Consider the following 115,343-nt stretch of genomic DNA (forward strand, 5'->3'; position numbering starts at 1 on the left):
TAATGCCAGTCAGTTAAGCTGACTGGCTTTTTTCTTTGTGGGGTATTTAGTCGGTCTTTTCCTCACAACTCTTGGGTAATACCTATCAGGCCGTTTGTCAGGTAATTTCATCATCCTTAACGATTCCATCAGGTATTCATAGTGAACGGGCAACTTGGTTACTGTTTCCGGTAAAGTGGTTAGGAAGAACACGATGATGTGTCTCATGCAGAGGCCGAAGCTAAGCCGCGATGGGGATAGCTCAGGCATATCTTTAACGGCATCCAGCATAATCATCCGAATCAGGTTGTAGGCCAGTAGTAGTCCCCAGAGCTCCTGTCGTACCATCTCAGGTTTCTTGCTACGAAGTGTTAGCTTGGCCTGATTTAGCGTCTGTTTCATTTCCCTGAACCCTAGCTCTATTTCCCAGCGTTGAACGTACACATCAACAACTTCTTCGTAGGGAAACTGCAATACATCGACCATTGAACTGAGCACATGGTAGCTTTTCCCGTCTACTTTGTAACTGGTTAGCCTCGCGTCGATGGTTTCTGGTAGACCATCAAATTTTTTCCGAGCCTGAGGCGAAGTCTTGAGAGTGATAACAGCATCATGTTCGCTTAGTCGGTGTTTTACTGTGTACTGTAGATCTTTACGGGCAGGGAGCATCCAGTGCGTATTAACGCCTTTAGTCATCCATAAGTACAATAACCCCAGCGAATAATATCCTCTGTCGAAAAGAGTCAGAGAGTTATTGGGAACCGAAGGAATAAGCCGCTGCGCAAGAGACATCTCCCCCACATCCCGACTGTCAAACTCACTGGCCAGTAGAAGGTGGCTGGAGGTTTCCATCAGACTACACATGCGTACCTGTGGATACGGATTATCGCCTTTAGCATTACGGTCACAACCGAATGCAGTAAGGTTCTCACCGGTATCCTGAGCACGAAACATCACGCCATCAACTGCTAACACATTTAAACCACACCACTGTTCAAAGGCAAAATCACCAAAGGCCCGTTGTGCCATCAGCTTAAAGACGTGACCGACAGCTTCATCACCTAGTCGTTGCCGAGCTTGAACTACCGCACTGGGGGCAACAAATCGATTTTTACCTGGTAATGAGATATCAAGTTTATTTGCGATGTCCCAGACAGGGTCATTACGAAAAAGACTCATACCCACGATAGTAAATACGACCGAATCCAGAGGTAACCGGCGACGTCTGATAGTTGCTACGCCCGATAGTGTATAGGCTTGCTGAAGAAGTTCAGGGTCGACAAAAGACATAAGCTTATCGACAGCCTTCAAGTCTTCCGCATGACTAAATGTTTCATCGAGGTTTGTGAGTAAAGACATAAAAAAATCCGATATCAGTTTCTGATATCGGATTTTGAAGCCTTTAAAAGATCGGTCAACCGATCATGAAAATATTCTTAACTGATCGGCATTACGTGCTAAGCACGGGTTTTCGAAGATAAAGTCCTAATACTACTCAGGACTTGCATTGTTGAATTACTCGTTTACCACACTTTTAAGTGGGTTAACTGGTTTTGCATTGTCATCAAGCAAGTTCATATCAAAGTCGAACTCATCAACACGAATCGCTTTTTCACGTTTTTTGTTGTAGTCAATCAGTTTTGCATACTCTTCTTCGTTAATAACACTTGCCACGAGTGCATTATCAAGTGTTTCTGCAAAACGAACGCCCGGTTTGATCGTTTTAGCACGCAGTGCTTTTTTAACTTTTGCAAGTAAATCAAGGCACGCCATTTTCGCTTTGTACGCTTGCTCATTGATGTAATGACCATCACCTTCAATTGGTTTAACCAAATGAGTGATTTGCGCTTTAAATGCGGTATCCATTTGTGCTTGAGTCGCAAGTTCACGGATTAAATCATCGCTGATTTTAGGCATTTTCATTGAGTAGTTCATCGTAATGAAACGCATAAACTTACGAGTACCGCTTGCAGGGAAGTTATCTAAAAACTTATGCAATGCTTCTTCTGCGCTTTGTAGTGCAAAGCGAGTCGCATAATGGAAATAAGGTGCGGCTTGCTCACGTTCACTGCTTGCTACTTTTTGCTCGTAGTATTTAATCGACGCCATCGCTGCGTATAAGAAACTCATTACGTCACCTAAACGTGCAGATAACATTTCTGCTTGTTTAAGCTTGCCGCCAAGTACTAATAATGAGAAGTCAGCGTAAACTGCAAGTTTTGCAGATAGTTTATGTGCTGCTTTTTCGTATTCACGTACTTCTGGTAATGACGATTTAGCACCCGCAGTAAACGGTAATACACCTAAGCGGAAAGCACGTAAACTGTTAGCTACGCTGTAGCCCACTGTTTTACGTAAGATGTTGTTGAATTCTTTATCTGCATTTTTGTCTTCGCTGTGGATAGACTCAACCATAGTTTGTAGATATGGGTGACAACGCATTACACCTTGACCAAAAATCATTAGATTACGAGTAAGAATGTTTGCACCTTCAACCGTGATTGCGATTGGTTGTGCAACATAACCACTTGCTAATGTGTTTTGTGGACCATTTTGAATCGCTTTACCCGCTTGAATATCCATTGCTGAATCAAGCACGTTACGACCAATTTCTGTCATATGGTATTTAGCAATTGCAGTGACTACAGATGGTTTTAAGCCCATGCCTAAACCTTCTGTTGTTAATACACGCATCGCTTCTTGAAGATACGTTTTACCTGCGATATCAGCGAGCTTTTCTTGAATGCCTTCGAATTGACCAATCGCAAGACCAAACTGCTCACGTACTGCTGCGTACTCAGAAGCACCTTTAAATGCAACTTGCGATGAGCTAACACCTAGTGCCGGTAACGAGATACCACGACCTGCACCTAAACAGCTAACCAGCATTTGCCAGCCACGACCGATATTCTTTTGACCACCAATGATGAAGTCCATTGGTACAAATACTTTTTCGCCGCGTGTCGTACCGTTATAAAAACGGATACCCATAGGATCATGACGATTTCCAAGTTCAACACCTGGGTGATCTTTAGGAATAAGCGCACAAGTAATACCTAGGTTTTCTTTGCCACCGAGTAAACCATCAGGGTCAACTACTTTGAATGCTAAACCTAGCACTGTCGCAATTGGCGCGAGTGTGATGTAGCGTTTGTCCCAAGTAATTTCTAAACCTAACACTTCTTCGCCATTGAACTGGCCACGTTTAACAACACCGATATCTGGAATGCCACCCGCATCTGAACCCGCTTCTGGGCTAGTTAGTGCGAAACATGGAATATCACGACCATTAGCAAGGCGTGGTAAGTAGTGATCTTGTTGCTCTTTAGTGCCAAAGTGCAGTAATAGCTCACCTGGGCCTAATGAATTAGGAACCATCACGGTTACCGCAACCGCAGAACTCTTTGTCGCGATAGTCGCAACGATTGTTGAGTTTGCGTAAGGGCTGAATTCTAAACCGCCGAATGATTTAGGAATGATAAGCGAGAAAAAGCGCTCTTTTTTCAAGAAATCAAGGATGTAATCAGGTAGATGAACACCGTTTTGAATTTCAGAATCATCAATCATTGATAATAATTCTTTCACTGGACCATCTAAGAATGCTTGCTCTTCAGCACTCAGCTTAGCAGCTGAAACATCACGAAGTGCATCGAAATCAGGTTTACCTTGGTAGATTGAACCTTCTAACCAAACATCACCCGCATCTAACGCTTCTTGTTCTGTAATTGAAATACTAGGTAATACTTTTTTTAATTTTGTACGTAAGCTCATAATAAACTCATCCGACCAGATAGTAATACCTACATTACGTCATAAATTGAACAATAGATCAATTGGTCCAACCAGTTTTTTTAACATTTTTTTATATTTAATTTTCTTAATGATGCTAAGCACTTGAATATATTAAACTTACACGTGTACGCTCAATTGGCATTTTTTATCCCGAAAATATTAACAACTAAAGTTCGAATACAAAAAAGCCCAACTAAAAAAGTTGGGCCGAAGGTTAGGTTTGCAGTTATAGCTAGAGTTCATCCTCAATCGGGAACAGCGATATAAACCAAACTTGAAAACGCCGCCATGATGAGGTTTGTGGTTCTTTTTCAAACTGTTTGTTGTTTACTGTATCAAGCCAAATTAGCTGGTCATCGTTTGGATTCTTCAATTCTACTTTCCAAGCGTAGTCTGGCATTTTTTTATCAACCCAGTGCGCTAAAAAATGACTGAGTTTTTCACTATTAATTAATACGCCCATTTCAGTATTTAGGTCAAAAGAGCGCGGATCGAGATTCATAGTACCAACGAAAATTTTCTTGTCATCGACCGTCATCGTTTTTGCATGAAGGCTGGCCTGTGATGAGCCTGTCACCTTGCGCCCTGCTTTGCGTTTAATAGCAACTAAGTCGCTAGGTTTTAATTCCCAAAGTTTAACGCCACCACGAATTAAATCTGCACGATACTTCTTGTAACCCGCATGCACAGCAGAAACATCAGTCGCTGCTAATGAGTTAGTCAGTACGGTAACATCTACCCCTTTTTTTACCCAACTGGTTAGCAACTCAACGCCCTGTTCTTTAGGGATAAAATATGGTGAGACTATAATTGCTTTATGCTCTGGTTGGCCCATCTCTTTGAATAAAGATGGCGACATATTAGCTGATTTTTCACTCACATCATTGAGCAGCTTATCAGGGTGGTCGAAGAATAAAGTCGACTCTTGCCAATCAAACTGGATCTCATCGTTTTGTAAACGCTTCACAAACTCACTTTCACGAAGTTGCTCTACATAGTTGCTGTCTTGGTTTTGCAAAACATAGGTTCGTAAGCTTTCTGTGATATTAACAAGAGATTGTTCATCACGACTACCATGCAAATCTTCAACGGGGTACGATAATTGATGATTCCAATATAAATCAAACGCTTTTGATGCTTTGGGTACAATGTCACCTGCGCTCATTACGTCTAAATCAATAAACTCTGAGTGATCTTCCGCGGAAAAATATGCATTACCAATATTTCTGCCGCCAGTAATAAAAACTTTATTATCAACAATAAAGCTTTTGTTATGCATTCGTCTTGAAAGCAGGCTGTAATTACTCACAAAACCCAATGCTCTAAAGCGGCGATTAGGAAACGGGTTAAACAATCTCACTTCGATATTGGGATGGACAGCCAACGCTGCTAAATCAATTTCACTATCGGCTTGAGATAAGTCATCAAGTAATAATCTTACTCTTACGCCGCGATCAGCCGCTTTGAGTAAAAAAGCGGTGAATAAAATTGTTGTTTGCTGCCTGTGATATAAATAATACTGCACATCAATGGTGTGCTCTGCAGAATCAATGAGCGCCAACCTTGCGACAAAGGCATCGACTCCATCTACTAAAGGATAAAACCCTGATAAACCAGGATGAACATTCCCCACTGCATCTCCTATTGTACTGGGTGTATCAGCTTTAATAGCATAACTTGGTTGGATAGACTCTCGAGAAGGTAATTGCGCACAGCCTGCCACTATCATAAAAAAAATTGCACAAAAAAGATATTTGGGAGAGTCAATTATCATGGCTTCCTACCCGTGACTGTGTGATACACACATTGCTTTGACATAACCCTAATAAATGAGGAGGTTAAAAGCAAATAAAACGCGTACGAAGTAATAAAGATAAGGCAGAAAGGTAAGAAAAATAGTTAAATAAACACGTTTAAGAGCAAGTAATTATGCTACTTGCTCTGTAATGTCTGCGATTTCAATGAGTTTACGGTTAAGAATCTTTTTACAGCAACCGCAACATTTACCACATTGGCTACCCACTTGTAGCTCTTTTGACAGATCGCGCATCGTCATTGCGCCATCATCAATAGTTTGTTCGATTTTTTTATCAGTCACACCATGGCATAAACAGATATACATGAATGCAAACCACTCTCATTTCTTTTGATGGTCAGCATATTAATCTAAACGGTAATAGTTCGCAATAGTGTTTTAGTGAAATTTGTATAACTTTCATACTGGAACTTCCTAAATGGCATACAGCTGAAAAATTTCTTCTTATATTTTGAGTGGTTAGTTGACGATGAGTAAAGAAAATTTTTTAACTTTTTTTGGATGGTTCAGTTCCTAAAGCTCAAGAAGAAGGATAATTCAGCATTCATTTGCTCATATTATGAGTAAATGTCTATTCAAGAACAAAAGGGAGGCATTAATAATTAGAAACATAAAATCTACCACGCCACTAGATAGTGGCGGCTGGAGCAAATTGCACTAGCGGTTGAAAGTAAATATGCAATTTACTCGAAGTTATTGCGTATGTAATAGCTTTTATATTGCAACAAACAGAGAAAGAATAAGACACTACCAATTTACGACCCTTACTTTTACATTTGTATAAAAGCTCGTTTAATGAACCCACATATTATTGACTACAGGAAAATCTTGAGTACCACCCCAAAATGATGTCGTACTGCGTCCAGAACAATGAAAACCTACACGCTTCCCTGAAGCGTATGCAAATAAATAAAGCGAGTGATAACATTTCATCTTTTGCTGTTGCTGTAGGTGGAATGCATACCCTGAAGGTAGAAGTACATTGTTCTAAATTAACTATGTCACCAATGATATAAATTTAGATAGCGCCACTTTCATGCACAAATACTCTTTCAATTAAAACGCCTTTATCGTTGTACTTAGCTTGTGTTTAGCTCTTAAAAAAAGCGCTAAACATAATAATAAACTTTTCATTAAAATATCCTTTTTTATTAAAAACCACTATTTACAAGTCACAAACATCTTAAACTTAAATATATTCATCTGGTAATTGGTATTTAGCCTTCAATCTAGCTATACACTCACGCGGCTCAAAGGCAAAATCACGACTCTGTTTTTTTATCGTTACATAATAAGCAATTAATTCACATGAAACTAAAGCTGAAGTTAAATCTTCATCATTCTTTAGTGATAAAGTTAACCTTGCGGTGGGTTTATAAATATAAGGTAAGTTTAAGTCTATTTTTACAGTTTCTGTTGTGAGCAGTAGCTCGCTAGCTATGGCAAATTCCGATTGATTATTCACAGCAATTACGCTTGCTCGCAACAGTGCAAAATCAAGGGCTTGGGTAGCACTAATATCACCATTGCCTTGGTATGTAATACGGTACTCACCATTAGCCAACACTTTATCGCTATAACCACCACGAAGGCCATCAGGTTGATATGAAACTGTATTACAGCCTGCTAAAAGCAAGCTGTAATACAACATAAATCCTAGATTTAGAATTTTATAAAGTTTCATCACACACTACGCTAGTAACATTTTTTCATCAAAGCCTTGTTCATGTAACTTGGCAACGAGCTGTTCAAGCACCTCATCTTTTTGAGGGGCTACAGGCTGCGTTAATAACAAAGAAGTAACATTACCAAACCCAGGATGCTCAAAATCAGGATTCTCAAGTCCATGCTGGGCTCTTAACGTTAACAGCATAAGTGCAGCATAAGGTGTAAATTGCCAATTCATATTATCGAACTCAAAAAACATCTTACTCGGTGGTGATGCAACCTGAGCGACTTGATCATCACATAACTGATTTAGATAAGCGGTAACTTTTGTTAAGTCAGTGCTATCCCAGTTATCTAAAATAGCTTGGTAAGCAAAGTCATCTACGATCGGTTTTAGGGTATTGCCACCTTTGACCTTATCAAACAACAGGATAATAAAGTCACCAATATGGCTTTTTGAGCGGTTTATCCAGTTTTTCATATAACCAGCTTGAAAAAGCTTATAAAAGTGGCTGGCATAATCATTGTTATATAATATTACAGAGACGCTGAGGTGGAATACGCTAGTAGGCGAAACTAAACCAACAGGCTCGCGAGAAAAACGAAGTAAAAAACGTTTTTTCCGAGAATACGTTATTATGTTTCCATAATAGCCATACTGTAAAAAAAACGCTAACTTATCTAAATCTAACTTACGCTTCTCTACAAAACTAGCTTGCGCATCCATTTCGTAATAATTACATGGAATTGACAATTCTGAATCTAACATCTCCCAATCAGAGATTGGTAATATTTCATTTTTTAAAGTGCCGCGTTGAGTATGCCCATACTGAATAAAAAAATATAATTCTTCAATGTTATTCAAATAAATATCTTTATATTTTCTTGGATTATTAATTGCCTGATTACGTTTTCGTAAAAACTTTTCTAGATTCTTATTCATTACTTTCCAGCCGGAGTTATTGAAATAGTTGCAGTACCTGTTTCACCAGGCTTTGGTACTTTTACTTTAGCTAAAACAGGTTTGAGTTTGTACCCCGAAAGATTTATTTTATCTCTTAACTCAGTCGCAAATTTTTTGGCTTCTGCTGATACAGGTTGGCCATTTAATGTACCATTTGCTACTTCTTCTATCCATCTTTTCCCACGAGCCTCTAAATTCAGCTTATCAGGATTCGGGAATGAATTACGAATAGATGATTTTACTTCTATAAGCCAAACCACACCATTTTTCTCATCAACTCCCAATAAGTCGGCACCATGATTTGACTTATTTTTTACTATATCTTTAAAGTCTAATCCCGTACTATCATCAAAGATTTGCTTAGCAATTTGTTCACCATAGTAACCATCATTTCTCTTAAATACATGGGAACCATCAACTTTTGCTAAAAATTCTAAATCCCCACTTAAGTCATTCAAATTAATTTTATCATTTATAGCTTTTTTAACAGTAATGGAGCCACTTGGAGCATCATTCTTGCCTGCATCAACATTATCTTTAATGTCTTTTAGCATTGCAGGTGAAATTGCATTATTTCGTTTTAACCAGTCAAGCAATTCATCAAAGGTTTTAAAACCTGGAATTACTTTTCCGATTGCGCCACCTGCTGCTTGCTCAATTAACCAATCTTCAAGTAGCTCTTGCCCTTTTACTGGGTCTGACTCCATTGTTGTATAAATGTCATACAACTCGTTAGCTGTTAGCGCAATGTCTATACCCTTTAATATGAGTAAGCCTAGTGGAATTAAAAAAAGCGCATTATTTTGTGCTGCATTCTCGGCCGTCATCGCAGCTAAATTCACATCACTATTCGCTAAGAAGGCCGCAGTCGCTCCACCTAATTTAGCTAAATCAACACCTGCTGCCGTAAGTTTCGCAACTTCTTTATTAATATAACTCTGCGCTGATTCAGAGTTGTAATAAGCTGCGATATCAGCGTTAGTATAGCCATACTCGTTTTTCAGTAACTCTACCAGAACTTGCTCACGCTGATAAAACTCATCCAACTTTTGAGCTTTATAAGCATCGGCAACTAATTCCCCTACAACAGCGCCACCGGCCCCTGTTAAACAACTTTCGTCACCACCTCCGATTGCACTTCCAGCCTCATTTGATACTAAGCCAAGAACACAGCCAGCCCCAGCATGTGATAGATACCTAACAATATTAGAAATATCTTGATTTTTATAAGATTCACCTATTGAGGATGATAAGTATTCGCCAACAGCATTAATGCCAGCTTGTTTTAGTGATGCTTGGAAAGTGTCAGTAAATTCACCAAAATTGCCTCCATTAATGACCGTTGAAATACCAGCACTAACCGTCGAATTAATCACGGCTTGCGTGGCTTGATTACCCACTGAAATTAGCGTATCAGTACTCATTATTGGCGCATTTGGGTTAACTTCGCCAAAAAACTCTATACTACCAACTTCACTTAAAACCCCTGCGGTTGCCATAGATGTAGCTACAGCTCTTATTGTATCTGAGCGGTGCATTGCTTTAATGGTTTCTTCTACACCATTACCATTCGCTAAACTTGTTGCCGCTTGAGTAGCAAGTGTCAGTGCACCTGCTTGCATTGCAGCACCATTTACAAATCCTACTGCACCAATTGAACCACTGCCACCAATTAAACCTGCACCTGCTGGCCCCATCGCAACAGAAACTGCAATTGCAATAATCGCCATTGCTGCAGGGCTTAAGCTACTCGTTTTATCATGCTTATGAATGTCTTCTAGCTTGCTGTAAACCACATCAAGCATGCTAGTACATTGATTAAATGCAGGATCGTTTTGCATGGCGCGATAAGCAAAGTCAGAATAACCCTCTGGAGTTTGAGGTAATGCTGGAGTTGGGCACTTATATTGCGGGTCGTTATAGATATCTGCCATCCAACTCAAGCTTTCTGATTTAGAAAACTCGTTAATTACGTCAGTAACAGACTCTCCATCGTATTGACCTAGTTCAAGAGTAATACCCTGAGTAGCCTGAACTTTTACGCCGCCAATAATTTCGTTATACACGGCTGTGTCGGTGGTGTCTTGGATGGTTTCGGTTTTTATTTTCCAAAACCCTTTTTTCACTTTATTGTAAAAGTAATGGTCTTGCTCTTTAGCGAGCAATAAATTAACACGACCATTTCGGGCGTTTATCTCAGTACCAGTTCCTGATTTGATATCTGCCGCTTGTAAGGTAATATCACCAAATTCCGTGGCTATCATTACCCCTCTGCCAGCTTCTAACGCTGCACGAATAGCAATGGTTTCAAACTCTTGTTCTTGTTCTGTGGTTCTTCCCCATTTTTTGTAACGCTGACTCTGGAATTGGTTAAATGCATTAGCAATATATACACCATTCGCTGCTAATATCTCTATTACTCCTTGATCGGCATAAAGCTCAGCAGCGTTTAACTCAATCGCCCCTGACGCCATCAGGTAGATACTATCTTGAGCACTTAACTTAGTGGTTAGATGCTCAACTTCGCTAATTTCACTGTCATACCCACCCACCGGTTGGTTATTAACATAGCTGGTTTGCTGCGATTTAAGGATAATATTACCATCGGCCTTTAAGCCAATCGTATTGCCAGAAATAGCCCCACCTTCAACTACAATATCGCCGTAACTACGGATACGAATATTACCGTTAGCATCAACAGACGCTATTTCACCTAATCGAGTGCCTTGTTCGTAACGAGTTGCATAACGATGCACAACTGTTTTTTGCTGGTATTGGCCTGCAATAATATCTACATTTTGATTAGCCGATAAACGACCTGACAAATTCTGTAAGGTTCCACCAACAAATAAATTTAAATCCCCATCGGCCTTTATTTCTGCGCTAGGGTTAACCGTTAAATTTTCAGCTGTTTTTATAAAAGTATCACGCTGGGTTTTTAAGGTGCCGCTATTTATCGTAATACTATTGAACTCAGCAACTGAGCCTCCAAATTCAGCAACATGACCATTTATAGATAACTTATCGATAGTAGCTTGTGTGAACTGAACAACAGGAACGAGTACAGACTCACCATTGATTGTTCTGAGCTCAGGCCAAATAAAATTTTTGTTAAAAGTTGATACTTGTGAAGCGGTTACTTTATCGCCAAATTTTGTATTAGTAGTCCCTGCAAAGTCATAAGCATTATTATAAAGCGCATTAATCTGCTGAACTTCGGAGGTATAACTATCGCTGATTAATGTGCGGTTTAAGCTGGCGTAAATTTGTGAACGGATCATTCTTGACTGAACAAACCTGTCGCCTACTCTTTTTTTCAACTCGTAATGAGGGAAAATAATCGTAATGCCGTTATTTAAAATAGGTATATATTGTGGAGCCTGTAAACCGTATTTTTTATGATCAATAAGCTTCTTGTAGAATGTCTCAATAGTTTGAACTTGAGTACTTTCAGGTTGTTCTACAATATACTCTGATTTTTTGAACTGAGAGTCAGTATTATACACTCGTTGAAACGCTGAAGAATTATTTAATTCTTGTGCTGCCTGAGCCTCATCAAAAAGTACAAAAGCATGCGCTAAAGAAGGCAAACTCACCTGACCTATCAACATTAAAATGTTCAGGTAGCCAACAGCTTTTTGCCATAAAGGAACTTTTTTTTCTGGATTAAAATTATTCTTTTTCATGTTAGTCCTTTAATTACATGCCGAATCAGGCAAACAAGCCATAACCGTAGATAAAAGAGTAGTTTCGGTAAATCTGAATGTATAATTTTGATACCCTGAGCCCGCACCTGGTGTAACTACTTTCCCAGCTTGAATATAACTTATTGTTATTGTCTTATAGTCGCTAGATAACGCATATGACATAAAGCTCATTCTTTCTACAGTTAAGAAAATATCTGGGTAAACGTTATTGGGGTCACTTTTCATTGGGAGAGTTTTTACAAATTTAGTTGCCGCCTGTTTGATTTGAGCATAGCTATAACCAGTATTTCCAACTTCGTTATCTTCAGTTGCTGCCTCCAGTAACGAAGATATAGATTTCCTGAAAGATCCAAACGCGCAGTTATCAACATATCTGCCGATATAGGGGATAAACCTCTGACCATCACATTCTTTGTATGTACCAGTTAAAATATCTCCCTCAATTTTGATATTGGTTACTTCTCCATACCTGTTTTCAGACGTGTTATAAATAAATTGTGAGAGATATTCGTTAATAACTTCTTGAGTTCTAACTTCGAGAACGTTCAAGCTATCTTGGTAATAATTACTTTCAGAAACAATATCCTGATTTAAGCCATAAACATTACCTTGCAAAGAGAATAAAGTTTCAGCTTCTGCGTGGCTAGTAACAACATTCGAAGCACAATTCCCCCACATCATACAACTTCTAATTTTCACAACACTTGATTCTGATAATACCTTTGTTAATTCCAAACCGACTGTTTTCAACTCAAGTTGATGGAAATGGCTATCCCCAAAGATTTCGACATATGAAAAAGCATTTATGAATTCTTCATCTTCGTTGATAGAGTTGCCGTCACTAACTTTCAGCTTTCCATAACTATAAATACGGCCTGGAGGAGAATAAGCAATAACCTTTGTTTCAGAACCTACTGTTGCCTCATTATACTTACCTGTATTGATTGAGTCGTAAGTTAATTGAGAAACAATAAAGCTATCAGCTTCTAATCTATAGCGCTCATTATAAAACTTAGGAGTATTAACTTCAAAATCACCTCGCTGCTCCAACCCCAAAATAGCTGATGAGTTTCGAATATAATTACTGGCTTTTAGACCTAAATAATTTTCAGCGATTAATGATACTTGATTAGCGAAAGTCGTATTAACACGTATACCAGAGTCCCAAGACTCTGAACTACCTTTCTTTAAATTATATGGATTAATATTTTCAATTGCATTAGCGCTAACTCTAATTTCATTAGCATGAATATTTGCCGCTAAATTAGATTGAACTGTTCCTGACTCCGTGTAAAAATTATATAGTCCATGTTTTGTAGAAGTCATATCTAAAACAGGTGTTTCTATAGCTAGTTTGCTTGGTCGATATAGTTTGTTTGTTCTTGAACCATTTACAAAAATACCATCATCAATCTTTATGGAGAGTAAACCAACTAATATTTCACCACCGAAACTATTGTAAACATCACCTGCTGATTCAACATCTAATTTAGCTCCACGAATAGACCCTGAGTTAATAAACTTGGAACCATTAATGCCCATTATGTCTGCTTCAATTAAGCCATAATTAGATACAACACCTTTTGTTAAGGATTTAAAGGCTTGCCCCATAACACGAGCGGAATTATGAAAAGTTTGATTTGAAATACTCTTAGTGGTAATTATATTATCTGAATACAACTTCCCTTTTACAGTAACAGCAGCTGAAGGATGTTTAGCAACCTGAATAAATATCCCCTCTGATGGGGCATAGAAGCTACCTTGGCGAGTACTTGTAGCGAGCAAGTCAGACATTGTATTTAATTCTGTATTGATAGGGATTTCAACATTTTTTGCAGATACAATACCTATACTTGCTGCTTTAAAAGTACCTTGAGGGCTAAAGGTACCGGTACTTGTATTTACACTAATAATATCTAAGTCACTATATTTAATTCTAAAACTACCAGAATAAAGGTTTATCCCTCCTGCACCAGCAACTAAATTTCCCTGATTCGAAATAATATAGCCGCCTTCGGGGTGTGCTACTGCATTTAGATTTAAGTCAATAACACCTGCAGTATTTATTGAGTCGGAAAAAACCTCTAAAGATTGAATTCCAGGGGCTTTTAGGTTATTCAATGATATTATGCTACCTGAGCGAACATCTATAATGTCACTTGAAAAAGTGCCATTAACAAAAGTGAGTCGCCCAATATTTTCAAAGCTACAGCCATTACATGAAAAATTATTTGATGTTGATATAAATATTATATCAATGGGTTTACCAATTACTTTAATTACATTATTAAAACTAAATGACTGAGAGCGAATTGAAAGTTTCTCAATTAAGCTATCCGCTGGTATATAAATATATAACGCTTTAGAATCAACGATGAATGAATTAAATGAGATTGATACATCACTTAAACTTGATGAAGCTAAAGCCAAAGTATCAAAGTTAGACTCTGACTGAGATGTTACAGAGAACAAGTCCGATTCGGGGAAATTGTAACTTGCTATTTGTACATCCCAGAAAATAGCAGTTGACGCAGAGGTATAATTCGACTTAACACTGACAAAAATAGCAATCACTACAAAACAAAAAGTAGTTAATCTCACAACTTATATTCCTTTAAATTTAGTTAACTAGTTCAATTCTTTTCAATGTTTCAAGTTCATTAAAAACATTACAACTACCAGTTCCTACAAATATTAGCTTTTCATTGGTCGCTTGTGCTTTTACTAGAAAGCTCAACATAGCCTTACTGACTTGGTTATTTTCTAAAGTAAATATAAAGTCCCACCTCGAATTTTTATGGCAAGCTGCGCTACTAACTTCTTTTGTATTTATATCAATGAAAACTTTGTCACCTAAGTCTTTGTCCATCATAATGGTAGAAATATTAGCTAGTCTTCCTTCGGCTGCATAAACACTGCAAAAATTCAACGCCAATAACGTTAAAGAAATTACTTTTATAAGTTTCATGGTTTCCCTTTCAAATTAATAGTGTTGGTCTAAGTGATTGTATTATGTTTGAGTATGAAGCGAATTTTTCCGTATTGCTTTGAATATTTCCCATGAAGCATAGCTTTCTAATTTGTTAATTTAACAAAAAGCAGAGGTTTCGTTACTGTCCAGAACAATAATTATATTGGAAGATATAGAAGTATGTGGAATAACAGTAAAGCAGTAAATAACTCGAGGCTTTCAAACGCAGTCTTAACTTTGACTTAATGGTAACACTAAACAAAGAAGTAGTTAATAGATAATTTTTCGCGCATAGTAAATTGTATTCACTGAGGAGTTTCGACTTTTTCACTTTTCCACTTTTTTAAAACCAACACAACAATTCGTTGCTAACAATTTATAAACCTTTTGTGATCGCTTTTTAAACACCTGTCGTAAGCCTTATTGAAATGGACACGTCGTACCGTCCGAACATACTTAGATATAAGGAAGAACGATGAAATACATACTCTTGGTAAGCAGCTTACTCCTAGTCACTGCTTGTAGTGATGATGACGACGATAATGAAGTGATTACCCCTCCCCCAGTACAAGAATTCAGTCCCAGCCAAACCTACTCTGTCACTTTGAGCGGCAAGCAAGAAGTACCAATGAATAACTCAATGCAAACCGCCACAGCAACCGTAGAGCTTGATGAAAGTTTAATGCAATTTCGTGCAACGCTAGATGCAAGCTCAGTAGAAGGGTTTAGTGCTGCGCACATTCATGATGGTGATTTGGGTGAGAATGGCGACGTTGCATTCGCTTTTGAAGCAACAAGTGAAGGTATGTATGAAGTGGCTATTACCGACCTTGATGAAAGCTCGATCGCTGATTTAATGGACGGGGATTGGTATATCAACCTCCACACTGAAGCATTTGCAGACGGCGAGCTCCGCGCACAAATAGTGCCAGATACAACGAGCATCATCACTTTCGCCTTAAATGGTAATCAGCAAGTTCCTATGAACGACACCGATGCGATGGGTTACGGTTACGCATCTTACGATAGTGCAAGTACAGAACTTAAACTTCGCGCAGTCACTATGGGTGTAGATGATGCAACAGCAGCGCACATCCACACAGGCAAATTAGGTTCAAATGGTGATGTGTTTGTGGTTTTAGAGCAAGACGATGAAATCATGACTGATTGGGTTGCGCCTGAGGGAACCACCATTGACAGTGATACCCTTGCGGTGCTCTTAGATGGTGGACATTATGTGAACATTCACACCCCTGAATTTGCGAATGGCGAAATTCGCGGACAAATCCTGACGGATAACTACGCAGTGGCAACATTTGATCTTAGTGGTAAGCAAGAAGTGCCTATGGTAAACACCATGGCCAGTGGTGATGGCTACGCATTAGTAGACACAACTGACTACAGCGTAGAACTCACGGTTGTTACTTCAAACTTAGACGATGCAACTGCAGCACATATCCACACAGGTCGAATTGGCACTAATGGTGATGTACTCGTCGCTCTTGAACAATCAATGGGTGACAGTAACGTTTGGATGACTCCTGCAAATACCATGATAAATGCTGACATTTTTGCGGTGCTTGCTTCTGGTGGTCATTATGTAAATGTTCATACACCTGCTAATGCTGGCGGAGAACTACGAGGCCAAATACTTACCAACAACTTCGCGTTCACAAGCTTTACACTCAATGGTGAGCAAGAAGTACCTGCTGTTACCACCAATGCTAGTGGTGAAGCGTATGCTCTTATTAATATGAATAATTACGACCTCGAGCTTCGTGTAAACACAACAGGTGTAGATGACGCAACAGGCGCTCATATTCACACAGGTCGAATTGGCACTAATGGTGATGTACTTGTTGCACTTGAGCAGTCAACAACTGATGCCGGCACCTGGGTAACACCTGCCAATACAATGATAAACGCAGATATTTTTGCGGTACTTGCATCAGGTGGTCATTATGTAAATGTTCATACACCTGCTAATACAAGTGGTGAAATCAGAGGCCAAATTCTGACAGATAATTATCAATTAGTGACTTTCCCATTAACTGGCATGCAAGAAGTACCCGCAGTCGATACCATGGCGTCAGGCAGTGGTTATGCACTAGTCAATACGGATAATTACCACTTAGAGTTAAGAGCATTAACAGAGGGCGTAAGTGATGCAACTGCTGCGCACATCCACACTGGCCGCATTGGTATGAACGGTGATGTACTTGCGGCGTTAGAACAGTCAAGCGATAACATTAACCTATGGCAAACACCTGAAAACACCTTGATAGATGCAGATACTTTTGCAGTACTTTCATCAGGTGGCCACTACGTTAATGTGCACACGCCGGCTAATCCTAGCGGTGAGCTACGTGGGCAAATTTTAACTGATAACTATGTATTTGTGACCTTCCCGCTAAGCGGCGCACAAGAAGTACCAAGTGTTGTGACAAGCGCATCAGGTGATGGCTATGCATTAGTGAACACCCATGATTACAGTGTTGAACTACAAGTACTCACCTCAGGTGTGAGCGACGCCAGCGCAGCGCATATTCATACCGGTGTGACAGGTGAAAATGGCCCGGTATTGGTTGGCCTTGTGCAAGATAGCGATGATATTAATCGCTGGATGAGCAACGCTGGCTTGATGATTGATGCCGACACCTTTTCAGTACTCGCCTCTGGCGGTCATTATGTAAATGTACATACACCTGCTAACCCGAGTGGGGAAATTAGAGGCCAGATCCAGTAATCTATTCCTAATCCTGCTAATCCTAGTTGTTCTGAGGCCAATGTGATTTTGGCCTCTTTTTTTGTATCTGTTTGCTTAAAAGTTAAACTTAACCAATCTTACAATAACACCCTTTGGCATTAGAATTAACGAACTGACTATTAAAACCAGCGCGTAAATTTTTAATTACCAACTCAACAAAACCGTTCTGACTCGAGCATGCTAAGCCTTTTGATAATGGCCCTGCATATGCCAACTCTTGATTATCTGAAATAAGTACCGCAGCCGGTTGCGCGGGTATAAGTGAAGACAAAGCCATACTCGGGGCTAGTTTTACTACTTTCACTCCCTGCTCGATAGCGTAGTCTGTTAAGCTCTGAATGTGCGCTTGTGAGCGCGCGGAACAGACACAGGTGTTTTCATCCACAATATACAAAGTATCGCCTTCGACTGCATTAAGCCCAACGGTATTTTGAAACAATGACAGCCAGTTTGGTTGCGACAGCGTGTTATCGGGGTCAAATGTTTCTGTTTGCTGGGTGTAAGCAAAAACTAAAGTAGCAAGCACAGTAACAACCCATAAAAGGGTCGCCACTGTTGATCTTATGCTATTTGAATTTAGCAATACCCTGCTCCAGCACATCAATACTGACATCAATTAACTGCACACGATCGGTTAGCTTTTCAATCATATGGTTATCATTGTCTTGATTAGCAATTAAGGCTTGTGAGTTCTCGGCAATTGCACGGGTGTTACCCGCTTGGTTTTGCACTACATGCGCAACCGATTGTGAGCTAGTGGCAGCACTATTTACTTGCTCCGTCATTTCAGTGATTTGTTGCTTCATTTGTGTGCTAATTGCCGATAGTTGCTCAATCAGAGTGATACTCCCTTGCATTGACTGAGTCGATGAAGCACTATTTTGCATCAAACTTTCAAGGGTTGTCGTTATTTTATCTGTGGTGTGTTTACTACGCGTTGCAAGGTTTCTAACTTCATCTGCGACCACAGCAAAACCGCGCCCCTGCTCACCGGCACGAGCCGCTTCAATAGCCGCGTTTAAAGCAAGGAGGTTGGTTTGCTCAGCAATCGATGAAATCTCATTCAGTAAGTCTGAGATATGGCTACATGCACATACTAATAGTGCAATATTTTGATCTGCCTCTTTAAGGTTACTAGCAAGCTCAGCGGTTTTGTTGTCTGTATTCGCCACCTCATTTAATGCCTCGCTCGCACTTAAATGAAGCTTTTCAAACTGGGTTTGTAGTTCATTACTTTCTTGCTCAACATGGGCAAAGCCTTCAGCAACGCGCTCACCTGATTGTGCAATATCAGCCGATAACTGCTCTCGGTGCTGTGCTTGTTGGTGCAGTTCATCATGTACTTCAAGCAATTGTTTAGACAGATTTTTTAAAACACTACTTTGACTTTGTACATCACCAATTACACTTGAAACAAAACCAAGAAGACGATTGAAGCCCGCCACCGCTTCACTGTGACTCTCATCGGCTCTTAGACTAATATTAATACTGTTTTCATCCGCCATAATTTGCTCTGTAGTATTACTTAACGAGAGCCCTGCACTGCGTTCACGGTGCAATGTTTTAGCGATGTAGCCCGCAACAATAGCTTCAACAATGGCATATACAGCATGGATAAGTACGGTACTAAAATACAATCTGTCAGGGTCAAAAACATATAAACCCATTTCATTGATTTGTAAAAAATAAAAACTTAAATGATGAACGGCAACAAACGCAAGTGCAGTAATAAACACTCGCCACTCAACAAACATGATTAGCACAGCCATCAATATAAAAATTTCAAAGTGAACTTCAATAAGTCCATAGCTTTGTTGGATGTGTAAAAACGAAAACATCATGCAGCCAGCTGCAACCACATGAGCGGTCAATTTACTACTTGGGAAGCGGTACAGCATCCAAAGCGGCAAAGACAGCAAAAGTAAGCCTGTGACCACACCGGTTAACAAGGTTGAGTAGATAAACCCTAATACCAAAGACTCTACAAATAAAAGAAGAAACAAATAGGTAAAAAGGCGGCGCACACTTGTCATAGTTAAAGCCTTAATTATTAAATTATTTACAAAAATACAATTAACCGAGCCTATACGGTTTGATGCGTATCATGGTTCACTTTATTAATGGCAATAATGCTCTAAATTGTTCAGTTCCTGCTTTTTCTAACCATTGAAATAACACACTTTCGGTACAGGTTATTATAGCTCCAGCCTGCGTAAGTTGCTTTGTTGCTATGTTTTTATGATGTGAGTTGCGCGATGCAATAGCGTCATCCACAATGAATAATTTAAAATCGGCAGTTAATAAATCTAAACACGTTTGTAAAACACAAACATGCGCTTCTGTTCCTGCAACAACAATTTGGGGACGATTAAAGCGCGATAGCGACTCTATAAAGTTTGGCTCTAAACAGGCACTAAAATGTATTTTTTCTATATTACAGCTTGTTGCCATAAAGTGGGCAAGCGATGGGTCGGTTGCACCCAGTTTTTCAGGATTTTGCTCCGTAAAAACCACTGGAATATCAAAAAGAGATGCCCCTTTTAAAAGCTTTTCGGTATTATTAACAACCTCTGCAAACTCGCTAATAACAGGAGAAAGCCCTGCTTGTTCATCAATGATAAGTAAAATCGTTTGCGTTTTTTGACATATAAATGGATGACGCATAAAAGGCCTTGGGTCATTTTTAATTAATGTATTTATAGCACATAGATACATTTGTGTGCCTTAATTAACATTATGCTAAATTATCTTTTCTTACACGTTAATTACGTGCATATTTGTGCTATATTTTACTAAAAGTTTTGTGCAAATAATCATTTAGGGTTCAACATTCGGTGCCTAAACACTTTCTCCTAATTTTCATTTTTACTCTATTAGTATTCCCTAACGTTGCGAATGCGCAAAATTATGCTTTGCAAATTCAGCGACTTTCAACAGATGAAGGCTTAACTCAAGGCTCTGTTACTAAAGTTGTTCAAGATGATCTCGGTTTTATATGGATTGGTACTTACCTAGGTTTAAATCGTTATGACGGTTACCAGGTATCTCCATTTTCAGGAGAGCACATACTCGATCAGCGACAAATTGCCTTCATGGCAAAGACTAACAATGGAAAACTATTTGTAAGTACCGAGTTTTCAGGGGCTTTTTTAATTGACCCAAAATCTTTGCATGTTGAAAAAATCTATTCAGGAAAACTAAACCCTGAAGATAATTTTTTCTCACCAATATTGGCTTTCGATGAAAGTGATAACGATTACTTTTTCGCTATAAACCAACACGTTTACTCCTACCACAAGCAATCAAAAAAGTTTTTACATGAATTCTCGATAAATAAAGAGGAACATTTTGTTCGCTCTCTGAAACTCTATGAAAACTCTCTATTTATAGGTACCTCAAATGGGCTGTTTTCTAAGAATCTCGCTGATGAGCATATTTCGTATATTCCATTGGCAAGTCAAAAAACCATCAACGATGACAACAAAAACGTTAAATTTTTGCATATCGATAAACAGCTAGGACTTCTCGTCGGAACGGTGGAAGGAATGTATAACATCCCTTTTAACAACAAAGAGTTACTTGAATTTGACAAAGCTAGGTTACTCATTCCAAAGCTCAATATATGGGATTATACCGACAGCCCTTTTGGTGAATATATAGTGACCGAAAAAGGCTTATTTGAATTTAATCGACAAACACTAGACGCTGAATTTGTTTTACGTTTCGACCAAAGCAAATTCAACATGACCGATAACACTATACCAGATGTCATGGTTGATAAAACGGGTCTGCTTTGGCTTGCGTCACGTTCGCAAGGGGTATTCACTTGGTCTACTTTGGCCAAGCGCTTTAAACATATCCAGTTGAAGAATGAACAAAGTTATTACGACAATAACATTTGGTCAATTATCCAAGATGACAATAATACCCTTTGGATTGGTACCGATAACGGCTTAATGAAATACAACCAGTTAACTAAAAAAACTACTGCGTACTTAGTTAACAATGATGAAAAAGCATTTCATGGTGAGCATGGTATTTATGGTATTAGCAAAGCACAACTAGATGATAATAACCGTTACCTATGGCTGATGAAGTATGTTGGATTGACGCTGTTTGACAAAAAAACAGGCAAAACAATACCCATTAACGGCAGTGAAAAAACAAAGGCATTTTTATCTACAGAACCTAGTTGGGGTTTTCACGTTATAAAACCTGACCAATTTGCCTTTATAACGAATGACGAGTTTTACACTTATAACGGTAAAACTGGCGAATTAAATGTCATTAAAGGGCTTAAAGAGCAAGTAGATATAATCAATGCAAATTCATTTTTAAAGCCTTTCCCCAATTATCCTGATGAGTATGTGCTTAACCTGTCGGGTAAGCTCTATCGTTACAATGAATCCACCCAAAAGTTAACGCTAATATATAAAGTAGAAAACTATAACCCTTTAGCTTTCTTTCTAATAGATGACTGGGTCATCGATCACAATAATATGTTATGGCTAGCTTCATCACATGAAGGTTTAATAGGCTTAGACGCTGAAACCTATGAAGTTAAGCATCGTTTTGGGCAAGCATCTGGCTTACAGGCTAAATCAGTTTTTGGGCTTCAAATAGATCGTTTTGGGTTTTTATGGTTTAGCTCTCAAAACGGTTTATATCGTTTAGATTTGAGCTCATTTACGTTAGATCGCTATTTTATACGAGACGGTCTATCCGTTAACGAGTTTAATATAGATGCAGATACAACACTCGCTAATGGGCAAATAGCATTTGGTTCAACCCGTGGCGTCTTACTTGTCTCGCCAGAAGATTTTCTTTCTTCGCCAGTCAGTACGCAGAAAAACGCAACTGAAATTACCAGTGTTTCACTCTTATCAAGAGAGCTTAACTATCACCCCTATAAATACGCTGATAATGCGCTGCAACTCACCGCAGATGATATAGGCTTAGAGGTCACTTTTTCTAACTTTGACACATTAAATAAAGACACCACACGATATAAAGTGACTTTAGAAGGCCCTACGTCATTACAATACGACAAACTAACGACTAATAAGGTACTTTTTACAAAGCTTCCTCCTGGTGATTATGTGTTGTCGGTTTCATCTACTTCAGAGCTCACTAAAGCTGACACTGCAACCCGCCAGTTAAGGTTCAACGTGGCATATGCAATGTGGTCCTCTCCGTTTGCAATCGCTTGCTACACAGTGATTGTTTTGGCTATTTTATTTATTATTTTTTGGCAGTATCGTGCTCGTCAGCAAACGATCCGAAAAGCGCATGATGAGATCGTAAAATCCCAGCAACAAACTGAGCTTGCACTAAGTAGTAATAACAGTGGTGTATGGGAAGCTAACCTTAAAAATATGACTATACACCATAACCGTATAGCGGCTGAATTAGGTTATAAAGAATACGAGGATACAATTAAACTCACTGAATTTTTAAACCTGATTCACCCTCATGATCGACGCTTATTCATCAATCAATGGGACTCTTTTTCTAAACAGCTCAATCAACAACAGTGGAATGTAACCTACCGTCTAAGACACAAAGCAGGTCAATGGTTATGGTATCAAGATCTTGGCCGTGTCGTTGCAGCGGATGAAAATAATACACCGCTGAAAATATCAGGAATATATAGCAATATTACTGAGCAAAAAGCAAATGCACAGCAAGCCGCCGTGCTTGGGGAAGCCTTCGGTCAAATAAATGATTGGCTACTTATTTTAGATAATCAATTAAAGCCTTTTTCAGCTAATGCCAGTTTCAGCGAAGCCTTTGCCACACCGAATAACATTGCAGACTTGAGCTTAAAAGACTTCTTAGGTGCGATAGGAAAAGCGCACTACGTTGAGTTTTTGACTGTTTTAAAAACCCTCAAACCCAAACAAAACTGGAAGACAGAGGCATTTATCCGCACCTTAAAAAGTCCCGCTCACCCAGTACACATAAGTGTTACAGCCGTAGCAAAAGATCAGCAAACAATTAATTACTACGTCATCGTAATATCAGATCTAACAGAGCAAAAACGTGCCGAAGATGAGCTTAGATACCTAGCTAACTATGACCCTTTAACAGGCTTACCTAATCGTACGTTAATGCATTCTAAAATAAATACCTGTATTAATGATGCCAGCAAAGAGAATAAATTAGCCGCTCTGTTGTTTATCGACCTAGATAAATTTAAACCTGTCAATGACTCTTTTGGTCATGCGGTGGGCGATCAGTTACTGTGCAACATCACCAGAAGAGTGAGTTTAATTTTACCTGACAATGCAATAATAGGCAGGCAAAGTGGTGATGAATTTTTAGTGCTAGTGCAAGACTTACACTCGCCTCAAAGCTTAAGTACCTTAGTTAAATCACTCACCGATGAACTAGGTAATAAAGTGGTTATTGAAGATTTTTCTATCAATATATCGGCCAGCATCGGGGTTGCTCTGTATCCATTTGATGCAACAACTGCGGATGACTTAATTCGCAACGCTGATATTGCAATGATGCATGCAAAACAGTCTGGCCGTAACAACTTTAAATATTTCACAGAGCAAATGAATAACCAGCTCACTAAAAAGTTGTTACTCGAAAACGCACTAAAAGATGCTTTTAAAGATGACGAGCTATTTAATAACTATCAGCCGATTGTTAATGCTAGGACTAAAACCATCAACGGTGTTGAACTATTAATGCGCTGGAAAAACGAGCAAGGATTTGTCTCCCCCGCCGAATTTATTCCTATCGCTGAAGAAATCGGTTTAATTGATGTCTTAACAGAGCAAGCACTTGAGCGCGCATTAATCGAGCTCAAGCCCCTTTTACGGGCAAACCCTCGCTTTTATTTGTCGTTAAATTTATCACCGATGCATATTTTGAAGTCAAACCTTACAGAGCGTTTGTTGATGATACTGAATAATCATTTGGTAAAACCAATTCAGCTGCGCTTGGAGATCACTGAGAGCACCTTACTTGAGGATAAAATAAAAGCATCAAAGCAGTTACAAAAATTAAAAAATGCGGGTTTTAAACTGTTACTGGATGACTTCGGGACAGGCTATTCTTCATTAACCTATTTAAGCCAATTTCCTATCGATGTTATAAAAATAGATCAAAGCTTTGTGCGTAACATTGGCCAAGATAAAAGTAACGAGTCAATCATCAAAACCATTCATGCGCTATCGACAAATTTAGGGCTTTATTGTATTGCTGAAGGTGTCGAAACCACAGAACAAATTAAGTTCTTAGAGAAGATGGGTTGTGAAGATCTACAAGGATATTATTTTGCTAAGCCCATGCTGATCGATGAGCTTAACAAGGAGTCTACCATCCAAGCTATTATTAGCCGTCTAAACGCGCTTTAAACCACTTATTTAGACAATTATATAGCTCATCTTTATTAATAGGCTTAGAAATAAAATCATCCATTCCTGCTTCAATGCAACGCTTTTGATCATCTTCAAAAGCGTTTGCGGTAATCGCAATTATAACAGCTCGCCCATAACGTTCTGGCGCTAATTTAATCGCTTGAGTGCACTGATAACCATCCATATTTGGCATCTGACAGTCCATTAAAATAATGTCAGCCACAAAGCTCTCTAAGGCTTTAAGTGCTTCTACACCATCACTGGCTTGCTTAATTGTACACTGAGTTTCATTCATCATTTTATTGAGTACCAGTTGATTAACTGGATTATCCTCAACTATCAGTACATTGACACCTGCTAGCTCTGGCTTCTGAACAGATTGATTATCTACAAGCGTGGATTCACTTATTTGAGCAGGTACACAAAGTGTAAACACACTGCCCTTACCTTGTTCACTTTGAAGTTTAAGCTCACCTTTCATTAACTCTATAATACGCTTTGAAATCGCTAAACCAAGCCCAGTACCGCCATACTTTCGGGTTGTAGAAATATCAGCCTGAGTAAACTCAGTGAAAAGTATAGCTTGCTGGTCTGGCGAAATACCAATACCCGTGTCACGAATACATACTTCAAGCGTGCCATTTTTGTAATGACTAGATAAAGTAATTTCACCGGATTCGGTAAATTTACCCGCATTACTTAAAATATTATTAATAACTTGGCTAAAGCGAAGCGGATCTAAGCTAACGTAATCGGGAATGTCTTTTGATATATCAAGTTCAAACGAAACGTTAGGCTTCACACACGTATTACTAAACACTTGCGCTAACTTATATAACAGCTTTTTCACCTCTACAGCACGATATTCTAATTTTAGTGCTCCAGCTTCAATTTTTGAAAAGTCTAAAATATCGTTAAGTATCAATAATAAATTGTTGGCACTTTGATGCACCATTGCCAGCTCTTCGCGTTCTTTTTCTGGTAAGGTTTGATTATCAAGAAGCAACTGCGTCATGCCTAAAATACCATTTAACGGCGTCCTTATCTCGTGGCTCATATTGGCTAAAAATTGCGATTTTGTTTTATTGGCATGATTTGCAGTTTTAACGGCCTCTAGCAACTCATTTGTTTTATCACTAACTTGGCGTTCCAATTGTGCATTAAAGTCCTTAAGCTTGCTGTTAAGGTGCTCATTTTCATGGTTTACTTGACGTAGGCGGCTAAAGCTCAGTGTTAGTTTATTAGCTAAATTAGCAAACTGTGATTGCAACCTGCTTACTTCAAGCCAAGTATTAGGCAAATATGCATCTGTATTTGCCTGCTCAGGTTCAAATTTATCAATTTGTTCAGCTAACTTTGAAATAGGCGCAACCAACCAGCGGCTAAGCTGGGTTATAAAAATACTGGTCAATAAGATAATAAATACAATCATTACAATTGACTGCCCCCAAGCATGCACTGCAACATTGTTAGCATACTTGCGATTAAGCATAGTCAACACCACCCAGTTGTGCTCTGATGATCGTGCTTGACGAACATAAAACTGCTGCTCACTATCAGGGTTAAGCACCTTAAAGCGAGTCTCATCTGCAAACCCGCTCAACTCATTGTCTTTAATTTCCTGTAATTCAATAAAGTCATCTAAGGAGCTGTAAACCACTTTATTCATTGAATCTAACACGACTAACTCACCTTGATGGCTGAATAAACTAGGTCGTAACTTTGAAAAGTAATCAAACATCAATGAGCCTTCAACAATTCCTGTAAAGGTATCTTTAATATAGATAGGAGCAGAAACAGCCACGATAGGAAGCGCACCAAACCCACGTCCTTTAAAAATAGAAGACACATACCCAAGCCTATGGTTAGGAGCATTAATAAAGTAGTCTCTATCTGAAACATTTGGTTGGATCTTAGATTGCTCTAGGCTAATTGCTAAAGATTTAGGATAAAAATGAGTCACATCAGCAACTGCATTTGTAATGATTTGCGTTCTAAAATCAGGATATAACTGCGCCATGTTCTCTAACATTGCTTGTTTAGGAGCGCCTAAAGCAATACTTTTTGCAGTTAAAAGAACACCTTTTTTATGGTGCTCTAAGTGAGTATCTATGGTCTGCGATATTTCTTGTGCTTTTTCATAAAGTTGAGAATTGATCTCATACTCAATGCGTGAATAGTGATTATTGGTTAATACTATAGACGTTAAAATAACGACCAAAATAATGAGTAAAGTTACTATATAATTGAGTATTTTATATAACGAAGAATAGTATTTATACCATGAGTAACGGCTAAAGAAGAAGCTCAATAAATCAATGACAGACAAGTAAATCGCTGCATTGAGGCTGTATTTTGCCAAGGCTATGGCAATAGTCAAAATTGGCAAGCCCAATGTGAAATGGCCAAAACTCCAAAGTAAGGGCAAGCCGACTATAAACCAAAATATCATACCGCGCAGGAACACAGGTCGGGCTTTACTTAAACAAAAAACGTGCAAAAAGATAAGTTCAAGAGCAAATACAACTGAGGGCCATGCATGCCCCCAACGATAAAAAATAAAGCCAGTGCTTATCACAAATGTGATAAGCGCAAATCGCCAACCAAATAACAGTAAACTTAGGATGACAAAAAATTGTCCTAACAAAAATTCGGAGCTATCTAAGAAAAAGATAGGAAGTAGATTGGTAACACCCGCAACAGCTCCTAACAACACAGCTGCAAAAAAGCTAAAATATGGCGGTTTATGAACTAGCAAAGGCGGTACCCTATCTTATAGTGATACCTTTAAATTAAAAGAAAAAAAGGTAATTTGCCACCTTAATTAATAGGGTGGCATTCATGGCTTTCAATTTGTAAGACACTTTTCGCAACTTTAAAGCGCGAAAGTAAAAGCTTTTCGACTTTTAGGCGACACGCTTCATCATGCTTTTCTACTGTACAGTGTTGTTTTAACACGACATGCGCGCCGACAATGACAGTGTTATCCTGACGAACAACCGTTACATTATGCACATTTTGAACATGCTCAATTGAAGCTATGCTTTTTTCAACCTCAGCCACATTAGGCAGTTTACTATTATTTTCAACTAGGCCTTTAATGCAACGTATTATTACTTTAACGCCCGTGAATAAAACGAAAGAGGCAATTAACATGCTCGAAATAATATCGATTTCAGCCCAGCCAGTAAGGTAAATCAAAATTCCTGCAAAAAAAGTTGAAACCGTTGAAATTAAATCAAAAAACGAGTGAAGAAACACCGCGTATACATTAATGCTCGCTTTGCGCCCTTTGTAAAGGACCCAAGCTGCGGCACCATGAAATAAAAAGCCAATAGCTGAAATAACAGACATTAGATAGCTATTAATTTCGAGATGGTTACCTTCATTATGGTGTAGGTATCGCTCACCACCTTCGTATAAAATAACCAAACTAATACTTAAGTACAGAATACCATTGATTAAACCGCCTGTTAGTTCTGCACGTTGATAACCATCATTAAAGTTTTTGGCAAAATGTATCGCCATTGACGACGCTATTAACGCGATAAATAAAGAACTATTATGGACAAACAAATGCCCCGCATCAGCAAGCACTGCTAACGAGTTTGAAAAATACGCACCAATGATCTGAATTACCATAAACGAGCAAGTAATGGCTAAAGCAATTAGCAAGCGACGTCTAGATGCTTGGTGAGTCGTAATATCTGTCATGAAGAAGAGATAAACCTATTCGCTGGAAAAAGAGTAATGATATACAGTCTCAATTGTAATACGTGACGCCACTAAACGCACTAAAAACTTATTTATCTCTTACGCTACGCATGTTTTTAGCTTTCTGATTGAGAGAAAAGAAAATTTTATATCAATATTTTGTTAAAAATTGTAACCTTATACCGTGTATTGGTTTTAGGTCGTTTTTTAATGAGTTCAATTGAGCAAACATGGCAGACTCTCGCAGCATTACCGATAGCTATCATCATGTTTGATCAGCAACACAATCGTTTCTATTTTAACTTACCTGCACAGTCGCTATTCTCAATTGAAGAGCAACTAAGCTCAGATGAACTCAACCTAACTCATCTTGCACTTAATAACGCGCTAAGTAGCGAATCACTAGGGATTACCGACTTATTGCCAAGTTCGTACAACAAATATCCCTTGTTTGTAACCCTAACCAACCAACGTACTCAGTCAGCCAAACTGCTCGACCTAAAATTTGCAACACTTTGTGATTCCCTTTATATCACTGTGTGTGAACCTCGTACATTACCTAGCCAAGCCCAAAACCAAGACTTCGATGAGCTGATTTCTCAGATTTCAACAGAACTTATCGATATCCAAAACGAAAATATGAGTCAGCAAATAGAAAAGGCACTGCAAACAATAGGCTTAAATTGCCATGCTGATCGTACTTACATTTTTGAATTTAGTGATGACGGATTATCGATGAGTAACACCTACGAGTGGGTAAACGACGGTATTACCCCCTTTAAAGAGCACCTACAGAATATCCCAAAAGATTCTTTACCTTATTTTTTTCAGCAAATGCACACTCAGCATATTTTTAACGCATCAAACACCGCTGAATTACCCCCTGAAGCCAGCGCAGAGAAAATGGAGTTCACTAACGAGGGAATTCAATCTGTTATATGTATTGGCTTAGTCGTCGAAAAAACATTATTTGGCTTCATCGGTTGTGACTGCGTTAATAAAGCCCGTCAATGGTCTCAAACAGATTTGTTAAGAATAAAACTCGTCGGCGACATGATCACAAATGCATTAAAAAATATGCAATATAAAAATAAACTTGAAAAGATACAAAAGCTGTTACTTGCTGCAAATAAAGAGTTGCATGAGCAAGCTCATAGAGACAGTCTGACCGAAATTGCTAATCGTCGACAACTCGATACTACCCTACAACAAGAATTAAAACGCTGTGCCCGCAGCAGACTCTCATTAAGCTTAATCCTGTGTGATATTGACTCATTTAAATTGTATAACGATACGCTAGGTCATCAACAAGGTGATCAAGCATTAAAGCACGTTGCTAAAACCCTTGAAGAAAATTGTCAGCGTCCAGGAGACTTAGCAGCCAGATACGGTGGTGAAGAGTTCGCTATTATTCTCCCCGCTACTAATAAGCAAGAAGCCTTTTTATTCTGCCAAAAGTTACAGCTAGCGATTAAACGACTCGCAATTAAACACCCTAATTCTAAAGTGAACCCGTTACTAACATTAAGCTTTGGTATTTACTCATGCCAACCTAACGCGCACAACGTAGCTGATCATACGCTTATTATGGCCGACAAAGCACTTTACCGAGCAAAGCAAAATGGCCGTAACCGCATAGAAGAAATGGCTGAGTAATTTAACTTTGAGTTTTAAATTTTTTTACACTTTAAACTGGTTTGCTTATTATTCTTTTTATACCGATACGCTTAATTAAGCGAGCTATTTTCAGGCAATCAAAGCTCGTAGGTAACAAGGCAAGATTGCGTTCTTTAAATTGTGCTGCGCAATTGCTCCTACATTGCTGTATCTCATGCATCCATACAACCCAAAATGAGAACTTTTTAACGCAAATAGCGAAAGGTTAACCCCATAAAACAATTAAATATCACTGCGAATTTGGTTTTAATTCTTGCCTGTATGTCTTTGGTGACACGCCATACCAACGATTAAATGCATGATAAAATGCGCTCACTTCTGAGTAACCACATAAAAACGCTATTTCAGTGAGTGATAAGTCTGTTTCAACTAAAAGTGTGGTGCTTCTTTGTTGTCTTAAGTTCGCCAGTTCTTGGCTGAAGTTAGTTCCTTCTTTAGCAAGACGCCGTTGCAAGGTTTTTTCACTCATATTGAGCGCCTTTGCCATATCTTTACAGCCAAACTCCCCTAGGGTTAAATGCTCTTCAAGTAAAATACGCAAAACATGACTGACATTACTTTGTGTAGCAACTTTGATTTGACCCGCAATAAATGGCTGCGCATCGGTTTGCTCACAAAAAAATAAGCTGTGAGTTTTGACTCCATACTCGACAGGGCAATTAAAATATTCATTTATTTCAGCAAGATGCTCTTTTCGCTGTAAACAAATACGCGATGGATGCCAGTTTTTTCCTTTTACAGTACGTGCTATTTTCAAACAAAACGCCATTGGTGCCTCATAACTTAACAATGACATATCACGCTCACCATCACTGAAATTAAAGCGCAATTCATACTCAGCACCATGATCAATTAACGACACATTATGCGTATCACCCATCAACTTTTGATAGCGTAAAATAAGCCGAAAGGCACTGAGTAATTGCGTTGACTGAATAATCGCCATCCCTACCACAGGTATGGCTCGCACATTCATAGTACTACCAACATATATGCCTAAATGAATATCAGGCAACATCGCCTGAGCTTGCTTCCAAAGCGTACTTACACTAGCTTGCGGATAACGAGCTGTTTGGCTGCTTAGATCATTCAGTGATATATGGGCTTGTGAAAATAGCGCATTGATGGGTAAACCTTGCCACTTGAATGACTCAGCCATGGCGCGTAGCCACCAGCTTGATAAGGTACGCATACGTGTCTCTAACAAACAATTTAATGGCCTATAATATCAAGTAAGTTAGAAAACAAAAGCCTATTGTTAACCTGTAATTAACAACGGAGACAACAATATGGGCACCGTCGCAAGTAAACGCGAGTTCGCAAACTTTAAAGAGTTTTACCCTTACTACTTACAAGAACACAAAAATAAGGTATGTCGACGCTTACACTTCATTGGCAGCTGGTTTGTGTTGGCTATCTTGTTTGCTGCACTTTATCAACAGCAATACAGTTGGCTCATTTTCTGCCCGCTAATCGGCTACGGTTTTGCTTGGGTAGGTCACTTCTTTTTTGAAAAAAACCGCCCCGCCACATTTACTCACCCTTTTTATAGCTTTATTGGCGACTGGGTGATGTTTAAAGACATTATTGTTCGTAAGGTCCCATTTTAGGAAGTAACTATGACTATAAAACACACAGTATCAGAGCAATAATGGCAAGCTCGCCATATTAATCGCCAGTAATAATGATGGGTTATGGCTATTCCTAGCGCTACATATAGCATAGTTATGTTCGTAACAGGCTATGTGTTTTGTACCTTGTTTAATGCCCATCCGAATATACAAACTCCTATTTTGGGAAAACGCTAAAACTGATCACCTGCCTCTACTCATGCACCTAATTTGGGGTGCATTTACATAAATAAAGCCACATCTATTTTTTCAATATATTTATCTATTTATTTAAGTGCTTACGTTTTTTAGCTATTTAGCTTTAGCGTATTTAAGTAAATACAATTTTTACAACTAGAGCCAAAACTCTATTTTGTTTTTAGCCTGTGTTTGCTATGGTTTGGGTATAAACAGTTTGAAAGCAAGGTAGCTATTATGACAATTAACAAAGCTCTGGTTGTAGAAGGCGGCGCTATGCGCGGTATTTTTGCTACAGGGGTACTTGATGCCTTTTTAGAAGCGCACTATCAACCTTTCAAACAATGTTATGGTGTATCGGCGGGAGCAACAAATATTGCAGCTTACTTATGTGCTCAATACAAACGTAACCATGCCGTTATTACTGATTATTCATGCCGTCCAGAGTTCATTGATTTTGTTCGTTTTATTAAAGGTGGCCATTTATTTGATTTAGATTGGCTATGGCAAGAAACCATGCGAGATATTCGTCTCGATTTAGAAACCTTTGAGAAGCAAGCTGCTGAGTTTTATATTGTTGCCACCAACATAAACACTGGAAAAGCAGAATACCTAAAAGGTCATGCTCAGTCCCTCGAAGAGCAATTAAAAGCATCCTGTGCTTTGCCTATTGCTTATCGCCAATACCCAAGAGTTGACAATCTACAGCTTGCTGATGGCGGTGTTGCTGACTCTATTCCCGTTCGAAAAGCTTATGAGATGGGTAATAAAGATATCACGGTTATTCTCTCTCAACCTTTAGGCTACAAGAAAAAACCATCAAAAGCCCCTTGGCTTGTAAAACGCCTGTACAAAGACAACCCCGCGCTTGCTATGGCCACGTTACATCGTGCCGAAAACTACAATCAGAGCATTGATTTTATAATGAATCCACCTAGTGATTGCCATATTAATATTATTGCTCCGCCACCTACATTTGCTGTCGGCCGCACCACCAAGTCGTTTGCCAAATTATCATCGGGATACAATATGGGCATTGATGCAGGGCAACAATTTTTAACTCAAGCGGCTTAAAAATAAAATCAAAGCCATACAAATTAACCTAGCTTAGTCATATTTTGCGAGGCTGAGCTTACACTTAAGCCATATCATATATAAGGGGCTTAATTAGATGACGTTCCAAAAAGTAAAACTCTAAAAATAGAAGGGTTAGAAGAGATTAAATGAAAAAAATACTGCTTTTAGTATTAACCATGTTATTTCTCTGTGCTTGCGATGCTCAACAAATTGACCTTGATGTACCGAAAAAACCAAGTGCAGTACCAAATAAAGCATTTTGGGTGGGCGGTTTGGATGGCGGCGTATTTGTCTTAATTGCAAAAAATAAAAATTTAGAGCCAGATGAATACGTTGCCAAAATATATTATGCATCCGGAGATATTGCTTATGAGGGAGGAATGAGACTATCCCCTAGAGGAAGTACTGCCATAGACCACATTAACCCCGCGATTTTTCAAGGTTGGGATGGCGATACTTTATACATTGAAGGCAATAAGCAACTTAAAGCTCAAAACTAAAATTAGTACTTGAAGCTTTAGTTACCACCATCTTGTACACCGTCGATTCAACCACTTTCACATTTACTATTGCAAAAACTTGATTAAATACATTTCTCTATTAGCTTTAATAATACGTCCTTATTAAAGTTTGTATTCCTACCATGTTAAATAACTACACCGTTCGTACGCGATTAGCCGTTTTGGCTTTGTTACCGGTTACTGTTTTTGTGATCACTTCATTTTTTGCAATGTCTATAATGTCGAATATGGTCAAAGGGATAGACAGCTTATATGATGACAGGGTCGTCCCTCTTGAGCAGATAAAATCAGTGTCTGACAACTATGCAGTTAATATTGTTGATTTATTTCATAAATACCGCGCGAATCAAATAGCTAAAAATGAGTTTTTGACTTCAGTTACTGAAGCAAAGAATATCGCTGATAGAAAATGGCAAAGTTACCTAAGTACAAAACTTACGACGGAAGAGACGCGGCTCGTTAGCGTTGTAGAAAAGCGCTTAACTGTGGTCCAACAAAAACTAACGGCTTTATTGAACCAAGTTAAAAATGATGAGTTTAAGGCAATCCCTTCAGATACATTCGTCAAAGAGTTATATGATGTATTTGATCCACTAAGTGCCAGCTACCAAGGGTTAATTGATTTGCAAATTACTGAGGCAAGTAAATTCAGAATGTCTGCAGACAAAGATTTTAGCCAAGTCAGTATTGCGATGACAGCATCCATTACAATACTTATTATTCTCTTATTATTTATAGCCTTTATTATTTATCGTTCGATTCATAATCCACTACTCTCGCTCAGTGAAACAATTGGTTCCATCTCTGAAAATGCCGACTTACGACTTCGCGCACAGCCTCATGGCAGCGACGAAATAGCGCAAGCCGCACACCATTTTAATGCCATGATGGAGCGCATTCACGCCCTTGTAAACGATGTAACAAGCGCAACGCTCACTCTCTCTTCTGCGGCAGAACAGATGAACTCAATCAGCGACCAAGTTGCCAGCACAGCCACTGAACAAGAGCACCAGTCTGCGATGATAGCGACCGCCATTACGCAAATGAGTAGTGCAATTGAACAAGTCGCGGCAAATGCATTGGCAACATCAGAAAAAGCATCTCACACAGATCATACTGCAAAGCTTGGACAAAAGTCGGTGCAAGAGAATATTGACGCAATCAATCATTTATCACATATCGTCAATGCCAACACCCAACTTATCAATGAGTTAAACACACAATCAACCGATATCAATCAAGTTGTTATGATGATTCAGGGTGTCGCTGAGCAAACTAATTTACTTGCTCTTAATGCAGCGATAGAAGCAGCACGAGCCGGTGAGTCTGGTCGAGGCTTTGCTGTCGTTGCTGACGAGGTAAGGCAATTAGCTCACAATACACAAAAAGCAACCGCAAGTATCAATGACATGATCACTAAGTTACAATCTATGGCACAACAAGCTGTTAGTGCGATGGGGAACGCAGATGACAGTGCAAAGCAAAGTGTTGAATATGCTGAACGATCATCACAACTTTTAGCCGAAATAACACAAGAGATGGCCCAAATAGCTGAGATGAATAATCAGGTTTCGACTGCAACCGATGAACAAACCACTGTCGCTAATGAACTAAGTTGTAATATTAACGAGTTTAGTAGTAGTATTTCATTGGTAAGCGAAAGCTCTCAGCAAAATGCGCAAGCAAGCCAAGAATTGGCTTCATTAGCATCGCGCTTACAGCAACAAGTACATGTTTTTAAAGTGTAAATTTAAATAATTTAGTAATCTTAACAAAAGTATAGCCATGAACAGAGCCATTTTATTGTGTATTTTTTATTTTGCTCTGTTCAACTTTTCAGTCACAGCTCACGAAAGGCTTGTTATTCAACTCGCCAAACCCAATTATACCGATGCTACTAAAAACCAATATATCCATGCAATTTTAGAAAAAAGCTTTGCCGTAATGGGTGCTGATGTCGCCTTAATGTATAACGTTAAACCCATGAACAATAAGCGAATTATAGAGCAGTTAAGTCATAATAAGGCGATTACTCTTGCATGGTTATCAATGCCTAATGAACAACCTCACGCGCTTATTAGAACATCAATTCCCTTGTACAAAGGGCTGCATGGAAAACGCTTATTAATTATTCGCAAACAAGACCAAGAAACCTTCAAACACATTACCCACCTTAACGAACTAAAACCATTTGTAGGTTTACAGCAACAAAGCTGGTCTGATTACACTATTTTAAAAGCGAATGGATTGAAAGTTAATGGCGAGTTAGACTACCAAGGAATGCTCAAAGCCTTAGAAGTGGGCCTTGGGGATTACTTCCCCCGCTCGGTGTTGGCTATCGAGTCAGAGTTTAACAAATTACAATCATTTGATTTTGCTATTGCGCCACAAATTATGCTGCAATACCCAAGTCACTATTATTTTTATTTAAGTAAAGAGAACGTTGAAGTTAGAGATCTTCTTGAGCAAGGCATGCAAAAACTCGCAAAATCGGGCGAGCTTGAAGCACTCTACATACAGTATTTTGGTGATGTAGAAAAGCAATTTAAGCTCAATCAGCGACACGCAATAACTCTCACTAACATGGAGTGACAATAATGCTCAAAAAATTACTGATGTTGATAGCTGTCATTATCATTTTTGCAGCCGGTTTTTTCACTGGCATATACAGCTTACCTATTTTGACTGAAGCACCCGCTCCTAGCTCAAGCACCCTAACGCAACACAAAAACCGTGCTTTATTCAGTGGTGAATTTAAACCTAACTTAGCGGGGTCTGATCGTTTTCACTATGGAAACGGCACAGTCTACTTAACGAATGATGCCATCTCAATGCAAGGTGAGCTATCACCTGGCCCTGATTACCAATTGTATTTATCGCGCAATTTTATTGATAACGAAGCCGATTTCTTAGCACAAAAAGGCACCATGCAACGTGTTGCAGCCGTGCGTTCGTTTAATGGTTTTAAAGTGCAAATACCGCAAAGTATTAATATTTCTGATTACAATACGGTGATTATTTGGTGTGAAAGTTTTGAAGAATTTATTACTGCAGCGCAGTATCAATAGCTGTATTAATAAAAAGCAAAGCCGCCTTTGGAGAGGGCGGCTTTAAAACGGCAGCTATGGGTGTAAAGCTGCCTAATCAAGAGTCATTATTAATACAACTAATTAAGCTGCATCTTCCGTGCTTTGAGTCTCATCGCTGTGGCGAATTAAGTAATCAAATGCACCTAAACTTGCCGTTGCACCACTGCCCATCGCAATAATGATTTGTTTAAACGGCGTTGTTGTGGCATCACCTGCCGCATAAACACCCGGTAATGATGTTGCACCCTTGCTATCAATCTCGATTTCACCAAAGCGAGTCAATGATAGCTCTGAATCTTTTAACCATTCAGTGTTTGGCACCAAGCCGATTTGCACAAAGATTCCTGCAAGCCCAAGTGATTTTTCATCGCCAGAGATGCGGTCAATATAGCTTAAGCCTGTTACTCGTTTACCATCACCAATAACTTCTGTCGTTTGCGCATTTTTGATAATAGTAATGTTGTTTAAACTATTTGCTTTACGAATAAGGACTTCGTCAGCACGTAAGGTATCGGCAAACTCCAGCACGGTGACATGCTCAACAATGTTTGCAAGGTCGATTGCAGCTTCAATACCCGAGTTACCACCACCGATAACCGCAACAGCTTTACCTTTAAATAACGGACCATCACAGTGAGGACAATAAGCAACGCCATGACCGCGATACTCTTTCTCACCTGGTACGTTCATTTCACGCCAGCGCGCACCCGTTGCTAATACCACTGACTTAGCATTTAAAACCGCCCCATTGTCTAGGGTGATTTGATAATTACCTTGCTTAGTCAATGATGCCGCACGTTGGTTTTGCATCACATCAACATCGTACTCTTTTACATGCTCTTCAAGTTGAGCAACCAATTTAGGGCCTTCGGTCGCTTTAACTGAAATAAAGTTTTCAATGGCTAAGGTGTCTGATACCTGACCACCAAAACGCTCAGCAACCACACCTGTGTTCAAGCCTTTACGTGCTGAATAAATCGCCGCAGAAGCCCCTGCCGGACCACCACCCACAACAAGTACATCGAATAACGCTTTGTCGTTCAGTGCTTCGGCTTGGCGTGCAGCCGCTTTGGTATCCACTTTGTTTAAAATGTCGGTCAGGTTTACAGCACCTTGACTAAATAACTCGCCATTTAAGTAAACAGCGGGTACTGCTAACACATTACGCTCGTTCACTTCGTCTTGGAACAAGGCGCCGTCAATCATAGTGGCCGTAATATTTTCATTGTGCGCCGCCATTAAGTTAAGTGCTTGCACAACTTGCGGGCATGTTTGACAACTTAATGAAATATATACTTCAAAGTTAAGCGGCGCAGGTAATGATTTAATTTGTTCAATTTCAGTCTCTGATGCCTTGCTTGGATGACCACCTGTGTGAAGAAGTGCAAGGATCAAGCTGGTGAATTCGTGGCCCATCGGCACACCCGCAAATGTAATTTGCGTATTGTTTATAGGTGAAGACACCGCCATAGACGGGCGACGCACGTCTTGGTTAGGGTTATCTCGCACCGAAAATTTGTCGCTTAACGAAGCTAAATCGTTTGCTAAGCTTTTAAGTTCTGTTGATTTATTGCTGTCATCCAAGGCGATAAGCAGCTCAACAGGGCTGGTAATAGAAGCAAAGTGGCTTGTTAATTGGTTTTTGATATTCGTATCTAACATGGCTTAGCCCTTGAGTTCAGAATAAATAATCTAGAATAAATTTAGGGATAACTGCCCATCACCCGCTAATGTGCTTAATGTGAGTTGTGATGGGCAATTAAGATTGCATTGGGATAGCAAAGCAAAACTTTGCTATCGTTTAATGCTATGGCAAATTAGATTTTGCCAACTAGGTCTAGTGAAGGAGCAAGTGTCTCTTCACCTGGCTGCCATGATGCAGGACATACTTCACCATCGTGGTCAGCAATGTACTGTGCAGCTTGTACTTTACGTACTAACTCTTTCGCGCTACGGCCGATACCTAAGTCGTGAGTTTCGATTACTTTGATTTCGCCTTCAGGGTTCATTACAAATGTACCGCGAAGAGCAAGACCTTCGTCTTCGATCATCACACCGAAGTTACGTGTAATGCGACCTGTAGGGTCACCAATCATTGGAAATTTGATTTTACCAATTGTGTCAGACGTATCGTGCCATGCTTTATGAGTGAAGTGCGTGTCAGTTGATACTGAGTAAACTTCAACACCCATTTCTTGCAGTTGCTCATAAAAGTCAGCAACATCACCAAGCTCTGTAGGGCATACGAAAGTGAAATCTGCTGGGTAGAAGAAGAAGATTGACCACTTACCTAGCACATCTTTTTCAGTTAGCTCAACAAAGTCACCATTGTGGTAAGCTGTTGCATTGAATGGTTGTAATTTTGTGTTAATTAATGAAGTGCTCATATTTTTCCTCATTGATGTATTTAAAAAGTTTAATTAACGCAGCCTTGCGTCTGCTTGATTAATACAATAGAGGTGTGAGCGAACAAAATAAAATTGATTGTTTAGATTAAAACGATTGATTTTTCAGATTAAACTATAAAAAAATAAAAAATAATTAATAATTCAAATAGTTAGATAATAAATAGCTTTGTTACTTCTGTGTAAAGTTAGTAAAACCCACACCCATTCTCAGAATCCAGCATCAATGGGTAATGGATCGTTAAAAAAATCTTAATGATTAATAATGTCTGCCATGCCAAGGTCTGCCTCTCCAATGCTTGTTGGTAATGTAGTTTATTGTTGTCGTTGATACATAGTTTGGCTGGTCACAATTTCGTTATTGTGGTTAGCCCAAACTTTGAAATGCACAGCTATTTGCTATTAATAATACCGATAAGAGTTTATACCCAAACCTTCACCCAGTCTAAGTCGCTAAGCAAATGTTACACAGCTTGGATAGACAAAAATCTATGGTGATCCTAGGCTTACAATCTAGACTAACCTCTATCATGAGCCGTTATTTGCCTAGTTGGATAATGGGTTCTGTAATGGATCGCCTCATCAAACAACAATTAATAAAAACAACACGCTAAGGAATACCCATGAACACACATGATAATCTCGCGCAATTAATTGAGCATACGTGTAAAACTTATGCCAGTCTCCCCGCTTATAATAGTGATAATAAAACAATCACTTATGCCCAAGTAGAACAACAATCTCGTTACTTAGCACAGTGGTTTCAACAACTAAGTGGCTTAGTTACAGGGGATCGAATCGCCATTCAACTGCCTAATATTGTTGACTACCCTATCGTTACCTACGCAGCATTTCGTGCAGGGTTAATTGTTGTAAATACCAACCCACTTTATACTGCCCGTGAAATGCTGCACCAGTTTAATGATGCAGGCGTAAAAGCGGTTGTTATTCTTGATGCCCTCACCGACAAATTAGCCACCATTATCGATGGCACATCACTAGAAACAGTTATTGTTGCAGCCGCTGTTGCTGAACCGACACTGCAAGAAGGTCAGTTTTCGTTAAATGAACTCATTCGCCTAGGTGAAAGACTCGCACCACTCAACGCTCATCATGCAAGTCGCGATGATATTGCAGTTTTACAATACACGGGTGGTACAACAGGCATAGCCAAAGCTGCGATGCTAAGCCATGGCAATATTTTAGCCAATGCAGAGCAAATGAATGAGCGCTTTGACGACATTTTAAAGCTAGGTGTAGAAACAGGTATTTGCCCGCTACCGCTTTATCATATTTACGCCTTTACTGTGAATATGGTTGGCCTGTTTGCCATGGGGCAATTTAATGTACTGATTCCAAACCCTCGTGATTTAGATGCCTTAGTAAAGCAAATCGAACCGTTTGAAATTAATTACTTTTTAGGCATTAACACCTTATTTATTGGTTTGTGTATGCACCCAAGGTTTAAGGCACTGAATTTTTCGAATCTAAAAATGACAGTGTCAGGCGCAGCCCTTACACATGCTGCTGCCGATGCATGGATGAGCACCACAGGTTGCACTATTACTGAAGGCTATGGCTTATCAGAAACCTCACCTGTTGCGACACTCAACGACTTTAAAAAAGAAGAAATTGGTAGTATTGGCCGCCCACTATCGAACACCACTGTCGAAATTTGGGATGAAAACGACGAGCCCGTTGCAGACGGTGAGTCTGGCGAGATAGTTGTTAAAGGTCCGCAGGTGATGATGGGTTACTGGCAACGCCAAGATGAGACTGATAAATGTATGAAACATGGTTTTTTCAAAACCGGTGATGTAGGTCTGAAACTACCAAGTGGTAATTACAAGATTATAGACCGTCTAAAAGACATGATTATTGTCTCTGGTTTTAATGTTTACCCTAACGAAGTTGAAAATGTGCTGTGTCAGCACCCTGCTATCTGCGAAGCGGCCGTTATTGGTGCGAAAGATGAAAAAACCGGTGAGCGTGTATGCGCCTACATTACCTTAAAAGAGCATATTGATGAGCAACAAGTGAGTGACTATTGCCGCGAAAACTTAAGTGCTTATAAAGTGCCTAAATCAATCATTTTTATGGAGGAGCTGCCTAAGTCAACGGTAGGCAAAATTTTACGTCGTGAGTTACGCCAATAACAAAGCGATCGTTTTAGCCGCATAACTGGTATAAAATAGTTAAAAGATAAAAGCATACCGTTAGGTATGCTTTTTTAATTTAAGCGGTTTTAAGGTCATTATGGAAAAGTTTATTAATCACATTCAACTCGGTTACTTAGGTTTACTGCCGTTTTTAGGCTGCGTAGGCTGGCCACTCATAGCAGGGAGTAATGCTGTCAACTTAGACTTTTTCACTTATTATAGCATTGCTATTTTAGCCTTTATGGCTGGTAACTTATGGCATGCTGGCCAACAGACGCATGCTGATGCCATTAAAGCCATTATCCCTATCTTACCGATTGGCTTTTTAAGCTTTTTACCAGCGACTTGGACACTGACTTGGCTCGCTGCGAGTTTTTGGTTAGTGCTTTTATTCGAAAAAAGCTCACCGCAGTGGCAAACCTATCATGTTGATTACCAAAAGATGCGATTCGTTTTAACCTCAGTGGTATTTGTATGTCATATATTTGTGATTGGCATGAGCATCTATCCTGAGTAGCCCTTTTCTTGCGTTTGCGGTAACATCCGCGGCTCAGATTTTTAAGGACTTGCTATGATAGATCAACTACGCGCCAAGCTAGACCACCTTGGCGAAAATTACGTTGAAAAAGGTGCTCACTTCAAAATTAAAGTGATCCCATTTTTTTGTGCGATTCACATCAAAAAAGACCACAAAAACCAAGGTTCTTTAAAGCTATATTCAAATCAGCTGATTGAAATATTTTTAGCAACCATGTTTTTGCTATTCGGATTAATGCTTTTTGATACAGATGCGGGCTTTACGCATGGTCCTATTCATATCGTTATTGCCGTTTTGATTAGTTTTAACTTAATCTTTAAGCAAATTGCCATTGAAGGTTTAAAAACTCGCTTAGCCCTTTGCCCTGAAATTGCAGTTGAAACACCGCCAGAACAAGGCAAATAACAGCATGTTTTTAAACCCTAGTTGGCGCATTTTAACGGTAGGCGATGGTGACTTGTCTTTTTCGCATGCTTTAGCGAGTCATTTAAAACCCAAAAAGCTTGTTGCTTCAACCTATGATGATGCAAAAACCGTAGAACAAAAATATGCCGACAATGCACTTAGCGCCTTGCAACAACTCAATATACAAACACTCACTGAGTTCGATGTAACAAAACCTAAGTCGTGGCAGCGCTTAGGTGGTGAATGTTTCGATGTGGTTATTTTTCAATTTCCACTTATACCTGCATTTGTAGGTGAAGCCGCATTTAAAGCAAATACAAAACACGGTGGTATGAATGTGCTAAACCGTGCCTTACTGCATCGCTACTTAGACTACGCTAGCCAGTTCGCATTAGATAAAAACGGCCCAATGCTATGTTACATCACCTCTAAGGATGTAAAGCCCTATCGCGAATGGAATATTGAAGGCAGCTTAAATCAAGGGCTCGATTGTCAATACTTGGGGCAAATGCCATTTGATATTAACCTGTTCCCTGGCTATAAGATTCGCAATGTTGACCGCGATAAGCACGTTAAAGACACCAGTGGCATTACCTATGTCTTTAGCGAAAAAACGGACACCGAGATTGCCTCTAAGCTTGCTTTACCTGCTTATTTAGGTGATAAACACTGTGCATTATGCCGCGTTGGTCCTTATATGGCACAAGAAGATGAAGACAAACATTTGTTAAGCAAAAAACATAAGCAAATGGAAAAATTTGAACAGGATTGGCAAGCATGGCTTGCACAAAACAACGAGGAGTAAATATGAACTTTGTGATTGTCGGTACCAATTTTATAAGCGACACACTACTCAGTGCAGCCAAACAAATTGAAGACTTCTCCTTATATGGTGTGTGCTCTCGAGAGCAGCAAACAGGCAAGGCTTTTCTTGCAAAACACGACATTACTGACGCTAAAGTGTTCACTAGTATTGAGCAAGTATGCCAAGACCCATTGGTAGACGCTGTCTATATAGCAGCACCAAATAGCTTACACAAACACTACGCTGTCATGTGTTTAGAAGCCGGTAAACACGTTTTAGGTGAAAAGCCTTCGGCTGCTAATAGCAAAGAGCTTGCGGCAATCATTCAAGCGGCAAAAACCCATCAACGCCTATACATGGAAGCGATGATGACCACGCATTTACCAAATTTTGCACGCTTAAAAAATGCCCTCACAAAAATTGGCGTACCGCGCAAATATATTGGTCAATATAGTCAATACTCATCACGTTACGATAAATATAAAAATGGCGAGCGGCCAAATACTTTCTTGCCAGAATTTGCTAATGGTGCACTGGTCGATTTAGGTATCTATCCGCTGTATATTTTACTCGCTTTATGGGGCGCGCCTCAAAGTGTAAAAGCCAGTGGTGTGTTGCTTGAAACGGGTGTTGATGGCGCTGGCGATGTGTTATTGAATTACGCCGATAAACAAGCGGTGATCAGCTACTCTAAAATCTCGCAAGGTGATAATTTTACTGAAATTCAAGGTGAAAAAGGCCGTATTCGTATCGAAGCAGTATCACTATTAAGACGTATGCAGTTTATTGGTAATGATGGCACGGTTGAAGAGCTCTCAGAACCATTTGATGAACACTTTATGCGCCACGAAGTGAAGCACTTTATTAATGCAGTAAAAGCAGGGCAGATTGAGTCGAGTGTAAATACACATACTTTATCAAAACAGGTTATGGCTGTGCTTGATGAAGCAAGAGCTCAATTAGGTGTTGTGTACCCTGCTGATAAATATAACTAAACTTTCATTTAGGCTTTATAGCTTTTAGTAAGCATTAAGTTTGAAATTATATTTTATTATTGTGATCGTGTTTACTCTCATTATTTTTGCACTATGGTTAATAATAACCGTTGTAAATAAATGAGAGTTTACCTTTGTCTATTAGGTATTTATTAAGAGCTGTTTTTGCAGCAACGATTACCCTAGCAGCTGGACTATTAATCATTATCCTAATGCTAAAGTCAGGTCAAACAGACAGCCAACAGGCAGCACAACAAAGGTATCAATTAAGTCACCTCGCTAAATTATCGTCGTCTAACTCTATCAAGTTAACAGAACTTGCTCGGCAATATGTTGTTACTCTGGAAAGCCAGTATAAACAACAATACTTTGAACTGGTTGGGCAAATACAAGGAGATATAGCTTGGCTCAATGGCGAAAAGAAAAGCTATTTAGCAAGGTTACAAGCCTATAATGTCGATAAATCTGATTTAGCATTACTCGCAGAGTCAAACGAGCTTTCCCTAAAATTGGTCAAAACAGAAGAGCAGGCATTCGCTCTAGTAGATCACCTTGTAGGGCAAGTTCCTCATGTAATCAGTGAGAAAGACAAAAGCCAATGGATTGACGCTATCGCATTACTTACCGATGAAAATTACATGGCTGAAGTGGACAAAATCCAACAACCTGTCAGTGCATTTTTGTCTTCAATTGAGCGAAAAAGTGCCGAACAAGTCACACAAAACAATGATAAGGTTTCAACGTTCAGTATTATCAGCATTGCTTTTGTTATTGCAATTATATGCACTTTAATACTTTGCTATATTCAGCTAGAGAAAAAAGTGATTAAGGCCACACAAGGGCTGATTAGTGAGGCAAACCGAATTTCACAAGGCGATTTATCACGCTATATTGACCATGTCAGCAATGATGAAATTGGTAAGCTTGCTGCCAGCTTTAACTTGATGGTTGATAAACTTTCAAACCTTTTAAAAGAGATTAACAGTCTTTCTGATCAAGCACAGATTTCAGCAGCTAACCTCGATAGCGTATCTCAGCAAGCAAAAATACTTAATGATAGACAAAGCCAAGCTATCGAAGTTATATCTAGCTCCGTTTATGAAAACTCCACAGCTGTGAAAGAAGTATCGCAAAACTGTGCAGAAGCAGCGCAAAGTGCAACAGCTGCTAATAACAAAACGCAAGAAGGCTTAGCCATTGTCGATAAAGGGATAAAGTCTGTTGAGTCCGTTGCCGCAACACTCAATCAATCATTGAATGACCTCAATAACTTAGAGTCATCAGTCAAAGAAGTGACCGTAATTCTGAGTGTGATCAGTAACATTGCAGAACAAACTAATTTATTAGCCCTTAATGCTGCAATCGAAGCTGCTAGAGCCGGCGAACAAGGTAGAGGATTTGCCGTTGTAGCCGATGAAGTGCGCACACTGGCGAGCCGAACTCAAAGCTCGACGCTTGAGATTCAAGATAAAATTGATTCGCTGCAAGCCGCGAGTAATGCCGTAACAAATCGCATACGCTCAAGCGATTCACAGATCAAAGAAGCTGTTGTTAATTCTGAAAATGTGGGGCTTATGCTTGAAGAAATAAGTACCCAAGCTCATTCAATTTCAGATGCAAACTTAACAATAGCGTCGGCTTCTGAGCAGCAATCTCAAGTCACTGAAGATATTGCTCAGCGTTTGAATGATGTTCAAGAAACAAGTAAAGAAGCTCAAATGCAAACTGAAAAAATTTCTGTTTCATCAAGTGAGCTTTCTAAGCTAGCCAGTAGCTTAAATGCACAAATAAACCGTTTCAAATTAAACTAGCCAGCCAATGAGACTGGGTGACTAGTTTAATACCATTTAAAATCGATAGGTAACTGAAGCCCCTAAAGTTTGTGGGTTCACAACACCCACATAACCTTGCGGGTAACGACCACTGGCAGGCTCTCTTGCTGTGTACTCTTGCTCATCGAATGCATTATTAATAAATGCGCTCATCAACCATTGCTCAGTATCGTAAGTAATCGTTAAACGAGTAAGGGTATAATCGCCCGCAACGCGCTCTTCTGTGTTTGTTAAGTCACCATAAAACTCATCAACATAATTAGCGCTCAAATTAACTTTTAGGCTGTCTGTAAACCAATGCGATAAACCTAAGCTTGCTGTTAATTCTGGCGCTGAGTTAAGGTCATTATCCACAGCTTCAGGAAATGCTGACGATTCATCGATTTTAGTTTTTAATAATCCTAAACCACCATGTAATTGCCATTGGTCGCCCAACATACTGTATGCTTCAAGCTCTAAGCCGTAGCTGTGTGCATCTTCAATATTAGTAATTCTCCGTGCCGCGCTCAGTGCCTGATAACCGTTAAAGTTGTTATAAAACACATTAGCACTAATATTTAGATCGCCATTATTTAAAACACTACGGGAGCCAATTTCATAGGTGTTTACCGTCTCTTCATCGTAGTAGTAATAATCTTCAGCAGTAAAGTCTAATGCGCCACCACCGGCGTTGTAACCTCTGCGAGCACTTGCAAATAACGTTGTTTCTTCGGTAATTTTGTATTGCAGCGCAAGCTTAGGTAAACGTAGAGTATGCGAGTCATCTAATTGCTCAACAAGCATGTCACCGCGAAATGCCATATTGAAGTTACGTACTTGCTCTTCACGCTCAATACGCAGCCCTGCTGTTAAAGTAAGTTGGCTATTCAAGTTAAAGCTTGATTCACCGTAAATTGCCGTTGATTTGCTGCTATCATCACCGAAGTAATAGGTAGCCCCTACACTCTCAAAATCTTGATCACGGTCAAAATAAGCAAGCCCGACAAAACCTGAGTAAAAATCACTATTTAAGCCAAAGTTTAATTTAGTATCTAGGGTTACATTTGATTCATCCATCGAAACATCTGATTCAGCAATTTGTTGCGGCTCATAGGCATCAAATGCCCATTTGTAATCCATATAGGCAACGAGCACATCCAGCGAGAAGTTTTCATTAATTTTGTAGTCAACATTGACCTGTGTTGTATCTGATTCAGTATCCAGAATACGTTGAAATAGCGGTATATAATCGGTTGGCTCAGCAGCTTCAAAGTATTTACGTCCAGCGTTACCCTCTTCGTTGTATGTTGAATAGGTTAGTTGTACAGATAAATCCTCGAATGGGGTATAAAGGAGCTTGGCACGGGTGCTACTAGTATCCAGCTTGTTTAGTTCTTGATCTGTTGGGTTTGTGTCGTACACCGGTGGGTTAGAGAAAGTCTCGCCATCAATATATTGCGTTGATAAGCGAAATGTTAACACATCTTCAACGAGTGCCCCCGATATAACCGCGGCCGTATCAAAATAATTATCTTGATTACGATAACCAACGCGCACTGCACCCTCAAATTCTTGCGTTGGTGCTTTAGTTTTCATGTATACCGCGCCAGCAATACTATTTCGGCCATTGCTTGTAGATTGCGGGCCTCGGTATACTTCGATCTGCTCCATATCCCAAAGACCAGTATCACCCGTAAGATCTGCAACAAAGGGCTGGCTTACCCCATCAATTAATGTTGAGACACGCGCTTTCGAACCACCACTAAACGAGTTAAAACCTGTTGCACCGCCATTGCCAGACACACCCCGCATATCCGGAACTGCGCCAGTTAAAACAACCACATTAGCCATCTCTGAAAGTGCTTCTGATATAGATGCAAGCTGACCATTTTCAATTAATGACGTATCAACAACAGCAACTGATGACATGGTTTCTTTCAATGATTTTTCAGTTTTTTCACCGGTGACAACAATCGTATCCATCGATTTTCGATTACTTTCGTCATCAGCTAATACGGCTGTATTAGTAACAAGTAATGAAGCTGTAATCACAGCTGATAGTGAGTTTAATTTAAATGCAGTGGCCAATTTTCTTTCCCCAAAAAGAGATTATTAGTATTTATGAATGTTTGAGCTAATAGAAAAGCGCGAAAAATCTAGCACAACAAAAACGCTATTGCAATTGAGTTTAATTATCATTTAGAATTAACAAAAATAACTACAACTAACTACCTATGTTTTTTACTTTATCAACCTTACTGCTTTCGCTCGCGGTGGGGATATTTTATTGCACTCGAAAGCAGCAACGCTTGTTAGTAAAACCTTTGAATAAACGTGTTCGAGGGGTCGCTGTGAGCTTAGTAATCACCGCTATTATTTTAACCTCTCAACAGTTTTCAAACACCGCAACTGTGTTTCTAGTCATTTTTACACTAATGATGATGTTAATGCTGATCCCACTTCTAAGCTTGTTCTATAAAAAGGATAATTCATGACTCGCCCTCAAAAATATCAGCCAACATGGTTAGGTAAGACCTTCGCAGGCGCACTACTAGGATTAGCGCTTGCTTTTATACTTATCGCTTTTTTTGCGTGGTATGGTCCAGGCGGAATTGATGCACGCGATAAAGTACAGTTCAACATGTGGATGATTCCCCCCTTGTGGTTATCTATTTTTAGTTTCACTTACTTATTTAATTCTGCAAAACAGGCATGGCTACTTTTAGGTGGGTTAACTGTACTGCTTTACACAGGCTTTTTTATGCTTAGAGGTGGGCTATGAAAGTAAGGTCTGATATTTTACGTACCTATCAAGGCGTACATACTTGGACAGGGATCATCGCCGGTTTAGTGCTATTTATTGGCTTTTATGCAGGCAGCTTAACCATGTTCAAGCATGAAATCCAACAATGGGCAGCACCTCTGCAAGCTTCTAAAGTTACGGTTGAGAACTATGATTACCAACCTTTAGTTGATGCTGCAATAGCTGAAAAGCCAGTGCAGCTGGCAAAAGGATTTAGCCTCGATTTACATACTGAGGATGCGCCTCTTTCTTGGTATGTAAAAGGTGGCCCACGGGGTATGCACCTAGATAATGAGTTACAAACAGCTTATTTAAGCGCAAAGGGACAACTCACAATAGAACAACAAACAGAAAACAAACTCGCTGATTTAGTGGACTATTTACATCGCACTGCAGGCATTGCAGGCGAAATTGGTCATGATCAGTCAGGAGTTTATGTGTTAGGTATCGCTTCTGTCTTGTACTTTTTGGCGCTTGTCTCTGGTGTAATTATTTTACTGCCTACCTTAGTGAAAACATTTTTTGCCCTTCGTAAAGAAAAAGGCCCTAGCCGCTTTTGGCTCGATAGTCATAATCTAATCGGCATTGCCAGCTTACCTTTTCATTTAGTGATTGCATTTACTGTTGTAGTGTTTGCTTTTCACGACTTTATTTATGGTGGTCTTGCTCAATTTTATGGCGATAAACCTTTATTTGAACGCACTCCCCCAGCAGCACAAAGCTATCATATTAAAGATTTACCACGTATAAATGAGCAAATTTTAGCTGCTAAAAACTATGCACCAGGCTATACACCGATTCATGTCCGCTACAGTAACCTAAATTCAGCCACTCCATCCGCTGTATTTATGATGAGTAATAAACAAGCCGTCGTGCGCGGCCCAGTAACTGATTACTTGTTTATGAATCCGTATACTTTGGAAGTGGTAAACTCAAGCTACCCGCAAGGTGATGAAAGTATTTGGGGCAATATGGTCGCCAGTATATTTTCTTTACACTTTGGCACCTACGGTGGTGAATGGGGGCGCTGGGGCTACTTTATTATGGGCCTACTGGGCGCATTTTTATTCTATTCTGGTAATTTACTATGGATTGATAAACGTTTTAAAAAAGACCCGACTAAACGCAGTACTTTATTCATGGCAAAGCTTACAATTGGTGTGTGTTTAGGCTCGATGCTTGCTGTGGTAAGTACCTTGATCACCGCCAAATGGCTACCCAGCATTGTTGCGAATACTAATTACGGCACATTAATATGTTATTACGCAGTATTTTTTGTATTTGTTGGATTCACCTTTGTAAAAGGTACAAGTAGAGCAAGTGCTTTGGGCTTATATTTACTTGCAGCCTTATGCGCAATCATGGTTATTTCTAGTTTTGTAATATTGCTGACAACCCATAATGGCTTTGCTCTGTATTCAAGTTATTTAGTGGATGCTGTCGCCATGATATTCAGCGTTATTTTCTTTGCACTTGCTAAGCGAAACCAGCGCAAAGCAGAGCCTGACAGGATCATGCCTAGCTTCAATAAACTTAGTCAAGCTTAAGCTAGCACTTTGCTAGGGTAGTAAAGGAGTTTACTACCCTATTCACACTACTAATAACTAAATTCATTTAACGAAAAACATTTCTTAAAACTAAAAACATCAGTAGAATCGCGGCAAATTCAAGCTTAAAACTCTCATAAGGACAGTGATGCCGCGCACTATACCACCGTTTTTAATTGCTGTTATTTGCGTTCTTCTAGCCATGGTTACGATTCAATCAGGCGCTTCTGTTGCTAAGCAATTATTCCCTTTGATTGGCCCTGAGGGCACAACCGCTTTACGCCTTGGTTTTTCTGCCGCCATTTTATGTTTAATTTTTAAACCTTGGCGTGCCTTTCCTCCTGTTGGCCAAAGAATGCCTGTCATTGTTTACGGGCTGAGCTTAGGCGGTATGAATATTCTTTTTTATTACGCCATAGAGCGTATTCCTTTGGGTATTGGTGTCGCGCTGGAGTTTACCGGTCCACTAGCAGTTGCCCTACTCTCATCACGCAAAAAACGCGACCTTTTCTGGGTTGCCTGTGCGATTGCTGGCATTATTTTGTTACTACCCGATATGAAAGGCGAAGACAGTTTAGATCCTGTAGGTGTTATATTGGCATTAGCTGCCGGTGCTTGTTGGGCGTTTTATATTTTGTTTGGCAAAAAGACCGGTAATCAAGGCTCTGGCGGTATGACTGTAGCAATGGGTATGAGTGTTGCTGCTATTGTGTTAGTCCCCTATGGTGCAGCGTCACAAGGTATGGCCTTATTAAGCTGGGAAGTTCTGCCATTAGGTATTTTAGTTGCCGTTATGTCGAGCGCACTGCCCTATACCCTTGAGATGGTAGCACTAAGAAATATGCCAGCCCAAGGCTTTAGTATTATGATGAGTTTAGAACCTGCCATAGCGGCACTCGCCGGATTTATAATCTTAAGTGAATTTTTAAGTATATGGCAATGGCTTGCTATTTTACTTGTAATAACAGCATCAGTGGGCAGTTCAATGTCCTCTAAAGAGTAAATTTTAAGTCTCAAAAAACATGTAAAGTACATTCTATGAGTGTAGCAAAAGCCACACTCATAGACTTTTAGTTTTTAAAAACTAAACCCAAGTGATACCCAATAACGGCGACCATCTTCAACATAGCCGTATTCATCTTCAGTGATTTCTTTATCAAACAGATTATAAACACCAAAACCTAACTTAATGCTGCGGCTTAAATCATAGTTACCGCCAATATCAGCCAAGGTGTAATCTGGTGCTATTAGGCTGCTTTGTGATGGCCCTGTTGTTGGCTGGCTTTCTTCACCACGGTAATGAACGCGTAACCACGTGCCTAGCTTATCAACCGGACGCCAATTTACTGAGGTTTGGACAATATGCTTAGGTAATTGGTTAAGTGGACTGCCTTTATATTCACCGGTTTTTTGCTCTGAATCTGTGTAAGTGTAATTTGCACTTACATCAAGCTCACTGGTAATATCGTAAGATACAGATAACTCAAAACCTTGCGTAACGGCTTCATCCACATTGACATAGGTTGTTGGCATCGAACCAAACTGGTTTGGTCCATCGGTACACTGTGTTAATGGGCATGAAATACGGGTAATTTTGTCATCAAATTCGTTGTAGAAGATGGTGCTCGAAAGAGTTAAATCACGATTTGCATCATAATAAATACCCATTTCATAGTTTACTGACTTTTCAGGGTTCAAATCAGGGTTACCGTAAATGTTACCGCCACGGCTCACTTGCCCCCAAGCTGCGGTAGATTGACGAATATTCGGCGCTCTAAAGCCTGTTGAAATACCCCCTTTAAGTGTTATCGCTTTTGATGCAGTGTATACACCATATAATCGAGGGCTAAAGTGGCCTGCAAAGTTACCATCATGATCGTAACGAAGCCCTGTTGTTAGCTTGAAACGCGTGGTCGCACTCCATTCATCTTCAGCAAACACCGACCATTGCTCATTCTCCACATGGGTTAAATCACTAATGCGGTTACTGGTGTAATCGTCCAGCTCTTCTTTCAAGTAAGAAGCACCCAATGCGGCGTTATGATTGGTAAAAGGTAAAGTCCAGCTTGTTTGTGCATCCGTATTTTCAACGTACATTTCGCGAGACGTATTATCGAATTTATCGTACTTTAGGTAACTGCGTGATGAGCCAAAATCATAAAAGCCATTATGACTCAATGAATAGGTCTCTTGCTCATATTCAGTTGTTGATGATTCAGGGCAACCATTGCGCCCACAACTTTCGCCCTCAGCCAACGGCGCAACCGTTTTACCCAATGTTTCATCAAGCTTTTGTCGTGCGCCGCCTATCTCAAGCATCACTTCGTGACTATCTGATGGGGTTAAAATGAACTTCGCTTTTAAGTTACTTTGCTCTTTACCACGAAAACCGGCTTCGAAATCGTCTTCGTCACGCTTTGAAAATTGACCTGATAACTGCATCCCTAATAACTCAGGAATTAAGCCACCCGCAGTAAAGAAGCTGCCTTGATTGATATTACCCGACTCACTTGACTCTTGAATGGTGCTGTCTAAACGCAGTTCGCCATACCATTTTTCTGGTGTTTTGCGGGTAATAATATTGATAACCCCACCAATTGCATCTGAGCCATATAAAGATGACATAGGGCCGCGAATAACTTCGATGCGTTCAATTGCCGAAATAGGTGGAGTCCACGCCCCTTCAACGCCTGGACCATCACTGTTTGGACGTGTTTCACGTGATGTTTGACGCTGACCATCAATTAAAATTAAGGTGTATTGGTTTGCCATACCACGCAGGCTAATGTCCTTTCGGTCCCCGCCGCCTGTTACAACAACACCGGGCACGTCAGTCATGGCATCTGTTAAGTCACGATAAAAGCGTTTTTCTAGTTGTTCACGATCAATCACACTAATACTCGCAGGCGCTTCTTTAAGCATTTGCTCATAGCCAGATGCTGATACCACGATGACTTCCATATCTTGTTTTTTATCATCTGCATTTGCGTAGCTAGACAATCCAGCTAACACTGCTGCGCTAAGTGGTAAAAGCGTAGAAACGACCCTCGACATAATAATACTCCGTGACATTTGTTTTATAAATGATAATAATTAGCGTTTGCGATATTAATGAGAAGTCCCTATTTCTACAATTTACGATTTCTTAAAACTGAATTAAGAAGGCCTGAACAATGAACTCAAAACTAGTTAAAACATTACGAGTATTTTCTCGAACAGTTGAAACAGGCAATATGAGCAGTGCCGCAACAGAGCTGGCAATGACCACCTCTGCGGTAAGCCAACACATCAAACATTTAGAACAAGAGGTTGGGTTAAGTTTATTTAATCGAAGCCCAAGAGAATTGACCCTAACAGAAGCTGGGCATGTGTATTATCAAAGCTGTTTGAAAATGCTCACGCTGGCAGAACATGCCAGTAGTCAATTGCAAAATTTGCAAAGAAATCCAAGTGGGGAGCTAAAACTGGTTGCGCCGGTTGGTTTTGGTAGTGGTTTATTGAGCGAGCCATTAAAACAGCTAATCCATCAGTTTGATGATTTAAGCATTCAGCTTGTTTTAACAGATGAACCTGTCGATATGATCAAATCTGGTGCTGATTTGGCCATTGCAATCGGCCCTTTAACCGACTCTAATTTAGTGGCTCGTAAACTCGCAACATGGCCACTTAAATTATGCGCCCATAAAGATCACCCGCTCAGCAAACTTCAGCACGCAACATGGAATGATCTTGAATGCCATGCCAGAGTTGCCCATATCAGCGCAGACAGCAATGCATTCAATGCACTTACCCTTGACAGTAAACCATTACCTAAGGCAAAAATTATCGTCAATAATATGCAAGGCCTTACAAAGCTAGTATGTGATGGCGTGGGTTATGGTGTACTGCCTGAGCCTGAAGTGAGAAGTTTATTAAAAAGCAAAGAGCTTATAGAAATTGCTCCTGAGTGGTCTTTACCTGACTACACGGTGTACGCCGTTACACCCGCTAGAGATAGCCTTGCAGCGAAAACAAAAACAGCAATCGAGACACTAAAACAATGCTTTAATCTCGTAACCAACGATAAAGAACTCATTTAATTAGAAAAGTGTATGGTTAGCCCAAAGCTAACCATACACCAACAGCCATCATCAAAGCACCGGCAATACGGTTCAACCACTTAACGTTATCGCCTTTATCTAAAAACACCCGCAAGCTCTTACCACCCGTGGCATAAATAAGCATGCAAATAAATTCACTAAGCATAATAATACTCAGCAAAATAGCTAACTGAGGCGCAACGGCGGCATCAACATTAATGAAAGGAGGTAAGAGTGAGATCATAAATGCCCACCCCTTAGGGTTCGCTATCGCAGTAATAAATCCTTGCGAGAATAATTGGCTACGCGCTATTTTCTGCTCAGCCTCGTTGCCAAGTTTAAAGCTTGTTTTTGCGCGCCACATATTGATGCCAAGGTAAATAAGGTAGGCCCCTCCTAAGTATTTTAAAACAGCAAATAACTCAGGGTAGTTAAGCATTATACTGGCAACCCCAATCACTGCAGCAATAGCAACCACTGCAACACCAAGCACTTCGCCTGCCATCATCCAAAGAGTACGTCTAACGCCTACACTCATACCGAGTGTCATGGCAAGTGTCATACACATTCCCGGCGTAATAGAAACAAAGAAAAAGGTCGGAATAAAAACCGCGAGTACTGCCAAATCGAGCATAAATGCAATCACATGTTCGTTGCTTAAAAAGAGAAAGCGATTAAATCACATTCATTTCAATAAGCAAACAAACACGCGATCACTGACATCACACTAGTTTGAGGATTATAAAAACATGCCACCCGATGCTTCAATACGCTGTCCGGTGACCCAACGATTTTCATCGCCGAGTAACTGCGCAATCATAGGACCGATATCATCCGCTTGACCAACTCGCCCCATAGCGGTAAATGAACTCACTAATTGCGCAACATCTTCATTATCACGCACAACACCACCCCCAAAGTCAGTCGCAATTGCGCCAGGTGCAACGACATTCACTGCAATATTACGCCCTGCGAGTTCTTTTGCCATGTATTTGGTCATGACCTCAACAGCCCCTTTCATGGTGGCGTAAGCTGCCTTACCTTGTAAAGCAAACCGTGTCAGCCCTGAAGATAAGTTAATAATGCGCCCGCCACCGCTTATCATCTCATGCAGTATTTGCGTTAAGAAAAACACTCCTTTTACATGTACATTCATCAAATTATCAAACATGGCTTCACTGGTATCAGCAAATGCACTGTCACTACCATGACCTGCATTATTGATTAAATAATCAAACCGAGATGTTTGCCATTGTGTTTTTAAAATGCTTTCAAGTGATTGTTTAAATTCAGCAAAACCTAAAATATCGCTAACATCAAGTTGCATAGCCACTGCTTTTGCCCCCAGCGCAGCGACTTCCTCTACGACTTGTTGCGCTTCATCTTTATGGCTTCGATAAGTAAACACGCAATCAATATTCTTACGTGCCAAACTTAATACCGTATTTTTACCTAAACCGCGATTACCACCAGTGATCACTGCAATTTTGTTGCTCATCGTTGTTACCTTTTTGCTTTGAAGTAATTTTGAGCAACCAGTATATTTACACTGCAAAACTAGATAAACCATGTAAAATTAAATTAACAGTTCGTAAAAAACAAACAATCATGAATGAACTTAATGCCATGAAAACCTTTGTTCAGGTAGCTGAGCTAAAAAACTTTTCGGCTGCAGCACTTGCACTGAGCATGCCTAAATCGTCTGTCTCACAGTTAGTTAAACAACTCGAAGATACCCTAGGTGCTCGGCTCCTAAACCGCACAACAAGGCGAGTTACACTCACCAACGAAGGCACTGTTTTTTATCAGCGCTGTAAAGATATGCTTGCTGATATTGACGAATTACAAACTCTATTTCATAAAAATGACGAAGCGTTATCAGGGCGTCTTAGAGTAGATATGCCACAACCAATTAGTCGGCGTTTAGTACTGCCGAATCTAGAGCATTTTTTATCTGCACACCCACAATTAGAGATTGAACTGAGTAGTTCAGACAGGCGTGTGAACTTAATTGAAGAAGGGTTTGATTGTGTAGTGCGAGTCGGTAATTTAGAAGACTCATCGCTGATCGCTAAAAGAATTGGCCACTGCCCGATGATCAACTGTGTAAGCTCAGGTTATATTAAACAGTATGGCAACATCACTAAACTGGCTGATTTAGCCGAGCACTACATTGTTCGCTATAGCCAAACACTCGGTCAACTTGACCCAGGTTTTGAATACCAAGATACACAAGGCGATTGGCAAATTCTAGCCATGAAATCGCAGCTTACAGTTAACAATACGGATGCCTATAAAGCAGCGTGTTTAGCAGGGCTTGGCCTTATTCAAGTGCCACATCATGGAGTTATCGATGAGCTTAGCCGAGGTGAGCTTGTGCAAGTTTTACCTGACTATAACTTGCCGCCCATGCCAATTAATATCGTCTACCCGAATCGACGTCATTTACCAAGGCGTACTCGGGTGTTTATTGATTGGTTAAGCGAGCAATTACAACCTGTTATCGAGCAAAAATGATAAGCGTTCATCAGCTTTAGATGGCGCTAACTCAATGAGTTTAGGTTTAACTACATTTTCGATTACAAAAGGATCTTCAGCGACAATTTCTTCGATCTCCTGCTTGGAAACACCGACTGCAATAATGCCGCCGCCTGCGTTAGGCTGTAAACTTCCAGATAATACAAAGATACCTTTATCGAACCCTAACTGAAGCCATTTTTTATGGCCTTCCATAAAATCTTTAGCTTGAGATTTATTATCTGAGAACCTTAGTTGAATTATAAACATTTTTTTATTCCTTTTTACGTATTATTTGAATTCACTTTCAACATGCCAGAACGATTTAAAGCACATAAACATACTAACTTTCATATGATGCTAGTTTGGAAAAACATAATATATTTTGTATATAAACATTACTCATGATACTTACGAATTACTGCGACTTTATCATCTTCTAGTTCAAGCACTTCCATCATTGTCTGAGAATATTCAATCGGCTGTTTACTTTGTGGGTGAACACCTTTTGCATAATTTTTGTATCGAATCGCAATGGCTGATTTGTTAAAAACAAAGACGTTTAATAACGTCGCTTCATATTCGGTATGTGCTCCCAAATAAAAAGTCATTCCCTTTCTCATCGACTCTTTGCCATCAGGTAATCTAGAATCATCAACAACATAAGGTAAATGGGAATGCCCAATATCGTCTGTTAGTAAAGACAGGTATTTTTCTAACTCAACACTAGATGCATTAGGAGACTGAGTAGCTGTCATAAGTTTGAAATATGTTTGTGCGAATTTTTCCAAATCTAACTCTTTAGAAGCTAAAGAAAAAGAAGAGGTTAATAATAAGGTAAGCAATAAAAAATTTTTCATTAAAACTCCATTTTTTAAAATAAATTTAATATCGAGCCAATGGCTTTTTCCATGTATCAGCTCAATTTAATCCTAATATCTTTAACAACTAATAATAAATAACAGAAAATCCTTTCCCTATCTACAGAAAATAAATAGCAAATTGATATTTTGCTAATGTAGTAACGAAAACAACTCATTAAATCGACTTCTTTATTATGAAAGAACTTTACAGCCATAAATACAAAAATCCCCGCTTCGAGGGCGGGGATTTCTAATATAACCATTTAACTAATTACTGAGTGACACTTTCAGCGGCAACTGGCTCTGCTGGTTCTTCTTCACTTAGTAAGTATTTATCAAGCCATTGCTCTTGCTCCCACAGCACATGCAATAGGCTCTTACGAGCGCGATAGCCATGAGCCTCATAAGGCAACATCACTAAACGGGCTTCTTTACCAAGGCCTTTTAATGCGGCGTACATACGCTCGCTTTGCATTGGGAATGTACCTGAGTTTGGATCTTCTTGACCGTGGATCATTAGCATAGGCTCATTGATTTTCTCAGCATGGAAAAACGGTGACATAGCCGCATACACATCTTGGGCTTGCCAAAAATCACGCTCCTCACCTTGGAAACCAAATGGCGTTAAGGTGCGGTTATAAGCACCACTGCGTGCAATACCTGTTTTGAATAAATCACTATGTGCTAATAAGTTTGCCACCATGAAAGCACCATAAGAGTGACCAGCAATGGCAATGTTATCTTTATCTGCGATGCCCCTTTCAACTAACACATCAACCGCAGCTTTAGCACTTGCCACCAGCTGTTTACGAAATAAATCATTAGGCTCTTTGCCATCAACACCCACAATTGGCATTTTCGGGTCGTCAAATACCGCAATCCCTTTTGCAAGGTAAGGCATTGGCCCCCAATAACCAATATAGGTAAATTGATAAGGAGACTCGCGTACCTGTGAAGCAACCGCTTTATCTTTATATTCAAGCGGATAAGCCCACATTAATACAGGTAATGTGCCTTGGGTTTTATCATAGCCTGGTGGCAGGTATAAAGTACCGCTTAGCTCAACACCATCATCACGCTGATAACGAATAAGCTCTTTTGTTACCCCTTTAAACTCAGGGTAAGGATGCTCAAACGTCGTTAGTTGTGTCAGCGTATCGTCGCCTAAATCACGGATAAAAAAGTTAGGTTGCTCGGTTTTAGATTCTCTAATGGTAATGAGTCGCTCACCTTCATCATCCAGCATCGCACGAATACGTTCATAATAAGGTGCAGCCGATTGCCAAATACGCGTTTTTGAGTTCGTTTTTACATCATAGCGATCTAAAAATGGGATATTACCCTGTTCTGATGCCCCATTACCACGTAAGAAAATATAACGCCCGCCAACGACTTTGATAACACTTACACCGAGATCGTTTCGCTCATAAATGGGTTTACCTGGATCCTTATAAGCATCGTTATAGCTGCGCTCTGAAAATAACACGCGATTTCGATCAGCATTGCGCGGCTGAATAACGTATGTGCGTAACTGCCTATCACTAAAGCGCCATTCAGATAACAGTGCAACATTATTATTGCCCCACTCTATTGAATCAAAGCGACGTTCGACTTTAGCAAATAATTTTGGGTCACGTTTAAACGGTGCACGCAAGCTATAAAGATAGTCATGATGAGGCACGTCTGTTTTCATATCGCCACCATCTTGCGCCTGTGCCCAAATAACTTCTGCACCTTGATCTGCACGCCACTGAAACTCACGAGGACCTGTACGAACACTGTCATAACCTTGTGGGATGTTGTCTGCTAGCGGCTGTTTAGCAAGCTCAGCTAAGGTATACCCTCGCATGCCCCATATTTGCCATGTGGCTGCAAACCGGCTGTAAGGAACTTGATATGAGAATGGCTCATCAATCATGCCTACTAAAATATTGGTTGAATCAGGTGAGACTGAAAATGATTTAATTAAGCCTGGCTGGCCAATCGGCTGTGCCTGGCCGCTAAGCGGAATATAGGTAAGTTGGCTTTGTCCATAAAACTTAAATTGCGCCTCATCAAATGGGCTACTAAGTAAATTTTGATACGTACGCGCAGGGGCTTTTTCACCGCTACTTTGTTGGATAACAGGTACAACCCCCGTAGTGTCATTCGAAAGGCGTGCTTTGCCTAAATTAACGGCTGCATTAGCAACCAAAGCGCTGCTATCAGGTAGCCAACTGTAGGGCGAACGAGTAAGCACTGAGTTTAAAGCAGTGTCACTTAACTGCCTTGCTTGTTTAGTACTGACATTATAAACCCATAAGTTTGCAGCGGACGCTTGTTCTACAACGAACGCTAAATACTGACTATCGCTAGACCAACTTGGCGCGCGAATAATGCCTTGAGGTAATCCTGTTACCTCTATTTCGGTGCCTGTTTCAACATGCTTTAGAACAATGTTTGTAAATTTTGTTCGCTCTCGAGAACGTGAGAAATTAGCAGGGTTAAGTTTTATACCCGCTAACTTAAGCTCCTCTTTTGACAGGTCTTGTAATGTTTCAATGCGTTTACTATCGAATAACGCCAACCACTGACCATCATTTGATAGGTAGCTACTGGGCGCTAACTTGGCATCAACAACAGCCGCAAGAGCTGGTGACGGGGTTTGGTATCCTTCGTTGGCAAAACTTGAAGTACTCACGGATACGCCAATAACTAGCGCAAAAAGCAATTTAAATGCTTTCATATCGGTTCCTTTTTCGTTTTTATTCTCGATAATCTAGACAGTTTAGGGCAATTCATAAAGAGTTTCGACTCTTTTAGCTGCCAATCAGTGACTTAAACCTGAAAATTACGCTAAAATAAGCGTACTCTTTTCACTACTTCTCGCTAAATATAATGATTAAAAAAACAGGCAAAGTCACGATTTGGGATGTTGCTAAAGAAGCTCAAGTATCCAAATCTACCGTGTCTTTAGTCCTAACAAACAGTGATAAGGTCAGTAAAAAAAGTAAGGATAAAGTACTTAGCGCAATTGAAAAGCTGGGGTATGTATACAATCGTGATGCAGCGGCACTAAGAAGTAAACGCTCAAACTTGGTTGCCCTTGTCATTAATGACTTAACGAACCCCTATTCTGCGCAACTGGCAGTGGGCCTTGAAAAGCATATTTTAGCTTTAGGTATGTTGCCTATGTTGGTTAACATTGCTGAGGATGTTGAAAGGCAAAAACAGGTTGTAAAAACATTAAAAGAATACAATGTCGCTGCCTTTATAATGTGTCCGGCTCCGGGCACTGAGCAAAGCTGGCAAGATGAGCTAATAGAAAGCGGGTTTCCTGTTATTAATATTATGCGTGAAATCCCATTTTCGGCAGCCCCTTGTATTCTGCCGGATAATAAAAAAGGCACGCATGTAGCCACCTCCCATATTCTGTCACAGGGTATTGAAGACATTGCTTTTATAGGTGGTACTAGTGAAATATCTGATTACCATGAACGATTAAGCGGCTTTTTATCGGCTTTAAAACAATTTAACATTCATGATGAAAAATGCGTCATTGAAGCCCCCACCAATCGCCAAGGTGGACGCGAAGCATTCGATAAATTGATTACGCAGGCACCCAGTACGCAAGCAATTATTTGTTTTAATGACGTGATCGCATACGGCGTTATTGAGGCAATACGCCAACATGGCCTTGAGCCTGGGAAAGACATCAAGGTCGTTGGCTTTGACGATCTTGAAGACTCACGCTTGATGCTCCCCTCTTTATCAACCATTGCTATCAATGCCGATGAAATAGGCAAAAGAACCTGCCAAGTACTCAACGAATTGCTCAATCAGTCGACTCCCCCTGTTCGAACCTTGGTGGACGTCAACCTACAAATAAGAGACTCAAGTAAATGAAAAAAGTGTTAGTGATCGGCTATGTGTGGCCTGAGCCAAACTCCTCTGCAGCCGGCACGCATATGATGTCATTATTGCGGGCTTTTCGCAGTGAAGGTTGGCAGGTTGAATTTGCAAGCCCTGCACAAAAAACAGAACACATGGTCGACCTCAGTGATGATGGCATTAGCACACAGGTTATTGCACTAAATTGCTCAAGTTTTGATGACTATGTGCAATCTTACAATCCCGATATTGTGATGTTTGACCGTTTTATGATGGAAGAACAATTTGGCTGGCGTGTTGATAAATACTGCCCTAACGCCCTGAAAATTCTCGACACTGAAGACCTTCAATGTTTAAGAAACGCCCGCCACGAAGCACATAAAGCAGGACGCGAGTTTACCACGGCAGATTTACACAGCGATATTGCAAAACGTGAGATTGCCGCCATTTTGCGCTCTGACATTAGTTTGATCATTTCACACTTTGAAATCCAGTTACTGAATGACGTATTCAACGTTGATGCAGCTTTGCTTCACCACCTCCCCTTTTTAGTTGACTTAACAGCATTGCCCCAGGCCACTAAGTCATTCAGTGAGCGCAAACATTTTATGACAATAGGTAATTTTCGTCATGCGCCAAATTGGGATGCTGTTTTGTACTTACAACAAATTTGGCCGCTTATTCGAAAACAATTGCCTGATGCCGAATTACATATTTACGGCTCTTATCCACCACCCAAAGCCACGGCACTTAATAATCCAAAAACAGGCTTTTTAATTAAAGGCTGGGCTGAAGATGCCTTTAAAGTAATGGAAGAAGCTAGGGTGTGCTTATCACCACTGCGTTTTGGGGCTGGGATCAAGGGTAAATTACTTGAAGCGATGATTATGCAAACACCGAGTGTCACCACCCCAATTGGCAGTGAAGGCATGCACAAAGAGGAACCTTGGCCGGGTGCCCTATGCGAAAGTACCGAACAGTTTGCCGACGCAGCGGTTGCACTGTACAAAAACGAAGCGCAATTTACTCAAGCCCAACAACATGGTCAGCAGTTACTGCAAAAATATTATGATAAATCAAAGCTTCAAACTCAATTAATCGCTAAAATAAAGGCAGTGAGTGAATCTCTTATTAGCCATAGGCAAGCAAATTTCACGGGGCAAATGCTGAAACATCATACTATGCGTTCAACACAATATATGGCGCAATGGATTGAGGCAAAAAATAAGTAAATTCCTCTTAAATATTACTAGACATAGCGGCGTTTGCCGCTAAAATCGCGCTGGAAAATTTAACCGATATTGTCTTTAGCAATGACTATATCTTATTGAAATTTGGTCTATCCTTAACTGAACAATTTAACCTTTGGTTCAAAACACCTTTGAAAAACGCAACGTTTACTGAAAAACGAAAATTTATCGTTAAGCTGGGTAAAATGCTCCATAAATATGGCACACCTGCTTACCGACTTGAAGCGCACCTAATGGAAGTTGCTACATACCTTGGACTCAAGTCTTCCTTTGTTATGTCGCCCACATCCGTTACTTTTGTGATCTGGACAGACGGCCACGAAGAAGAATACACCCATGTTGCACGTGTAGATCCTGGCGATCACGATTTAGGCTCGCTGGCTGATACCGATGACTTAGTAAACAAAATGCTCAATGGCGAGTTAACGTTACAAGAGGTTGATAAACAGCTCGACATTATTTACACCATGCCTAATCCGTACAACAAATTTACCACAGGTGTCGCGTTTGCAACCTCTGGTGGTGCATTTGCAATGTTAATGGGCACCAGCTGGAATGACGTATTTTGGTCAGCATTACTCACGCTCATTGTTTATTTATTTGTACTTTGGTCAACACGTTCTAAACGTGTCGCTCATATGCTCGAACCATTAGTCGCAATCGTTTCAGCAATTTTAGCCTGTGCAATTAGTGTCTATCTTGATGCCGAAATAAACATACGCTTAGTGGTGCTTTCTGCCATTATTGTGTTTATACCTGGGCTTGCCCTTGCCCTTGGGCTCGCTGAACTTGCAGCAAGACACTTAGTATCTGGTACAGCAAGGGTGATGGACTCCTTTATGCTGTTATTTAAGCTTTATTTTGGTGCTTTTATAGGGATTGGAATTGGCTTTGCCCTCTTTGGACAAACAGACTTTATACAACCTGAGCCATTACCCAAGTGGACAGCATGGCTGGCTATTTTTATGCTGTGTAGCAGCCTAATTGTAATTTTTAGAACTAAAATTAAACATGCCGTTTGGTCTATTGCCTCTGGCTTCATTGCTTATGGAACCAGTATCGGCTCGGCAATGTACCTAGATTACACATTAGGTACTTTTGTGGGTGCACTTGCTGTGGGTGTGTTTAGTAATTTATTTAACCGTGTAGCAAATGCGCCTGCTTCTATTGTTGCTATGCAAGGCTTAATTGTATTGGTTCCGGGCAGTAAAACTTATATTGGTCTTAACTCATTAATTGAGGGTCAAGATTTCGTATATGCTGATCACATTGGTCAACAAACCTTTTTGATCTTCATGTCGCTCGTGGCAGGCCTTATATTCGCAAACGTTGCACTGCCACCGAAAAAGAGCTTGTAACACTATTGAGCCCTGGGTTCCCTAGGGCTTTTTGCCAAAAACAACTCATCAATATCAATACGAATAAAGGTTAAAAATTCTTTCCCCCTATCGAGTGCTTCTTTACATTAGTCCATATTACTAGTTTACAAAAGCAGCATTCAATGAAAGTATAAATAAAGTACACATCGTCTTTAAAGATATAGTTATTTGCTTTATTTGCCATGTAACAAGGAGGTTTCATGTTCCCAATCGAGGTTTTTGTAACTTATACACTTGCTTGCTTATTGCTCGTTATCTCTCCTGGGCCAGATAATTTACTCGCGATTGGACGAGGATTAAGTCAAGGTCGAATGGCGGCGGTTATGTCGGGAGTGTCTTCTGGTGCGGGTATTTTATTTCATGTTATTGCCGCTACTTTTGGCCTGACGCTGTTAATTCAAACCTCTGAAGTCGCATTTTATGCCGTAAAACTAGTTGGTGCCGCTTACCTAATTTGGTTAGGTGTAAAAGTGCTACGTACGAAAAACCTCTTTTCATTAGAGCCTGCTAAGAAGCAATCTCTAACAACTATCTTTTCTACCGGCTTTCTTTCAGCTGCATTAAACCCCAAACCTGGGATCTTTGTTCTGGCATTTGTACCCCAGTTTGTGAACCCTAACTTGGGTTCAGTAACAATTCAAATGATTGGTTATGGAGTTTGGTTTGCGATATTAACAGCAATTGGCTTTAGCCTGATGGGTGTTTTTTCATCGCAACTCTTTAAATGGTTGAAAGATAAACCCAAGCTAGTCTCAGGGCTAAATATTGGGGCTGGGGTCACGTTTGTTTCTTCAGGGCTCGCTGTCGCATTTATGAAACAGCGATAAACAATTGGTAAGGAGTTAAAAATGAAATGTCCAGAGGATGGTCAACCATTAAAAGCTGATGAAGCTGAAGCGCATACGGGTTATGGATGTGCATCATGCAAAGGAGCCTGGCTACCCAAAAGTTACGTTCAATCCATTAAATTCACTAAAGAATTTGATCCAAAAGATTTTTTTAGTGCATTATCAATCTCTAAAAGCCAAACGAGCAACAACCAATGTCCCATGAATTGTGGCGCTTTACGTTCAACGAATAATCTTAGCTACTGCCCTTCTTGTCTAGGCGTTTGGTTCAAGCATAAAGCACTTAGAAAGATGCTTAACAACTACCAAACAAAAAGAGATAACGCAAACTCCGCCGATACGCCAATTATGGCTGAAGGTATTTTTTCTTTACTTGGGGCACTGTTTAAATAGCAGCATAGTATGCAGTAAGTTCGCGTAGATAGATTTTTAAAAAGCATCAATAAATCATTAATTTAGCATCTCCATATTATTGGTAATAACTAGCAGTTTTTGCACTTAATGAACGCCAAAATTAGTTCTTGCCGCATAAAAGTAGTGGACGAAGATAAAACAACTAACACTATCTCCACTCTGTCTTTTCATCAGCAAAGGAATTTCAATGAAAACGTTTTTATTAATCATAACCACATTACTTTACTCTCTCCCCTCATTAGCGAATAAAGCGTTAGCTCCCACATTCATCAACGTATTTAATGAAGGCCCGCGCCTTGAGGTCATTGATTATGTTTCTAATAATATGTCTGAAAATGTAATAGAAAGGTTTGGTATTGATGCGCATGTAGGCGTCTTTCTAAACTCCCAAAATACCTATGGCAAGCTCCAGCTAATAAAGGTTTTACCACCCGAAGGTAACAATGAAATAGTCGAAGTTATATCCAGCAACAATAAGCTAAAATATAACCTAATTATCAATAAAGAAGAGAACCCTCCTCATAAATTTAATTATTTCACATTACAAGACCCTGAATCGCAGGAAATACCTAAACAGCCGATTTCTAAGCAAGAACTAAAAAAAGCACTGTCTAGCTTTATAAATAACCTAGCTGCTAAAGATGCTTTTTCAGGCTCTGTCTTAGTCGCTAAAGGTCGTGACATCATTTATCAAGACGCTGTTGGCTATGCAAATCGAACATGGAATGAAAAAAATAAAATAGATACACGATTTGCCTTAGGCTCAATCAACAAAATGTTCACTGCAATTGCGGCATTACAGCTAATCGAGCAAGGGAAATTAAAATTTGAAGATAAGCTAATCCAGTATGTTGATAAGAGCTGGCTACCCAAAGAACACGCTGATTTGATCACTATCAGGCAGCTCATGACACATACATCAGGATTAGGAAACTTTTTTAACGACGAATTTAATCAAAGTAATAAAGAAATATACAGAGATCTAGCTGCATACAAGCCACTCATATCAAAGAGCGAACTGCTATTCAAGCCAGGTACACGAAACCGCTATAGTAACTCGGGAATGTTAATGCTTGGCTTAGTTATCGAAAAAGTCTCTGGTGAAAGTTATTACGAATATGTTCAAAAGAATATTTATAATAAAGCAAATATGCCTAATTCAGGAAGTTTCGAGCTTGATTCGGTAACAAACAACTTAGCATCTGGTTATTTAAAAAGATCGTATAGCAACCACTGGGTAGACAGCCGTTACACCAGAGCGGTTAAAGGCAGCCCCGCAGGTGGCGGTTTTTCTACTCTCGAAGATTTACATAACTTTTCTCTGGCTCTAACCGAGTTTAAATTACTCAGTAAAGCTTTTACCGAAGACGCTTACTCTGAGAAGACACAATATAACTCTGCTTTTTGGTATGGCTATGGTTTTTCTGTAAGTGGCGAGCCTAACAATCGTAAAGTAGGACACGGCGGTGCCTATTTAGGGGTTGATGCGCGTTTAGATATTTATCTTGATAGTGGATTCATTGTCGTCATACTAGCAAACCAATCAGATGTGGTCGCCCCAGTGAGAAGAAAAATTGACGAGTTAATCAACCGTTATAATCTATAAGCCCAAACGATACATTTAACTGAAACGACTAAAGGAAGACTTGGATATTGCAAAATTAGAAGCTATCTTAATTTTTATTCTGGATTAGCTGTTTACACAGTAAAAATAAATCGAACACTTCGCTTGTGACGATAGCTCATTTACATTTGAGATAGAAAAACAATTTTAGTCATATCCTTACTGCTACAAGCTTGCAATCAGGATGTATTAATAAAATTACTGAACATTACACTGAGCCCAAGGAAGTTAAGTTTGTTGTAAAACATTTTCATCATCTAGCAAACTTGGAAACAACGCCTAACAAGTTAAGCAGTAATAATTTAGTAAGCTGAAGAATTCAGAGAGGTAAAATAATGAGTAAAGCAAAACTTCCTGTAGCCTGGATTGAGAATCAGCCCCCTATTCAGCCAGGATTATATTTTGTAGCTGTTAGGTATGAAACTGGGTTTGGTTCTTATGATTATATGGATTGGGATGGCGAGAAATGGGAAAAAGATAAATCTATAAAAGTTGTTGGTTGGGTTGCCTTGTGTGACTTTTTAAAATTAATTGATGCTGGTTGGCCTTTAAGTGATGATCAAGATTCAGAATTAAAAGACTCGCTTAAAAAATATAAAGCTAACGACGATAAAGGTTTTGTCGAATTTAAGTAAGCTTTACTCATATTATCAATATATAATACCAAATGCTTGGCTAAGTATTCATTTTTCGCCAAATATAGCCAAGCACTTTCTGCAAATTTAGTGGATATCAAGTTGAGGGGGTTCAAAATTCTGTATCAGCTTAAATTGCTAAATATCTAGCACAGCATCTAACCTACCTTCGAAGTGGATGGCTAATTGAAAAATGTAAGATTCCAGCTATGGATTGGCATTGTCCACTCCTTTGAAGCGTTCAATATGTCCACATACATAATTTCATCAAACTATTTTCATTGGGAAATGCGCCCTTTGTTTTAGTGAGCTTTCTAAATTGGCGATGCACAGCCTCATAACACCAGTCACTTTTAAAAATACTCCTCCCTGCGTTATGATGTACCAAGCGCATTATTACCTCTTAATCTCATGATAGAAAAAACATTTAATCAGTTACTCGCCGCTTCCATTTCGGCAATTAATTCAGTCACGTTTACGCCTAAGTTGGTGGCTTTTATCAATCATATTGTAAATTTTGATTGTGCTGTTGTAACGGGTTTAAGAGGTAATAAACATCCTATTTATTTGTATGACTCAATTAAAGAGTCACGTGAGCTACTTTTTGAGCGCTACTTAACGGCATCGTTTCGTGATGATCCCTTTTATCAGATGATTTTAAGAAACAAAAAACAAGGGGTTCATTCTTTAAAGGATATCATTAACAATAAAGCTAAAATCTCCTCAACCGATTACTCACTTTTTTACTTACAAACAGGTTGGCAAGATGAGCTTTGCCTCGTTATTGAGATAGAGCCTGATCGCTGGGTCATTATTTACTTAGGTAAAACCAAAAAAGACCATGTATTTACTCGTGAAGATATAAACACATTAAAGTCACACTTCTGTCTAATTCAGTCACTATGTCAGCAACATTGGCTACAAGCAGAATTTCTTCTCGCTGAATCTTTATTGCAACCTGCGCTTCACACTGAGAAAAAACGCGAATTAATTAAGCGTGCTCTATTCACTTTTGGTCAGCACTTACTTACAAAACGTGAAAAACAAATCGTAACCTTAATTATTCAAGGCCTTGATAGCCAAGAAATAGCAACCCAGCTTGGTGTATCTGAAGGCACTGTTAAAAACCACCGAAAACGCATCTATGCAAAGTTACACGTGGCTTCATTAAGTGAACTTTTCCAACTTTTCTTAAACCACCTCATTACGCAATAAAGCTAAAACTGTCCCTTTTGAGATATACAAATCGCTGTTGTCTATTCGTACTCTGTCAATCTGATAGTAAAAATGAAGACAAGACAGATGACACTTATTCAACAATTAAATGATCGCGGGCTAATTGCTCAAGCCAGTAATCTCGAACAGATGCAGCAGCAACTCAATGATGCACCTCAAACTGTGTACTGTGGTTTCGACCCAACAGCGGGAAGCCTTCATATTGGTCATTTAGTACCACTTATTATGCTTAAGCGCTTTCAAGACGCGGGTCATCAAGCAATTGCGCTTATAGGTGGCGCTACAGGTATGATTGGCGATCCGAGCTTCAAAGCTAATGAGCGCAACTTAAATAGCGAGCAGATAGTCACTGACTGGGTTAAGGCATTAACAAGCCAAATTCAAAATTTATTATCACCTCATTTAGATAAACCCTTACTAACGGTTAACAATGCTGATTGGATAAAGGAAATAGATGTCATCACTTTTTTCCGTGATGTAGGCAAGCACTTTTCTGTCAATAATATGATTAACCGCGAGTCAGTAAAACAACGTCTGCACCGTGCTCAGCAAGGTATTTCGTTTACTGAATTTAGTTATTCTTTGCTACAGGCTTACGACTACGCACAGCTAAATCGTCAGTATGGTTGTAGTATACAAATTGGTGGTAACGATCAATGGGGTAATATTGTCAGTGGCATTGATCTTACTCGCAGGCAAAATAGCGCTCAAGTCTTTGGCTTAACCTTGCCGTTAATTACAAAATCAGATGGCACTAAATTTGGAAAAACAGAAGGAGGCGCGATTTGGCTTGATGCAACAAAAACGTCTCCTTATGCTTTTTACCAATTTTGGTTATCAACAAGCGATGCTGATGTTTACACGCTTTTGCGTTATTACACCTTTTTAAGCTGTGAGGACATTAATGCAATTGAACAACGAGACAAAGCAAGTACAGCTAAACCTAGAGCACAGCTGATCCTCGCAGCAGAAATGACACGCTTTGTTCATGGTGAAAAAGGACTTAAAAGTGCACAGCGCATAACACACGCTTTATTTACAGGTCATGTTCAGCAGTTAAGTTTAAGTGAGCTAAAACAATTAGAACTCGATGGTATGCCTTGCATAGCAAGTGCAACGCAAAACATGTTAGCGTTATTAGTAGAGGCTGGCTTAGCTAAATCAAAGCGTATTGCGCGGGAGCTAATAGACAGTAACGCCATTAGTGTCAATGGCAATAAAGTAACCTCAGATAATCAAGAGCTTGATTTTGGGTTATTTGACCACTATTGGCTAATCCAACGTGGTAAAAAGCACTTTTGCTTAATTAAGCGACAAGGTGCCTAGTAGCCTTCTCTAAAATGCGGATAAACGTGCCTAAAGCACATTTGTTCGCATCGCCACAGCGCTGTTATTTTTCAAACTACCTGCACATGTTTACTCACAAGCGCCACATTCATAAAGAACTGTTAATAATTGCGAGTTCAAATAGCGAACATTTGCACACTTTTTCCTCTATAAGTTATGAATCGTGCGCTTATTTTTATCTTAAAATTAATAAGTAAATTTAACTTATTAAAGAAACTAAACTTTTTAAAAATTAAAAACACAGTAAATTCAATAAAATAAAACTAAAATACCATTTAATTTAATCTATTTTTAACATTTCACAACTTTTCATTCAGATTCAAGACTCCCTTGCATTTAAAAGCGTTTAATAGCCTCTCAAACTTAAAATGACAGCGCTGCCTAAAAGCAGAGCAAGAAAAATAAGCAACCATTAAGTTGCGTTAGTTTGACAACAATTCAGTGTTATGTGCATTCACATAAGTACAAACACAAATGATAAGACAACAGTTCGAATTCAAGGGGATCGACGACAATGTTAAGCTTGAACAAAAATAAATTAAGTTTAGCTATCAGCTTGTCATTGGTGGGTGCGGGTATCAGTTTACCTGTATTTGCTAATGAGGCAGATAAAGCTACCACCGATGAAGTAGAAGTTATTCAAGTCCGCGGTATTCGCGGCAGCGTTGTAAAATCGCTCAATACAAAACGCTATGCAAACTCAATTGTAGATGCCGTTACATCAGAAGATATTGGTAAGTTTCCTGATCAAAATGTTGCCGAATCGCTACAACGTATAACGGGTGTATCAATGAGTCGTGCGTTTGGTGAAGGTGAGCGTATTAGTATTCGTGGTACCTCAGAAAACCAAAACCGTACTTTATTAAATGGCCAAGCGGTTGGCTCTGCAGATTGGTGGGTCGATTCATCAGCAAGCAGGGGCTTTAACTATACGATGCTTCCTTCTGAAATAGTATCTGGTCTTGAAGTCTATAAATCACCTGAAGCCGACATTGATGAAGGTTCAATCGGTGGTACAGTAATTGTTAGAACACGCAAACCTCTCGATCTCGAAGCAAATAAAATAGCAGGCTCAGTGCTGATGCAACACAGCGAGGTTTCTGGCGAAACAGACCCACAACTTGCAGGCCTTTACAGCTGGAAAAATGACAACGAAACATTTGGTGCACTTGTCTCTGTTTTTAAACAAAAACGTAATCTTCGTCGCGATGGTATTGAAGCATGGAGTTGGACACACCGTGATGTAACCCTAGAAGATGGCTCTGTTATTGAAGATGTGTACACACCTGGTGGTGGTGGTTCAGCCATGTTCACCCAAGAAAGAATCAGAACAGGTTTCAATTTAACACTTCAATACCGCCCAACAGACGATATTGATATTACCTTCAATGCACTTGATTCAACCATGAAGGCCAATAATGCCAACCAAAACTTCCTTTGGTTACCTGGCTATGGTGGTTCACAATACACGTCTTTAGATGTTGTTGATCATGACAAAGTGGGTCGCTTCGCCCAAGCTGGTACCTTTGGTTTATCTGAAACTGGAAATAATGTTCTTGATGAAACAAAAGTTCGTAATTCAGAGCTAAAAACCAATTCATACGATATTAAACTGGTTCATGAAGGCGAAATGTGGAAATCGTCTTACCACATTGGTGTAACAGAAGGTTCAGGAGGAACTCAAACAGACCGAAGCGTTGGCTGGGAAGGTAACACTGTACATAGTTACAACGCGGCAAACACTGAAAGTATTGAAACAAGTTACGCCAACGATCCTGCCGATGGTAATTTATGGAATTTAGGCTTTTTACGTTATGACTCAAATGATGCACTCGATAAAGAATACTATGCGCAAACAGATTTTGAGCGTGCAATTGATGTTGCAGTATTCAGTAAAATTAAGTTCGGTGTTAAATACCGTGATCACAAGCGTGAAAATGTTCGCTTGCAGTCACAGACTCGCACAGATCTAAACTGGAGCCTAGCCGACTATTCAAACCCTGCACCAAGCGATTTCTTATCGGATATTGGATCAAGCGGTACATTGCGTGATTATGCCATGACGGATCTTGGAAAAGTACGCCGTGATGGTGATGCCCTTGATTGGCAATATAACCTATTATTCGATAGTAACTTTGCAATAGAAGAAAACATCTTCGCAGGTTATGTGAAAGCAGATATCGATGTTGAAGGTATGCGTGGTAATGTGGGTGTGCGTTTGGTTGAAACCAAACAAACCACAGGTGCTTATGTAGGGCCTGCTGATGCTAAAGTGTGGCAAGAAGAAGAAACCAGTTACTTTGATATTCTTCCAAGCTTAAACTTAGCAATTGACTTAAATGACGACATGTTACTTCGTATTGGCGCTGCACGTGTTATGACGCGCCCAGACTACGCCGCGATGACGAATGCCACAACCTATAACACAGAAACTCGTGTAGGTACGGGTGGTAACTCAAATATCGACCCATACCGTGCAACACAATTTGATGTTGGCTACGAGTGGTATTTCGCTGATGCAGGCATTTTTTCAGCCGCTCTGTTCTATAAAGATTTACAGTCTACTTTAGGCAATAACACTCAAACCGAAATATTTGACGGTGTGGAAATTGAAATAAGCCGTCCGATTAATGGTCCGTCAGGCACATTAAAAGGAATAGAGCTTGGTTTCCAAACAGAAATAACAGAAGGGTTTGGGGTCGCGGCTAACTACACATTTGTGGATGGAGAGTCAAAAGACTTAGAAGGCAACGATGTGCTTATTCCTGGTATTTCTGAGCATACGTATAACATCAGCACTTACTACGAAACTGAACGTTTTGGCGGTCGAATTTCTTATAACTTCCGTACTGGTTACGACACAGGTCGTGCATGGCCTGGTTATCAAGATGATTACGGCCAAGTTGATGCCTCTTTTAACTTTAATATCACTGAAAACATCACCGCTGTTTTCGAAGCAACCAACCTAACAGATGAGCATACCTTCAGCTATCAAGAGGAAGGTGTTAAGCAAGCACTTACAGGCGTATATGCTGACGGGCGTCGCTTTTCTGCTGGGGTTCGTTTCAATTTCTAGTCGACACACTTGCTAACACAGGTATCCGACTATCGCCATGGATGGTGAGCCTCAATGCCCTGAGGTCTTTGAGCGGTGGACTTTGTTCACCGCTTTTTTTATTGATTAAATAGCATGTGTTGTTCTAGCAATCATGGCTAAAACAAGTACAATCAACGACTAAAGAGCTTTTAAGAATCTTAAAATAAATTACCAGTGTCGCTCATAACCACTCACCCAAAAGATGCAAAACGTGCAACTCGAACCATGCAACTATTTGCATGGCTGGTCACTTATGCTCTTTTATCTTGTAGTGTAAAAGCCGATCTTCTCGATGCCACCTTAGCTTATCATCAAGGCGATTATAACAAAGCTCAGCAGCAGTTTTACGAGCTTGCTCAGTTAGGTAATGTAGATGCGATATATAATATTGGTGTTATGTATTTACATGGTCAAGGCCGTGAGAAAAACCCAGCCAAAGCCTATGCGTGGTTTAATTTAGCCGCAGATTTTGGCCTAGAAGAAGCACGCGATACTGCAAGGCTTATCGCCAAACAAAGTGAACAACAACACCAAGCATTTGAAGATGCATACGCAGCCTTGTTAACGAATATTAGTTATGAAAAGTATGATCAAGAACTGCGCCCAGAACTAACTGCAGAGCCTGTGCATGAACAAAGTGTGTATCGTAGCTATACCGTTGAACCAACCTACCCCGAACACGCCTACAACAATGGTTTAGAGGGTTGGGTTTGGTTAGAGTTTGATATTGATAAAAACGGCGCTGTTGGTGATATTACACTCGTAGACTCTTACCCTAAAAATACGTTTGACAAGCCTCTCATAAATGCCGTCAAACGTTGGCAATATAACGCGCCTAACGAGATAGAGCACGCATATTATAATCGCTCTTTGCTTTATCACTTTACAACCTTCAAAGGTGAGCAATACCAGCAAAGTTTTCAGCGTCAGCAAAAAAGTTACCAAAGTGAAATAAGTGAACTAATAGATGCAGCCGAACAAGGCAATGCGCTAGTTCAATACTATATTGCTAATTGGTTAAGCTCTGATAAGTACAATGCGAGTAAGTTATTGAAATATCATTGGCAAAAAGACACCGCCAGTAGTGAGTTATTACTTACCTCAGCTCGCAATGGTTACGCTAATTCTCAATACCGAATAGGCGCTAATTTGCTGCGCGGTGATTATGGTCGAGTAGACAGACAAAAAGGCTTAAATTGGGTTTTATTAGCCGCGCAAAATGGTTTTGCTAATGCTCAATATCGCCTTGGTCGTGAGTTATTAAACAAACAGTATGTTGATTATGCGCCTAACAAAGCACGAAAATGGTTAATTGCGGCAGCCGCACAAGGCCACTTTAGAGCTAAGCGCGATTTAGCAGCACTTCTTTTTGAATTAAACGAACCCGCCGCTAATATTCAACAGGCATTAGATGATGCATTAAAACTAGATAAAAGCCATCCACAACTATTGTTGCTACAGGCCAAACTCCAACAACAACAAAAACAAATCGAACAAGCTAAGTTCTCTGCACAAGCTGCGCTTAATGAAGCACGCGACAGAAACTGGAGTACTCAAGCCATTTCAGCCTTTTTAACGGTACTTAATTAACCACTTGATGTAACAAAATATCAGTTTCAATACCATCAACCTGACTAAACACCAATTGTGCTCCATCCACAGAGCTACTCATTGTCAAACTAACTCCTATGTCTAACCCATAAGCACCTAGCTTTTTAATAAATATATTTTCTTGTGAAGCAATAACATAACAATACAAAGATAACTGATGGCCTTCACGAAGAATATAATACATCCCTCCGTCAAATAACGCCGGCTTATATAAACTAAGTGATGGCAACAGTTGTGATAAGGGAATATGTTGTTCTAAAGCTGCTGACAGATAAACACGCAATGTGTGCTCATAGTTAATGTAAGACGGATTCAATTGCCACAGAGGCTGAGCTGGCGATAACCTTCGGGGTGTCACATTATTTGCCTTTAATGAGTTACTGCTCAGTTGCAAATCATACTGCCAATCTTGCCATTCACCCTGCTGCGATTTTGCTTGATAAAAAATAGTTTGGCTATCATCAGACCAACGAACCGCATTCAATTGCTCAAAGCCTGAAATAACGGGGACCAATCGGCGTGAAAAAGAATTTATTAAATACACATTTTGTCTTTCATCTAGCAACAATAATGTATCGCCATTAGGCGAAAATTGCAGGTATTTTGGCGTAATATGGCTGGGTAATTGAGCTACTCGATTGGCTCCTTTTCGGCGTTGATGTTTAATCCAAATCTCTGCTTGAGAATACCGAGTAACACCGGGGCGCTGTACAGAAATAAATGCAACCTGCTCACCATTGCTTGATACAGTAGGCATGAAGTCCATACGGGTTGAAGAGGCAAGCTGAGTGGTTTTATCGACACTTATTCCGTCACTGTCTTTATGTAAACTGAGTTGATACGCATTTATTTGCGCTAACCCCTCTGCATGGGCAACGTCACCATTAACAGGGTTTACATCTAAACTGGCAATAAACCCCATAGGTTTATGTAATGAGTGTTTTTCCCCCTGCAATGTGCTGCGCATCAGTTCATCTTCCACTGACCAAATATGTTTTGAAAACGCGCCATAGATGGGCTGTTGTTTATACTGCTGACGACTAACAATGCGCTGCTCACTCAGGTTATGCAAATTCACTTCGCTTAGTGTGTACCAAATGCCCTGCTTTTCAACAATCAGCATTTTTCCTTCGCCACTTATATCAAAAGCGAGAGGTTTAAACTCCCCTATCAGGGTTGTATCTTGCACTCTAACTTTATCACCCAAACTCAGCGTGTATTTCATCAAACGGGGCTGGTTGTCGTGCCAAACAATGCCAAAAAGTGCATCTGGCTTATACCACTTGAGCCGTGTGGGAGCGCTACTGGGCTGGCACTGTGTTAAGGTATACTCTGGGCTCAAACGCCATGTTTCAATCGCGTTATTAACACCTATTATGCGAATATCACAGCGTAACGGGTCATAACGATAATATGCCAACCACTGACCATCCGGTGACCATACCGGTGCTTCTTCGGAATAACCTGAGCTTTTAATATTATGAACTGTTTGGCTTTGTTGATCGAATACAGCTAAGTCAAACTGATTTTGTAATTCGTTTGACTGACTAAAGGCTAAATATCGCCCATCTGGTGAGTAACGTAAAAAAGCCTCAGTGCCTGGTGCAGATGTTACGCGAGCACGGTAGTTAAACTCTGTCGGTTTGCCCTTTGCCGTGAATAAATACTGTAAAAATAAAGTGCTAATTACACCTACAACAATACCTGTGAGCCCAAACAACGCCATCTTTTTTGGCGAATGTTGACGAGCCTTATCAAACAGTGTTGGCGGTTCACTCACATTGGCAATGAGCTGATAGCCGATGCGAGGAATCGTTCTAATAATTTGCGGTGGAGACTTATTGTCATGAAGGCTTTTTCGAAGTTGAGTGACCAATTGACTAACCGAGTTATCACTGACGATCACATCTCCCCATAGCGCATCCATAATCTGTTCTCGTGAAACAGCTTCGCCCTGTTTTTTTAATAACAAAGACAACAAGGCTAATTGCCTAGACTCTACATCAACCCATTCGTTCTGTATTTTTATTTTCAGGCTCACAAAGTCAACGATGACATCGTTAAGCATTACTTTTTGTTGGGTTGACATCGACATTTGTTCAATTGTTACACAGGTTAATCTATGGTTAAATTAATCGAGAAAGCGTAAAATATAAATAAGGTACAGACAACAAGCAACAAACTCTTGATTTTATTATCATGAGGCAACTTGAAGAACACATTAACCGCTTTATTGGATTTGGCATGGCTTTAATAACGCTCAATTTTATTAACATTTTTACCTATATTGGTTTTATTTTACTTGTATTTAGTTCAACGTACAGCGTTGCTCAAACAAGTGATAAAGAAAAGAACGCTTTAGAAACCATTCAAATTAGGGGTTTTCATGACAGCGCTGTCAAGTCACTCCATGATAAACGAAATAGCCAATCAATTATAGATACTATTAGCGCACAAGATATCGGTAAATTTCCTGATAAAAATGTCGCAGAGGCACTCCAACGTGTGACCGGTATTTCATTATCACGTATTCAAGGTGAAGGTGAGCGAGTGGGTGTTAGAGGAACAACGCCAGAGCAAAACCGTACTTATTTAAATGGTCAATCAATTGCATCAGCCGATTGGTGGATTTCATCGCAACCCAACAGGGGGTTTAACTATACCTTATTGCCCGCTGATTTAGTTGCCTCACTCGAAGTCTATAAAACACCACAAGCGGACCATGATGAAGGCTCATTAGGGGGAGCGGTTAACATAAAAACCATGCGCCCTCTGACAACACCGAATAAGCACTTTGTGATAAATACTCAACTGCAGTATAACGACCTATCAGGTGAGTTTGATCCACAACTAGCGAGTTTCTATAACTGGAAAAATAGTACACAGAGTACTGGCTTACTACTTACTTTTAGTCGCAATGAGCGCTCATTACGTCGTGATGGCCTAGAGTCGTGGGGGTGGCACGAACAAAACTACACCTTGAATGATGATAACAGCCTCTCCCCTGTAGACAGGCTAGCCGATATAAATCGAGTTTGGACGCCTGGCGGTGGTGGGTCGGCGCTCTTTAAGCAACGTCGAATTCTTACCACTGCAACATTTGCTTTTGAGCACCAACTCAATTTTGATTGGAATATTCAACTAAATGGCTTGTATTCAGTGCTTGATGCCGACAATAGTAACCAGAACTTTTTATGGCAACCAAGTAGCGTTTTTGCCAGAGGAGGTCGTATTCATGACGCTGAAATCATTAACAATACATTGGCTTTTGCTCGTTATAGCAAAGTCACTGATATAAATAGACCTTATAGCACTGCAATGGAAGCTATTTGGCGAAAATCACAAATCGACACAAGCAGTATACAGTTGGTCGCATCGCAACAGGCTGATTTGTGGCATAATACTTATCAATTAGGCTTTACTCATGGCGGTGGAGGCTCAAAGCAAGACTATACCTCTCAATTCTCAGCGAATACGGCGTTTAGTGTCGACACACGGCAACAACAAAATATCATTGCTAATTATGCCATTTCACCCCTTGATGCCGCACAATGGCAACTCACCGAGGCCAGAAACGACAGTCAAGATTCCACTGATCAAGAGCTTTATATACAAACTGACTTTGAACGTGCCGTTGATCATTCAATTATTTCTTCTATAAAATTTGGCGTAAAATATCGCGATCATCAACGTGACTTTATTCGCTTACGCTCAATTAATGGCTCATACGATCAACTAACAGAGCAACTTGCTTGGACACTTGCTGATTTTCCTGCTGCTATCCCAGATGATTTTTTAACCGGTATTGGTAATCAGCACACTTTAAAAAACTATAGCTATGTTGATATCAACTTACTTGCAAAGCAATTTAATACACTTAATTTTGTACAGCAGGAAGAAAAAGCCAGTCGTTTTGATATACAAGAAAGAACGACTGCGGGCTATGTTAAGCTCAATTTAAATGGCGATACATACAACGCAAACCTTGGGCTACGAGTTGTTAATACTCGCCAAGATAGCGCTGCTTATGCTCGCATCGCATCGCCTATTGAGCTTCCGGACAGCTACCAATGGCAAACCCACTATAAAAATTACACAGACTTACTGCCCAGTATAAACCTCAACATTGATATTACCGATGATGTGATTTCTCGCTTTAGTGTAGCCAGAGTCATGTCTCGCCCGCAATATAATCACTTAATGCCTTCTACCAACTACAATGTCACCCAAGCACAAGGCCAAGGCGGTAACCCTGATTTAGACCCTTACAGAGCCAATCAATTTGATGCGAGCCTTGAATGGTACTTTGCTGATGCAGGGTTATTGTCTGCTGCTTTATTTAATAAAGATGTTGAGTCATTTATTGAATTTAACCGTGGTGTTGAAGTGCATGAAAACATTGCTATGACAATAGACAGACCAATCAATGGCAGTGGTGGTACGATTCGTGGTTTTGAACTCGGTTATCAACAAGAACTATTTTATGGTTTCGGGTTAATTGCAAATTATACCTTTGTTGATGGCGAAAGAAGTAAACGTAATAATGCCAGCCTTAACGCCATTCCTGGTACTTCAAAACATACTATAAACTTAACTAGCTACTACGAAAACGAACGCTTTAGTGGCCGTTTAGCATATAATTATCGCACTGACTTTGCGACTGGCGTGGGTGAAACCATCATGGAAAACTTCGGGCAGTTGGACGGTAATTTAACCATAAAACTAAACAAACAATTCGATATTATTGTTGATGCAATAAACCTTAGCAACGAAACAACCTACACATATGAACGTAATCAGTATGCTCCTACGGGCATCTATAAGAATGGCCGACGGTTTTATTTAGGTATTCGTTACAGCCACTGATCGCATTTGTTACTAATGCGATTCCACACTGCTATAATCACCGCAGAACATAACAAGCGAAGGGAACTACTATGCTAAAAACTGCTTTAGCCTTAGCCGTTGGTCTTTCAAGTACACTTGCTACTGCCAACGACACAATTACAATTGACGACATTCCAACAATACAATCAGTTATCCAAACAAGCGTAAGCCCTGATGGTGACTCGGTTGCGTTTACCCGCTCAGTGCCACGTACACTGTACAAAGATGAAAATGGTCGTAATTACAGCGAACTTTACATTGTTGATGACGAAGGCGTTGAGCGTCCGTACATTACAGGTAACGTTAACATCGGTAGCATTCAATGGTCTAAAGATAGCAAAACCATTTATTTTCTTGCTAAATTAAACGATGAAAAATTCACTTCACTGTATCAAATACCCGTTGACGGTGGTCAAGCTCAAAAAGTAATGTCTTTAAAAGACACATCAATATCAAGTTACGAGCTAAGCCCTGACAATCAAAAAGTTGCTATTTTAGCACTCCCTGCCAAAGATAAGTCTGAAAAAGAGCTAAAGAAATTAGGCTTTATGGCAGAAGTATATGAGCTTGGTCTTGATAATAAACAGCTTTTCATTGTTAGTCTGGCAAAAACAGACACGCCATTAAAGCCAACGGCATTAAACGTTAGTGATTATGTTAGTGATATGAATTGGTCAGCTAACGGTGAAAAACTACTTGTTAAAACTCAACCAACTGCTCTTATTGATGACAAATACACCAAGTCAATGTGGCGTTTATATGATGTTGCAAATGACCAAGTAACCTTATCTTTTAAAACCGAAGGTAAGTTAGGCGATGCTGAGTTATCTGCTGATGGTAAATATATCGCGATTTTAGGTGCTGAGGATAAGCATGATCCAGCTACTGGCCGCTTATTTATTGCTGATACAAAAACGGCTGAAATCACAGAGTGGCTACCAAACTTTATGGGCCATATCGTTGATTTTGAATGGTCTCATAAACGCAATACATTAAACTTCATCGCCAATGTTGGTACAGAAAGCTTTGTTGCAAGTATTAAAACGGGCAGTAAAAAATATAAAAAAATCATTGAAGAAGGTCGCTTTATTGCCAGCAACTTAAGTGTGTCTGATTCAGATAAAACCTTAACTGTACGCGCGAATACAGCAAAACATCCAAATGAAGTGTTTATTATCCGTGGTAATAAAGCAACCCGTTTAACTGATTCTAACCCTTGGTTAAATGATAAACGCTTTGCCAAACAAGAGACTATCTCACTTAAAGCACGTGATGGTGTCGATATAGAAGGTATATTGGTTTACCCTCTTGATTATAAAGAAGGTACCCGATACCCACTTATTATGTCTGTCCATGGTGGGCCTGAAAGCCATGATAAAAATGGTTGGGTAACCAATTATTCTCGCCCAGGCCAAATGGGAGCCGCGCGTGGTTATGCGGTTTTCTATCCTAACTACCGTGGTTCAACAGGTAAGGGGGTTGATTACTCAAAACTAGGCCAAAACGACTATGCAGGCAAAGAATTTGACGATTTGGTCGATTTTAAAAATCACCTTGTAGAAATGGGACTTGTTGATACAAAACGTGTTGGTATCACAGGTGGCTCATACGGTGGTTATGCCTCAGCGTGGGGGGCAACAAAGCTGACTGAACACTTTGCAGCAAGTGTGATGTTTGTGGGTGTATCTAACCAACTTTCAAAATTTGGCACAACAGATATTTCTAATGAAATGAATCTGGTTCACGCACGCTCATATCCTTGGGATAAATGGCAATGGTATTTAGAGCGCAGCCCTATTTACTGGGCGGGCCAATCTAAAACACCACTGCTTATCATGCATGGTAAAGAGGATCCACGTGTACACCCTGCTCAATCAATGGAACTTTACCGTTACATGAAAGTACAAGGCAAAGATGTACGCTTAGTCTACTACCCAGGTGAAGGGCATGGTAACCGTAAGGTTGCCGCTCAGTACGATTACAGCCTCCGTCTAATGCGTTGGATGGACAACTACTTAATACAGGGCAATAAAAACATGCCTGAATTTGAGATTGACCATGCAGCTAAACTAAAGGCCGCAAAAGATACAGATAAATAATCTAAACGCCTTGCTTTAAAAGCAAGGCGTTTTTCTTTTTGTCATTGGCTTTACTTACACTCTAAAACTAATATAACTGATTAAAAGTGTGGGCAAAAAGTAAAAGGAATTATTGAATGGTGCGTGTAGTATGCTTTTTTATTGGATTGACTATATTCAATTTACAGGCCGAACCAGAGTGCGCAAACTGCCACCAAAGCCAAGTACAAGATTGGCAGTCTTCGCACCATTTTCATGCAACGGAAAAAGCCACTGCCACGACTGTGCTCGGTAATTTCAACGACCAAACCCTCGAATACGAAGGCCAGCAAGCGCGTCTCTACACAGTAAAATGTACAATGCCGACGTAACCTGTATACAAAGCCAACATTATCAGAACAGGAATGCGTTATCTTATCGATGAATATTTTGGCATAGCTATCTGCGCATGGCCCTGAGCAAAATGCAATTTATATACAAGCGGGTTCAAGATGGTAATGAAAACCCTTTGCTCATGACTCAAACCATCTCAATTTAGAGTATAAATATTGACCTTGTTGAATTCGCTGCTATTATCAAATACTAATAATTATTAACTAATATCAAAGGCTCAGGGATTGAACTAATGCACAGCATAGCCTCAACTAAATATTATCCATACGCAGATTTTAAGCCCCACGGCCTTGTTGAGTTTTATCAACGTCAAAATACACTTTTTACAACCGCAGTCGGCCCATTCAATGAAGAGATTATTGATGCCTTGTCATTTACTCAACACACTTATATTGAAAAAATCATCGCAGAGCATGGTGACTGGTGTGAATTAGTTGAGTTTGAAAACTCGTGCATGGCAACGCCTGGTGCCCTTGAAAAACTAATGATGTATTTAGCTGATTTAAAACGCCAGAATAGTGCACCGAAGAAAACAGCCTTTATCATAAAAGAGGGGCTTGAAGGTGGAAACCTGCTGAGTAATACATACTGCAATTTATATAAAAAAACGGGTATGACTATGCAGATATTTAAATCTAAAACAGCTGCGCTGAACTGGTTATCAAGCGAGACAACCACTGCAATAGCTTAGTTATTTAGCACATGTTTTTCTTCATCACGCAAAGTTAATACTTCCACTCCTCATGCATCACGGCTAGTATGCTCTCGCTGGGCAGAAAGTTTTTTACTTCTCGTAGCAACTATCCAGCCACTCAGCTTTAATTTAACTATTTCTCACTTTACAAAACACTTCGTGCAGCTCATCACTCATTTTTAAAGTGCCTTCAATGCGGGCAAAATACTCATGCACAAATCACATATGACAAGATCCAAAAAGAAAAGTAAGAACTTTTCATTACTTACAGGTTGAAATAGTAAGTTTAACTCAGGCTTTTCTCTATAAGTTAAAAAAATTCATCTATCAGGTTTATTTTAATCGTTTGTCGATTTAGAGGGATTACTCTAAAGTTAACTCATCAGCAAACGATGCTGCGATTAACGAGGAAACTAATCATGGTTAAACCACTTTTAAAACGACTTGCTCTTAGCTCATTACTAACATGTTCAGCTTTTGCAATCGCTGAGCAAAGTGACTATAAACTGATGGTAATTAACGACTCAGATTCATCGCAAGCAATTATGCAAGGCCAATACGACGCGGTGTTAAATAGCACAGCGCAAGCAACTGATTTAAATAGTCAATATGAACTTGCATTCAATCGTTGCGCAGCAAGCGTGAAATCTAAAAATTTCAGCCACGCGGAATCTTTGTGTACCGAAGCTATCAAGCTTCTAAATAAAAGCGAAGTACGCGGCTATAAACGTCGAGAGCTTACATCATTCGCTTTAAGTAACCGTGGTATAGCACGCATTATGTCGAAAAACGACACAGCTGCACTATCAGATTTTTATGAAGCGGTAAAAATGTCGGGTAATGATTTAGTTAATCACAACCTCAACCGCGCTAAGAAAAACTTAGCACTTTAATCAAATTGTTGTCACAAAAAGCCTAGTTTGTGTGTTCTCTTGGCTTTTTTATATCCGAAGTCATTGCATACGCGGTGACTCAACCATATTGTTGTCGAAAGCTTAGTTTGTGTGTTCTCTAAGCTTTTTTATTCCGAGTCATTGCACACGCAGTGACTCAACCACATTGTTGTCGAAAGCTTAGCTTGTGTGTTCTCTAAGCTTTTTTATTCCGAGTCACTGCATAAGCGGTGACTCAATCATATTGTTGTCAAAAGGCCCAGCTTGTGTGTTCGCTGGGCTTTTTTATTTCTAGCGCATTTAAATTTTATTAATAAAAGTTTTCATTAAAAATCATTAATATGAAAATAAGAAAAATGAATTTACCCTATTTAATTAGGTTAAGAGCATTTAAACTAGTTTATAAAATCACACTACATACTTCACATCTTCATCACGCATTAAATATAAAGTAAAACAGGCTGCCCACATTGGCCATGCAGCAAAGAAAAGTAAATTATTAAATCCATCTATATATTGAGCATACGAAGAAAGTGTGGATGCGCCGTGTAATAAAAAGATTAAACCGTAAGTGATTTTTTTCTTAAACCCCACTACAAAAGCAAACACTAAAATTATTTGCAAACTTCCTAGAATATAAGCAACTGTATCTGTTGAGCCGCTCAATCCATAGAAGTGTTCAAACACAATTGCACTGTGACTTGGATTTACAAATTTATCCAAACTCCACATTAACATAACCACAAATACGCCCAAACGTAATGATAAAAGCGACCATTGCAAGCGATTTTGTGTATCCGATGTAGTTGATTGAATCATTATTTTTTCCTTTGAACTATTCACGCTTAAAAACAACAAGACCGAAAATAAAAAGAAACATTACAAAAATAAAATAAAAATGCTTTGAAAGTATTTTTTCCGGCTGTTGGTCTCATTCATCGTCAATAAATTATTTAATCGCAGAGAGAACATTTTGAAATACGCATTTTTAGCGCTGAGTATTTGTGCAAGCTTTGTATCACTTGCTACCGAGAATAATGAGATTGAGGTTATTCAAATATCAGGCGAGCAATTAAAAAATACCCAAATTTCACCTAAAGATACGCCTATAAATGGACCTTTTGGCGATGATCTTTTTCTGCAAGATATTGCACGAAGTGTAACGCCAATCACCAGAGAAATGATCGAACAACTCAATATTACCACCCTGCAAGATATTTTATCTATTACACCTAATAGCTATTCAGCGAGCGGATTTGGTAATCCGAGCTTACCAACTTTAAGGGGGCAGTTAGGTGAACTATTTCAAGATGGCGTCCGCCGACAAGCAGGTAATAATGGTTTTGGCATTCCAATATCCTTCAATGCGATTGAGCAAATAGATGTAGTAAAAGGTGCACCACCCGTCTTATTTGGTAGTAGTCAACGAAATGGGGGCTTTGTAAACCTGAGCTCAAAAAAGGCAAATACTGAACAATCTCAAGGCAAACTAGTGCTTTCGGCTGGTCGCTGGGATCACTACTCGGCACAACTCGATTACACAGCGCCGATAGTAGAAGGTAAAAGTGGCTTCAGAGTAAGTGCTGAACATATTGATAATGGTAGTTTTTATGATTTTTCAGGTTATAAGAGCGATAGTTTATTTGCAGCTGTGCGCTTCTTGCCTGACGCACAAAGTAGTTTAGATATAAATTTCGAGCTTTATCAAGTTGAATTTACAGATAACGCAGGTATCAATCGCCCTACTCAAGCGCTTATTGATGATGGACTTTATATTACTGGTCAAGGTATACAACCCAATGGCAGTACTATTGCAGGAGCGGGGGCTATTATTTCACCCACAGGGCAAGTCCGTATACCGCGAAACCGAGTTTTAACAGACCCCGATAATATCAATGAAGCCACGACCTATTTACTTCACAGTATCTATAAACGTGAACTAAATGATAAAACGACGCTTAAAAATACAACTTATTTTCAGCACCTGCAACGTGAGGAAATCGCTCAAAATAGCTTTGTAGAGATCATTGATGGTGCTGACACAGCCCAAAACCGCACTGAGTTAAGCTACCAATGGAATGATAGTCAAAGCTCTATTTTTGCGTTTGATGTTCGCTTTAATAAAGTAAAAGGGTTCAGCCAATTTACCACAGAAGCAGATTTACCCATTGATTTAACAGGCCCGATTGAAAACCGCCGTATCCCGCTCACAACAGAGCAAAAAGCAAGATTAGTTGAATTAAAGCCAGGTGTATTTGTATCTCCAGGAGCCCAATACGATTTAGATAACGATGGTGTTGGAGATTTTTCACTCTCTGATACAACCGATTCGACCAGTTGGCAAACGGGGCTTGCTTTTGTGCATGACAGTCAATGGACTGAAAAATTGCGCACAAGTTTAGGCTATCGCCTTGACTATTATGATGTAGAAGCTCGGGATCCCATTGCACCACAAGGTCAAGTTGCAGCGCGCGATAATATTTATGAAACCCTGCATGCAGGGCAAATTAGTGTTAACTATAAACTCACTGCAGAATTAACCTCCTATATTACAGGGAACTATAACGAAGCGACCTCCAATAGCATGGCTGGCGGCAATGTTTTAGGAAGTGATAACCAAATTAGCGCACAAAATTTTGCAACCGATAACACCCTTGCTGAAATAGGTTTAAAATTTTCACCCACTGACAGCCCTTGGTATGTCGATGCGGCTTTATTTAATCAACGCCGTAGCCTCAGAAATCGTGATGGAAGTAACACGGGTATTCGTACAAAAGGCTTTGAAACGCAGGTGTTTTATGATGCTGGGCAATACTGGTTTAATGCCGGTTACAGCTATATAGATGCCCGCTACGATAATTCAGCAAGTAGCCAAGACTCAAACCAAGTCGCTGATGCATTTGATAATTCTCGTCCTGATATTATTAATGGTACAGGTATTGGCGCACCTAATTTCGCGTCTTTTCCGCCATCAACTAGGCGGGTGCAAGGTATTCCCGAACAATCATTTAGCTTTAACAGTGGTTTTTCTATCACTCCTCAATGGGATATTGGCTTAGGCGGTATATACACCAAAAGCTATCCGCTTGATTTTTTAGCAACCGTGCGTATTCGCGATCAATACACCTTGAATATAAATACACGATATGCCTTCAGCGAGCAAACGTCTTTACGTTTAGATATCACAAATGTGACTAATCAAGATAACTGGCGTCCTGTTTTTGAAGGCGGTTACTTTGGCTCAACGTTAGTATTTCCTGAGCTTCCTATTCATGCCAAATTGACCTTTCAACATACCTTTTAAGTAGGGCTACTCATGTTAAAGAAAATAATCTTACTCGTCGGCGTCTTGGTTGCCGTTACTGCATTTTTCTATTTCGATTTACATCAGTTATTAACACTGAATGGCTTAAAAGGTTCGATGGATCAATTTAGTCAGTGGCGTGAACAATCACCACTATTAGTGATAGGCGTGTTTTTTTTACTTTATGTTGTCGTTACTGCACTGTCACTGCCAGGTGCAACAATTTTAACGCTGGCAGCGGGTGCGTTATTCGGCCTCATTGAAGGTCTACTTATCGCTTCATTTGCTTCAACTGTGGGTGCAACAATCGCATTTTTGGTTTCTCGTTATTTACTGCGTGACGCAATAAAATTGCGTTTCCCAGAGCGCCTTACAGCCATAGATGCAGGTGTTAAAAAAGAAGGTAGCTTTTATTTATTTACGCTACGTCTTGTACCTATTTTCCCTTTCTTTCTCATTAACCTTTTAATGGGTGTAACGGCGATTAAAGCTTGGACTTTCTTTTGGGTAAGTCAGCTAGGCATGTTGGCAGGCACGTTTGTCTTTGTAAACGCGGGTACACAACTCGCGCAGATAGAAAGCTTATCTGGAATCTTATCGTTTAACTTAATTTTGTCTTTTACTCTATTAGGTGTTTTTCCTTTTATAGCCAAGGCGTTATTAAATACCATCAAAAAGCGCAGAATCTATAAGAACTTTTCAAAACCAAAGCAATTTGATCGCAACATGATTGTCATAGGTGCCGGTGCCGGCGGATTAGTAACCAGTTATATTGCAGCTGCCGTAAAAGCAAAAGTGACATTGATTGAAGCAGGTGAAATGGGTGGTGACTGCTTAAACTACGGATGTGTGCCCAGTAAAGCGATTATAAAAAGCGCTAAAATTGTTGAACAATTTCAACAAGCTGACAAGTATGGCTTAGAAAAAAGCAGTGCCACCTTTTCATTCAAAAAGGTGATGGCTCGAGTACACCAAGTTATTGCCGATATTGCTCCTCACGACAGTGTTGAAAGATACACTAAACTGGGCGTTGAAGTTATTAAAGGTTATGGCAAATTAATTGATCCATGGACGGTTGAAATTGCTTTAAGCACAGGTGGTACACAAACTCTTAGTGCACGAACAATTGTGATTGCTACGGGTGCTCGTCCGTTTGTTCCACCTTTACCAGGCTTGGAAGAGGCAGGTTATGTCACCAGTGATACGCTTTGGAGTAAATTTGCTCAGTTAGATGAGCCGCCCAAAAAGCTCGTTGTTTTAGGCGGTGGGCCAATTGGTTCAGAGCTTGCGCAGAGCTTCGCTCGACTTGGTTCGCAGGTCACACAAGTAGAAATGGCTGAGCGGATCATGATAAAAGAAGATTTAGAAGTCTCTAAATTTGCTACTCAAGCACTGAAAAGCAGTGGCGTTAATGTATTAACCAACCACCAAGCACTTCGTTGCGAAGTTCGTAACAACAAAAAATACTTGGTTGTTCAGCATCAAGAGAAAGAGTTCGACATTGAGTACGATGAGTTACTATGCGCTGTGGGTCGAAGTGCTCGCTTAACAGGTTACGGCCTTGAAGAGTTAGGCATTGAAACCAACCGCACTATTCAAACCAATGACTATCTCGAGACCCTTTACCCTAATATTTTTGCCGCGGGTGATATTGTTGGTCCATATCAGTTTACCCATGTTGCTGCGCATCAAGGTTGGTATGCCGCGGTTAATGGTTTATTTGGCCACTTTAAAAAGTTCAAGGTCAATTATCGTGTTATCCCTTGGACGACATTTATCGACCCTGAAGTCGCCCGTGTTGGGCTCAATGAACAAGATGCAATATCACAAAATCTAGACTACGAAGTAACTCGTTTTGAGTTTGCAGAGTTAGACCGTGCCATCACAGAAAGCGCAACGAATGGTTTCATCAAAGTACTTACACCTAAAGGTAAAGATAAAATTCTAGGCGTCACTATTGTTTCTGCGCATGCGGGTGACTTAATTGCTGAATTTGTCCTCGCTATGAAACATGGTCTAGGCCTGAATAAGATACTTGGCACTATTCACAGCTACCCAACGTGGGCTGAAGGAAATAAATATATCGCAGGCGAATGGAAACGTGCCCACGCACCCGAAAAAGTACTCAACTTACTTGAAAAGTATCACACTTGGCGAAGAGGTTAATATGCTGAAATTTATACGCTTTATTGGTTTTTTAATTTTACTTACTATGATTAATAGTGCCACAGCGAAGGACAGCCCTGCACAACAAGACGCATCATTACACTCTGCTTGGCAAGCGCTCCTTATCAAACATGTCGTTGCAATTAATAACGCTACGAGTACGCAAGTTGATTATGCGGGATTTAAGGCTGATCAATCTCAATTGCGCAGCTACTTAAGTGCGCTTTCTCAAGTAAGCCAAGCAGAATTTAACGCATGGCCAAAGTCCAAACAGCTGGCCTTTTTAATCAATGCTTATAATGCCTGGACCATTGAGCTTATTTTAACTCGGTATCCAAAAATTGATTCTATAAAAGAGCTTGGCAGTTTCTTTAGCTCTCCTTGGAGTAAAGAGTTTATCCCTTTGTTAGGTGAAACACGCAGCTTAGATAACATAGAGCATACTTTAATCAGGGGGAGTGATACGTTTAAAGAACCACGCATACACTTTGCTGTAAATTGTGCCAGCATCGGCTGCCCTGCTCTGCGTGGTGAAGCCTATATCGCTACTCACTTAGATGCACAGCTAGAAGAGCAAACAACACGTTTTTTAGCAGACACAACGCGCAACTATATAAAAGAAGATAAACTTCACTTATCGTCTATTTTTAAATGGTACAAAGAAGACTTTGAGCAAGGGTTTAGGGGTGCCCACTCGCTGAGTGAATTTATATTGCTTTACTCAGACGCATTAAATTTAACAAATAATCAGATAGCTAAAATAAAAGCAAACAAAATAGCTATTACATTTTTAGATTACGATTGGGCACTCAATGACACTCAGTGATTTCCCTACATTAATTCGTTTTTTATTATTTTTGGCAAGCATGGCTTATTCGGTTTTAAGCCATGCTCAAAGCTGGCAAAAAACAGTAAATGAAGGGGTAAATAACCCTGTTTACTTTCATGCTTGGGGTGGTGATGCACAGATTAATAGCTACATTCAGTGGCTTGGTGAGCAGGTTAAACAGCAGTACAACATTGACTTAGTTCACATTAAACTTGCAGACACCAGTGAAGCGGTAAGCCGAGTGCTTGCAGAAAAGTCAGCCGGTAACCACACGCAAGGTAAAGTAGATCTTATATGGATTAATGGTGCTAATTTTGCTGCTATGAGTAAACACGGGCTATTAAAAGCAGATTGGGCAACTAAACTTCCCAATTTCTACTTAACAAATCCGGCAAAAAATCCTGCTGTGACTCACGATTTTGGATTACCTACGCAAGGTATGGAATCACCTTGGGGGCAAGCCTCACTAACGTTTTATTATGATAGTAAAACCGTTATTCATCCCCCTAAAAACCTAAAACAGCTTTTAGACTGGAGTACAAAAAATAAAGGTCGCTTTACGTATTCGAAACCACCGGACTTTATCGGGATGAGTTTTTTAAAATATGCGCTTATTAACTTAACAGCGACAGAGCAACGCAGCTTACTTTATCAACCTGCCACTGAAAAAAGTGCAGCACAGTTATTGCCCGCTTTATGGCAATACTTAGACGAATTACACCCAACCTTATGGCGGAAAGGTACTTTTTTTGTACAAAACAGCGCGGCATTAAAGCGTTTGGTAAGCGATATGGAGCTTAGCTTATCACTCACATTTTCAGCCGCAGAAATACCAGCCGCTGTTGAACGATATGATTTACCCCTCGCTACTAGAAGTTACGCAATGCATGACGGCAGCTTAAGTAACACACACTTTGTAGCTATTGCGTATAACGCAAGCCACAGCGAAAGCGCAAAATTAGTCGCCAATTTTATGTTAAGTGTGAAAGCACAAGCCCAAAAACAACAACCCGCTAACTGGGGAGACAACACGGTGCTTGATTTATCTTTGCTCTCGCAAGATCAAGTAGCACTTTTCAGTCAACAAGCCCTCCACCCAAGTAGCTTAGCTACAAACAATCAAAGTCCAGCATTAGCTGAGCCACATCCAAGTTGGAGCACATTAATAAACCAACAATGGCAATTACGCTATGGCTCTTATAAACGCGGTACAGTAAAGTAATGATTAAAACTCATGACACATTCACGCGCTTAATTAAGCTTAGCCCAACACTCTTGGTCGCCTTATTAGTTATACCTGTTATAGGGGGATTAATCGGTGTGTTATTACCTGCTTTTGGTTACCTTCCAGCTTTGGGCATGAAAGAATTCTCTTTGCAGGGTTTTAATGCCTTGATACAAACTGATGGTTTTAGTCATATGGTATTCCTCAGTGCCAGCAGCGCACTGATTAGTACATTATTGGCACTTACAATGACCATATTGATTCTCGCTTGCTTTTTTAACAGCCCATGGCTGAAACGAATTCAACGCTTATTAGGCCCTATTTTAGTTATACCTCATGCCGCAGCGGCTATTGCGATTAGCTTTTTAATCACCCCTTCGGGTTTTATTTCACGGCTATTTTCTCCTTGGTTAACTGGTTGGGAATTACCGCCAGACTGGCTACTCCCTCATGATATATTGGGGGTAAGCATGATTTTGGGGCTTACGCTAAAAGAGCTCCCCTTTTTATTGTTGATGGCCTTAGCTGCATTTGCTCAAGCTGATTTAGGTGCAAAGTTGCGCGCTCAACATAAAGTTGCCATGAGCTTTGGCTACTGCCCTATGACTGCATTTTTTAAAGTAGTACTGCCTAATTTATACACTTATATTCGCCTTCCTGTTTTGGCTGTGTTGGCCTATGCCAGTGCCAGTGTTGAGATCCCATTAATTTTAGGCCCTAATGCACCGCCAACTCTCTCTGTTGCTATCATTAACTGGTTTAACGACATTGATTTAACGCTACGTATTAAAGCCTCGGCTGGCGCAATTGCTCAACTTATGCTCACCGCCACTTTACTAATAACTTGGTGGCTGTTAGAAATAATAGTGAAGCGCGTGTTTTATTTTTATGTGACTAACAGAAAGCGTGACTATGCAGGTAATGCGATTATGCACCTAACTCGCATCGTGACGGTTATGTTAGTCGCGAGTATTTTATTATCTTTACTTGGCTTAGTGCTTTGGTCATTTGCTGGGTTTTGGCGCTTCCCTGCATTTTTGCCTGATCAACTTGTATTAATCCACTGGCAAAATGCGCTAACAAATATACAGCCTGCACTGTTAAATTCGTTATACATTGGCTTTGCTGCCAGTGCGATTGCGATCATTCTTGTACTCGTAACATTAGAAGCTGAGCAACAACGTGCCTACGCACTATCTCACCTCAGCAGCTTTATAATTTATCTCCCTTTACTTGTTCCTAGCGTTGCATTTTTATTTGGTTTAGTTTGGTTGCAGGAGCAAATAAGCAGTCATCATGCCTATATAAACGTTATCTTTAGCCATCTACTATTTGTACTTCCTTATGTTTTTTTGTCACTGGCAAGTAGCTACAGATGCTTTGACTCCCGCTTTTCAATTTTGGCAGCAAGCTTGGGAAAATCTCCGGCTAAGGTATTTTGGCAAGTAAAATTACCCATGCTAGTTACCCCAATATGCATCGCCTTTGCATTAGGCTTAGCAATTAGTTTTAGTCAGTATTTACCAACGCTACTCAATGGCGCTGGGCAAATAAATACAATTACTACAGAAGCTGTGGTGCTTGCCAGTGGCGCAAGTCGGCGTACCAGCTCAGTGTACGCACTCATACAAATGTTACTACCAGCTCTAGCATTTGTTCTTGCTTGGCTTACTCCTAAGCTGGTCTATAAATATCAAAACAAGGCTTAATATGTATTCCTCATTAGATATTAAAGAACTCACAATTTGGCGTAATAAAACAGCACTGCTGTCACTTAATGAATCTATTCAAGGTGGTGAGATCCTAAGCATTATGGGGCCATCAGGGAGTGGAAAGTCCACCTTGCTTAATTGGCTAACAGGTATGCTACCACCAACGTTTACTGCCCACGGTAATCTCTACTTAAACCAACAAAATATTACCCATACTCCCTGTCATTTGCGTCACATTGGCTTACTCTATCAAGACCCATTACTCTTTCCTCATTTGTCTGTTGAGGGCAATATTGCATTTGCTATGCCTAAGTTAAGCAAAAAGAAAGACCTTGAAAACGTGAGTCTTGCCTTAGAAAAAGTTGGCTTAGGCGGGTTAGAAAAACGCTCTCCAGCAAGCTTATCTGGCGGACAACAAGCTCGTGTGGCACTCCTGCGTGTTTTATTAAGTAAACCAAAAGCCATCCTTCTTGATGAACCCTTCAGTAAACTAGATAGTGAGCTTCGCCAAGAAGTTCGTGACATTGTTTTTAAACAAATCAGAGCACATCAATTACCCGCTATCATGGTCACGCATGATCACAGTGATGCCATAGCTGCCAGAGGAAATATTATTAACTTAGCAACTTTGGAAAAACGCTATGCTTGATAGATACATTACACCCGTCATAAAACCGCTACTAATGCCGATTGTTACGCAATTGGATAAACGAGGCGTAACGGCTGATCAACTCACTTTAACTGGATTCATTCTAGGCCTACTTGCCGTTCCTTTTATTGCCTTTAAATTATGGAATTTGGCACTCGCTGCTATCATTTTAAACCGTATATTTGATGGTTTGGATGGCGCACTGGCCCGATATAGCAATACCAGCTCAAGTTCTGGTGGTTTTTTAGATATTACTCTCGACTTTTTATTTTACGCCGCGATCCCTTTCGGTTTTATCTTGGCTGACCCACAACAAAATGCGATTGCTGGCGCAATTTTACTAGTGAGTTTTATTGGCACAGGATCAAGCTTTCTTGCCTTTGCAGTTGCTGCTGAGAAGTTTCAGCTAGAGAAGCCTCAATTCAAAAATAAAAGCTTTTACTATCTGAATGGGTTAACCGAAGGGAGTGAAACCATCGCTTTGTTTATAGCATTGTGTTTATGGCCTAGCAGCTTTCCTGTGTTAGCGAGCCTATTTGCTGTTGCATGCACTATCACTATCATCACGCGCATCTATGGTGGTTACTTCACCCTAAAGCAACAAGAGCTAAACAATGACGAATGAGCTATATTGGCGAGTCGGCTGCTTTCTCAGCATATTAATCATCATGATGTTACTTGAATGGAAAAAACCTGCAAGATTATCGCCTATTACAGCAAGGTATCGCTGGTTTGGTAATTTTTCATTGGTCATTGTATCTTCTATCATTGCACGTTTAGCGGTGCCGGTGAGTCTTACTACCCTCGCTGATTTTAATCACCAGCAAGCACTAGGGTTATTTAACTATTTAGAGCTGTCACTGTGGGTAAGTATTCCACTAAGTTTATTAATACTAGATATGCTGATTTACTGGCAGCATCGTTTATTTCATCGAGTCCCATTACTTTGGCGGCTCCATAAAGTGCATCATGCTGATTGCCACGTTGATGCCAGTACGGGATTACGCTTTCATCCAATAGAAATTGCCCTAAGTATTCTTGTTAAACTCATCGCTATAACAGTGCTTGGTGTTCCAGCGGTTGCCGTACTTATCTTTGAAGTTGCGCTCAATGGTTTTGCGCTATTCAATCATGCAAATATCTGTTTATCTGAAAAGCTAGAAAAAGCCCTGCGCCTATTTATTATTACCCAGAAACTGCATCGCATTCACCATAGTACACACATCCATGAAACCAACAGTAATTACGGATTTAGCCTAGTTTGGTGGGATAAGTTATTTTTAAGTTATCGAAACGTGGCAATAAAAGGCGATGATTTACAAGACATTGGCCTGAGCCAATATAAAGCCACTAAGCAGAATACATCTTTAGCCACACTCCTAAGCATGCCGTTCAAATAACTCATTAAAAACGCCACTACTGAGTGGCGTTTGGTTAGCTTCGACAACAATAAGCAAGGGATTTAAAAGAAGCCTAACGGGTTTTCGCTGTAACTAACTAATAGATTTTTCGTTTGTTGGTAATGATCAAGGGCAAGTTTATGTGTTTCGCGACCAATACCTGACTTTTTATAACCACCGAATGCAGCATGAGCTGGATACATGTGGTAGCAGTTTGTCCAAACACGACCGGCTTCAATCTTACGACCAAAATGATAAGCACGGTTCATGTTCCGGCTCCATACACCGGCGCCTAAACCAAACTCTGAGCTATTAGCCAGCGCTAAGGCTTCATCTTCATCTTTAAACGTCGACATTGAAATGACAGGACCAAAAATTTCTTCTTGGAATACACGCATATCGTTAGTGCCTTTTAATAGCGTTGGTTGAATGTAATAGCCACCATTAAACTCATCCGACAGTTGTTCTACTTCACCACCAGCTAGCACTTCGGCCCCTTCTTTTTTACCGATTTCAATGTAACTTAAAATTTTATCAAATTGAGCTTGCGATGCTTGTGCGCCCACCATGGTTTCGGTATCAAGTGGGTTACCACGCTTAATTTGTAAAGTACGGGCAAGTACGCGCTCTATAAACTGCTCATAAATATCCTCTTGAATAAATAAACGCGATGGACACGTACACACTTCACCTTGGTTAAAGTACGCAAGTACCGCTCCTTCAACCGCTTTACTTAAGAACTCATCATCTTTTTCCATCACATCGTTAAAGAAAATATTTGGCGATTTACCACCTAATTCTACAGTTGATGGAATAATATTATCAGCAGCACACTTTAAGATATGCGACCCCACAGGCGTTGAACCTGTAAAGGCAATTTTTGCAATACGTGGACTTGTTGCAAGTGCTTCACCTGCCTCTTTACCATACCCGTTTACTATATTTAGTACACCCGCAGGTAATAAATCGCCGATCACTTCGAGCAACACTAAAATTGACGCGGGCGTTTGCTCAGCCGGTTTTAAAACCACACAATTCCCCGCTGCAAGGGCTGGAGCAAGCTTCCACGCAGCCATTAACAATGGAAAGTTCCAAGGAATAATTTGCCCCACTACACCCAGTGGTTCGTGAAAATGATACGCCACTGTGGTTTCATCTATTTCACCAATTGATCCCTCTTGTGCACGGATACAGCCTGCAAAATAACGAAAGTGATCAGCCGCTAATGGCACATCTGCGGCGAGTGTTTCACGTATTGCTTTACCGTTGTCCCAGGTTTCTGCCACTGCAAGCATCTCTAAATTTTGTTCAATTCGGTCGGCTATTTTTAATAAGATATTGCTACGTTCTGTGACGGATGTTGTTCCCCATGCGACTTTTGCATCATGGGCTTTATCAAGCGCCAAATCGATATCTTCTTTTGATGAACGAGGTATTTTACAAAATACCTTGCCGTTCACCGGGCTAATATTTTCAAAGTATTGACCCTTTACTGGAGCGACCCATTGGCCACCAATGTAATTTTCGTACTGGGCTTTAAAATTGACTTTAGCGCCTTCGCTACCGGGATTTGTATAAATCATAATGTGTTCTCTCTTCAAATTGTTGTATTTTATTTAAGCGGTGAGTTATTGTTTGTATAACCGCTAACTATTTACGTTAGCCCAGTTACACAAAAGGCACTTGATTCTCAGTCCAGACTTTTTGACTATCTGTCCATAAATAAGGAATAGTGAGGCAACAATGAATACATCAATCACCCATAGTCACTTAGACAAAAAACGCCAACGTATTGATGTACTTATTGAAAATAAAATAAGCTTTGCTGGTAAGCATGCTGAATTAAGTATTTACGATACCTATTTAGATGCGCAGAAAGTGGCACTGCATTCCACTGAGTTATTATTCTGTGGCATGATCAGTGGTAAAAAAATCATGCATGTTGCCGACAGTGATTATCACAAAGAATTTCTACCTAACCAGTCGTTTGTACTTGCCCCAGAGCAAGGGGTATTAATTGATTTCCCCAATGCTTCACTCAATCAACCAACAACCTGTTTAGCAATTGAAATTAGTACAGATAAAATAAGCCAAGTCGTTGATAATCTAAATTTTAATCAGCAAATTACACAGGATGATTTTTTTCAGTATCAAGCTAAACTGGTGCATGCACAGCATAACCAACAAACCCAACAACTGCTTGAGCGAATGATCACCCTGTTTAGTGAAAATGAGCAGCACAGAGATTACTTAATTGATTTATCGCTTAATGAGCTAATAACCCGCCTTCTACAGCAACAAAGCCGAGATTTAATGATAGCAAGCTGCAAACAGGGTAAGCTTGCAACCCCTCTGAGCCATGTAATTAGCTACTTAGAACAGCACCTTGCTGAGAATATCGATATCGACGTGTTATGTAAGATTGCCTGCATGAGTCGCAGTAAGTTTTATCAGCAATTTAAATTGGCATTTGGTGTAACGCCAGCACTTTGGCAACAACAACTGCGCTTAAAAAAAGCCTATAAACTGCTGGAAAAAGGTGAGGCGATAAGCCAAGTATGTTATCAACTAGGCTTTAATAACCCCAGCCATTTTAGTCGTATTTTTAAACAAGCTTTTGGCGCAACACCAAAGAGTATCGCTAATCATTAAGTTGCGCTTCGATGGCTATAAACGCGATAGGTCAAGGCGAGTAAAATACAAATAGCACTTGGTACATAAAGTGCCGCAAAGCTCAATTTTGCAAATAACCATGCCCCTGCTAAGCCACCCAAAATAAAGCCTAATATAATAAGGCCGAAAAGTTTAGCCTTACGTTTATCAAGGGTTTCACCACGTAAAACCCGACCAAACATGATACCTAAATCAGTAAAGATACCTGTCACATGGGTGGTACGAACAATTGCGCCACTGTAAGTTGTTGCCAAGGCGTTTTGTAACCCACATGCCGCAGAGGCTAAAAAGTGCCCGTAGCCAGAGCCATTAAACAGTAACCAAAGTGCCCCCAATAAAAGCCCTGCCTCAATCAATAATGCCGTGTCGTAATGACGACCTAGTTTAAGTGCTGAGCTATGCAGTAAAAACCCAGCAATACCTGATCCGACTAAAAATGACAGTAATACGCCGAATAAATGAAAAGCATCAAGGCTGTTGCCTTGCATAAGATCTGCACCAAGCAAGGTGGCAGTCCCCGATAAATGCGATACAGCTTGATGCTCAAAACTAAGTAAACCAACTGCATTTACGCAACCTGCCACCAATGCCAAAATAAATGCGCCAATCTCAACCCATTTTGGTAACTTAGAAATCACTCGCTATTCGCCTTTTTCTCACACTCGAACTCATTCTCTTATGGTACGCCTAATTTAATGACTAAAAACACTTTTTTTCGACTCTTTATATGGTAATTTACCATTAAGTGAATCGATTAAGAACCGACAATGACAAAGCCAAAAAGTTGGACGCTGAAAAGTATTGCCAAAGAGTTAGGCGTTTCAAATGCCACCGTATCAAATGCGTTTAACCGCCCTGATCAATTATCGAAAGCACGCCGCGAAGAGATTTTGGCGGCCTGTAAAAAGCTCGGCTATTTTGGTCCTAACAAGGCGGCGCAATCATTACGCCGAGGCACCTTTAATATTGTTGCTTTAGTATTGCCAGACAGTGTTGAATATATGGTGTCAGATCCGGTTGCAAGCAGCTTTATGCGCGGTGTATCGGCGGTACTCGAAAAAAATGGCATTAATCTTTTATTATTTTCAGGTAACAACGATAACCTCAATAGCGTGGTTGATTTTGTTGATGGCTTTATTTGCTATGGTCGACCACGTAATAAGCAACTTGTTGAACAATTAAAACAGGTTGCTAAACATGTGGTGACGGTTGATTTTAATATCGGTCGCGATGCCTCAGTAAACGTAAACAACCACCAAGCCAGTTTCGATATTGCCAAGCATGCACTACAAAAAAATGATGATCGGGTGGCTATTTTAGGCCTGCGTTTACTCGATAACGACGTATTATGCCGTGTATACGAGCATCATGAATTTGAAGCGGGTCAGTCTATTGCTCACCAGAGGCTGCGTGGTTATCTCCAAGCGATTAACGATGCAGGCATCACCCTTGGCGATGATAGAACATGGAACATTCCAGAAAGTAGCGAGCGCTTTGCCAGTATTGCCGCCAAAGAAGCGCTAAGCAGCACACCAAGACCAAACGTGTTGTTGTGCATGAGTGATTTAATCGCCCTTGCCGCGATGCGCGAAGCATTAAAAATGGGCTTATCAATTCCTGAAGACATCAGAATTGTTGGCTTTGACGGTATAGATGAAGGACAACGATTTGTGCCAAAGCTCACGACAGTCCACCAAAACAGTGAAGAAAAAGGCCGCATTGCAGCGACCTTGTTTTTATCGAAAGAGCAGCAAACAGCCGAAATCGACTATCAACTGCAATTGGGTCAGAGCAGTTAAACTAAATAGTCAGCCAAATCGTTGATGCTTTGCTCGCCCTCTCGGTGATCGACAATGAGCACTTCACGGCTAGCAAAGTCAACTTTTAACTCGATTGAGCTGGTATCATCATGCCAGCTTAAACGACACACACTGCCTTCACCTTTCGCAATGAACTCACCGTTAAACGCTGGGTGCTCATTACGTAATTGAATCAACTTTATCAAACCTTTCACCACAGGTTTAGCAAGTGCAGCATCAATGTCTTGTGCATTTAAGTAAGGACGATTGATATCACGACCTACATTGGTGCGAGCCAGTAATTCCATATCGTTCTCACATGCAAACAGACCGCCATAATAAACTTGTGGGATACCTGGCGCGAAAAACTGAATCGCACGCGCTAATAGGTAATCAAAGTCATCTGCGCCCAAGGCATTGTAATATGTACAGTTTACTTGGTATAAATCAACATTACTTGCTGCTGCGCCGGTTGCTAGGCGGCTTTGCCCTTCACTCTTTTCATGAATAGTTTCGACCAAATTATCAATTTGCGCTGCATTTAATAAACCCGGTTTATCACCCATCGGGCCTGCGTCAATGATGCCAATACCATCATGAGTATCAAGTACCGTTAAACAGTTACGCGGCGAAATTGTTAGCCAGTTCAATAAAGCTTGCGCATCATTACTGAACAAACTATGCAAAACAAGTGGCGGTAAGGCAAAGTCATATACCATATTTACACGCTTTGCGACTTCAACCTGAGTTTGAAAATGGCTATGAATCTCCGCAATGGTTTCCATACCCGCTTCATTCGCTTGCGCGGAAAGCGTGTTCAAGTATTCAAAGGTTTCATCCAGCATAAAGCAGTTCGTGCCTGCTTCTTTAATCGCATAGCCCGCCGCATCTAAACGAATAATGTTGACATTATTATCAGCAAATTTTCCAAGCACCGTATTTAGATACTCGATACCCGCCGTTGATTTCACATTAATATCAATTTGGTTATCGGTAAATGTGGTCCAAAAATCATAGGTTTGGCCATCACCACACGCAATAGGTGTAAAACAACTACCTGGACGCGGACGATAAATTGCTTGTTGCTCAGCCTCAGACATGCCATTTGGGAATACATCGTCTTTGGTTAAAAATAAATCCCAAAATTCAGATTGCTTACCTTTTGCGAGTACATCTTTAAATTGGAAAGACTGTGCTGAAACATGGTTAACAATCAAGTCAGCCATTAAGTCATAGTTGGCACCAAGCACGTTAATATCGTTCCAGCTACCAAGGCGCGAGTCTACTTCACTATGATCAATAGGATCAAAGCCAGCATCACTGCCATCAATCGGATTATAAAATGGCAACAAATGTACACCTGCAAACACATTGTTAAGTGGGCCATTTAATAAATTACTTAATTCATCAATACCTTGACCAGTAATACGGTCTGCATAGGTGATTAATTGCACTTTATTGTTGATCATAATTGTTAATACCAAGTTGAAACTTAATCGATTAAGATATATCTTTAACCACGACAGCAAATTATTCAAGCAGTTTTTATCGTTTTTATACACTAATATACATAGTAAAGGTGCAGACCTTTCGGTGGGGATACAACAATGAATAGAACACACGATCCTTTGCAAACCATTAGATGGCTGACATACATGATGTTTTTTATGTTTGCTATGACCTCTGATGCGGTTGGTATGATCATTCCTGAGCTTATCAATGAATTTAACTTAAGCATGACCCAAGCTAGCGCTTTTCATTATGCACCTATGGCACTCATTGCGTTTAGCGGCCTATTTTTAGGCTTTTTGGCCGATAGTCTTGGCCGCAAACAAACCATAATGCTAGGACTAGGCTTATTTACGATTAGTTGTTTTCTGTTTGCCATTAGCAGCAGCTTTAGCATATTTGTGGTACTACTTAGCTGTATTGGTCTTGCTATCGGTTTGTTTAAAACAGGCGCCTTGGCGTTACTAGGTGATATTTCTAAAAACAATTTAGAACATACAAAAACCATGAACTTGGTAGAAGGTTTCTTTGGTATTGGTGCCATTGTTGGCCCTGCACTGGTAAGCTTTTTAATCACCCAGCAGGTAAGCTGGACTTACCTCTACGTTATCGCCGGCGTTTTGTGCTTAATTTTGACCCTAATCGCTTGGCGTGCAGATTACCCGACACCTAAAAAACTTGAAGAACACGCTAAACCTGCGTCATTTGCAACCACAATGAGCATGATGAAAAACCCTTACGCACTTGGCTTTTCATTAGCGATTGCCCTTTATGTTGCAACTGAAGTAGCAATTTACGTATGGATGCCGACTTTACTTGGCGATTACAACGGCCCGTGGCAATTACTAGCGACGTATGCACTGACCTTATTTTTTATTTTACGCGCGGCAGGGCGTTTCTTAGCGGTATGGCTTCTAAATCATTTAAGCTGGCAAGCGGCAATGCTGTATTTAAGCTTGGGAATTGCGCTATGTTATTTAGGGTTAATTTTTGGTGGTGTTGACTGGGCAGTATTCTTATTACCTCTATCTGGGCTATTCATGTCGATGATCTATCCAACTTTAAATTCAAAAGGTATTTCTTGCTTTGCAGTGCAGCAGCACGGTGCAGTAGCTGGGGTTATTTTGTTTTTTACCGCCCTCTCGGCCGCAGCAGGCCCCTTATTAATGGGTGTGATCAGTGATTACTTTGGCCATATTCGTTACGGTTTTTACCTCGCAACTGGCTTCGCATGTTTACTGTTTTTAGCCATGCTCTATAACTACTTACGTAACCCTGCTGAGCAAGCGTTAGCGCAGCACAGTGCGCTAAGCCACTAAATAAAAATCGTTAGAAATCAATTATCGGACATAAATCGTACAAGTTTTTTACTAAAAAAACTTGCACTATGTAAAATCATTGTTATCTTTACTTAATCGATTAAGATACAAATTTAGACAACAAACCATCTGGGATTGAAACGAGGCACATTATGACAACACACAAACATGCCCTTTACACTTTAAGCGCGCTTGCACTAGCAGTAAGTCAAAATTTACACGCCGAAGAGCAAGCACAACCGGAGGCCAAAAAAAGCGGCCTTGAAACGATTGTTGTAACAGGTGTACCGCGTCGTACAACTATTATGGCATCAAGTTCGTCGGTTAGTAGTGTTACATTAGCTGAAATTGAAGTATCAACACCACGCTCTACCGCAGAAGCATTCAGAACTATTCCAGGTGTTCGTTCAGAATCAACAGGTGGTGAAGGTAACGCCAATATCGCAGTACGCGGCTTACCGGTCGCATCCGGTGGTGCTAAATTCCTGCAACTACAAGAAGACGGCCTACCAGTGATGCAGTTTGGCGATATTGCCTTTGGTAACGCTGATATCTTTATGCGGTTAGACTCAACTGTACAAAGTGTTGAATCAATCCGTGGTGGCTCAGCATCGACAGCAGCAAGCGATGCCCCTGGCGGTATCATCAACTTTATTTCGAAAACCGGTGAGAACGAATCAGGCAGTGTCTCAACCACTGTTGGTCTTGACTATGACTCGATTCGTACTGACTTTGAGTATGGTACTTATTTGAGTGACAGCGTGCGTTATCACATTGGTGGCTTTGTACGCCAAGGTGAAGGCCCGCGTGAAACCGGTTATACATCTAATAAAGGCGGCCAAATTAAGGCAAACCTGACGAAAGAATTTGATACAGGTTATGTGCGTGTTTACTTTAAACACCTCGATGATAAAAGTGTAGGTTATCTACCTATGCCTATGTATTCAAATGGTGATTCAATCCCAGGTTTTGATGCGCAATCAGATACGCCGCATTCAGCACTTTTCACACAAACTCTGCGTTTAAATAGTGATAACCAAATCAGCACGGGTGATATGACAGACGGTATGAACCCAGTGGTTACCTCAGTAGGTTTTGAAGCGGCCTTTGATTTAGACAACGACTGGCGCATCGAAAACCGCTTTAGAACATCATCAGTGAGCGGTAACTTTATTTCTCTTATTCCAGCTGAAGTTGCATCTGCAAGCTCTATTGCTTCTAGTATTGCTGGAGATGGTGCATCACTTGTTTATGCAAATGGCGGCTCAGCAGGTCAAACTTATGGCAATGACGATTTAGCAATGCGCATTCACACATTCGATGTAACACTAAACGACATGGGTTCAATTGTTAATGACCTTAAGTTAACTAAGTCGTTTTCTGATGATACCAGTGTTACGTTTGGTTACTTTGCATCTAGCCAATCAATCGATATGTCGTGGCTTTGGAACTCGTATGTGATGGAGCTAAAAGGCGACAACGCAGCATTACTTGATGTTTTTGCAGCTAATGGTGATAGTTATTCTGATAATGGCTTGTATGCTTATGGTACTCCATACTGGGGTAATTGCTGTCAACGTAACTACGATACAGAGTACGAAACACGTGCACCTTACATTAACTTAGCCACTAAGTTTGGCGATTTAAGCATTGATGCAAGTGCTCGCTATGATTCAGGTGAAGCCCGTGGTACCTACGCAGGTGCCGTAACATCGACTATTGATATGAACGGCGACGGTACAATCTCAATTCCTGAGCAAAGTGTTGTTGGTATTGATAACGCAAATCCAAGCATTGTTAACTATGACTGGCACTACAGCTCGTACTCAATTGGTGCGAACTACCAAATTGACCCAAGTTTTGCGACATTCGCCCGCTTGAGTAAAGGTGGCCGTGCAAATGCAGACCGCTTACTATTCGGTAAAGTAGAAGCTGACGGTTCGGTTGCCAAAGCGGATGCAATTGATGAAGTAAATCAATACGAAATCGGTGTGAAAAAACGTTTTGATTCGCTATCAGTATTTGCTACAGCATTCTACGCAGAAACGGAAGAACAAAACTTCGAAGCCACATCGCAAAAGTTCTTTGACCGCGAGTATGAAGCAAAAGGTATCGAGGTTGAATCAACTTACTATGTAGGCGACTGGGATTTCCGTGGTAACTTTACTTGGACAGATGCTGAGATCGCCAAAGATGTGTTATCGCCAGAATTAGTCGGTAATACACCACGTCGTCAAGCTGACCTTATTTACTCTCTAATGGCCACTTACAACTTTGATAAAGGTGCAGCAGGCCTAAGCTTGATTGGTACAACAGATGCCTACGCACAAGATAATAACGACCTTAAGTTCGATGGCTATACACAAGTGAATGGCTTTATAAGTTACAACCTGTCTGAGAACTTAAGCCTATCGCTTAACGTGAACAACCTGTTTGACACTGTAGGTATCACAGAAGCGGAAGAAGGCTCGGTACCCAATAACGACATTATCCGTGCCCGTACTATTAACGGCCGTACAACGTCGCTTACTTTAAAATATTCTTTCTTTTAACTCTCCTCCCTCGTTTTAGCCCAGTATTTACTGGGCTTTTTCGCTTTAATAACCAGCTTTTTCACTTCTCTTAATCAAATACTCTTAATTACTCTCTTTCTAACAAAAACATTGATAATAAGTTAATACTTTGATCTATAATCAACTTGTGTAAGAAGTATCAACCATATGAATTAGGAACATACATGTTTGTCTCTAGCAAAAGCCACTCTTTACTCCAAGATCAATACAACGCGCTATTAGCTGAAGTTGAGGCACTTAAAGCCGACAATCACGTATTACGTGACGAAAACGAACGCTTAGAAGCAAAATTACATCATCAAGCTGATGATGCAGACCAATTGTTCCTAGCCAATTTATTAAATAGTTCGATTGAATGTATCACGCAAATTGAGGGTGTACGCCAAACTGTACTCGACTCATACCTTGTTATCGAAGAAGAAAGCCAAGTAACTTTACAAATAAGCCAACTCTTGAATGACTCAAATAATGCCCTGCAACATATTGTGAGTGAAATGGCGAATATGGCGAGCAAAATGGGTAGTATGACCAGTAACATTACCGGCCTATCTGATATGGCGGATAGCATCAATACCTTTGTATCAACCATTTCTAAGATTTCTGATCAAACCAACTTACTCGCGCTTAACGCTGCGATTGAAGCTGCCCGTGCGGGTGAGGCTGGTCGTGGGTTTAGCGTTGTTGCCGACGAAGTGCGTACGCTTGCAACCAACACCAATAAATCAGCACAAGAAGTGTCTGATCTAGTAAAGGAGATCATCAACAAAACCAGCGAAACAGTGACCTCGGTTGAAGATATCCAGCAAAACAACACTCAACTTTCAACAAGTTTTGATACGCTAAACAATGACTATGGTTCAATCATGAGCCACTGTGATTCAATGAAAGAAACGATTATTAATGCAGCCATACGCTCATTTGTGCAAACCGTAAAACTAGATCACATTGTTTGGAAAGGTGAAGTCTATGCGGTTGCTAATGGCACAAGTAACAAGTCGATTGATGACTTTTCAGACCATACTATGTGCCGATTAGGCAAATGGTATAATTCAGAGCAATCAAATGGCTTCAAACAACATAACGCATTTCGTCAATTAGAAGAGCCACATCGTGAAGTTCATCGCAATGGTGTTGAGGCATTAGTCATGCTGCAAACTGGCAATAAAGACGCAGCGATTAATCACATTAATAAGATGGAAGCAGCCAGTGAACATGTGATGAATTTACTTGATCAACTCGCTAATGGCTAATGGGTCGTTACTCATAATTAAACCCCCCAGTAATTGGAATGTCCAACTATTTGGGGTCACTTCACAGATACTCGGTCTTTTATCTATTTAAGCTAATTACTCAACTAGGCCTTCTTGTCGCACTGGCATAACAGCTCCGTGTTGTTCTTGTCGTTTTACATAGCTAAACAACAGCAAACACCCTAGTGCCAAGCTTGCAGCTAGCATAGAACCAAGGGTTGCGAATCTAAAACTATAAAACTGTGCAATAACCCCTGTTGCCCCTGCCCCACACATAACACCAAGTTTAATTGCGTTGGTATAAAACGCAGAGGTGAACCCTATCCGCTCTGGGAGCTGATCTTGTAATACGGTTAAGCCAATGCCCGCAAAAATACCGTAAAACAGCCCATTTAAAACTTGCAACGCGATTAAATGCCATACTTGAGTGGCAAAAAACACCCCTAAATAAAATACAATGGCACAACAAAATGCGAGGGCAAGCATCGAGACTTTACTGTATTTTTTAGCAAGCTTTGCTCCATACAGCATGATAGGAATTTCTAACAGTGCCACCACACCCATAAATAGCCCGGGCGTATGTTCAGCAAATCCTAGTTCAGTAATGCTATAAAGCGGCAGTGCCGATGAATACATAATATTGCCCGTTGAACCAAGCATAATGGCTAAGCCTAACAACCAAAATGATAAACTTGTTGCTTCTGCTGGCTCTAAAGCGTGTTGTGTTTTTTTAGTGCTGTATTCAGGAATAAACTTAAATGCAAAGATAAGTGCAACCAAGGCACACACCGCAGCAAAATAAAACGAGCGGCTAAATTCGCCTCCCGCAGCTAACAAATAACCAAGCGGCGGGCCGCCCACCCAAGCAAAGGAAATAGCAGCACGTAAACGCGAATTAAAGCTGGTAATATCGATGTTCTGTTGACGCCCTGCCCATTGTCTTGCCACGGTCATCATTTGCGGAATTGCCGCATTGCCCATCGCGAGAAATAACACGCCTGCGAGCAGGACCTGCCAAAATGCACCGGCATTAGCAAAGATCACTAACGCACACACCATACCTGATACAGCCACCATAAATAACTTGCGCGCACTGGTGCCTTTATCAGCCATGCCACCCAGCCACTGACTGATAACTAACCCCGTAATAGTGACCGCCACCATATAAACACCCAAATAAACGGGCGGTGTTTGCAGCCCTTCTACAATGAATAGGCTCATCAACGGGTTAACGAATGCTCCCATTAACCCGGTTAGCATACTTAGCAGAATAAAAATTACACCATGCTGTTTCAGCAATGCTTTCACGACAACCCCACAACAATATGACACGTGAATAGATATAAAGGGCGCAAATTATACACCGTTTTAGCGAAAACTTCATTTTGTAATACAAATTAAAAAGCCCAGCGTATAAGCTGGGCTTTTTCAAAGTGGAACTCTATTAGTCGAACGATACCGTTACAGGGTTAGAGCAAACGGTTTCAGTCACACATACCTTGTACTCATAACTTGGTAACTCAGCATTACGCTCTACATCACGGTAGAAGCCGCGATCAGCTACTGTTTCAAGTAGTTCTCCGTTACGGTAGATGCTTACTTGATCAGCAACTGTTTGCCAGCTTAAATCAACACGCATAGTACCTAAACGCGTTTTACTTGAGCGTTTAAGCGATAACTCAATTTCAACATCAGATACGACGACTGTTTGCGTAAACGTATCTGTTTGGCCTTCGCTATCTGTTGCTGTTAGCGTCACTTCATAGCTACCCGCTTCGGCATAAGTATGTAGCGGATTTGCATCTGTCGATGATGCACCGTCACCAAAATCCCACGCCCAAGAAACAATATCATTATTGCTATCTGTGCTTGTATTGGTGAACGTTACATTTAAACCGGATGCTTCAAATGCAAAACCTGCTTGTGGTGGCTGCGGGCTTACCTCACCAATGGCGCTGAAAGTAAGTGACCAGCTGTTTAATGTACCTGTATCAGCAGCCAGTACATCTTTGACATTAAGTACCCAATCACCGGTTGCAACTTCGCCATTAAAGTTAGCCAGCGAATAGCTTTGTACTAAGTCATCTGCGCCACCTCCTGATTGGCTGTGAAGCGTGGCAGTTGTTCCTTGCGGCGAAGTTAACGTAACGATTAAATCACCAATGTAAGTATGAGCAATATCAATACTTGCATCCGTTGAGAATACTGTCAGCTCGTCAGCAACAGTTATTATTGAATCAATACCTGTGTCATCGTTATCTGGAATAGTCAAAGGTGTTTCATTTGAGTAAGTAAAATCATTTAAGCCAACAGGATTAACAAATAGTGACACAGTGCTTTGTTTTGCTAGTTCACCTGACGTTGCATCAACAACAAAACTATAGCTACCCCAAGCCGTTTCCTCTTGTGTGGGAACTGTTAATGTAACTAGATCACCCGGCACAGCTTCAGTTTGCGATAGCGTTGCACCGTCTAAATCAGCTTGAAGCGCAAGGTTAACAATGCCTTCCCACTCGGCAATTGAGCCAATTTCAAAGGTATAGGTTGCAGTTTCACCTGCGGTGATTTGTTGCGAACCTGGCGAAACCGAAATTCTGAAGCTTGGTGTCGGATCAGCTTGTTCAAGCGCTTGATGCACATTTAAACGATTACCCGATACCGTTTTACCTTGCAATGCTTCATTTTGATCACCACTATTCATTAACAGTTGTTTTAGCTCGAGCGCTGTTAAATCGGGGTTGATTGATAACACCAGTGCCGCAGCACCTGCAACATGCGGTGTGGCCATTGAAGTACCAGAATAGCTTGCATAACCATTACCAGGTACCGTTGATAAAATTGCACTACCTGGTGCACCTAAATCAACACTGGTTAAACCCCATTGTGAAAAGCTCGACATATTGTCTCTGCTATCAGTACTGGCAACGGATAACACACTCTCGTGCTCGTAGTTTGACGGGTAATGCGGGTTTTGATCGTTATCTACTGCATCATTACCTGCGGCTGCAACAAATAAAATATCTGCTTGCTCACTTGCAGTGATCGCATCTGCCAATGCTTGGCTAAAGCCACCACCGCCCCAACTGTTATTTAAAACACGTACATTGACGCCTTGGTTTTTAAGATCAACCATATAGTCGATACATTTTATCGCATCAGACGTTGAGCCTGTACCATCTGCACTTAAAAATTTACAACCTACAATTGATGCTTCTTGGTTTACACCGACGACACCTGTACTATTATTACCCGATGCACCAATAGTACCTGATACATGCGTACCATGACCCTGATCATCCATAGGATCACCTGCATCAGTGATTGCATTAATACCATGTACGTCATCGATGTAACCATTACCATCGTTATCAATACCATCACCTGGAATTTCACCTGGGTTGATCCACATATTGTCCGCTAAATCTTCATGGCTGTAATCAACACCAGTATCGATTACACCAACAACAACATCACGGCTCCCTGTTGAAATATTCCACGCTTCAACAGCATCAATATCAGCATCTTCTATACCACCGGTTTGACCTTCATTATGCAAACCCCATAATTGAGAGAAATCAGGATCATTCGGCACATTAGCTATCGACACACGATAGTCAGGTTCGGCATATTCAATTGCAGCATGGCTTTGTAGACGCTTGATAGCTTCTTTGCTGCTCATACCAACAATTTTAAATTTAGCTAAACGACCAGATAAAATTGCAGAGTAATTATCATCAACACCATCTTTGTTAACATCACTAATCGTCGCTTTCACTAGGTTGCGAGCATTTTCTCGCACCGCGACAGACGTACCAGCTTTATACATGACCAAAACTGAGTCTTCACTTGCACCGACTACGGTCGCTTTTGCTGGAGTGCTAATTTGCGCAGCACCTAAACATGGTAATAAAGCTAGGCTGAGTACAGATAATTTAGTTTTCATATTTTCTATCCATAATTAGTTAGGCTGGCCGAGAGGTAGGCTCGACCAACAAAGCTCATTACTTCTGAATGAATATCACATGGCATATTTTATAAATGGCAAATCACAATCAACTGGCAAGAAAAATACCTATCGAAATAAAAGATCCATACTTTTAAATGGGAAAAATGATAGAAAAAAGTGAAATGCAGCACTTTTTAACCGGTTCCAAATTCAGGAACCTCAAACGCAATAACTAGCACTTTTTAACCAACCGATAAGCATAAATTAAACAATAAATTAACAAATCAGACTTAAGCCATTGAAAATAAATAATATTAAAAACAGCAAAAAATGATGATTTTTTATTCCTAAAAATCGGCCTAGAGTAATTACTTGTTAATCTAAAATTCAGATTATCAACGAGTAGTAAATACGTTTCATACACTTCTGAACGTCACAAACGGAATATCACGCACTTAATCCGGCAAGGCATGCCGGTACATAGTTCTAAGTCAAAAATTGATTAGAACTTTGATTAATAATAACTGAAAGGAAATAATCATGAAGTTAAAAAAATCTCTACTCACATGCGCAATCACCTTCGCTTTGGGCTCAAGCTTTACTGCATCCGCGAATATTGATGATAAAGCTCAATCCAGCTCAGAGCTTGCTACGCAAGTAGCTGTACAAAGCACGACCAGCTCAGTTTCGATTGATCAAACATCGACATCTGGAATAGGTAACTCACATGTTGTTATACAGCAAGGTACTGGTCAAACTGCGGAAACAACCAGTATGGGTGATGGTAATTTACTTGAGGTTACTCAAACACAAACGAGTAACTTATCACTCGTAAGTGCAACGGGTAATTTTAATACTATAACCCACAATCAAAATGGCACACTCAATGGTGCGTTATCCGAAGTTACTGGTACAGACAATACAATTGATGTGGCACAGCAAGGTGCTGGCTTCTTTGGCATTAATAATGAAGCAATTAATATCATCGAAGGTGACGCAAATACTATTGAAGTCAATCAAGGTGATGGTGGTCATTGGTTATATAACTTCAATATGCAAGGTAACGACAACACAATTAGTGCATCGCAGGTAGGTTTATTAAATGAAGCGACATTCAATGTAGTGCAAGGTGATGATAATACACTTGAGGTAGCACAAGACGGTGTATTCAATGCATTTACTTCGGATGAAATCGTTGGAAACAGTAATGAAATTATTATTGATCAAACCGGTTCTTTCAACAGCGCTATACTCACCTCATTGCGTGGAGATGCCAATGAAGTAGAGTTTGAACAAGATGGCGATTCAAATAGTGTTGTTATTGCTGAAATCACTGGCAATGATAATGAAATTAACGCTGATCAAGAAGGCAATAGTAATAGCTTTGAGTCTGCTGTAATGATGGGTGATGGAAACGCTCTGCTAGTTAATCAAGCACAGGATAATAATACCGTCACACTTGATGCCATTGGCAATGATAATGAACTAACAGCATTTCAAAATGGTAACGGCAATGACGCTTACCTAGGTGCCGTTGGTGACGAAAATGAATTCACCAGCAATCAAATTGGTGATGCTAACAGCGCACATATCGCAAACTTTAATGGTAGTGATAATGACGTTGATATTAGCCAGGCTGGTAATGAAAACACTGTACTTGTGCAGTCGTCATACCCTGACACTTCTCTCACTTCAAATAACAACGAAATTACCGTTAACCAAGAAGGTAGCTTAAATGAAGCCGCTCTTACATTTGCAAGCGTTCTTGATAGTAACAGTAACCAAGTTTCATTTGCACAAAGTGGTGAGTTGAATGCCATAGATCTCATTATGGAAGGTAGCGGCCATTCTGTTGATATCAGTCAGACTGGCTCTGAAAACTTTGTAGTAGGTGTTGATCAAGGTGCTTTTTTAATTGGTGGCGAGAATAACTCATTTGTTGTTGTGCAAGAAGGTAATGCGAACCTTGTCGAGGGCTCAATTATTGGTTCTAACAACGCAGTTATGATCACCCAAATTGGTGATGGCAATATCGCAACTGTCACTCAAGAATAAACTTTTAGGAGGGAGCTCTGCTCCCTCATTCAATTATGAAAACACAACTTTTAACCCGTATTTATTGCATTTTTTTAGCTTTCACTTGTTTTACAAGCCAAGCTAAAGAGCTAGAGATTGATGGCCTTGTGCTCGACAGGAGCATAAGCCGTTTTGGGCACCAATTTTATTTTGAATTTGCGAACCTCTGGCGCGATCTTCCTTCTACGGCTGGCTTTAATATCGAAATAAAAGAAACGGTATTACCACGAGCAGGCACACGACTCGTACTAAGAATGAATAATCAAATCGTGTATGTCACTTATCTAGGCCGTCGCCTTGAACCTTTGGATGAGCGTGTAAAACAAGCAATGTACAGTGTTATGGACGCGATGGCGCGCAGTCAGATGCAACAATCATCACCGGATATGGCAAAAAATGGATGGTAAAATGAAATATATCATTACCCTAATAATAATTTTCAACTTACAAACTAGCTGGGCGACCGAACTCGTTTATACCCCAATTAACCCCAGTTTTGGCGGAAGCCCGCTCAATGGCAATATGTTATTAAGTAAAGCACAATCACAGAATAAGCATAAAGCCCCCATTATTGAGCAAAATTATGCAGATAAATTTCAAGATTCACTTGAGCGTACTTATCTAAACCGTATGGTGAGAGAAATCACCGATATGGCATTTGGTGAAGAAGTAGATGACAGCATTTTCAATGGCGACTCGTCATTTATCACCGGAGACTATGAAATACAAATTATCACCAGTACCACCGATACCATCACTGTTAGAATAACAAGCATACTAGATGGCACTGTGACGGTTATTGAAGTACCGAGGTTTGAATGATGATTAAGGTAATTTTAAGTGCGATACTATTGATACTTACTGGCTGTTCATCAATTGGTAACCTTGTTCCACCAAGCAAGGAGTTAGCCGAGACATTAGAACCAACTGAAACATTTCAAGCCCTTCAAGCACTGCCTAATCCTATGGGCAGTATTCCTGTTTCTGTTTATTCATTTAGAGATCAAACGGGTCAATATAAACCGCAAGCCAATGTGAGTTCATTCTCAACCGCCGTCACGCAAGGTGCTAACTCAATTCTGGTACAAGCTTTACATGAATCTGATTGGTTTATTCCTGTGGAGCGTGAAGGTTTACAAAATATCTTAACTGAACGGAAGATAATCCGTGCTGCACAAGCAGAAAATAAGGATTTACCAGATCTCCCCCCTCTTACAACTGCAAAAATAATTCTTGAAGGAGGAATTATTAGCTACGATACCAATATTAAAACGGGCGGTATCGGTATGGAATATTTTGGTATTGGTGCATCAGAGCTATACAGAGAGGATGCGATTTCAATCTATTTGCGCGCTGTTGATGTACGAACAGGACAGGTATTACTCTCAGTCGCCACCAGCAAAAAAGTACTTAGCCAAGAAATGCGCGCAGGCTTTTTTCGCTATGTGAGTTATAAACGACTTGCCGAAGCAGAAGCAGGCTATACAGACAATGAACCCATGAGTATTTGTGTTACTCAGGCTATCGAGAAAGCCCTTAGTGACTTAATTCTAAAAGGCATCAATAAAGGTATTTGGTCAGCTAAAACGGTGTAAGCTAAATAATGGTGCTGATTATCAGCACCATTATTTATACAACGGCTTATAAAACCCAAGCGATGTCTTACTATCTTTGCAAAGATAAACTCACAGCCATATAGTTTTGTGCCCAATTAGCAAGTTCAACTCGATTACGCGACGCTGTTTTTTTGAATGCACTATAGAGATGGGTTTTTACAGTATGGTCACTAATATTCAAACTTTCAGCAATATCACGATTACTTGCTCCTTGTGCTAGCAAATGAATAACAGATTTTTCGCGTTTAGTAAGTGAGTTTAGCTCTATTGCTGTTCCAGCGGTCTCATTATTTGTATTAAATTGGTTTCGAGAAATAGCTGACCACATATAGTTAAACACAGTGGAAATGCTCTTTGAACTAAAAAGTAGCTCGCCATTAAGCACTTTCATCAGCCCAGCAAAAATATCTTCTGGCGATTGCTCAGCAAAAAAGACACCTTTAATACCATTAAGCAGTAAATTCTTTTCACACACAGAGTTAACTTCAGCATTGAAAATAACCACAGTGTGTTTTTTGGCAAGTTGAACTAACTCAGCTGGAAGCAAGTCGAGCCAATAAGACCCTGCACTATCAATAAGATAAAGATCAAACTCCTCTCGCATTGACTCTAATGGCAGCCGCGAATCAATTTTAACGCGCACGAAGAACGCATCTAACATTTTAATTAAATATTGATAATTATGACTGCGATTTTGTGACGTTGCTTGGGCTTTTAGGAATACAGAAGTTGGCTGAATCATTTTATTTCTTCCTTGAAATATTTTCTACACAATACCTAAATAAGACACAAGCATCAACATAAAAATAAACATCTGGCAACATAATTATTAAAAAAACTCATCCTTTAGGATTTATTAAGCCCAACCAAATAAACGATGATTCATTAACCAGCAAAGACTCTCCCTTAGTAACATTAAAAGTTTCTTGTGCTAATTTGTTTAAATTTCTAAAAACAACTCTTTAATTAATACTCTATCGCTATTTTTAGCATGGGTTTGTAAAGCACGTATGAAATCCATAGAAGTTGCTGGCCGGTTAGGGTATGCATATTCTCTCCAAACAGACTTAAGTGCTTTTATAATGACTTCATCGCCCACTTTTTCTCTGAGTCTTGCAAAAACAATCGTTGCTTTAGAATATTGATCATAATTTTTTGTTGAGTTTACAAGTGCTTGTTTAGCTAAAGTGT

86 protein-coding genes and 1 pseudogene (1 of these 87 running past the window's edge) are annotated in these 115,343 nt (G+C 40.1%); 53 read left to right on the forward strand and 34 right to left on the reverse strand.

Going from position 1 to position 115,343, the window contains the following annotated elements:
- Positions 1-9: 9 nt before the first annotated feature.
- The 9 genes from PAARA_RS02740 to PAARA_RS02780 form a co-directional block, all read right to left on the reverse strand.
- Positions 10-1,338, reverse strand: a complete 1,329-nt coding sequence (locus tag PAARA_RS02740) for an IS4 family transposase (RefSeq protein WP_062567086.1) — start codon at positions 1,336-1,338, stop codon at positions 10-12.
- 156 nt (positions 1,339-1,494) lie between these two features.
- Positions 1,495-3,750, reverse strand: a complete 2,256-nt coding sequence (locus PAARA_RS02745) for an acyl-CoA dehydrogenase (protein WP_062567553.1) — start codon at positions 3,748-3,750, stop codon at positions 1,495-1,497.
- 253 nt (positions 3,751-4,003) lie between these two features.
- A complete protein-coding gene (locus PAARA_RS02750) occupies positions 4,004-5,545 on the reverse strand; it encodes a phospholipase D family protein (protein ID WP_062567554.1) in 1,542 nt (513 codons plus the stop codon).
- Between the two features lie 153 nt (positions 5,546-5,698).
- On the reverse strand, positions 5,699-5,893 hold the full coding sequence (locus PAARA_RS02755; protein WP_054554573.1) for a (2Fe-2S)-binding protein: 195 nt from the start codon (positions 5,891-5,893) through the stop codon (positions 5,699-5,701).
- Positions 5,894-6,776: 883 nt separating this feature from the next.
- On the reverse strand, positions 6,777-7,271 hold the full coding sequence (locus PAARA_RS02760) for a CC0125/CC1285 family lipoprotein (protein WP_157066159.1): 495 nt from the start codon (positions 7,269-7,271) through the stop codon (positions 6,777-6,779).
- Positions 7,272-7,277: 6 nt separating this feature from the next.
- Positions 7,278-8,198 carry a hypothetical protein gene (locus PAARA_RS02765; RefSeq protein ID WP_062567556.1) on the reverse strand — a complete coding sequence of 307 codons (921 nt, stop codon included), beginning with the start codon at positions 8,196-8,198 and terminating at the stop codon, positions 7,278-7,280.
- Positions 8,198-11,905, reverse strand: a complete 3,708-nt coding sequence (locus tag PAARA_RS02770) for a DUF637 domain-containing protein (protein ID WP_062567557.1) — start codon at positions 11,903-11,905, stop codon at positions 8,198-8,200. Before PAARA_RS02770 ends, PAARA_RS02765 begins: the two co-directional genes overlap by 1 nt.
- Before the next feature lie 9 nt (positions 11,906-11,914).
- Positions 11,915-14,527 (reverse strand): hypothetical protein, encoded by a 2,613-nt coding sequence (locus PAARA_RS02775; protein ID WP_062567558.1) that lies wholly within the window; start codon positions 14,525-14,527, stop codon positions 11,915-11,917.
- A gap of 19 nt (positions 14,528-14,546) precedes the next feature.
- Complete coding sequence (locus PAARA_RS02780) at positions 14,547-14,894, reverse strand: hypothetical protein (RefSeq protein ID WP_062567559.1); 348 nt, start codon at positions 14,892-14,894, stop codon at positions 14,547-14,549.
- Between the two features lie 478 nt (positions 14,895-15,372).
- Between PAARA_RS02780 and PAARA_RS20335 the strand changes: the two genes are divergently transcribed.
- A complete protein-coding gene (locus PAARA_RS20335) occupies positions 15,373-17,643 on the forward strand; it encodes a CHRD domain-containing protein (protein WP_083515239.1) in 2,271 nt (756 codons plus the stop codon).
- Between the two features lie 88 nt (positions 17,644-17,731).
- On the opposite strand, the gene PAARA_RS02790 is transcribed toward PAARA_RS20335, so the two are convergent.
- From PAARA_RS02790 to PAARA_RS02800, 3 genes are all read right to left on the reverse strand, one after another.
- Complete coding sequence (locus tag PAARA_RS02790) at positions 17,732-18,217, reverse strand: DUF6436 domain-containing protein (RefSeq protein ID WP_062567560.1); 486 nt, start codon at positions 18,215-18,217, stop codon at positions 17,732-17,734.
- A gap of 13 nt (positions 18,218-18,230) precedes the next feature.
- Positions 18,231-19,697 carry a methyl-accepting chemotaxis protein gene (locus tag PAARA_RS02795; RefSeq protein WP_062567561.1) on the reverse strand — a complete coding sequence of 489 codons (1,467 nt, stop codon included), beginning with the start codon at positions 19,695-19,697 and terminating at the stop codon, positions 18,231-18,233.
- A gap of 76 nt (positions 19,698-19,773) precedes the next feature.
- Complete coding sequence (locus tag PAARA_RS02800; RefSeq protein WP_167346329.1) at positions 19,774-20,328, reverse strand: isochorismatase family protein; 555 nt, start codon at positions 20,326-20,328, stop codon at positions 19,774-19,776.
- 170 nt (positions 20,329-20,498) lie between these two features.
- Here PAARA_RS02800 and PAARA_RS02805 point away from each other — a divergent pair, with 170 nt between their 5' ends.
- Positions 20,499-25,034 (forward strand): EAL domain-containing protein, encoded by a 4,536-nt coding sequence (locus tag PAARA_RS02805; RefSeq protein ID WP_083515240.1) that lies wholly within the window; start codon positions 20,499-20,501, stop codon positions 25,032-25,034.
- Here PAARA_RS02805 and PAARA_RS02810 read toward each other — a convergent pair.
- On the reverse strand, positions 25,012-27,795 hold the full coding sequence (locus tag PAARA_RS02810; RefSeq protein WP_062567563.1) for an ATP-binding protein: 2,784 nt from the start codon (positions 27,793-27,795) through the stop codon (positions 25,012-25,014). The genes PAARA_RS02805 and PAARA_RS02810 overlap by 23 nt on opposite strands.
- Positions 27,796-27,857: 62 nt before the next feature.
- The gene (locus PAARA_RS02815) at positions 27,858-28,751 is read right to left on the reverse strand and encodes a cation diffusion facilitator family transporter (RefSeq protein WP_062567564.1); all 894 of its coding nucleotides are present in this window, start codon (positions 28,749-28,751) and stop codon (positions 27,858-27,860) included.
- A 210-nt stretch (positions 28,752-28,961) separates the two neighbouring features.
- On the opposite strand from PAARA_RS02815, the gene PAARA_RS02820 reads away from it, so the two are divergent.
- Positions 28,962-30,407: a sensor domain-containing diguanylate cyclase gene (locus tag PAARA_RS02820; RefSeq protein WP_062568142.1), complete on the forward strand. Its 1,446-nt coding sequence runs from the start codon at positions 28,962-28,964 to the stop codon at positions 30,405-30,407.
- A gap of 250 nt (positions 30,408-30,657) precedes the next feature.
- Here the strand turns inward: PAARA_RS02820 and PAARA_RS02825 are convergent, their stop codons facing one another.
- A complete protein-coding gene (locus PAARA_RS02825) occupies positions 30,658-31,620 on the reverse strand; it encodes an AraC family transcriptional regulator (RefSeq protein ID WP_062567565.1) in 963 nt (320 codons plus the stop codon).
- A gap of 97 nt (positions 31,621-31,717) precedes the next feature.
- Between PAARA_RS02825 and PAARA_RS02830 the strand changes: the two genes are divergently transcribed.
- The 6 genes from PAARA_RS02830 to PAARA_RS02855 all read left to right on the forward strand — a co-directional run bounded on the left by PAARA_RS02830 (position 31,718) and on the right by PAARA_RS02855 (position 36,902).
- Positions 31,718-32,038, forward strand: a complete 321-nt coding sequence (locus PAARA_RS02830) for an Mpo1-like protein (RefSeq protein ID WP_062567566.1) — start codon at positions 31,718-31,720, stop codon at positions 32,036-32,038.
- 435 nt (positions 32,039-32,473) lie between these two features.
- A complete protein-coding gene (locus tag PAARA_RS02835; protein ID WP_062567567.1) occupies positions 32,474-33,310 on the forward strand; it encodes a patatin-like phospholipase family protein in 837 nt (278 codons plus the stop codon).
- Positions 33,311-33,459: 149 nt separating this feature from the next.
- Positions 33,460-33,813, forward strand: coding sequence for a hypothetical protein (locus PAARA_RS02840; RefSeq protein WP_062567568.1), 354 nt, complete (start codon positions 33,460-33,462; stop codon positions 33,811-33,813).
- 143 nt (positions 33,814-33,956) lie between these two features.
- Positions 33,957-35,582, forward strand: a complete 1,626-nt coding sequence (locus tag PAARA_RS02845; protein ID WP_062567569.1) for a methyl-accepting chemotaxis protein — start codon at positions 33,957-33,959, stop codon at positions 35,580-35,582.
- 37 nt (positions 35,583-35,619) lie between these two features.
- Entirely contained in the window at positions 35,620-36,426 is an 807-nt protein-coding gene (locus PAARA_RS02850) for a substrate-binding periplasmic protein (protein ID WP_062567570.1), read from the forward strand.
- A 5-nt stretch (positions 36,427-36,431) separates the two neighbouring features.
- Entirely contained in the window at positions 36,432-36,902 is a 471-nt protein-coding gene (locus PAARA_RS02855; protein WP_062567571.1) for a DM13 domain-containing protein, read from the forward strand.
- A 102-nt stretch (positions 36,903-37,004) separates the two neighbouring features.
- Here PAARA_RS02855 and ahpF read toward each other — a convergent pair whose 3' ends face one another.
- Together ahpF and ahpC are read right to left on the reverse strand one after the other, a co-directional pair.
- A complete protein-coding gene (ahpF, locus tag PAARA_RS02860; RefSeq protein ID WP_062567572.1) occupies positions 37,005-38,585 on the reverse strand; it encodes an alkyl hydroperoxide reductase subunit F in 1,581 nt (526 codons plus the stop codon).
- A gap of 155 nt (positions 38,586-38,740) precedes the next feature.
- A complete protein-coding gene (ahpC, locus tag PAARA_RS02865) occupies positions 38,741-39,310 on the reverse strand; it encodes an alkyl hydroperoxide reductase subunit C (RefSeq protein ID WP_062567573.1) in 570 nt (189 codons plus the stop codon).
- Between the two features lie 641 nt (positions 39,311-39,951).
- On the opposite strand from ahpC, the gene PAARA_RS02870 reads away from it, so the two are divergent.
- The 6 genes from PAARA_RS02870 (at position 39,952) to PAARA_RS02895 (ending at position 46,041) form a co-directional block, all read left to right on the forward strand.
- A complete protein-coding gene (locus tag PAARA_RS02870; protein WP_062567574.1) occupies positions 39,952-41,484 on the forward strand; it encodes an AMP-binding protein in 1,533 nt (510 codons plus the stop codon).
- Positions 41,485-41,584: 100 nt separating this feature from the next.
- Positions 41,585-42,004: a DUF3429 domain-containing protein gene (locus PAARA_RS02875; RefSeq protein ID WP_062567575.1), complete on the forward strand. Its 420-nt coding sequence runs from the start codon at positions 41,585-41,587 to the stop codon at positions 42,002-42,004.
- 54 nt (positions 42,005-42,058) lie between these two features.
- A complete protein-coding gene (locus PAARA_RS02880; protein ID WP_062567576.1) occupies positions 42,059-42,430 on the forward strand; it encodes a hypothetical protein in 372 nt (123 codons plus the stop codon).
- A gap of 4 nt (positions 42,431-42,434) precedes the next feature.
- A complete protein-coding gene (locus tag PAARA_RS02885) occupies positions 42,435-43,235 on the forward strand; it encodes a class I SAM-dependent methyltransferase (RefSeq protein WP_062567577.1) in 801 nt (266 codons plus the stop codon).
- Positions 43,236-43,237: 2 nt separating this feature from the next.
- The gene (locus PAARA_RS02890) at positions 43,238-44,230 is read left to right on the forward strand and encodes a Gfo/Idh/MocA family protein (RefSeq protein WP_062567578.1); all 993 of its coding nucleotides are present in this window, start codon (positions 43,238-43,240) and stop codon (positions 44,228-44,230) included.
- A 134-nt stretch (positions 44,231-44,364) separates the two neighbouring features.
- The gene (locus PAARA_RS02895; RefSeq protein ID WP_157066160.1) at positions 44,365-46,041 is read left to right on the forward strand and encodes a methyl-accepting chemotaxis protein; all 1,677 of its coding nucleotides are present in this window, start codon (positions 44,365-44,367) and stop codon (positions 46,039-46,041) included.
- A 36-nt stretch (positions 46,042-46,077) separates the two neighbouring features.
- Here the strand turns inward: PAARA_RS02895 and PAARA_RS02900 are convergent, their stop codons facing one another.
- Positions 46,078-48,129 (reverse strand): TonB-dependent receptor, encoded by a 2,052-nt coding sequence (locus tag PAARA_RS02900; RefSeq protein WP_062567580.1) that lies wholly within the window; start codon positions 48,127-48,129, stop codon positions 46,078-46,080.
- A gap of 403 nt (positions 48,130-48,532) precedes the next feature.
- Between PAARA_RS02900 and PAARA_RS02910 the strand changes: the two genes are divergently transcribed.
- From PAARA_RS02910 to PAARA_RS02920, 3 genes are all read left to right on the forward strand, one after another.
- Entirely contained in the window at positions 48,533-48,823 is a 291-nt protein-coding gene (locus PAARA_RS02910) for a hypothetical protein (RefSeq protein ID WP_062567582.1), read from the forward strand.
- The gene (locus tag PAARA_RS02915) at positions 48,820-50,391 is read left to right on the forward strand and encodes a PepSY-associated TM helix domain-containing protein (protein WP_062567583.1); all 1,572 of its coding nucleotides are present in this window, start codon (positions 48,820-48,822) and stop codon (positions 50,389-50,391) included. Before PAARA_RS02910 ends, PAARA_RS02915 begins: the two co-directional genes overlap by 4 nt.
- A 148-nt stretch (positions 50,392-50,539) precedes the next feature.
- Complete coding sequence (locus PAARA_RS02920) at positions 50,540-51,394, forward strand: EamA family transporter (RefSeq protein WP_062567584.1); 855 nt, start codon at positions 50,540-50,542, stop codon at positions 51,392-51,394.
- A 74-nt stretch (positions 51,395-51,468) separates the two neighbouring features.
- Here PAARA_RS02920 and PAARA_RS02925 read toward each other — a convergent pair whose 3' ends face one another.
- On the reverse strand, positions 51,469-53,445 hold the full coding sequence (locus PAARA_RS02925) for a ligand-gated channel protein (protein ID WP_062567585.1): 1,977 nt from the start codon (positions 53,443-53,445) through the stop codon (positions 51,469-51,471).
- A gap of 119 nt (positions 53,446-53,564) precedes the next feature.
- Between PAARA_RS02925 and PAARA_RS02930 the strand changes: the two genes are divergently transcribed.
- Complete coding sequence (locus tag PAARA_RS02930) at positions 53,565-54,470, forward strand: LysR family transcriptional regulator (protein ID WP_062567586.1); 906 nt, start codon at positions 53,565-53,567, stop codon at positions 54,468-54,470.
- A 16-nt stretch (positions 54,471-54,486) separates the two neighbouring features.
- Here PAARA_RS02930 and PAARA_RS02935 read toward each other — a convergent pair whose 3' ends face one another.
- Entirely contained in the window at positions 54,487-55,104 is a 618-nt protein-coding gene (locus PAARA_RS02935) for a LysE family translocator (protein WP_062568143.1), read from the reverse strand.
- A 105-nt stretch (positions 55,105-55,209) separates the two neighbouring features.
- Positions 55,210-55,968 carry an SDR family NAD(P)-dependent oxidoreductase gene (locus PAARA_RS02940; RefSeq protein ID WP_062567587.1) on the reverse strand — a complete coding sequence of 253 codons (759 nt, stop codon included), beginning with the start codon at positions 55,966-55,968 and terminating at the stop codon, positions 55,210-55,212.
- Positions 55,969-56,078: 110 nt separating this feature from the next.
- Here PAARA_RS02940 and PAARA_RS02945 point away from each other — a divergent pair, with 110 nt between their 5' ends.
- Positions 56,079-56,987 (forward strand): LysR family transcriptional regulator, encoded by a 909-nt coding sequence (locus PAARA_RS02945; RefSeq protein WP_062568144.1) that lies wholly within the window; start codon positions 56,079-56,081, stop codon positions 56,985-56,987.
- Here the strand turns inward: PAARA_RS02945 and PAARA_RS02950 are convergent.
- From PAARA_RS02950 to PAARA_RS02960, 3 genes are all read right to left on the reverse strand, one after another.
- Entirely contained in the window at positions 56,961-57,257 is a 297-nt protein-coding gene (locus PAARA_RS02950; protein WP_062567588.1) for a YciI family protein, read from the reverse strand. The genes PAARA_RS02945 and PAARA_RS02950 overlap by 27 nt on opposite strands.
- Positions 57,258-57,385: 128 nt before the next feature.
- Positions 57,386-57,847 (reverse strand): hypothetical protein, encoded by a 462-nt coding sequence (locus tag PAARA_RS02955; protein WP_062567589.1) that lies wholly within the window; start codon positions 57,845-57,847, stop codon positions 57,386-57,388.
- Positions 57,848-58,121: 274 nt separating this feature from the next.
- Positions 58,122-60,575, reverse strand: a complete 2,454-nt coding sequence (locus PAARA_RS02960) for a S9 family peptidase (RefSeq protein WP_062567590.1) — start codon at positions 60,573-60,575, stop codon at positions 58,122-58,124.
- Between the two features lie 152 nt (positions 60,576-60,727).
- On the opposite strand from PAARA_RS02960, the gene PAARA_RS02965 reads away from it, so the two are divergent.
- From PAARA_RS02965 to PAARA_RS02995, 7 genes are all read left to right on the forward strand, one after another.
- Positions 60,728-61,735: a LacI family DNA-binding transcriptional regulator gene (locus PAARA_RS02965; RefSeq protein ID WP_062567591.1), complete on the forward strand. Its 1,008-nt coding sequence runs from the start codon at positions 60,728-60,730 to the stop codon at positions 61,733-61,735.
- Complete coding sequence (locus PAARA_RS02970; protein ID WP_062567592.1) at positions 61,732-62,952, forward strand: glycosyltransferase; 1,221 nt, start codon at positions 61,732-61,734, stop codon at positions 62,950-62,952. Before PAARA_RS02965 ends, PAARA_RS02970 begins: the two co-directional genes overlap by 4 nt.
- Positions 62,953-63,101: 149 nt before the next feature.
- Positions 63,102-64,328 carry a threonine/serine exporter family protein gene (locus PAARA_RS02975; RefSeq protein ID WP_083515266.1) on the forward strand — a complete coding sequence of 409 codons (1,227 nt, stop codon included), beginning with the start codon at positions 63,102-63,104 and terminating at the stop codon, positions 64,326-64,328.
- A 221-nt stretch (positions 64,329-64,549) separates the two neighbouring features.
- Positions 64,550-65,176: a LysE family translocator gene (locus tag PAARA_RS02980; RefSeq protein ID WP_062567593.1), complete on the forward strand. Its 627-nt coding sequence runs from the start codon at positions 64,550-64,552 to the stop codon at positions 65,174-65,176.
- Between the two features lie 21 nt (positions 65,177-65,197).
- Complete coding sequence (locus PAARA_RS02985) at positions 65,198-65,590, forward strand: TFIIB-type zinc ribbon-containing protein (RefSeq protein ID WP_062567594.1); 393 nt, start codon at positions 65,198-65,200, stop codon at positions 65,588-65,590.
- Positions 65,591-65,798: 208 nt separating this feature from the next.
- Complete coding sequence (locus PAARA_RS02990; RefSeq protein ID WP_062567595.1) at positions 65,799-67,217, forward strand: serine hydrolase domain-containing protein; 1,419 nt, start codon at positions 65,799-65,801, stop codon at positions 67,215-67,217.
- 353 nt (positions 67,218-67,570) lie between these two features.
- On the forward strand, positions 67,571-67,870 hold the full coding sequence (locus PAARA_RS02995; RefSeq protein ID WP_062567596.1) for a hypothetical protein: 300 nt from the start codon (positions 67,571-67,573) through the stop codon (positions 67,868-67,870).
- Positions 67,871-68,008: 138 nt separating this feature from the next.
- On the opposite strand, the pseudogene PAARA_RS20340 reads toward PAARA_RS02995, so the two are convergent.
- Positions 68,009-68,210, reverse strand: a pseudogene (locus PAARA_RS20340) (IS256 family transposase); the annotation flags it as partial.
- A gap of 71 nt (positions 68,211-68,281) precedes the next feature.
- On the opposite strand from PAARA_RS20340, the gene PAARA_RS03000 reads away from it, so the two are divergent.
- The 4 genes from PAARA_RS03000 (at position 68,282) to PAARA_RS03015 (ending at position 75,140) form a co-directional block, all read left to right on the forward strand.
- Positions 68,282-69,085 (forward strand): response regulator transcription factor, encoded by an 804-nt coding sequence (locus PAARA_RS03000; protein WP_062567597.1) that lies wholly within the window; start codon positions 68,282-68,284, stop codon positions 69,083-69,085.
- Positions 69,086-69,172: 87 nt separating this feature from the next.
- Entirely contained in the window at positions 69,173-70,432 is a 1,260-nt protein-coding gene (gene tyrS, locus PAARA_RS03005) for a tyrosine--tRNA ligase (RefSeq protein WP_062567598.1), read from the forward strand.
- 535 nt (positions 70,433-70,967) lie between these two features.
- Positions 70,968-73,529, forward strand: a complete 2,562-nt coding sequence (locus PAARA_RS03010; RefSeq protein ID WP_062567599.1) for a TonB-dependent receptor — start codon at positions 70,968-70,970, stop codon at positions 73,527-73,529.
- A 195-nt stretch (positions 73,530-73,724) separates the two neighbouring features.
- Positions 73,725-75,140: a TonB family protein gene (locus PAARA_RS03015; protein ID WP_245219875.1), complete on the forward strand. Its 1,416-nt coding sequence runs from the start codon at positions 73,725-73,727 to the stop codon at positions 75,138-75,140.
- Here the strand turns inward: PAARA_RS03015 and PAARA_RS03020 are convergent.
- Positions 75,133-77,250, reverse strand: a complete 2,118-nt coding sequence (locus PAARA_RS03020) for a winged helix-turn-helix domain-containing protein (RefSeq protein ID WP_062567600.1) — start codon at positions 77,248-77,250, stop codon at positions 75,133-75,135. The two genes, PAARA_RS03015 and PAARA_RS03020, sit on opposite strands and share 8 nt — an antisense overlap.
- A 155-nt stretch (positions 77,251-77,405) precedes the next feature.
- On the opposite strand from PAARA_RS03020, the gene PAARA_RS03025 reads away from it, so the two are divergent.
- The 5 genes from PAARA_RS03025 (at position 77,406) to PAARA_RS03045 (ending at position 84,106) form a co-directional block, all read left to right on the forward strand.
- Complete coding sequence (locus PAARA_RS03025; protein ID WP_062568147.1) at positions 77,406-80,027, forward strand: TonB-dependent receptor; 2,622 nt, start codon at positions 77,406-77,408, stop codon at positions 80,025-80,027.
- Between the two features lie 71 nt (positions 80,028-80,098).
- On the forward strand, positions 80,099-82,147 hold the full coding sequence (locus PAARA_RS03030; protein ID WP_062567601.1) for a S9 family peptidase: 2,049 nt from the start codon (positions 80,099-80,101) through the stop codon (positions 82,145-82,147).
- A gap of 116 nt (positions 82,148-82,263) precedes the next feature.
- Positions 82,264-82,497 carry a multiheme c-type cytochrome gene (locus PAARA_RS03035; protein WP_062567602.1) on the forward strand — a complete coding sequence of 78 codons (234 nt, stop codon included), beginning with the start codon at positions 82,264-82,266 and terminating at the stop codon, positions 82,495-82,497.
- Between the two features lie 254 nt (positions 82,498-82,751).
- A complete protein-coding gene (locus PAARA_RS03040) occupies positions 82,752-83,210 on the forward strand; it encodes a hypothetical protein (protein ID WP_062567603.1) in 459 nt (152 codons plus the stop codon).
- Positions 83,211-83,632: 422 nt separating this feature from the next.
- Positions 83,633-84,106: a tetratricopeptide repeat protein gene (locus PAARA_RS03045; RefSeq protein WP_062567604.1), complete on the forward strand. Its 474-nt coding sequence runs from the start codon at positions 83,633-83,635 to the stop codon at positions 84,104-84,106.
- 408 nt (positions 84,107-84,514) lie between these two features.
- On the opposite strand, the gene PAARA_RS03050 is transcribed toward PAARA_RS03045, so the two are convergent.
- Positions 84,515-84,925 (reverse strand): hypothetical protein, encoded by a 411-nt coding sequence (locus PAARA_RS03050; protein ID WP_062567605.1) that lies wholly within the window; start codon positions 84,923-84,925, stop codon positions 84,515-84,517.
- A 154-nt stretch (positions 84,926-85,079) separates the two neighbouring features.
- Between PAARA_RS03050 and PAARA_RS03055 the strand changes: the two genes are divergently transcribed.
- Genes PAARA_RS03055 through PAARA_RS03090 form a run of 8 tightly spaced genes read left to right on the forward strand, consistent with a single transcriptional unit; the run spans position 85,080 to position 95,391 of the window.
- Positions 85,080-87,410 (forward strand): TonB-dependent receptor, encoded by a 2,331-nt coding sequence (locus PAARA_RS03055; RefSeq protein WP_062567606.1) that lies wholly within the window; start codon positions 85,080-85,082, stop codon positions 87,408-87,410.
- A gap of 12 nt (positions 87,411-87,422) precedes the next feature.
- Entirely contained in the window at positions 87,423-89,576 is a 2,154-nt protein-coding gene (locus PAARA_RS03060) for an FAD-dependent oxidoreductase (RefSeq protein ID WP_062567607.1), read from the forward strand.
- A 1-nt stretch (position 89,577) separates the two neighbouring features.
- Positions 89,578-90,402 carry a DUF547 domain-containing protein gene (locus PAARA_RS03065; protein ID WP_062567608.1) on the forward strand — a complete coding sequence of 275 codons (825 nt, stop codon included), beginning with the start codon at positions 89,578-89,580 and terminating at the stop codon, positions 90,400-90,402.
- Positions 90,389-91,627, forward strand: a complete 1,239-nt coding sequence (locus tag PAARA_RS03070) for an ABC transporter substrate-binding protein (protein WP_083515242.1) — start codon at positions 90,389-90,391, stop codon at positions 91,625-91,627. The genes PAARA_RS03065 and PAARA_RS03070 overlap by 14 nt, the downstream gene beginning before the upstream one ends.
- Complete coding sequence (locus tag PAARA_RS03075; protein WP_062567609.1) at positions 91,627-93,339, forward strand: ABC transporter permease; 1,713 nt, start codon at positions 91,627-91,629, stop codon at positions 93,337-93,339. Before PAARA_RS03070 ends, PAARA_RS03075 begins: the two co-directional genes overlap by 1 nt.
- 1 nt (position 93,340) lies before the next feature.
- Positions 93,341-93,991 carry an ATP-binding cassette domain-containing protein gene (locus PAARA_RS03080; protein WP_062567610.1) on the forward strand — a complete coding sequence of 217 codons (651 nt, stop codon included), beginning with the start codon at positions 93,341-93,343 and terminating at the stop codon, positions 93,989-93,991.
- On the forward strand, positions 93,984-94,616 hold the full coding sequence (locus PAARA_RS03085) for a CDP-alcohol phosphatidyltransferase family protein (protein ID WP_062567611.1): 633 nt from the start codon (positions 93,984-93,986) through the stop codon (positions 94,614-94,616). Before PAARA_RS03080 ends, PAARA_RS03085 begins: the two co-directional genes overlap by 8 nt.
- On the forward strand, positions 94,606-95,391 hold the full coding sequence (locus tag PAARA_RS03090; protein WP_062567612.1) for a sterol desaturase family protein: 786 nt from the start codon (positions 94,606-94,608) through the stop codon (positions 95,389-95,391). Before PAARA_RS03085 ends, PAARA_RS03090 begins: the two co-directional genes overlap by 11 nt.
- 62 nt (positions 95,392-95,453) lie before the next feature.
- Here the strand turns inward: PAARA_RS03090 and exaC are convergent, their stop codons facing one another.
- The gene (exaC, locus tag PAARA_RS03095; RefSeq protein ID WP_062567613.1) at positions 95,454-96,974 is read right to left on the reverse strand and encodes an acetaldehyde dehydrogenase ExaC; all 1,521 of its coding nucleotides are present in this window, start codon (positions 96,972-96,974) and stop codon (positions 95,454-95,456) included.
- 160 nt (positions 96,975-97,134) lie between these two features.
- Here exaC and PAARA_RS03100 point away from each other — a divergent pair, with 160 nt between their 5' ends.
- Positions 97,135-98,043, forward strand: coding sequence for an AraC family transcriptional regulator (locus tag PAARA_RS03100; RefSeq protein WP_062567614.1), 909 nt, complete (start codon positions 97,135-97,137; stop codon positions 98,041-98,043).
- On the opposite strand, the gene PAARA_RS03105 is transcribed toward PAARA_RS03100, so the two are convergent.
- Positions 98,040-98,702, reverse strand: coding sequence for a YoaK family protein (locus PAARA_RS03105; RefSeq protein ID WP_062567615.1), 663 nt, complete (start codon positions 98,700-98,702; stop codon positions 98,040-98,042). The two genes, PAARA_RS03100 and PAARA_RS03105, sit on opposite strands and share 4 nt — an antisense overlap.
- Positions 98,703-98,831: 129 nt before the next feature.
- On the opposite strand from PAARA_RS03105, the gene PAARA_RS03110 reads away from it, so the two are divergent.
- On the forward strand, positions 98,832-99,863 hold the full coding sequence (locus PAARA_RS03110; protein ID WP_062567616.1) for a LacI family DNA-binding transcriptional regulator: 1,032 nt from the start codon (positions 98,832-98,834) through the stop codon (positions 99,861-99,863).
- Here the strand turns inward: PAARA_RS03110 and gtfA are convergent.
- Entirely contained in the window at positions 99,860-101,332 is a 1,473-nt protein-coding gene (gene gtfA, locus PAARA_RS03115) for a sucrose phosphorylase (RefSeq protein WP_062567617.1), read from the reverse strand. The two genes, PAARA_RS03110 and gtfA, sit on opposite strands and share 4 nt — an antisense overlap.
- Positions 101,333-101,470: 138 nt before the next feature.
- Between gtfA and PAARA_RS03120 the strand changes: the two genes are divergently transcribed.
- The 3 genes from PAARA_RS03120 to PAARA_RS03130 all read left to right on the forward strand — a co-directional run bounded on the left by PAARA_RS03120 (position 101,471) and on the right by PAARA_RS03130 (position 106,514).
- Positions 101,471-102,691 carry an MFS transporter gene (locus PAARA_RS03120; RefSeq protein ID WP_062567618.1) on the forward strand — a complete coding sequence of 407 codons (1,221 nt, stop codon included), beginning with the start codon at positions 101,471-101,473 and terminating at the stop codon, positions 102,689-102,691.
- Positions 102,692-102,843: 152 nt separating this feature from the next.
- Positions 102,844-105,243, forward strand: a complete 2,400-nt coding sequence (locus PAARA_RS03125; protein ID WP_062567619.1) for a TonB-dependent siderophore receptor — start codon at positions 102,844-102,846, stop codon at positions 105,241-105,243.
- 185 nt (positions 105,244-105,428) lie between these two features.
- The gene (locus PAARA_RS03130) at positions 105,429-106,514 is read left to right on the forward strand and encodes a methyl-accepting chemotaxis protein (protein WP_062567620.1); all 1,086 of its coding nucleotides are present in this window, start codon (positions 105,429-105,431) and stop codon (positions 106,512-106,514) included.
- 96 nt (positions 106,515-106,610) lie between these two features.
- Here PAARA_RS03130 and PAARA_RS03135 read toward each other — a convergent pair whose 3' ends face one another.
- Both PAARA_RS03135 and PAARA_RS03140 read right to left on the reverse strand, forming a co-directional pair.
- Entirely contained in the window at positions 106,611-107,822 is a 1,212-nt protein-coding gene (locus PAARA_RS03135; RefSeq protein ID WP_245219876.1) for a sugar efflux transporter, read from the reverse strand.
- A 136-nt stretch (positions 107,823-107,958) separates the two neighbouring features.
- Positions 107,959-110,457, reverse strand: coding sequence for a S8 family serine peptidase (locus PAARA_RS03140; RefSeq protein WP_062567621.1), 2,499 nt, complete (start codon positions 110,455-110,457; stop codon positions 107,959-107,961).
- A 543-nt stretch (positions 110,458-111,000) separates the two neighbouring features.
- On the opposite strand from PAARA_RS03140, the gene PAARA_RS03145 reads away from it, so the two are divergent.
- From PAARA_RS03145 to PAARA_RS03160, 4 genes are read left to right on the forward strand one after another with little or no spacing between them, the layout of a single operon-like run.
- A complete protein-coding gene (locus tag PAARA_RS03145; protein WP_062567622.1) occupies positions 111,001-112,515 on the forward strand; it encodes an autotransporter outer membrane beta-barrel domain-containing protein in 1,515 nt (504 codons plus the stop codon).
- Between the two features lie 35 nt (positions 112,516-112,550).
- Positions 112,551-112,943: a curli production assembly/transport protein CsgE gene (locus tag PAARA_RS03150; RefSeq protein WP_062567623.1), complete on the forward strand. Its 393-nt coding sequence runs from the start codon at positions 112,551-112,553 to the stop codon at positions 112,941-112,943.
- A 1-nt stretch (position 112,944) separates the two neighbouring features.
- A complete protein-coding gene (locus tag PAARA_RS03155; protein WP_237115406.1) occupies positions 112,945-113,358 on the forward strand; it encodes a curli assembly protein CsgF in 414 nt (137 codons plus the stop codon).
- Positions 113,358-114,131, forward strand: a complete 774-nt coding sequence (locus PAARA_RS03160; RefSeq protein WP_062567625.1) for a CsgG/HfaB family protein — start codon at positions 113,358-113,360, stop codon at positions 114,129-114,131. The genes PAARA_RS03155 and PAARA_RS03160 overlap by 1 nt, the downstream gene beginning before the upstream one ends.
- 70 nt (positions 114,132-114,201) lie before the next feature.
- Here PAARA_RS03160 and PAARA_RS03165 read toward each other — a convergent pair whose 3' ends face one another.
- A complete protein-coding gene (locus PAARA_RS03165; RefSeq protein WP_062567626.1) occupies positions 114,202-114,894 on the reverse strand; it encodes a helix-turn-helix transcriptional regulator in 693 nt (230 codons plus the stop codon).
- A gap of 198 nt (positions 114,895-115,092) precedes the next feature.
- On the reverse strand, positions 115,093-115,343 hold the end of the coding sequence (locus PAARA_RS03170) for a M1 family aminopeptidase (RefSeq protein WP_062567627.1). Its footprint extends 2,890 nt past the window's final position; 251 of the gene's 3,141 nt are visible here — the last part of the coding sequence; its start codon lies beyond the right edge, outside the window; the stop codon is at positions 115,093-115,095.

This window comes from Pseudoalteromonas arabiensis (assembly GCF_001550155.1).
GTDB lineage: Bacteria > Pseudomonadota > Gammaproteobacteria > Enterobacterales > Alteromonadaceae > Pseudoalteromonas > Pseudoalteromonas arabiensis.

Excerpts from the sequence above, each read along its gene's own strand:
- PAARA_RS02740 (WP_062567086.1), bottom strand. The coding sequence starts at position 1,338 with ATGTCTTTACTCACAAACCTCGATGAAACATTTAGTCATGCGGAAGAC.
- PAARA_RS02745 (WP_062567553.1), bottom strand. The coding sequence starts at position 3,750 with ATGAGCTTACGTACAAAATTAAAAAAAGTATTACCTAGTATTTCAATT.
- PAARA_RS02750 (WP_062567554.1), bottom strand. The coding sequence starts at position 5,545 with ATGATAATTGACTCTCCCAAATATCTTTTTTGTGCAATTTTTTTTATG.
- PAARA_RS02755 (WP_054554573.1), bottom strand. The coding sequence starts at position 5,893 with ATGTATATCTGTTTATGCCATGGTGTGACTGATAAAAAAATCGAACAA.
- PAARA_RS02760 (WP_157066159.1), bottom strand. The coding sequence starts at position 7,271 with ATGAAACTTTATAAAATTCTAAATCTAGGATTTATGTTGTATTACAGC.
- PAARA_RS02765 (WP_062567556.1), bottom strand. The coding sequence starts at position 8,198 with ATGAATAAGAATCTAGAAAAGTTTTTACGAAAACGTAATCAGGCAATT.
- PAARA_RS02770 (WP_062567557.1), bottom strand. The coding sequence starts at position 11,905 with ATGAAAAAGAATAATTTTAATCCAGAAAAAAAAGTTCCTTTATGGCAA.
- PAARA_RS02780 (WP_062567559.1), bottom strand. The coding sequence starts at position 14,894 with ATGAAACTTATAAAAGTAATTTCTTTAACGTTATTGGCGTTGAATTTT.
- PAARA_RS20335 (WP_083515239.1), top strand. The coding sequence starts at position 15,373 with ATGAAATACATACTCTTGGTAAGCAGCTTACTCCTAGTCACTGCTTGT.
- PAARA_RS02795 (WP_062567561.1), bottom strand. The coding sequence starts at position 19,697 with ATGACAAGTGTGCGCCGCCTTTTTACCTATTTGTTTCTTCTTTTATTT.
- PAARA_RS02800 (WP_167346329.1), bottom strand. The coding sequence starts at position 20,328 with ATGCGTCATCCATTTATATGTCAAAAAACGCAAACGATTTTACTTATC.
- PAARA_RS02815 (WP_062567564.1), bottom strand. The coding sequence starts at position 28,751 with ATGACAGATATTACGACTCACCAAGCATCTAGACGTCGCTTGCTAATT.
- PAARA_RS02820 (WP_062568142.1), top strand. The coding sequence starts at position 28,962 with ATGAGTTCAATTGAGCAAACATGGCAGACTCTCGCAGCATTACCGATA.
- PAARA_RS02825 (WP_062567565.1), bottom strand. The coding sequence starts at position 31,620 with ATGCGTACCTTATCAAGCTGGTGGCTACGCGCCATGGCTGAGTCATTC.
- PAARA_RS02830 (WP_062567566.1), top strand. The coding sequence starts at position 31,718 with ATGGGCACCGTCGCAAGTAAACGCGAGTTCGCAAACTTTAAAGAGTTT.
- PAARA_RS02835 (WP_062567567.1), top strand. The coding sequence starts at position 32,474 with ATGACAATTAACAAAGCTCTGGTTGTAGAAGGCGGCGCTATGCGCGGT.
- PAARA_RS02840 (WP_062567568.1), top strand. The coding sequence starts at position 33,460 with ATGAAAAAAATACTGCTTTTAGTATTAACCATGTTATTTCTCTGTGCT.
- PAARA_RS02845 (WP_062567569.1), top strand. The coding sequence starts at position 33,957 with ATGTTAAATAACTACACCGTTCGTACGCGATTAGCCGTTTTGGCTTTG.
- PAARA_RS02850 (WP_062567570.1), top strand. The coding sequence starts at position 35,620 with ATGAACAGAGCCATTTTATTGTGTATTTTTTATTTTGCTCTGTTCAAC.
- PAARA_RS02855 (WP_062567571.1), top strand. The coding sequence starts at position 36,432 with ATGCTCAAAAAATTACTGATGTTGATAGCTGTCATTATCATTTTTGCA.
- ahpF (WP_062567572.1), bottom strand. The coding sequence starts at position 38,585 with ATGTTAGATACGAATATCAAAAACCAATTAACAAGCCACTTTGCTTCT.
- ahpC (WP_062567573.1), bottom strand. The coding sequence starts at position 39,310 with ATGAGCACTTCATTAATTAACACAAAATTACAACCATTCAATGCAACA.
- PAARA_RS02870 (WP_062567574.1), top strand. The coding sequence starts at position 39,952 with ATGAACACACATGATAATCTCGCGCAATTAATTGAGCATACGTGTAAA.
- PAARA_RS02875 (WP_062567575.1), top strand. The coding sequence starts at position 41,585 with ATGGAAAAGTTTATTAATCACATTCAACTCGGTTACTTAGGTTTACTG.
- PAARA_RS02880 (WP_062567576.1), top strand. The coding sequence starts at position 42,059 with ATGATAGATCAACTACGCGCCAAGCTAGACCACCTTGGCGAAAATTAC.
- PAARA_RS02885 (WP_062567577.1), top strand. The coding sequence starts at position 42,435 with ATGTTTTTAAACCCTAGTTGGCGCATTTTAACGGTAGGCGATGGTGAC.
- PAARA_RS02890 (WP_062567578.1), top strand. The coding sequence starts at position 43,238 with ATGAACTTTGTGATTGTCGGTACCAATTTTATAAGCGACACACTACTC.
- PAARA_RS02910 (WP_062567582.1), top strand. The coding sequence starts at position 48,533 with ATGACTCGCCCTCAAAAATATCAGCCAACATGGTTAGGTAAGACCTTC.
- PAARA_RS02915 (WP_062567583.1), top strand. The coding sequence starts at position 48,820 with ATGAAAGTAAGGTCTGATATTTTACGTACCTATCAAGGCGTACATACT.
- PAARA_RS02920 (WP_062567584.1), top strand. The coding sequence starts at position 50,540 with ATGCCGCGCACTATACCACCGTTTTTAATTGCTGTTATTTGCGTTCTT.
- PAARA_RS02925 (WP_062567585.1), bottom strand. The coding sequence starts at position 53,445 with ATGTCGAGGGTCGTTTCTACGCTTTTACCACTTAGCGCAGCAGTGTTA.
- PAARA_RS02930 (WP_062567586.1), top strand. The coding sequence starts at position 53,565 with ATGAACTCAAAACTAGTTAAAACATTACGAGTATTTTCTCGAACAGTT.
- PAARA_RS02935 (WP_062568143.1), bottom strand. The coding sequence starts at position 55,104 with ATGCTCGATTTGGCAGTACTCGCGGTTTTTATTCCGACCTTTTTCTTT.
- PAARA_RS02940 (WP_062567587.1), bottom strand. The coding sequence starts at position 55,968 with ATGAGCAACAAAATTGCAGTGATCACTGGTGGTAATCGCGGTTTAGGT.
- PAARA_RS02945 (WP_062568144.1), top strand. The coding sequence starts at position 56,079 with ATGAATGAACTTAATGCCATGAAAACCTTTGTTCAGGTAGCTGAGCTA.
- PAARA_RS02950 (WP_062567588.1), bottom strand. The coding sequence starts at position 57,257 with ATGTTTATAATTCAACTAAGGTTCTCAGATAATAAATCTCAAGCTAAA.
- PAARA_RS02955 (WP_062567589.1), bottom strand. The coding sequence starts at position 57,847 with ATGAAAAATTTTTTATTGCTTACCTTATTATTAACCTCTTCTTTTTCT.
- PAARA_RS02960 (WP_062567590.1), bottom strand. The coding sequence starts at position 60,575 with ATGAAAGCATTTAAATTGCTTTTTGCGCTAGTTATTGGCGTATCCGTG.
- PAARA_RS02965 (WP_062567591.1), top strand. The coding sequence starts at position 60,728 with ATGATTAAAAAAACAGGCAAAGTCACGATTTGGGATGTTGCTAAAGAA.
- PAARA_RS02970 (WP_062567592.1), top strand. The coding sequence starts at position 61,732 with ATGAAAAAAGTGTTAGTGATCGGCTATGTGTGGCCTGAGCCAAACTCC.
- PAARA_RS02980 (WP_062567593.1), top strand. The coding sequence starts at position 64,550 with ATGTTCCCAATCGAGGTTTTTGTAACTTATACACTTGCTTGCTTATTG.
- PAARA_RS02985 (WP_062567594.1), top strand. The coding sequence starts at position 65,198 with ATGAAATGTCCAGAGGATGGTCAACCATTAAAAGCTGATGAAGCTGAA.
- PAARA_RS02990 (WP_062567595.1), top strand. The coding sequence starts at position 65,799 with ATGAAAACGTTTTTATTAATCATAACCACATTACTTTACTCTCTCCCC.
- PAARA_RS02995 (WP_062567596.1), top strand. The coding sequence starts at position 67,571 with ATGAGTAAAGCAAAACTTCCTGTAGCCTGGATTGAGAATCAGCCCCCT.
- PAARA_RS03000 (WP_062567597.1), top strand. The coding sequence starts at position 68,282 with ATGATAGAAAAAACATTTAATCAGTTACTCGCCGCTTCCATTTCGGCA.
- tyrS (WP_062567598.1), top strand. The coding sequence starts at position 69,173 with ATGACACTTATTCAACAATTAAATGATCGCGGGCTAATTGCTCAAGCC.
- PAARA_RS03010 (WP_062567599.1), top strand. The coding sequence starts at position 70,968 with ATGTTAAGCTTGAACAAAAATAAATTAAGTTTAGCTATCAGCTTGTCA.
- PAARA_RS03020 (WP_062567600.1), bottom strand. The coding sequence starts at position 77,250 with ATGTCAACCCAACAAAAAGTAATGCTTAACGATGTCATCGTTGACTTT.
- PAARA_RS03025 (WP_062568147.1), top strand. The coding sequence starts at position 77,406 with ATGGCTTTAATAACGCTCAATTTTATTAACATTTTTACCTATATTGGT.
- PAARA_RS03030 (WP_062567601.1), top strand. The coding sequence starts at position 80,099 with ATGCTAAAAACTGCTTTAGCCTTAGCCGTTGGTCTTTCAAGTACACTT.
- PAARA_RS03035 (WP_062567602.1), top strand. The coding sequence starts at position 82,264 with ATGGTGCGTGTAGTATGCTTTTTTATTGGATTGACTATATTCAATTTA.
- PAARA_RS03040 (WP_062567603.1), top strand. The coding sequence starts at position 82,752 with ATGCACAGCATAGCCTCAACTAAATATTATCCATACGCAGATTTTAAG.
- PAARA_RS03045 (WP_062567604.1), top strand. The coding sequence starts at position 83,633 with ATGGTTAAACCACTTTTAAAACGACTTGCTCTTAGCTCATTACTAACA.
- PAARA_RS03050 (WP_062567605.1), bottom strand. The coding sequence starts at position 84,925 with ATGATTCAATCAACTACATCGGATACACAAAATCGCTTGCAATGGTCG.
- PAARA_RS03060 (WP_062567607.1), top strand. The coding sequence starts at position 87,423 with ATGTTAAAGAAAATAATCTTACTCGTCGGCGTCTTGGTTGCCGTTACT.
- PAARA_RS03065 (WP_062567608.1), top strand. The coding sequence starts at position 89,578 with ATGCTGAAATTTATACGCTTTATTGGTTTTTTAATTTTACTTACTATG.
- PAARA_RS03070 (WP_083515242.1), top strand. The coding sequence starts at position 90,389 with ATGACACTCAGTGATTTCCCTACATTAATTCGTTTTTTATTATTTTTG.
- PAARA_RS03075 (WP_062567609.1), top strand. The coding sequence starts at position 91,627 with ATGATTAAAACTCATGACACATTCACGCGCTTAATTAAGCTTAGCCCA.
- PAARA_RS03080 (WP_062567610.1), top strand. The coding sequence starts at position 93,341 with ATGTATTCCTCATTAGATATTAAAGAACTCACAATTTGGCGTAATAAA.
- PAARA_RS03085 (WP_062567611.1), top strand. The coding sequence starts at position 93,984 with ATGCTTGATAGATACATTACACCCGTCATAAAACCGCTACTAATGCCG.
- PAARA_RS03090 (WP_062567612.1), top strand. The coding sequence starts at position 94,606 with ATGACGAATGAGCTATATTGGCGAGTCGGCTGCTTTCTCAGCATATTA.
- exaC (WP_062567613.1), bottom strand. The coding sequence starts at position 96,974 with ATGATTTATACAAATCCCGGTAGCGAAGGCGCTAAAGTCAATTTTAAA.
- PAARA_RS03100 (WP_062567614.1), top strand. The coding sequence starts at position 97,135 with ATGAATACATCAATCACCCATAGTCACTTAGACAAAAAACGCCAACGT.
- PAARA_RS03110 (WP_062567616.1), top strand. The coding sequence starts at position 98,832 with ATGACAAAGCCAAAAAGTTGGACGCTGAAAAGTATTGCCAAAGAGTTA.
- gtfA (WP_062567617.1), bottom strand. The coding sequence starts at position 101,332 with ATGATCAACAATAAAGTGCAATTAATCACCTATGCAGACCGTATTACT.
- PAARA_RS03120 (WP_062567618.1), top strand. The coding sequence starts at position 101,471 with ATGAATAGAACACACGATCCTTTGCAAACCATTAGATGGCTGACATAC.
- PAARA_RS03125 (WP_062567619.1), top strand. The coding sequence starts at position 102,844 with ATGACAACACACAAACATGCCCTTTACACTTTAAGCGCGCTTGCACTA.
- PAARA_RS03130 (WP_062567620.1), top strand. The coding sequence starts at position 105,429 with ATGTTTGTCTCTAGCAAAAGCCACTCTTTACTCCAAGATCAATACAAC.
- PAARA_RS03140 (WP_062567621.1), bottom strand. The coding sequence starts at position 110,457 with ATGAAAACTAAATTATCTGTACTCAGCCTAGCTTTATTACCATGTTTA.
- PAARA_RS03145 (WP_062567622.1), top strand. The coding sequence starts at position 111,001 with ATGAAGTTAAAAAAATCTCTACTCACATGCGCAATCACCTTCGCTTTG.
- PAARA_RS03150 (WP_062567623.1), top strand. The coding sequence starts at position 112,551 with ATGAAAACACAACTTTTAACCCGTATTTATTGCATTTTTTTAGCTTTC.
- PAARA_RS03155 (WP_237115406.1), top strand. The coding sequence starts at position 112,945 with ATGAAATATATCATTACCCTAATAATAATTTTCAACTTACAAACTAGC.
- PAARA_RS03160 (WP_062567625.1), top strand. The coding sequence starts at position 113,358 with ATGATTAAGGTAATTTTAAGTGCGATACTATTGATACTTACTGGCTGT.
- PAARA_RS03165 (WP_062567626.1), bottom strand. The coding sequence starts at position 114,894 with ATGATTCAGCCAACTTCTGTATTCCTAAAAGCCCAAGCAACGTCACAA.